Source organism: Pseudarthrobacter sp. NamB4, assembly GCF_005796185.1.
Lineage (GTDB): Bacteria > Actinomycetota > Actinomycetes > Actinomycetales > Micrococcaceae > Arthrobacter.
The window spans coordinates 57672-172215 of the sequence record NZ_VAHM01000008.1 but is presented as its reverse complement, the minus strand read 5'-3'; the positions used below and the strand labels follow the sequence as shown (position 1 = coordinate 172215).

105 protein-coding genes, 1 tRNA gene and 5 pseudogenes (1 of these 111 running past the window's edge) are annotated in these 114544 nt (G+C 65.1%); 50 read left to right on the top strand and 61 right to left on the bottom strand.

Going from position 1 to position 114544, the window contains the following annotated elements:
• On the bottom strand, nt 1–415 hold the 5' portion of the coding sequence (locus FDW81_RS10005) for a prepilin peptidase (RefSeq protein ID WP_138134019.1). It extends 137 nt beyond the left edge of the window; only the first 415 of its 552 coding nucleotides appear in the window; the start codon lies at nt 413–415; its stop codon lies off the left edge, out of view.
• A 59-nt stretch (nt 416–474) separates the two neighbouring features.
• On the opposite strand from FDW81_RS10005, the gene FDW81_RS10000 reads away from it, so the two are divergent.
• Together FDW81_RS10000 and FDW81_RS09995 are read left to right on the top strand one after the other, a co-directional pair.
• The gene (locus FDW81_RS10000; protein ID WP_138134018.1) at nt 475–1269 is read left to right on the top strand and encodes a hypothetical protein; all 795 of its coding nucleotides are present in this window, start codon (nt 475–477) and stop codon (nt 1267–1269) included.
• Nucleotides 1270–1311: 42 nt separating this feature from the next.
• The gene (locus FDW81_RS09995; protein ID WP_138134017.1) at nt 1312–1959 is read left to right on the top strand and encodes a GNAT family N-acetyltransferase; all 648 of its coding nucleotides are present in this window, start codon (nt 1312–1314) and stop codon (nt 1957–1959) included.
• 197 nt (nt 1960–2156) lie between these two features.
• Here the strand turns inward: FDW81_RS09995 and FDW81_RS09990 are convergent, their stop codons facing one another.
• Both FDW81_RS09990 and FDW81_RS09985 read right to left on the bottom strand, forming a co-directional pair.
• Nucleotides 2157–3575 carry a PhoH family protein gene (locus tag FDW81_RS09990; RefSeq protein ID WP_138134016.1) on the bottom strand — a complete coding sequence of 473 codons (1419 nt, stop codon included), beginning with the start codon at nt 3573–3575 and terminating at the stop codon, nt 2157–2159.
• Between the two features lie 238 nt (nt 3576–3813).
• Nucleotides 3814–4575 carry an isoprenyl transferase gene (locus FDW81_RS09985; protein WP_138134043.1) on the bottom strand — a complete coding sequence of 254 codons (762 nt, stop codon included), beginning with the start codon at nt 4573–4575 and terminating at the stop codon, nt 3814–3816.
• A 150-nt stretch (nt 4576–4725) separates the two neighbouring features.
• Here FDW81_RS09985 and FDW81_RS09980 point away from each other — a divergent pair, with 150 nt between their 5' ends.
• Complete coding sequence (locus FDW81_RS09980; protein WP_370278910.1) at nt 4726–5472, top strand: hemolysin III family protein; 747 nt, start codon at nt 4726–4728, stop codon at nt 5470–5472.
• Nucleotides 5473–5478: 6 nt separating this feature from the next.
• Here FDW81_RS09980 and FDW81_RS09975 read toward each other — a convergent pair whose 3' ends face one another.
• Both FDW81_RS09975 and mca read right to left on the bottom strand, forming a co-directional pair.
• Complete coding sequence (locus FDW81_RS09975) at nt 5479–5844, bottom strand: hypothetical protein (protein ID WP_138134015.1); 366 nt, start codon at nt 5842–5844, stop codon at nt 5479–5481.
• Nucleotides 5845–5940: 96 nt separating this feature from the next.
• Nucleotides 5941–6846, bottom strand: a complete 906-nt coding sequence (gene mca / locus FDW81_RS09970; protein WP_138134014.1) for a mycothiol conjugate amidase Mca — start codon at nt 6844–6846, stop codon at nt 5941–5943.
• 123 nt (nt 6847–6969) lie between these two features.
• On the opposite strand from mca, the gene FDW81_RS09965 reads away from it, so the two are divergent.
• Together FDW81_RS09965 and greA are read left to right on the top strand one after the other, a co-directional pair.
• Nucleotides 6970–7422 carry a DUF4307 domain-containing protein gene (locus tag FDW81_RS09965; RefSeq protein ID WP_138134013.1) on the top strand — a complete coding sequence of 151 codons (453 nt, stop codon included), beginning with the start codon at nt 6970–6972 and terminating at the stop codon, nt 7420–7422.
• A 156-nt stretch (nt 7423–7578) separates the two neighbouring features.
• A complete protein-coding gene (gene greA, locus FDW81_RS09960; RefSeq protein WP_138134012.1) occupies nt 7579–8073 on the top strand; it encodes a transcription elongation factor GreA in 495 nt (164 codons plus the stop codon).
• Between the two features lie 72 nt (nt 8074–8145).
• On the opposite strand, the gene FDW81_RS09955 is transcribed toward greA, so the two are convergent.
• Genes FDW81_RS09955 through FDW81_RS09940 form a run of 4 tightly spaced genes read right to left on the bottom strand, consistent with a single transcriptional unit; the run spans nt 8146 to nt 12344 of the window.
• Complete coding sequence (locus tag FDW81_RS09955; RefSeq protein ID WP_240720139.1) at nt 8146–8754, bottom strand: rhomboid family intramembrane serine protease; 609 nt, start codon at nt 8752–8754, stop codon at nt 8146–8148.
• A gap of 20 nt (nt 8755–8774) precedes the next feature.
• On the bottom strand, nt 8775–10013 hold the full coding sequence (gene ilvA, locus FDW81_RS09950; protein ID WP_138134010.1) for a threonine ammonia-lyase: 1239 nt from the start codon (nt 10011–10013) through the stop codon (nt 8775–8777).
• Nucleotides 10014–10016: 3 nt separating this feature from the next.
• Entirely contained in the window at nt 10017–11345 is a 1329-nt protein-coding gene (locus FDW81_RS09945) for an AI-2E family transporter (protein ID WP_171027161.1), read from the bottom strand.
• Nucleotides 11346–11384: 39 nt separating this feature from the next.
• Nucleotides 11385–12344: an aldose 1-epimerase family protein gene (locus tag FDW81_RS09940; RefSeq protein WP_138134009.1), complete on the bottom strand. Its 960-nt coding sequence runs from the start codon at nt 12342–12344 to the stop codon at nt 11385–11387.
• Between the two features lie 108 nt (nt 12345–12452).
• Between FDW81_RS09940 and galT the strand changes: the two genes are divergently transcribed.
• Both galT and galK read left to right on the top strand, forming a co-directional pair.
• Nucleotides 12453–13610 (top strand): galactose-1-phosphate uridylyltransferase, encoded by a 1158-nt coding sequence (galT, locus tag FDW81_RS09935; protein WP_138134008.1) that lies wholly within the window; start codon nt 12453–12455, stop codon nt 13608–13610.
• Nucleotides 13607–14794, top strand: coding sequence for a galactokinase (gene galK / locus FDW81_RS09930; RefSeq protein ID WP_370278908.1), 1188 nt, complete (start codon nt 13607–13609; stop codon nt 14792–14794). Before galT ends, galK begins: the two co-directional genes overlap by 4 nt.
• A gap of 94 nt (nt 14795–14888) precedes the next feature.
• Here galK and FDW81_RS09925 read toward each other — a convergent pair whose 3' ends face one another.
• Nucleotides 14889–15785 (bottom strand): Bax inhibitor-1/YccA family protein, encoded by an 897-nt coding sequence (locus FDW81_RS09925; RefSeq protein WP_138134007.1) that lies wholly within the window; start codon nt 15783–15785, stop codon nt 14889–14891.
• Nucleotides 15786–16133: 348 nt separating this feature from the next.
• On the opposite strand from FDW81_RS09925, the gene FDW81_RS09920 reads away from it, so the two are divergent.
• From FDW81_RS09920 to FDW81_RS09905, 4 genes are read left to right on the top strand one after another with little or no spacing between them, the layout of a single operon-like run.
• On the top strand, nt 16134–17429 hold the full coding sequence (locus FDW81_RS09920) for a branched-chain amino acid ABC transporter permease (protein WP_240720137.1): 1296 nt from the start codon (nt 16134–16136) through the stop codon (nt 17427–17429).
• Nucleotides 17430–17438: 9 nt separating this feature from the next.
• Nucleotides 17439–18407: a branched-chain amino acid ABC transporter permease gene (locus tag FDW81_RS09915; RefSeq protein WP_138134006.1), complete on the top strand. Its 969-nt coding sequence runs from the start codon at nt 17439–17441 to the stop codon at nt 18405–18407.
• A complete protein-coding gene (locus FDW81_RS09910) occupies nt 18404–19495 on the top strand; it encodes an ABC transporter ATP-binding protein (RefSeq protein ID WP_138134005.1) in 1092 nt (363 codons plus the stop codon). The genes FDW81_RS09915 and FDW81_RS09910 overlap by 4 nt, the downstream gene beginning before the upstream one ends.
• A complete protein-coding gene (locus FDW81_RS09905; RefSeq protein WP_138134004.1) occupies nt 19492–20265 on the top strand; it encodes an ABC transporter ATP-binding protein in 774 nt (257 codons plus the stop codon). Before FDW81_RS09910 ends, FDW81_RS09905 begins: the two co-directional genes overlap by 4 nt.
• Before the next feature lie 68 nt (nt 20266–20333).
• Here the strand turns inward: FDW81_RS09905 and FDW81_RS09900 are convergent, their stop codons facing one another.
• From FDW81_RS09900 to FDW81_RS09790, 23 genes and pseudogenes are all read right to left on the bottom strand, one after another.
• On the bottom strand, nt 20334–21689 hold the full coding sequence (locus FDW81_RS09900; RefSeq protein ID WP_138134003.1) for an ABC transporter substrate-binding protein: 1356 nt from the start codon (nt 21687–21689) through the stop codon (nt 20334–20336).
• A 218-nt stretch (nt 21690–21907) separates the two neighbouring features.
• Nucleotides 21908–21981: transfer RNA gene (locus FDW81_RS09895), tRNA-Leu, on the bottom strand.
• On the bottom strand, nt 21972–22946 hold the full coding sequence (locus FDW81_RS09890) for an N-acetyltransferase (RefSeq protein WP_138134002.1): 975 nt from the start codon (nt 22944–22946) through the stop codon (nt 21972–21974). The genes FDW81_RS09895 and FDW81_RS09890 overlap by 10 nt, the downstream gene beginning before the upstream one ends.
• A gap of 135 nt (nt 22947–23081) precedes the next feature.
• A complete protein-coding gene (locus FDW81_RS09885; protein ID WP_138134001.1) occupies nt 23082–24566 on the bottom strand; it encodes an NAD(P)/FAD-dependent oxidoreductase in 1485 nt (494 codons plus the stop codon).
• A 58-nt stretch (nt 24567–24624) separates the two neighbouring features.
• Nucleotides 24625–26010, bottom strand: coding sequence for a S8 family serine peptidase (locus tag FDW81_RS09880; protein WP_138134000.1), 1386 nt, complete (start codon nt 26008–26010; stop codon nt 24625–24627).
• A gap of 4 nt (nt 26011–26014) precedes the next feature.
• On the bottom strand, nt 26015–26962 hold the full coding sequence (locus tag FDW81_RS09875) for a Ppx/GppA phosphatase family protein (RefSeq protein ID WP_138133999.1): 948 nt from the start codon (nt 26960–26962) through the stop codon (nt 26015–26017).
• A complete protein-coding gene (locus FDW81_RS09870; RefSeq protein ID WP_171027160.1) occupies nt 26959–27630 on the bottom strand; it encodes a DUF501 domain-containing protein in 672 nt (223 codons plus the stop codon). Before FDW81_RS09870 ends, FDW81_RS09875 begins: the two co-directional genes overlap by 4 nt.
• Nucleotides 27631–27658: 28 nt before the next feature.
• Nucleotides 27659–28333, bottom strand: a complete 675-nt coding sequence (locus tag FDW81_RS09865) for a septum formation initiator family protein (RefSeq protein ID WP_138133997.1) — start codon at nt 28331–28333, stop codon at nt 27659–27661.
• A gap of 124 nt (nt 28334–28457) precedes the next feature.
• The gene (eno, locus tag FDW81_RS09860) at nt 28458–29738 is read right to left on the bottom strand and encodes a phosphopyruvate hydratase (protein WP_138133996.1); all 1281 of its coding nucleotides are present in this window, start codon (nt 29736–29738) and stop codon (nt 28458–28460) included.
• Nucleotides 29739–29871: 133 nt separating this feature from the next.
• Nucleotides 29872–30555, bottom strand: a complete 684-nt coding sequence (locus FDW81_RS09855) for a MazG nucleotide pyrophosphohydrolase domain-containing protein (protein WP_370278905.1) — start codon at nt 30553–30555, stop codon at nt 29872–29874.
• A complete protein-coding gene (locus FDW81_RS09850; protein WP_138133995.1) occupies nt 30548–31687 on the bottom strand; it encodes an adenosine deaminase in 1140 nt (379 codons plus the stop codon). The genes FDW81_RS09855 and FDW81_RS09850 overlap by 8 nt, the downstream gene beginning before the upstream one ends.
• A gap of 39 nt (nt 31688–31726) precedes the next feature.
• Entirely contained in the window at nt 31727–32455 is a 729-nt protein-coding gene (locus FDW81_RS09845; protein ID WP_138133994.1) for a DedA family protein, read from the bottom strand.
• Nucleotides 32456–32581: 126 nt separating this feature from the next.
• On the bottom strand, nt 32582–33211 hold the full coding sequence (locus tag FDW81_RS09840) for a DedA family protein (RefSeq protein WP_138133993.1): 630 nt from the start codon (nt 33209–33211) through the stop codon (nt 32582–32584).
• 6 nt (nt 33212–33217) lie between these two features.
• A complete protein-coding gene (locus FDW81_RS09835) occupies nt 33218–34549 on the bottom strand; it encodes a thymidine phosphorylase (protein ID WP_370278904.1) in 1332 nt (443 codons plus the stop codon).
• Entirely contained in the window at nt 34542–34976 is a 435-nt protein-coding gene (locus FDW81_RS09830; RefSeq protein ID WP_255467100.1) for a cytidine deaminase, read from the bottom strand. The genes FDW81_RS09835 and FDW81_RS09830 overlap by 8 nt, the downstream gene beginning before the upstream one ends.
• A 4-nt stretch (nt 34977–34980) precedes the next feature.
• Complete coding sequence (locus FDW81_RS09825; protein WP_138133991.1) at nt 34981–36306, bottom strand: ABC transporter permease; 1326 nt, start codon at nt 36304–36306, stop codon at nt 34981–34983.
• Nucleotides 36303–37676 carry an ABC transporter permease gene (locus FDW81_RS09820; RefSeq protein ID WP_138133990.1) on the bottom strand — a complete coding sequence of 458 codons (1374 nt, stop codon included), beginning with the start codon at nt 37674–37676 and terminating at the stop codon, nt 36303–36305. The genes FDW81_RS09825 and FDW81_RS09820 overlap by 4 nt, the downstream gene beginning before the upstream one ends.
• Nucleotides 37669–39255 (bottom strand): ABC transporter ATP-binding protein, encoded by a 1587-nt coding sequence (locus FDW81_RS09815; RefSeq protein WP_138133989.1) that lies wholly within the window; start codon nt 39253–39255, stop codon nt 37669–37671. Before FDW81_RS09815 ends, FDW81_RS09820 begins: the two co-directional genes overlap by 8 nt.
• Before the next feature lie 181 nt (nt 39256–39436).
• On the bottom strand, nt 39437–40546 hold the full coding sequence (locus FDW81_RS09810) for a BMP family protein (RefSeq protein ID WP_240720135.1): 1110 nt from the start codon (nt 40544–40546) through the stop codon (nt 39437–39439).
• 331 nt (nt 40547–40877) lie between these two features.
• A pseudogene (locus FDW81_RS18655) lies at nt 40878–40994 on the bottom strand (organic hydroperoxide resistance protein); the annotation flags it as partial.
• A 57-nt stretch (nt 40995–41051) separates the two neighbouring features.
• Nucleotides 41052–41359: pseudogene (locus FDW81_RS09800) on the bottom strand (MarR family winged helix-turn-helix transcriptional regulator); the annotation flags it as partial.
• Nucleotides 41360–41387: 28 nt separating this feature from the next.
• Nucleotides 41388–42587 carry an amidohydrolase gene (locus FDW81_RS09795; RefSeq protein ID WP_138133988.1) on the bottom strand — a complete coding sequence of 400 codons (1200 nt, stop codon included), beginning with the start codon at nt 42585–42587 and terminating at the stop codon, nt 41388–41390.
• A gap of 48 nt (nt 42588–42635) precedes the next feature.
• On the bottom strand, nt 42636–43769 hold the full coding sequence (locus tag FDW81_RS09790) for a mannose-1-phosphate guanylyltransferase (protein ID WP_138133987.1): 1134 nt from the start codon (nt 43767–43769) through the stop codon (nt 42636–42638).
• Between the two features lie 283 nt (nt 43770–44052).
• On the opposite strand from FDW81_RS09790, the gene sdhC reads away from it, so the two are divergent.
• From sdhC to FDW81_RS18445, 6 genes and pseudogenes are all read left to right on the top strand, one after another.
• Nucleotides 44053–44433: a succinate dehydrogenase, cytochrome b556 subunit gene (gene sdhC / locus FDW81_RS09785; protein WP_138133986.1), complete on the top strand. Its 381-nt coding sequence runs from the start codon at nt 44053–44055 to the stop codon at nt 44431–44433.
• A gap of 3 nt (nt 44434–44436) precedes the next feature.
• Complete coding sequence (locus FDW81_RS09780) at nt 44437–44898, top strand: succinate dehydrogenase hydrophobic membrane anchor subunit (RefSeq protein ID WP_138133985.1); 462 nt, start codon at nt 44437–44439, stop codon at nt 44896–44898.
• Nucleotides 44899–45005: 107 nt separating this feature from the next.
• Nucleotides 45006–46805, top strand: coding sequence for a succinate dehydrogenase flavoprotein subunit (gene sdhA, locus FDW81_RS09775; RefSeq protein WP_138133984.1), 1800 nt, complete (start codon nt 45006–45008; stop codon nt 46803–46805).
• Between the two features lie 2 nt (nt 46806–46807).
• A complete protein-coding gene (locus FDW81_RS09770; protein WP_138133983.1) occupies nt 46808–47590 on the top strand; it encodes a succinate dehydrogenase iron-sulfur subunit in 783 nt (260 codons plus the stop codon).
• Between the two features lie 104 nt (nt 47591–47694).
• Nucleotides 47695–48465 carry a S9 family peptidase gene (locus tag FDW81_RS09765; protein ID WP_138133982.1) on the top strand — a complete coding sequence of 257 codons (771 nt, stop codon included), beginning with the start codon at nt 47695–47697 and terminating at the stop codon, nt 48463–48465.
• A 10-nt stretch (nt 48466–48475) separates the two neighbouring features.
• A pseudogene (locus tag FDW81_RS18445) lies at nt 48476–48787 on the top strand (hypothetical protein); the annotation flags it as partial.
• Between the two features lie 9 nt (nt 48788–48796).
• Here FDW81_RS18445 and FDW81_RS09755 read toward each other — a convergent pair.
• From FDW81_RS09755 to glyA, 10 genes are all read right to left on the bottom strand, one after another.
• A complete protein-coding gene (locus FDW81_RS09755) occupies nt 48797–49771 on the bottom strand; it encodes a YihY/virulence factor BrkB family protein (protein WP_138133981.1) in 975 nt (324 codons plus the stop codon).
• A 37-nt stretch (nt 49772–49808) separates the two neighbouring features.
• Nucleotides 49809–50471, bottom strand: coding sequence for a 2'-5' RNA ligase family protein (locus tag FDW81_RS09750; protein ID WP_240720143.1), 663 nt, complete (start codon nt 50469–50471; stop codon nt 49809–49811).
• Nucleotides 50472–50535: 64 nt separating this feature from the next.
• The gene (gene trpS, locus FDW81_RS09745) at nt 50536–51579 is read right to left on the bottom strand and encodes a tryptophan--tRNA ligase (RefSeq protein ID WP_138133980.1); all 1044 of its coding nucleotides are present in this window, start codon (nt 51577–51579) and stop codon (nt 50536–50538) included.
• Nucleotides 51580–51601: 22 nt separating this feature from the next.
• Complete coding sequence (locus FDW81_RS09740) at nt 51602–52435, bottom strand: exodeoxyribonuclease III (protein WP_138133979.1); 834 nt, start codon at nt 52433–52435, stop codon at nt 51602–51604.
• Nucleotides 52436–52445: 10 nt separating this feature from the next.
• Nucleotides 52446–52997 (bottom strand): hypothetical protein, encoded by a 552-nt coding sequence (locus FDW81_RS09735; RefSeq protein WP_138133978.1) that lies wholly within the window; start codon nt 52995–52997, stop codon nt 52446–52448.
• A gap of 78 nt (nt 52998–53075) precedes the next feature.
• Nucleotides 53076–53906 carry an ABC transporter permease gene (locus FDW81_RS09730; RefSeq protein ID WP_138133977.1) on the bottom strand — a complete coding sequence of 277 codons (831 nt, stop codon included), beginning with the start codon at nt 53904–53906 and terminating at the stop codon, nt 53076–53078.
• Nucleotides 53903–54748, bottom strand: coding sequence for an ABC transporter permease (locus tag FDW81_RS09725; RefSeq protein WP_138133976.1), 846 nt, complete (start codon nt 54746–54748; stop codon nt 53903–53905). The genes FDW81_RS09730 and FDW81_RS09725 overlap by 4 nt, the downstream gene beginning before the upstream one ends.
• Entirely contained in the window at nt 54741–55718 is a 978-nt protein-coding gene (locus FDW81_RS09720) for an ABC transporter ATP-binding protein (protein WP_138133975.1), read from the bottom strand. The genes FDW81_RS09725 and FDW81_RS09720 overlap by 8 nt, the downstream gene beginning before the upstream one ends.
• Nucleotides 55719–55839: 121 nt before the next feature.
• Nucleotides 55840–56739 (bottom strand): bifunctional methylenetetrahydrofolate dehydrogenase/methenyltetrahydrofolate cyclohydrolase, encoded by a 900-nt coding sequence (locus tag FDW81_RS09715; RefSeq protein ID WP_138133974.1) that lies wholly within the window; start codon nt 56737–56739, stop codon nt 55840–55842.
• Between the two features lie 4 nt (nt 56740–56743).
• Entirely contained in the window at nt 56744–58042 is a 1299-nt protein-coding gene (glyA, locus tag FDW81_RS09710; protein WP_138133973.1) for a serine hydroxymethyltransferase, read from the bottom strand.
• Between the two features lie 274 nt (nt 58043–58316).
• On the opposite strand from glyA, the gene purU reads away from it, so the two are divergent.
• Entirely contained in the window at nt 58317–59177 is an 861-nt protein-coding gene (gene purU, locus FDW81_RS09705) for a formyltetrahydrofolate deformylase (RefSeq protein WP_138133972.1), read from the top strand.
• A 103-nt stretch (nt 59178–59280) separates the two neighbouring features.
• On the top strand, nt 59281–59802 hold the full coding sequence (locus FDW81_RS09700; RefSeq protein WP_138133971.1) for a gamma carbonic anhydrase family protein: 522 nt from the start codon (nt 59281–59283) through the stop codon (nt 59800–59802).
• A 6-nt stretch (nt 59803–59808) separates the two neighbouring features.
• Here FDW81_RS09700 and FDW81_RS09695 read toward each other — a convergent pair whose 3' ends face one another.
• Nucleotides 59809–61542, bottom strand: a complete 1734-nt coding sequence (locus FDW81_RS09695) for an NAD(P)/FAD-dependent oxidoreductase (protein ID WP_171027159.1) — start codon at nt 61540–61542, stop codon at nt 59809–59811.
• Complete coding sequence (locus FDW81_RS09690; RefSeq protein WP_138133970.1) at nt 61539–63086, bottom strand: APC family permease; 1548 nt, start codon at nt 63084–63086, stop codon at nt 61539–61541. The genes FDW81_RS09695 and FDW81_RS09690 overlap by 4 nt, the downstream gene beginning before the upstream one ends.
• Before the next feature lie 108 nt (nt 63087–63194).
• Between FDW81_RS09690 and FDW81_RS09685 the strand changes: the two genes are divergently transcribed.
• Nucleotides 63195–64817, top strand: coding sequence for a PucR family transcriptional regulator (locus FDW81_RS09685; RefSeq protein ID WP_138133969.1), 1623 nt, complete (start codon nt 63195–63197; stop codon nt 64815–64817).
• Here FDW81_RS09685 and FDW81_RS09680 read toward each other — a convergent pair.
• The gene (locus FDW81_RS09680) at nt 64796–65596 is read right to left on the bottom strand and encodes a carbon-nitrogen hydrolase family protein (protein WP_138133968.1); all 801 of its coding nucleotides are present in this window, start codon (nt 65594–65596) and stop codon (nt 64796–64798) included. The two genes, FDW81_RS09685 and FDW81_RS09680, sit on opposite strands and share 22 nt — an antisense overlap.
• Before the next feature lie 200 nt (nt 65597–65796).
• On the opposite strand from FDW81_RS09680, the gene FDW81_RS09675 reads away from it, so the two are divergent.
• The 9 genes from FDW81_RS09675 (at nt 65797) to FDW81_RS09635 (ending at nt 77298) form a co-directional block, all read left to right on the top strand.
• Nucleotides 65797–66987, top strand: a complete 1191-nt coding sequence (locus FDW81_RS09675) for an ROK family transcriptional regulator (RefSeq protein WP_138133967.1) — start codon at nt 65797–65799, stop codon at nt 66985–66987.
• 134 nt (nt 66988–67121) lie between these two features.
• Nucleotides 67122–68678: a multiple monosaccharide ABC transporter ATP-binding protein gene (mmsA, locus tag FDW81_RS09670; protein WP_138133966.1), complete on the top strand. Its 1557-nt coding sequence runs from the start codon at nt 67122–67124 to the stop codon at nt 68676–68678.
• 45 nt (nt 68679–68723) lie between these two features.
• A complete protein-coding gene (gene mmsB, locus FDW81_RS09665) occupies nt 68724–70010 on the top strand; it encodes a multiple monosaccharide ABC transporter permease (protein ID WP_138133965.1) in 1287 nt (428 codons plus the stop codon).
• Between the two features lie 50 nt (nt 70011–70060).
• A complete protein-coding gene (locus FDW81_RS09660; protein WP_138133964.1) occupies nt 70061–71158 on the top strand; it encodes a sugar-binding protein in 1098 nt (365 codons plus the stop codon).
• A 171-nt stretch (nt 71159–71329) separates the two neighbouring features.
• Complete coding sequence (locus tag FDW81_RS09655) at nt 71330–72400, top strand: Gfo/Idh/MocA family protein (RefSeq protein WP_138133963.1); 1071 nt, start codon at nt 71330–71332, stop codon at nt 72398–72400.
• Between the two features lie 178 nt (nt 72401–72578).
• Nucleotides 72579–73547 (top strand): hypothetical protein, encoded by a 969-nt coding sequence (locus FDW81_RS09650; protein ID WP_138133962.1) that lies wholly within the window; start codon nt 72579–72581, stop codon nt 73545–73547.
• Nucleotides 73548–73632: 85 nt separating this feature from the next.
• Nucleotides 73633–75270, top strand: coding sequence for a hypothetical protein (locus FDW81_RS09645; protein WP_138133961.1), 1638 nt, complete (start codon nt 73633–73635; stop codon nt 75268–75270).
• Between the two features lie 274 nt (nt 75271–75544).
• Nucleotides 75545–76771: a serine/threonine-protein kinase gene (locus tag FDW81_RS09640; protein WP_138133960.1), complete on the top strand. Its 1227-nt coding sequence runs from the start codon at nt 75545–75547 to the stop codon at nt 76769–76771.
• On the top strand, nt 76768–77298 hold the full coding sequence (locus FDW81_RS09635) for a hypothetical protein (protein ID WP_240720133.1): 531 nt from the start codon (nt 76768–76770) through the stop codon (nt 77296–77298). Before FDW81_RS09640 ends, FDW81_RS09635 begins: the two co-directional genes overlap by 4 nt.
• Nucleotides 77299–77301: 3 nt before the next feature.
• Here FDW81_RS09635 and FDW81_RS09630 read toward each other — a convergent pair whose 3' ends face one another.
• Nucleotides 77302–78225: a LysR family transcriptional regulator gene (locus FDW81_RS09630; protein WP_205754608.1), complete on the bottom strand. Its 924-nt coding sequence runs from the start codon at nt 78223–78225 to the stop codon at nt 77302–77304.
• A 75-nt stretch (nt 78226–78300) separates the two neighbouring features.
• Here FDW81_RS09630 and FDW81_RS09625 point away from each other — a divergent pair, with 75 nt between their 5' ends.
• The gene (locus tag FDW81_RS09625) at nt 78301–79224 is read left to right on the top strand and encodes a DMT family transporter (RefSeq protein ID WP_240720131.1); all 924 of its coding nucleotides are present in this window, start codon (nt 78301–78303) and stop codon (nt 79222–79224) included.
• Nucleotides 79225–79301: 77 nt separating this feature from the next.
• Here FDW81_RS09625 and FDW81_RS09620 read toward each other — a convergent pair whose 3' ends face one another.
• A complete protein-coding gene (locus FDW81_RS09620; protein ID WP_138133959.1) occupies nt 79302–81521 on the bottom strand; it encodes an NADP-dependent isocitrate dehydrogenase in 2220 nt (739 codons plus the stop codon).
• Between the two features lie 344 nt (nt 81522–81865).
• Here FDW81_RS09620 and FDW81_RS09615 point away from each other — a divergent pair, with 344 nt between their 5' ends.
• Nucleotides 81866–82837: a serine protease gene (locus tag FDW81_RS09615; protein WP_138133958.1), complete on the top strand. Its 972-nt coding sequence runs from the start codon at nt 81866–81868 to the stop codon at nt 82835–82837.
• Nucleotides 82821–83036 carry a hypothetical protein gene (locus FDW81_RS09610; RefSeq protein WP_138133957.1) on the top strand — a complete coding sequence of 72 codons (216 nt, stop codon included), beginning with the start codon at nt 82821–82823 and terminating at the stop codon, nt 83034–83036. Before FDW81_RS09615 ends, FDW81_RS09610 begins: the two co-directional genes overlap by 17 nt.
• Nucleotides 83037–83126: 90 nt before the next feature.
• Here the strand turns inward: FDW81_RS09610 and purH are convergent, their stop codons facing one another.
• Entirely contained in the window at nt 83127–84812 is a 1686-nt protein-coding gene (purH, locus tag FDW81_RS09605) for a bifunctional phosphoribosylaminoimidazolecarboxamide formyltransferase/IMP cyclohydrolase (protein WP_138133956.1), read from the bottom strand.
• A gap of 141 nt (nt 84813–84953) precedes the next feature.
• Here purH and FDW81_RS09600 point away from each other — a divergent pair, with 141 nt between their 5' ends.
• Entirely contained in the window at nt 84954–86306 is a 1353-nt protein-coding gene (locus FDW81_RS09600; protein WP_138133955.1) for an MFS transporter, read from the top strand.
• 119 nt (nt 86307–86425) lie between these two features.
• Here the strand turns inward: FDW81_RS09600 and purN are convergent, their stop codons facing one another.
• Nucleotides 86426–86989, bottom strand: coding sequence for a phosphoribosylglycinamide formyltransferase (gene purN / locus FDW81_RS09595; RefSeq protein WP_138133954.1), 564 nt, complete (start codon nt 86987–86989; stop codon nt 86426–86428).
• Between the two features lie 39 nt (nt 86990–87028).
• Between purN and FDW81_RS09590 the strand changes: the two genes are divergently transcribed.
• Nucleotides 87029–87460 carry a hypothetical protein gene (locus FDW81_RS09590; RefSeq protein WP_138133953.1) on the top strand — a complete coding sequence of 144 codons (432 nt, stop codon included), beginning with the start codon at nt 87029–87031 and terminating at the stop codon, nt 87458–87460.
• A 29-nt stretch (nt 87461–87489) separates the two neighbouring features.
• Here the strand turns inward: FDW81_RS09590 and FDW81_RS09585 are convergent, their stop codons facing one another.
• On the bottom strand, nt 87490–88803 hold the full coding sequence (locus tag FDW81_RS09585; protein WP_138133952.1) for a DUF6350 family protein: 1314 nt from the start codon (nt 88801–88803) through the stop codon (nt 87490–87492).
• A 154-nt stretch (nt 88804–88957) separates the two neighbouring features.
• Here FDW81_RS09585 and FDW81_RS09580 point away from each other — a divergent pair, with 154 nt between their 5' ends.
• Complete coding sequence (locus FDW81_RS09580) at nt 88958–89419, top strand: DUF4383 domain-containing protein (RefSeq protein WP_138133951.1); 462 nt, start codon at nt 88958–88960, stop codon at nt 89417–89419.
• 246 nt (nt 89420–89665) lie between these two features.
• On the opposite strand, the pseudogene FDW81_RS09575 reads toward FDW81_RS09580, so the two are convergent.
• A pseudogene (locus FDW81_RS09575) lies at nt 89666–90268 on the bottom strand (PRC and DUF2382 domain-containing protein); the annotation flags it as partial.
• Between the two features lie 261 nt (nt 90269–90529).
• On the opposite strand from FDW81_RS09575, the gene FDW81_RS09570 reads away from it, so the two are divergent.
• Nucleotides 90530–91687: a glycosyltransferase family 1 protein gene (locus tag FDW81_RS09570; protein WP_205754607.1), complete on the top strand. Its 1158-nt coding sequence runs from the start codon at nt 90530–90532 to the stop codon at nt 91685–91687.
• Nucleotides 91684–93111 (top strand): UDP-glucose/GDP-mannose dehydrogenase family protein, encoded by a 1428-nt coding sequence (locus FDW81_RS09565; protein WP_138133950.1) that lies wholly within the window; start codon nt 91684–91686, stop codon nt 93109–93111. The genes FDW81_RS09570 and FDW81_RS09565 overlap by 4 nt, the downstream gene beginning before the upstream one ends.
• A 23-nt stretch (nt 93112–93134) precedes the next feature.
• Here FDW81_RS09565 and FDW81_RS09560 read toward each other — a convergent pair whose 3' ends face one another.
• The gene (locus FDW81_RS09560; protein WP_138133949.1) at nt 93135–94001 is read right to left on the bottom strand and encodes an HAD family hydrolase; all 867 of its coding nucleotides are present in this window, start codon (nt 93999–94001) and stop codon (nt 93135–93137) included.
• A 224-nt stretch (nt 94002–94225) separates the two neighbouring features.
• Here FDW81_RS09560 and FDW81_RS09555 point away from each other — a divergent pair, with 224 nt between their 5' ends.
• The gene (locus FDW81_RS09555) at nt 94226–94495 is read left to right on the top strand and encodes a GlsB/YeaQ/YmgE family stress response membrane protein (RefSeq protein WP_013600240.1); all 270 of its coding nucleotides are present in this window, start codon (nt 94226–94228) and stop codon (nt 94493–94495) included.
• A gap of 175 nt (nt 94496–94670) precedes the next feature.
• Nucleotides 94671–96845 carry a bifunctional diguanylate cyclase/phosphodiesterase gene (locus FDW81_RS09550; protein WP_138133948.1) on the top strand — a complete coding sequence of 725 codons (2175 nt, stop codon included), beginning with the start codon at nt 94671–94673 and terminating at the stop codon, nt 96843–96845.
• Between the two features lie 22 nt (nt 96846–96867).
• Here the strand turns inward: FDW81_RS09550 and FDW81_RS09545 are convergent, their stop codons facing one another.
• A complete protein-coding gene (locus FDW81_RS09545) occupies nt 96868–97332 on the bottom strand; it encodes a hypothetical protein (protein WP_138133947.1) in 465 nt (154 codons plus the stop codon).
• A 234-nt stretch (nt 97333–97566) separates the two neighbouring features.
• On the opposite strand from FDW81_RS09545, the gene FDW81_RS09540 reads away from it, so the two are divergent.
• Nucleotides 97567–98118 carry a dihydrofolate reductase family protein gene (locus FDW81_RS09540; protein ID WP_138133946.1) on the top strand — a complete coding sequence of 184 codons (552 nt, stop codon included), beginning with the start codon at nt 97567–97569 and terminating at the stop codon, nt 98116–98118.
• Nucleotides 98119–98149: 31 nt separating this feature from the next.
• Here the strand turns inward: FDW81_RS09540 and FDW81_RS09535 are convergent, their stop codons facing one another.
• Entirely contained in the window at nt 98150–98644 is a 495-nt protein-coding gene (locus FDW81_RS09535) for a hypothetical protein (protein WP_138133945.1), read from the bottom strand.
• A 112-nt stretch (nt 98645–98756) separates the two neighbouring features.
• On the opposite strand from FDW81_RS09535, the gene FDW81_RS09530 reads away from it, so the two are divergent.
• Entirely contained in the window at nt 98757–98969 is a 213-nt protein-coding gene (locus FDW81_RS09530; RefSeq protein WP_138133944.1) for a hypothetical protein, read from the top strand.
• 51 nt (nt 98970–99020) lie between these two features.
• On the opposite strand, the pseudogene mmuM reads toward FDW81_RS09530, so the two are convergent.
• Nucleotides 99021–99876, bottom strand: a pseudogene (mmuM, locus tag FDW81_RS09525) (homocysteine S-methyltransferase).
• Nucleotides 99877–99944: 68 nt separating this feature from the next.
• Here mmuM and rlmC point away from each other — a divergent pair.
• The 3 genes from rlmC to FDW81_RS09510 all read left to right on the top strand — a co-directional run bounded on the left by rlmC (nt 99945) and on the right by FDW81_RS09510 (nt 103855).
• Nucleotides 99945–101072: a 23S rRNA (uracil(747)-C(5))-methyltransferase RlmC gene (gene rlmC / locus FDW81_RS09520; RefSeq protein ID WP_138133943.1), complete on the top strand. Its 1128-nt coding sequence runs from the start codon at nt 99945–99947 to the stop codon at nt 101070–101072.
• 269 nt (nt 101073–101341) lie between these two features.
• Nucleotides 101342–102787: a hypothetical protein gene (locus tag FDW81_RS09515; protein ID WP_240720126.1), complete on the top strand. Its 1446-nt coding sequence runs from the start codon at nt 101342–101344 to the stop codon at nt 102785–102787.
• A 93-nt stretch (nt 102788–102880) separates the two neighbouring features.
• Entirely contained in the window at nt 102881–103855 is a 975-nt protein-coding gene (locus FDW81_RS09510; protein WP_138133941.1) for an IS481 family transposase, read from the top strand.
• Nucleotides 103856–103932: 77 nt separating this feature from the next.
• Here the strand turns inward: FDW81_RS09510 and FDW81_RS09505 are convergent, their stop codons facing one another.
• Entirely contained in the window at nt 103933–105345 is a 1413-nt protein-coding gene (locus tag FDW81_RS09505) for a PLP-dependent aminotransferase family protein (RefSeq protein WP_138133940.1), read from the bottom strand.
• Here FDW81_RS09505 and FDW81_RS09500 point away from each other — a divergent pair.
• Nucleotides 105344–106318 carry a DMT family transporter gene (locus FDW81_RS09500; protein WP_138133939.1) on the top strand — a complete coding sequence of 325 codons (975 nt, stop codon included), beginning with the start codon at nt 105344–105346 and terminating at the stop codon, nt 106316–106318. The two genes, FDW81_RS09505 and FDW81_RS09500, sit on opposite strands and share 2 nt — an antisense overlap.
• 4 nt (nt 106319–106322) lie before the next feature.
• Nucleotides 106323–106940: an FMN-binding negative transcriptional regulator gene (locus tag FDW81_RS09495; protein ID WP_138133938.1), complete on the top strand. Its 618-nt coding sequence runs from the start codon at nt 106323–106325 to the stop codon at nt 106938–106940.
• 106 nt (nt 106941–107046) lie between these two features.
• Here the strand turns inward: FDW81_RS09495 and FDW81_RS09490 are convergent, their stop codons facing one another.
• The gene (locus FDW81_RS09490; protein ID WP_138133937.1) at nt 107047–107871 is read right to left on the bottom strand and encodes an SDR family NAD(P)-dependent oxidoreductase; all 825 of its coding nucleotides are present in this window, start codon (nt 107869–107871) and stop codon (nt 107047–107049) included.
• Between the two features lie 149 nt (nt 107872–108020).
• Between FDW81_RS09490 and FDW81_RS09485 the strand changes: the two genes are divergently transcribed.
• Nucleotides 108021–108407, top strand: a complete 387-nt coding sequence (locus FDW81_RS09485) for a TfoX/Sxy family protein (RefSeq protein WP_138133936.1) — start codon at nt 108021–108023, stop codon at nt 108405–108407.
• 88 nt (nt 108408–108495) lie between these two features.
• Nucleotides 108496–110079 carry an alkaline phosphatase gene (locus tag FDW81_RS09480; RefSeq protein WP_138133935.1) on the top strand — a complete coding sequence of 528 codons (1584 nt, stop codon included), beginning with the start codon at nt 108496–108498 and terminating at the stop codon, nt 110077–110079.
• 125 nt (nt 110080–110204) lie between these two features.
• Here the strand turns inward: FDW81_RS09480 and FDW81_RS09475 are convergent, their stop codons facing one another.
• Together FDW81_RS09475 and FDW81_RS09470 are read right to left on the bottom strand one after the other, a co-directional pair.
• Nucleotides 110205–111608, bottom strand: a complete 1404-nt coding sequence (locus FDW81_RS09475; protein ID WP_138133934.1) for a GntP family permease — start codon at nt 111606–111608, stop codon at nt 110205–110207.
• Nucleotides 111609–111649: 41 nt separating this feature from the next.
• Nucleotides 111650–112195 (bottom strand): gluconokinase, encoded by a 546-nt coding sequence (locus FDW81_RS09470; RefSeq protein ID WP_138133933.1) that lies wholly within the window; start codon nt 112193–112195, stop codon nt 111650–111652.
• Nucleotides 112196–112385: 190 nt separating this feature from the next.
• Between FDW81_RS09470 and FDW81_RS09465 the strand changes: the two genes are divergently transcribed.
• Complete coding sequence (locus FDW81_RS09465) at nt 112386–113120, top strand: FadR/GntR family transcriptional regulator (RefSeq protein WP_138133932.1); 735 nt, start codon at nt 112386–112388, stop codon at nt 113118–113120.
• 487 nt (nt 113121–113607) lie between these two features.
• On the opposite strand, the gene FDW81_RS09460 is transcribed toward FDW81_RS09465, so the two are convergent.
• Nucleotides 113608–113811: a cold-shock protein gene (locus FDW81_RS09460; protein ID WP_009372930.1), complete on the bottom strand. Its 204-nt coding sequence runs from the start codon at nt 113809–113811 to the stop codon at nt 113608–113610.
• 362 nt (nt 113812–114173) lie between these two features.
• Between FDW81_RS09460 and FDW81_RS09455 the strand changes: the two genes are divergently transcribed.
• Complete coding sequence (locus FDW81_RS09455; RefSeq protein ID WP_138133931.1) at nt 114174–114440, top strand: Rho termination factor N-terminal domain-containing protein; 267 nt, start codon at nt 114174–114176, stop codon at nt 114438–114440.
• Nucleotides 114441–114544: the final 104 nt, after the last annotated feature.

Below are 114544 nucleotides of genomic sequence, written 5' to 3'. Positions count from 1 at the left end.
TGCCCGCGAACAGATGCCCCCAGCCAAGGTAGCCGAGGTACATCCCCAGGACTCCTGCCAGCTTCACATCCCCGAAGCCCATGCCCGGCGGATAGACCATCCGCAGGATGAAGTAAAAGACCCAGAGGATGGCGGAACCCGCCACAACACGAAGCACCGGCAGGGCCACCAGGCCGCCAAGGGGCGCTGCGGCTGCCTGCTCAGTGCTACCGCCAGTTGCGGCAAAAGCCGCCGCAAGCAGCAGGACACCGGCCACGGCGTAGGACGGGAAGACGATGTGGTTCGGCAGGAGGTGGTGCCGGACATCGATGACCGTGAGCCGGGTGGCCATCACGGCGAAATAAGCACAGGCGGCCAGCACAAGCCAGAAGGCCAGCGGGGCGTGCTGCCAAAGTTCGCCCAGTCGTTGGATCACCCTCGGATGCTACTGGATTTCCAGTGCCCGGCAGTACTGCCCGCGCGTAAACTGTGGATATGTCGACGTGGGACTCCCGGCACAGGCCGGATCCTGACAGCGGCGCTGCCCGCACGGACCTCGTGGCCATGTTCCGGAATCTGTGCCGGTCCTCCCCCTGGAAGTGGCAGTCGTTGCGCTTTGAGTACTGGGATGAGCCCTTCACGGAAGCTGCCAGCCCTGCAGCTCCCCTGGTCCGCGCATGGCTGCGCCGCCCGGGCGCACTTCGCCTCGAAAGCCCGGACGGACTGGTCCTGCACAGCACCACCGGAATCAACGATTCCAAGGACGGCTTCTACGTCAGCTCCACCCGGAAATCGTGGCTCCTGCCGCCTCACCTGGTGACACCGGTGTACGACGGCTCGGGCCTGGTCCGGCGGCGCCCGGAGGCAGCCTACGGCGAGCCGGGCTTCGGCAACGGCCGCTTCTCAGCGGCGCTTGATCCCGTGGAGCTCGCCGGCAGCGCCCCTGTGCCACTGGAGTTCCCGGGCAGCAACCCTGTGGAGGTCCGGGACGTCATCCGGGCGGACCATGAGGGCCGGCCGGCCCTGGAGGCAGAAGTGGCTCCCACCCCCGCGTACCATCCCGTTGACCCTGCGGCTCCCCTGTGCCTGCCGGGCCGAAACCGGATACGCGTGGATTTGGGAACCGGTGTTTGCGTCTCCAGCCATGCACTCGAACCCGGGACAGGCCGGTACGGCCACTGGCTGCGGATCATCGCGGTGGACGAATACATGCTGGATGACCTGTTCCTGGCCGAATCGATGAACCTCACCGACGTCCGCCGCCACATCAGCTGGGATGTCCCGGCCTGATTGTGACAGTCGCAGGCAGGGCTCATGGGCTAGGCTTCGCGGATGACTTCCCTAAGCGACGTTTGGCCGATCTTCGGCCTCCGGCTGACCACTCCCCGCCTTGAATTACGCCCCATCCGGGACGAGGACATCCCCGCAGCAGTCGAGGCAGCCAAAAGTGGAATCCACGCGGCCGGCCGCAACCCTTTCAGCACGCCCTGGACAGAGCTTCCAGCAGACGAACTTGGGGCGAACATGGCGCGCTGGTACTGGCGCTGCCGCGCCGAATGCACACCGGAGTCATGGACCCTCCTCCTGGGCATCTGGCACGAGGACGAGTTCATCGGCTGCCAGGACGTTGGTGCCAAGGACTTCGCAGCGCTCAAGACCGTCACCACCGGCTCCTGGCTCAAGCAGTCCGTGCAGGGCCGTGGCCTCGGCAAGGAGATGCGTGCCGCCGTCGCCCTTTACGCGTTCGACTGGCTCGGTGCAGAAGTTGCCGAATCCGAGGCAGCAGACTGGAACGACGCGTCCCTGGGCGTGTCCCGCTCCCTCGGCTATGAACTCAACGGCACCACCCGCAAGGCCTGGGGCAGCAAGGCGGAAACCGTCCAGCACGTCCGCCTCGCTCCAGACTCCTTCAAACGCCCCGACTGGGATTTGAAAGTGGAGGGCCACGAACAATCGGCGAGGTTTTTGAAGGTGAGCTGACAACAAGCCGCGTCGCGGTCCTTCTCGTAGGAGCGCATCGCGACGCATCGGCCCCCGGAGGTCGCTCAGCGACCGAAGGGGGCCCTATGCGTTGTGTCTGAGCGACGGAGAAGGACCGTGGCGGGGCGAACCCAATCACGGACACGCAAAGGGCCGTGGCCCCCGGCGAACCGGACCACGGCCCCTCACCCAGGTGGTTAGCCTTCGAGAAGCTCCGTCACCAGGGCGGCGATGGGCGAACGCTCGGACCTGGTCAGGGTGATGTGGCCGAAGAGCGGGTGTCCTTTCAGGGTCTCGACGACGGCGGCGATGCCGTCATGCCGTCCGACGCGGAGGTTGTCGCGCTGGGCGATGTCGTGGGTCAGGACGATCTTCGAGTTCTGGCCGATGCGGCTCATGACGGTGAGCAGGACGTTCTTTTCCAGCGATTGGGCTTCGTCAACGATCACGAAGGCGTCGTGGAGTGAGCGCCCGCGGATGTGGGTGAGGGGCATGACCTCGAGCATGCCGCGGTCCATGACCTCCTCCACCACTTCCTGGCTGACCAGGGCGCCCAGGGTGTCGAAGACTGCCTGCGCCCAAGGGTTCATCTTTTCGGACTCAGAGCCTGGCAGGTAGCCCAGTTCCTGGCCGCCCACCGCGTAGAGGGGACGGAAGACGATCACCTTGCGGTGCTCGCGGCGTTCCAAAACCGCTTCCAGTCCCGCACACAGCGCCAGGGCGGACTTGCCGGTACCGGCCCGGCCACCGATGGACACGATTCCGACGGCGGGATCCATCAGCAGGTCGATGGCAAGCCGCTGCTCGGCGGACCTCCCGTGGAGCCCGAAGACGTCACGGTCGCCCTTCACCAGGCGGACCTGCTTGTCCGGCCCAACCCGGCCCAACGCGGACCCCCTATTGGAGAGCAGGACAAGGCCCGTGTTGACGGGCATTTCCGCGGCGGCAGGGATGAAAACGGGTTCGTGGCCGTAGAGGGTGGAGACCTCCTGCTCGCTGGCTTCCACCTCGGCGACACCGGTCCAGCCTGAATCCTTGACCAGTTCGTTGCGGTACTCGTCGGCGGTAAGCCCCATGGCTGACGCCTTGACCCGCATGGGCAGGTCCTTGGACACGACAGTGACGTTTCGGCCTTCATTGGCAAGGTTCTTGGCGACGGCGAGGATGCGGCTGTCGTTGTCCCCGCTTCGGAAGCCCAGCGGCAGTACCTCCGAGGAGATGTGGTTCAGCTCCACCATGAGGGAGCCGCCGTCGTCCCCGATGGGGATGGGCTGGTTGAGTCCGCCGTGCTTGATGCGGAGGTCGTCCAGGAGCCGCAGGGCCTTGCGGGCAAAGTAGCCCAGCTCAGGATCGTGCCGCTTGGCTTCCAGTTCCGTGATGACCACCACCGGTACGATCACCTCGTGTTCGGCGAAGCGCAGCAGTGCGCGGGGGTCGGAGAGCAGGACGGAGGTGTCGATGACGAAGGTGTTAATTGTGGCTTCCCTTCCAGAGACAGCAAAACCGGCCGCAGCATTCGCTGCTGCGCCGGTCTGTAAGGTGGCTCGCGTGGCGCGAGAGGTAGCTTTCCCTCCCTGGTCGAACAGGACCTCGGGCAGTTGTTCAGAAGTAGCCACATCGACTCCAGCCCCGGGCGCCAGCCCGGAATTGTTATTGGTGAGGCGGCTCGGCCAGGAGGCCGGGTCCGGCCTCCCATACAACCGGTGCGATGTTTCGCTCCATGTACTGGCCTCCCCGATCAGCCGGCGGTTTTGCCTGCTGATGGATATAACGTAAATCCACCCCAGGTGATTTCCGCAACCATTACGCGGCGATTCCTGTTGCATTGCGTGAACTCATGATGAACCGGGAGCATCAGGAACCGAAGCGGCGCTGCCTTCCGGCGTAGTCGCGGAGGGCGCGCAGGAAATCCACCTTGCGGAAAGCGGGCCAGAGGGCCTCGCAGAAATAGAACTCGCTGTAGGCGCTCTGCCACATCAGGAATCCGGAGAGACGCTGTTCCCCCGAGGTGCGGATAACAAGATCCGGGTCCGGCTGGCCCCTGGTGTAGAGGAAGCGGGAGATGTCGTCCACGCAGAGATCGTCCGCCAGCTTGGAGATGTCCGCTCCCCTGGCTATCGCATCATGCAGGAGTTCGCGCACTGCATCAACGATCTCCCGGCGTCCGCCGTAGCCGACGGCCACGTTCACGTGGATCTTTTCGTGCACTGGGGTCCTGGCGGTCAGCTTATTGAGCCTCTCGGCCAGGTAATCGGGCAGCAGCTCCGGCGCGCCCATGGCGTGAACGGAGATGTTGGCGTCCTCGTCCAGCCGGTCGAGGGTGTTGGCGATGATGCCCATAAGGAGGTCCAGCTCCTCGCTGGACCTGTTCATGTTGTCCGTGGACAGCATGTACAGGGTGACCACCTTGACGCCCAGTTCCTGGCACCAGCCAAGGAACTCGTGAATCTTGTACGCACCGGCCTGGTGGCCGTGGCTGGTGGGGGCATTGAACTGCCTCGCCCAGCGGCGATTCCCGTCCACCATGACGCCGATGTGCCGGGGAATCCGGTCACGGGCCAGGTCCTTGAGGAGCCTGCGCTCATAGAAGCCATAGAGGAACCCGGGCAACTCCACGCGTTCACTCACCTGACTTCCTTGGTCCGTACTTTGCACATCCTAGGCTACCGCCCGCAGCGGCACCTGCCCGCCCGCCCACACCAGCTACAACCCCGCACAGCTGGTTACCCGCCGGTAACTTACCGAGGCGTAAGTTATTGTGGGACCATGAACAGCGACACCCCGGATACCTCGCGGACGCCGCAGCCAGAGGAGCACAGCAGCACGGCAACCGGTCCCGCAACGAACGCCATGGATGAGGCAGCTGTCCGGCTGGCCGAGCTCCTGATGATCAAGCCAAAATGGCGCGGCTGGATCCACACGGTGACTGCACCGCTGGCACTCGTGGCAGGAATCATCCTGGTAGCCATGGCCCCCACCGCGGACCGGAAGGCCACCTCGGCCATCTACGCAGCCACCGGGGTCATGCTGTTCGGAGTCAGCGCCGTGTACCACAGGGGAAACTGGTCCCCGCGGGTCAAGATCATCCTCAAGCGGTTGGACCACACCAACATCATGCTGGTCATCGCCGGAACGTACACGCCCCTGGCCTGGACGCTCCTTGAGCGGCCCCAGGCGGTGCTGCTGCTCTGGGTCATCTGGTCCGGGGCGATCCTGGGCGTACTGTTCCGGCTGTTGTGGACGGACGCGCCCCGCTGGCTGTACGTGCCCATCTACATAGCACTGGGGTGCGGGGCCCTTTTCTACCTGCCGCAGTTCTTCCAGGCCAGCATTCCCGCGGCCATGCTTATCTGCGTGGGCGGCATTCTGTACATCACGGGAGCAGTCTTCTACGCCCTGAAGAGGCCAAACTTCAGCTATCACCACTTCGGGTTCCATGAACTCTTCCACGCACTGACCGTGGTCGCCTTTGCGGCACATTATGCAGCCATAGCCACGGCCGTCCTGGACTGAGGCGGCTCAGCGCCGCTGCTCACCCTGCCCTAGGTCTGTGCCGCCGTCGGCCGTTTCCTGGGTGGAACCTGCTTCCTGCACTCGGCCGGGCCCTGCGTTCCCGCTGCCGCCGCCGTCAGCGGCGTCGGCAGCCTCAACGTCAGCCGCGGCAGCGGCAGCCAGGCGTTCTTCCTCAACCTGGGCGCGGTAGCGGACGCGGCGAATGCGCCGCACCATGTCCACGATCAGCAGTGCCGTGGCAACCACGAAGAACGCCGTCATGATGAAGCCCAACAGGCCGGGCGTGACCTGGTCCTCGGAAATACCTTCGCGCAGGCTGGGCGTGGGCAGCGGCGTCGGGGTGGTGGCCAGGCTGAGGAGCAGATGATGCACGGTGATTTACCTTCTGTGGAGCGGATGGCAGCGGCCGCGGATGTGAAGGCGGGGCCATACCCTATCTTCTACGCGGCATAGAAATGCCGGCTGTTTCTATCTTAGCCCGGCGAACAGGTCCCGCTCCGGGAGCTCCGAAGGAACCCTTGACTTGATCAGGGAGTAGTCTTCCCATGGCCAGGCCCGGCGCTGCATCTCCGGCGATACGGCAAAAAAGAACCCCAGCGGATCCACCTGGGTCCGGTGCGCGCGGAGGGCGTCATCCCGCACCTCGAAGAAGTCCCCGCAGTCCACCTGCGTGGTGGTGGGGTGCGTCGCAGGAGGCGGAGTGTGCCCTTCCGCGTCCGACTCCAGCCAGGCCGCGAGCCGCTCCGCGTACGGGGACTGCAGGCCGGCTTCCTCCAAGGCAAAATGCAGCGCACGGAAGCGTTCCGGGCTGAATGCCCTGTCGTAGTAGAGCTTGCTGGGCTCCCAGGGCTCTCCGGCTTCCGGATAACGTGACGGGTCCCCTGCCGATTCGAAGGCCTCCACTGCCACCCGGTGCGCCATAATGTGGTCCGGATGGGGGTAACCTCCGTTTTCGTCATAGCTGAGGATGACATGCGGCTTGAACGACCGGACCAGCCGCACCAGGGGCGCGGCAGCCTGGTGGAGCGGCAGCGTGGCGAAAGATCCCGCGGGAAGCGGGGGAAGCGGGTCGCCTTCCGGGAGGCCGGAGTCCACGAAGCCCAGCCACCGCTGCCTGATGCCCAGGATTGCCGCTGCCCGTTCCATCTCCAGGCGCCGGGCACCGGCCATGTCGCGCTTGGGATGCGGCTCGTCCTCGACGGCAGGGTTCTGGATGTCCCCCCGGGAGCCATCAGTGCACGTGGCTACCAGCACGTCAACACCGGAAGCTGCGTACTTGGCCATTGTCGCAGCGCCTTTGCTGGACTCGTCATCCGGGTGGGCGTGGACTGCAAGCAGCCTTAGCGACGCCGGGGAGTTGCTGGACGCTGTCATGGAAGGACGGCTCCTTATTCTTTTTGCTGCCAGTGGATGCTGGACGGATCGCTTGAGTGCGGCGGTTGCCTGCCGGGGCTGCTGCATAACCAGCCTCTGCCGGAAGGGCACTAAACTGGTCTGGTGACTCTCCCGGACCAGCCGGCCCAACCCACGCCTGCAGACACTAGCCTAGCCAATCGGTATGGCACCCAAAAGCGCAGCATCAAGCCCGGGACCAAACGCATTCTGGGCGGTGCGGCACTGGCCGTGGGAATCGGGTTTCTAGCCTGGGTTTCCACCTCCCAGTCCTTGTCCGACGTTTCGTTCAAGGACGTCGGCTACAGCACCACCGATGCCACGCTGGCGGAAGTGGACTTCCAGGTGACTCGTGAACCTGGTACACCGGTCAAGTGCGCGGTCAAGGCACTGGATTCCAAATTCGCCATTGTGGGCTGGAAGGTTGTGGACATTCCTCCCGGAGAGGGCAATGGAACGGCCGACGGCGGGCGGACAGTTGCCCAGCGGGTGGCCGTGCGCACCGAGTCACTCGCCGTGTCCGGAGTGGTGGACAGCTGCTGGGCTTCCAACGCTTAGCGGCCAGAGTGTGATGCGCACCGCTTCCTAGTTGGGTTATGTCCAAGTGATTGACTACAATGGAGCAATACCTTTACCCCGCTGAGCTGGTTACTGTTCCACAAGTGGCCACCGTGGCGGGGTCTTTTGCATGTAGGACCACTAGAGGAGAAGTCCGTGTCTACCACCAACAGCGCAGCTGCAGCCTGGCTCACCCAGGAAGCTTTTGACCGCCTGAAGGCAGAGCTGGACCACCTTTCCGGCCCTGGCCGGGCAGAGATCGTCCAGAAGATTGACCAGGCCCGTCAGGAGGGGGACCTGAAGGAGAACGGCGGCTACCACGCGGCCAAGGAAGAGCAGGGCAAAATTGAGGCCCGCATCCGCCAGCTGACCGCGCTGCTCCGCGACGCCCACGTGGGCGAGGCCCCGGCAGACGACGGAATTGTGGAGCCCGGCATGATTGTCGTGGCCAGGATCGCCGGCGACGAAGAGACCTTTTTGCTCGGTTCCCGTGAAATTGCCGGTGATTCGGACCTGGACGTCTTCAGCGAGAAGTCCCCGCTTGGTGCCGCCATCCTGGGGCACAAGGAAGGTGACACTCTGAGCTACGTGGCGCCCAACGGCAAGGACATCAAGGTGGAAATCCTCTCCGCCAAGCCGTACGCAGCTTAGCCCCGCAAAGGCAAACACAAGGCTGGCGGTCCCGAAGGGACGGCCAGCCTTGTGTTTAAGCGGCGGGAGACCCTACAGCGCAGTTCCGCGGGCCCGGCTGCGGCGCCGGAGCAGCAAGGCGGCCACCACTCCCCCGGCGGCCCCGCCCAAATGGGCCTGCCAGGAGACGTATCCCGCCGCAATGGGCAGAACGCCGAGCAGGATGCTCCCGTAGCCCATGAACAGGACAACTGCCAGGAGTATCTGGCGCCAGCTGCGGTTGATGAAGCCGCGCACCAGGAGGAACGCAAACAGCCCGAAGACCAGCCCTGAGGCACCCACGGTGACACCGCCGTCGCCTATCAGCCAGACGGCGATCCCGGAACCAAGCCAGCTGAAGGCAAGGGCCGTCAGGAATACCCTGAGTCCCGAGAGGAACACCAGGAAACCGAAGATGATCAGCGGCAGGCTGTTGGACATCAGGTGGTTCAGGTTTGCGTGCAGCAGCGGGAAGGTGAAGATGTCCAGCAGCCCGTCCGCGCTTCTGGGCCGCAGGCCGAAGGTCCAGTTCAGCGAGCGCAGCATCAGCGCGTTCACCATCTCGATGACAAAAAGGAGAACCACAAAGCCGCCCAGCACCAGCAGGCCGCCCTTAGCGCGGGCGGCAACGGTGCCCCGCTGCCCGGGACTTCCGTTTCCCATGAGCCCTGCCACCGGCAGTCCTAATGCACCACGATGGGCTGGAAGCCTTCGGCACGAAGGGCGCTGAGTACCTGCTCGCCATGCTGGTGGCCCTTGGTTTCCAGGTTAACGGTGATGGAAACGTCCCCCATGCTGATGGAGCCACCTACCCGCGTGTGGTCCAGGCCCGTGACGTTGGCGTCGTTCTCGGCGATGATCCTGGCAATGGTGGCCAGCGAACCGGGACGGTCATCGAGCATCATGCGGACCGTCATGTAGCGCCCTGCGGCCGAGAGGCCCCGCTGGATGACCTTGAGCATGAGCATGGGGTCGATGTTGCCGCCGGACAGGACCGCCACCGTGGTTCCGGGATTTTCGATTTTGCCATTCATCAGCGCTGCAACCCCCACCGCGCCGGCGGGTTCCACTACCATCTTGGCCCGCTCCAGCAGGAAGATCAGCGCACGGGCCAGTGAATCTTCGCTGACCGTCACCACATCGTCCACCAGTTCACGGATGATGCTGAAGGGAAGCTGGCCGGGCCGGCCGACCGCAATGCCGTCCGCCATGGTGGACACCTTTTTCAGGGGTACCAGCGCGTCGGCCGCGAGGGACGGCGGGTAAGCCGCAGCGTTCTCCGCCTGGACACCGATGATGCGGATCTCCCGTCCCAGCTCCCTTGCCCGGGCTTTGACGGCGACGGCGACCCCCGCCAGGAGTCCGCCGCCTCCCACCCCCATGAGGATGGTGTCCACGTTCGGGACCTGTTCCAGGATTTCCAGGCCCAGTGTTCCCTGCCCCGCCACGACGTCCACGTTGTCAAAGGGATGGACGAAGACCATTCCTGTTTCGTTGCTGTAGCGCTGGGCTTCGGCGAGCGCTTCGTCAACATTGTGCCCGTGCAGGATGACCTCCGCACCGTGGCTGCGGGTGGCCGACAGCTTGGGCAGGGCAACGCCCAGCGGCATGTAGATGCGCGCCTTGATGCCGAGGCTCTTGGCCGCAACGGCCACGCCCTGCGCGTGATTGCCTGCGGAGGCGGCCACCACCCCGCGCTTTTTCTCCTCGGGGGAAAGCCGGGCCATCCGCACGTATGCCCCCCGGACCTTGAACGAACCCGCCCGCTGGAGGTTTTCGCACTTGAAATAGACGTCCCCGCCCACCATCGTGCCCAGCGCCCGCGATGATTCCACAGGCGTGCGCGTGATAATCCCGTCGAGCAGCTTCTGCGCCTCCAGGACATCGTCCAGCGTGACGGGAAGGGTTTCAAGGACGTTCACGGACTATTCTCCTCTGGATTCGGCCCCGGGCCCCGGCTCCGCAGAGGGAGGGGTATCGGGATGTTGTGCTTTCGTGCCGGCGGCGGCGCCTTTGCCGCGGCCGAGCGCTGCCGGCGGCTGGACGTCGCGGATGGTGTTGTCCGCCCCTGCCGTCAGTGGCTCTCCGGTGAATACCGGCACCTGTTCATGTTCCCACGTTCTGGCAGCGATATAGCGAACGGCTGAGTTTGCGACGGCGAGGATGGGCACCGAGAACAGGGCGCCCGGGATGCCGGCAAGGTAGGAGCCGGCCGCCACTGCAAGGATGACTGCCACCGGGTGCAGGGCAACTGCTTTGCCCATGACCAGCGGCTGCAGGATGTGGCTTTCCAGCTGCTGCACGAGCAGCACGATGCCAAGCATTATCAAGGCGTTGATGGGGCCGTTCGCCACCAGGGCCAGCAGGACCGCGATGGCGCCGGTGACGAGGGCGCCGACGATTGGAATGAAGGAACCAATGAAGACGAGCACGCTGAGGGGAAGAGCGAGGGGAACACCGATAATGGCGGCACCAACCCCGATGCCCACTGCGTCCACAAAGGCCACGAACATCTGGATGCGTGCGTAACTGACCATCGACGCCCATCCCCTGCGCCCTGCGCCGAATGTTGCCGCCCTGGCTTTCCTGGGAAGCAGCCGGACCAGGAAGGCCCAGATGCGGTCCCCTTCCAGCAGGAAGAAGATCAGGATGAAGAGGGCCAGGATCAGGCCGGCGGCAAAGTGCCCGGCAGTGCTGCCGAAGGACAAGGCTCCGCTGACGATGCTGCTGGTATTTTTCTGCAAGGCGGTGGTTGCATCCTGCAGGTACTGGTCCATCTGGTCCGCAGTGAGATGGAGCGGACCATCCGACAGCCAACCCTGGATCTGCTTGACCCCTGCCAGCGCCTCGGACCAGAGTTCGCCGAACCCGGAGATCAGCTGCCTGCCCACCAGCGCCAGCGATCCCGCTATCAGGCCGATGAAGCCCAGCACGGTGACGGCAACCGCCACCCCGGACGGGAGCCTGTGGCGCTTGAGCCACCCCACCACCGGGCTCAGGAGCCCGGCGAGGAGGGCAGCTACCATGACCGGAATAATGAGGAAGCTGATCTTGCTCAGCAGCCAGACCAGCGCGCCACCCACCAGGAGGATCAGGCCAAGTCGCCACGCCCAGGAGGCTGCGATGCGGATGCCGTAGGGAATGTCCCTGTCCAGTTCACGGTCGGCGAGGACCCGCAGTGGCTCGCCCGCGGCAGGCAACTGCGGTCCTGGAGTAGGGCTGGGGGAGGTAACGGCATCCTCTGCTGGCGTCATAGCCTAATACTTCCGCAGCCGCGGCTTATTGGGAAACCGCTACCCTTCCACGCTGGGGCTGTAGTCGATGCCCCATTCGATGCTGAAGGATCCGCCCGGCGGCAGCCAGCGGAGTCCGTCTCCGGAGTTGAAGGCGTTGGCAGGCCCCGTCATGGGTTCGACGGCCACCGCCCGGGTGCGGCCGGGGTACCTGTCGCTCACAAAGACGTGGACGTACCGGCAGGATTCGTCCTGCCACAGGCTCACCTGGCTGCCGTCACGGGCTGCCAGCGTGTGCCGGGCTTTTCCTGCTTCAAAGTGCAGGTCTGTCAGGGCGACATCCACCGTCAGTGCAGCGATCTCCAGGCCGGCCCTGAAGTCCGTGTCCCCCTGGACCGGGGCAGCACTGCGCGGAATGAAGCGTTTGTCCGCAACCAGACGTGTGTCGGCAGCTACCGTCAGCACCAGGTCCTCCACGGGCGCATCACCCAGCCGGAGGTAGGGATGGGCTCCCAGGACGAAGGGGGCGGGCTCGGCGGCATCGCTGGCAAGGGTCTGGCGCACGAGAAGCCCGAGGTCCTCCCCGAGCTGATACTGCACGCGGTGACGCAGCAGGAAGGGATACCCGTGCTGCGGAAAAATGGTGGCTTCCAGCGTGACCGAGTGCTGCGATTCGTCCACCAGAGCGTAGGAGGAGTTCCGGAGCAGGCCGTGGCTGGCGTTATTCCGGGCCACCTCTGTGATATCCAGCTGCTGCTTCTTGCCGTCGAGCTGCCAGGCTCCGTCCTCCACCCGGTTGGCCCAAGGGGCCAGCGTGATCCCTGCGCCGCCTGGCGGAATCTGATCGTCGGCGTAGGTCTCGGTCAGGAGGGTCCCGCCTCGGCTGAAGGAACGCAGTCCTGCCGCCAACTCGGTGACTACGGCCAGGGCGTCGCCGCGGCGGATCTCGTACTGCCGGCCCGTGGCATAAGCCCGTCGGGTTGGAGCGGCACTGTTTTCCTGGGATGAACTGGAACTCATGGCATTACGGTACCGGTGTCTGGACGATAAGGGGCATAGCCGCCATCGTAATTTGTGAGGATTTGTTGTTAACTATTCTTTTTTGATCGCACATGTCAAACTTTTTCCATGACAGGTATCGCAAGCACCACGCTCTCCGACGGCAGGGAGCTGATTTACTTTGACGACGCCGGGTTCCCGAAGTCGCGGACCAAGGAACTTACCACAGACCACCGGGGCCTGCGCCCGAGGGGCGAACCGGGTGAGGTCCGCTATGACGCACTGACTGATGAGTGGGTTGCCGTCGCTGCACACCGTCAGACGCGGACCCACCTTCCCCCCGCGGACCAGTGTCCCATCTGCCCCACAACGGCGAGCAACCCTTCTGAAATCCCTGCCTCGGACTACGACGTGGTGGTGTTTGAAAACCGCTTCCCTTCACTCGGACCCGCGTTGGGCCCGGTACCGCCCAACCCCGCCTGGGGAACCAAGGGGCCGGCGTTCGGCCGCTGTGAGGTAGTTGCTTTCACGCCCTCACACACCGGATCCTTCAGCGGACTGGGTGAAGCCCGGTCCCGGACCGTCATTGAGGCGTGGGCGCAGCGCACGGAAGCACTGAGCGCCCTCCCCGGGATCAAGCAGGTTTTCCCGTTCGAGAACCGCGGCGCAGACATCGGTGTGACGCTTCACCACCCCCACGGCCAGATCTACGCCTACCCCTATGTCACCCCGCGTGCAGGGGTCCTCGGTGCCGCCGCCCGCAGGTTCTACGATGCCCGGGGCGGGCGGGAGACCCTTACCGGTTCCCTGCTCCGATCCGAACGCGAGGACGGCAGCAGGATGGTCCTGGAAGGAGAAAACTTCAGCGCGTATGTTCCCTTCGCAGCCCGATGGCCGCTGGAAATTCACCTGGTCCCCCACCGCCAGGTCCCGGACCTGGCAGCCCTGAGCGGCGAGGAGAAGGATGAACTCGCGTCCGTCTACCTCGATCTGCTCAAGCGCGTGGACGGGCTATACCCGACGCCCACCCCCTACATCTCGGCCTGGCACCAGGCACCACTGGACGGCGTCCTGCGGCCTGCCGGTTACCTGCACCTTCAGCTGACCTCCCCGCGGCGGGCGGCCGATAAGCTGAAGTACCTCGCGGGATCGGAGGCAGCCATGGGCGCTTTCATCAACGACACCACCCCGGAGAGTGTGGCTGAGCGGTTGCGCGCCGTCGCTGTTCCGGCTTCCGCCACTCCCCCTGCCGTCGTGGCGGCATCGCCCGAAGGAGCCCGCGCTTGAACTCGCCAGCCGACCCCCTGAACACTCACGCGCCGGCAGGAGCCGAAGTCCTGGCCACACGGTTCAGGCAGGAGTTTGAGAGTGCTCCTGATGGAATCTGGCAGGCGCCTGGCCGGGTGAATCTCATCGGTGAGCACACCGACTACAACGAGGGCTTCGTCCTGCCCTTCGCCATCGACCGGACCGCCCGCATCGCCGTCCGGGTCCGGCCCGATGCGTCCGTGCGACTGCTGTCCACCTATGGGGACCAGGGCGTTGTCAGCAGCAGCCTGGATAACCTGGAACCCGGGTCGGCCAGAGGATGGACAAAGTATCCGCTCGGTGTGATGTGGGCATTGCAACAGCGCGGGGTCGACGTCCCGGGCGTGGACCTCCTGCTGGACTCAAACGTCCCCCTGGGGGCCGGACTTTCCTCATCCCATGCCATTGAGTGCGCCGTGATCTCGGCGCTCAACGACCTGACCGGGGCCGGGCTCCAGCCGCAGGAGATGGTGCTGGCCACACAGCGCGCTGAAAACGACTTCGTGGGCGCCCCCACGGGCATTATGGACCAGTCCGCTTCGCTCCGGGGGTCTGAAGGCCATGCTGTGTTCCTGGACTGCCGGGACCAAGACGTGCGTTTGGTTCCGTTCGAGACAAAACCGGCGGGCCTGGTGATGCTGGTCATCGATACCAAGGTCTCGCACTCACATGCCGATGGCGGCTACGCCTCGCGGCGGGCTTCGTGCGAGCTCGGCGCCGAGGTGCTGGGAGTGAAAGCACTTCGTGACGTGCAGGTGGCTGATTTGGCCGAAGCCAGGGGACTGCTGGATGAAGTCACGTTCCGCCGTGTCCGCCACGTGGTCACCGAAAACGAGCGCGTGCTCCAGACCGTGGAACTGCTGGCAAGCGCAGGTCCCGCCGCCATCGGCTCCTTGCTGGACGCAAGCCACGCCTCGATGCGCGACGACTTCGAGATTTCCTGCCCGGAACTCGACCTGGCTGTTGACACCGCCCGTGCCAGCGGCGCGATTGGCGCAAGGATGACCGGCGGCGGCTTTGGAGGCGCAGCGATTGCACTGACTCCAGTCAGCGCGGAACAATCGGTGCGCGACGCCGTCGCCACTGCATTCGCTGACTCCCGCTGCAAGGTGCCGGACATCTTTACGGTGTCTCCGGCGGCAGGAGCCAGGCGGATCGCCTGACGGCCTGCAAGACAGGCTTAACAGCTGAGGGCCCCACCGTTTGGTGGGGCCCTCAGCTGTTAAGGGAGCGTGACGGCGAACGCCCGCCTGGGCGCTATTCGTCCCCGCGCAGGATGGCCAGCAGGCGGATGATCTCCACGTACAGCCATACCAGCGTGACGGTCAGGCCGAAAGCGGCCGTCCACGAGAAGCGCTGGGGAGCGCCGCTGCGGACACCGGCTTCAACGCTGGTGAAGTCCATGACCAGTGAGAAGGCAGCAAGACCGATGGCCAGAATGCCAATGACGACGCCGATGATGCCGCTGCGCAGCCCGAAGGGTTCAGTGGTCAGGCCCGTCATCATCATGACGAGGTTCACCACGGAGAACAGCGCGTAGCCGACGATGGCGATCATGAAGAACTTCATGGCCTTGGGCGTGGCGCGTACCTTGCCACTCTTAAAGAGGAGGAGCGTCACGGTGAAGACGGACAGCGTGCCGAGGACGGCCTGAAGCCCCACTCCCGGGTACATGGTGTCCAGGACCCGGGTGAGGCCGCCGAGGAAAAGGCCCTCAAGTCCTGCATAGGCGAGGATAAGAGCCGGGGACGGCTGCTTCTTGAAGGTGTTGACCAAGGCAAGCACGAAACCGCCCAGCGCGCCGACGATCATCAGGAGTGAGGCGAGGCTCATGCTGACGAACAGTGTCACCGCGGCACCAACGAGCAGCACCCCGAGGCAGGCGGCTGTCTTGACGATCACGTCGTCGAAGGTCATCCGGCCGGTGTCGGCCGGACCTGCTGCAGGCTGGTTGTACATCTGCTGCAGCTGCTCGTTGGTCATGTTTCCGGGCTGGCCGTAGGGGCCCTGGCCGTATGCCTGCTGGCCGTAGGGGGCCTGGCCGTAAGCCTGGCCATACGGTCCGTTTCCGTAGGGAGCCTGCGGGACAGGCGGTGCCTGGGTGGCTCCACGGAAGCTCTTTCCGTTGAAGATCGGGTTGCCGCCAAGTGCCATTGCGGGATTCCTCCATAGGGGATGTGTTGTGAACCTTAAGGTTTACGGTACCAATTCTTACGTAATTGCACCCCTGAAAGTTCCCGGGCGCCAAAACGGCCGCTGAGTTGTTATCCGATCGCTACCATCAGCGCCTGAACCACGGCATTTCCGGCAACATCCGCGCTGTAGCATAAGCCAAGCAGGGTGACGGAACTCACACACGAATGGGTGCCGGGCGCCTGGGCACCACCTTATCCCTGCATCCGTTCGCAACGGCTGTAATGGCGCAGCCGAGACCGCCCCCAAGTGGAGGTTTCCAATTTGAGAAGTACACCCCAAGGCCGGCCGGCCGGAAGGCGCCGCGGGTTGCTCAGGGTCCTGGGCGCCATCAGCGCTTCCATCCTGGCAGTCCTGCTCGTGGCAGCACCGGCTTCCCAGGCCGCTTCCCCCTCACCGACACCATCCCCGTCGAACCAGACCTTCCAAAACAACATCAGTGGATTTCTCCGTGATGACACCCGCGCACCCTTGGCGGACGTGACCATCACGGCCAGGAAGGGCGACTTCACCGGAACAACCAAGTCGTCAGCGAATGGATCCTGGAGCATCGGTGTGCCCGAGCAGGGCACCTACACCGTGGAACTGGACGAATCCACCCTGCCCGAGGGCATCACGCTGGCCGAGGGCCAGGAGAACCCACGCGAGGTCACCTTCAGCCAGACTTCCAACCTGTCGGTGATTTTCGCCTTTGGCAAGGGCATCGTCGTGCAGCAGCAGGACTTCGGGCAAAACCTGCTCAACCGGCTTGTGGCGGGATTGAGCTTCGGCCTGCTCCTTGCCCTTGCCTCAGTGGGTCTCTCCCTGATCTTCGGCACCACCGGCCTGACCAACTTTGCCCACGGCGAGATGGTGACGCTTGGGGCAGTGCTGGTGTTTGCCTTCAATGCCATGGGCCTTCCCTTCTGGCTGGCCATCATCCTGTCCCTTCTGGGCGGAGGCCTGTTCGGGTACGCCCAGGACAGAGGGCTTTGGCGGCCGCTGCGGCGGCGAGGCACCGGCCTGGTGCCCATGATGATCGTCAGCATCGGCCTCGCGCTTGCCGTCCGCTACGTCATCCAGTTCTACTTCGGGGGCGCCACCCAGCAGCTGCCATACGCCCAAAGCCCCGAAATCCAGCTGGGCCCGGTCTCCATTTCGCCCAACAACCTCTGGTCGCTGGGCATCAGCGCGGTGGTGATCGCGCTGATCGGCATCGTGCTGCTGAAGACCCGGTTGGGCAAGGCGACCCGGGCTGTGGCGGACAACCCGGCCCTCGCTGCCGCCTCGGGCATCGACGTCGACGGCGTCATCCGGCTGGTGTGGATCACCGGCGGCATGCTTGCCGCACTCGGCGGCATCCTGTGGGCCTACTACCGTCCCGGCGTCACCTTTGACATGGGCTCCGCCATCCTCCTCCTGATCTTCGCCGGCGTCACCCTGGGCGGCCTTGGCACCGTCTTCGGTGCGCTGATCGGTTCCGTAATCGTGGGCATCTTTGTGGAGCTGACCACGGTGTTCGGCCTGGCCGCGGACCTGAAGTACGTGGGTGCCCTGTTCATCATGATCGTTGTCCTTTTGTTCCGGCCGCAGGGAATTCTGGGCCGGCGCGAGCGCGTGGGTTAGGAGACAGCCATGGACTTTGGATTCATTCTTGCCAGCGCTGCCAGTGAAATTTTCAGCCCGACGACGGCCGCGTACGCCTTGGCAGCGCTCGGACTCGCCGTCCACTTCGGCTACTCCGGCCTGCTGAACTTCGGGCAGGCAGGCTTCATGGCGGTGGGTGCCTACGGCTTCGCCATCTCCACCCTCACCTTCGGCGTCCCCTTCTTCGTGGGGCTGCTGATCGCCGTCGTTGCCTCCGCAATCTTCGCCCTGCTGCTCGGTATCCCCACCCTGCGGCTCCGGGCGGATTACCTGGCCATCGTGACCATCGCGGCCGCGGAAATCGTCCGATACATCGTGACCACCAACCAGCTGACCTCGGTGACGGGGTCCGCGAACGGGCTGGCGGCCTTCGAAGGCGGGTTCTACGCCATGAACCCGTTCCCCGAGGGCTCCTACTTCGGCATGAACAACCGCGACTTCTTCATCCGGGTGGTGGGCTGGGCACTGGTGGCCCTCTGCTGCACCCTGGTGTGGCTGCTGATGCGTAGCCCCTGGGGACGTGTCCTCAAGGGCATCCGCGAGGATGAGAACGCCGTGCGCTCCCTGGGCAAGAACGTCTATGCCTACAAGATGCAGGCCCTCATCATCGGCGGCGTCCTTGGCGCCCTCGCTGGCATGGTCTTCACCCTCCCCCGCGGCGCGGTGCAGCCTGCTAACTACGGGACCGAACTGACGTTCTTCCTCTACACCTGCCTCCTGCTCGGCGGCCTCGGCACAGTGCTGGGCCCCGTCATCGGCGCCATGATCTTCTGGGTGGTCCTGTCGCTGACCCAGGGGGTTCTGTATGGCCTGATCGAGTCCGGTGCCATCACCTGGCTGAACACGGTCCAGGCCGGTCAGCTGCGTTACATCCTGGTTGGCGTCGCCCTGATGCTGCTGATGATCTTCCGGCCCCAGGGCGTCTTTGGAAACAAGAAGGAGCTGGCGTTCGCATGAGCATGCACAGCGAAGATCCGGCAGCGGCCCGCACGGCCGAGGTGGATTACATGACGGACAGCCGTCCCATCGCCGCCGGTGAGGCAGGGCCCGGCTGCAAGAAGCGCGATCCCATCGTGGTGGCGGAGAACGTCACCCGCAGCTTCGGCGGCATCAACGCGGTGGACGTCGACTACCTCGAAATCCCCCGGCATAAGATCACGGCGTTGATCGGCCCCAACGGCGCAGGCAAGACCACCCTCTTCAACCTGCTCACCGGTTTTGACACCCCGAACACGGGCAAATGGCAGTTCGAAGGCAAGAGCCTGGCCGGCGTGTCCCCCTATAAGGTGGCGCGGATGGGCATGGTCCGCACCTTCCAGCTCACCAAGGTCATGGGCAAGCTCACCGTCATGGAAAACATGAGGCTGGGGGCATCCAACCAGCCGGGCGAACGCCTTGCCAAGGCCCTGTTCAAGGGCATGTGGGGCGGCCGGGAGAAGGAGATCACGGCACAGGCCAACGTCCTACTGGAGAAGTTCAAGCTTGACGCCAAGAAGGACGACTACGCGGCATCCCTGTCCGGTGGGCAGCGGAAGCTCCTAGAAATGGCGCGGTCCCTCATGGTGCAGCCCAAGCTGGTCATGCTTGACGAACCCATGGCAGGTGTCAACCCTGCCCTGACGCAGTCACTGCTGGACCACATCAAGAACCTGAAAGCGGAAGGCATGACGGTCCTGTTCGTCGAACACGACATGCACATGGTCCGCCACATCGCCGACTGGGTGGTGGTCATGGCCGAAGGAAAGGTGGTGGCCGAAGGTCCGCCAGGTGAAGTGATGAAGAACCCCGCGGTCATCGACGCCTACCTGGGTGCGCACCACGACGTGGACCTCGGCGACTCCGAGGGCCTCAAGGAGCTTGCCGCCGAACTCGAAGCTGACGAGGAATCGATTGTCGGAACCGAAAATGCCGGCATCATCTCACTGGACGTTGTGTCCAATGAGGCCGAGGAGGCCCGCCGGAGTGCGGACCGGCTCCGCAGCGATGAGCCTAAGGGACGCCACGGGAGCACGGATACAGGCAGCACCGGGAAGGACAGCCAATGAGCAGCACCAGCGCAGCACCAGCCGCACAACCAGTAGGAGACAGTGGGTCCGTCGTCAAGGTGACAGACCTTGTGGCCGGCTACCTGCCGGGGGTGAACATCCTTAATGGCTGCAGCATCGAAGCCAGGAAGGGCGAGCTGATCGGCATCATCGGCCCCAACGGCGCCGGCAAGTCCACCCTCTTGAAAGCAATGTTCGGTCTGGTAAAGGTCCACTCCGGAACTGTGGTGGTCCGCGGCCAGGACCTGACCGGCCTGAAGGCGAACAAGCTCGTGAGCCGCGGTGTGGGCTTCGTCCCGCAGACCAACAACGTCTTCGCCACGCTGACCATCGAGGAAAACCTGCAGATGGGGATGTTCCAGCGCCCCAAGGACTTCGACCAGCGGTTCGACTTCGTCACCAGCCTGTTCCCGGAACTCGGCAAGCGCCGCGCCCAGCGGGCCGGCTCACTTTCCGGCGGCGAACGCCAAATGGTGGCCATGGGCCGTGCACTGATGATGGATCCTGCCGTGCTGCTGCTTGACGAGCCGTCAGCCGGCCTCTCCCCCGTTAAGCAGGATGAAACCTTCCTGCGCGTCCATGAGATCAACCGCGCAGGCGTCTCGGTCATCATGGTGGAACAGAACGCCCGGCGCTGCCTGCAGATCTGCGACCGCGCCTACGTCCTGGACCAGGGCCGGGACGCCTACACCGGCACCGGCCGCGAGCTGATGAAGGACCCCAAGGTCATCCAGCTGTACCTCGGCACCCTTGCCGACACCGTCGAATAGGGCCAACCGCAGAGCAAAGGAGCCCCCGTCCTGTTGGACGGGGGCTCCTTCGTGTTCAGGAAGGTTTCCTAGAGCTTGCCGAACTCTTCCTTGACTGCGGTGTACTTGTTGTCATCCTGGTACTCGTAGATGCCGATGTAGGCCTCCGTGGGGTCGCCTGCATCCGAGAACGTCACCGGACCGGACTGGCCGTCATAGTCAGCATCCTTGCCCTCGCGGATCAGCGTCACGCAGGCTGCGAACGACGTGCACTTTTCGCCGCCCTCGGAAACTTCCTTGAGCTTGGCTGCGATGTCCGTGCCCTTGGTGCTCTTTGCAGATTCTGCGGCCAACGCGATCAGGTTGACGGCGTCGTAGGACTCACCGGCGTAGCTGTAGTCCTTGAGAGCCGGATCGATTTCCAGCAGCTTCTTCTTGAACTCCTCCTGGGCGAAGGTGCCCGGGATGGTGCCGCGCGCTCCCTTAAGCGTGCCCGGCTGGAAGTCCTTGCTGTAGTCGGAGGTGTTGCCGTCCACCAGGAACATCTGCGTGGGCTTGACACCCTTGCCGGTCATTAGCGGGACAATGCTCTTTGCCTGGTCAAAGGTGATCAGGGCAATTGCATCAGGCTTGGCGGCAAGGATCTTGTCCACCTGGCTGCTGAACTGGGTATCGCCCTCGTTGAAGAGCTCCTCTGCAACAACTTGTCCGCCTGCTGCTTCGAAGGCTGACTTGATGTTGGTTGCGAGGCCGGTGCCATAGGCATCGTTCAGGACGATCATGCCCACGGTCTGCGCACCGCAGGTGGCCATGTAGTTGCCCAGCACCTTGCCCTGGAGGACATCCGAGGGTGCAGTGCGCCAGTACAGGCCCTTGTCATCCCAGGTGGTGAAGTCCGGCGAGGTGTTGGCCGGTGAGAATTGGATGACGCCGGCGCCGGTGATCTGGTTGATAACCGTCTTGGAAACGCCGGAGGACGCCGCACCAATGATGGCACTGACTCCCTGACCCAGCAGCGCAGACGTGGACTGGGTGGCGATGTCCGTCTTGGTGTCACCGGAATCGCGGTGGATCACTTCCATCGGTTTGCCCAGGACTCCGCCTGCATCATTGACTTCCTTCACCCCGAGGTTGACACCGGCGATTTCCGGCGGGCCAAGGAAGGCAAGGGAACCGGTGGTGGGAAGGAGTGAACCGATACGCAGGGGGGTATCAGTAGTGGTGGTTGCCGGCGGCACAGAAGGGGTCTCCGCAGGTTGGCTTGCGGCTGCGCCCCCGCCACCTTCAGGCGCCGGGCAGGCAATTCCTGCCGCTTCTCCGGTGGCTGCAGACTCGGTTGCCGTGGGTGTGGACGAACCGCCGCAAGCCGTCACCATGAAGGCGACACCGATGCCAAGCGCTGTCAGCTTGGCAGCACGGGTTCCCGCTTGGGGGAATAAAGTCATTTACGAGCTCCTCGATCTAAAGGTGCGAACGGCCTTTGGCACGAAAAATCAGGTGTTCCTGATTTAGCTTCAAGCTAATGCAAATGCCGGGCGAACATAAGTGAGTGAGGTCACATCCTTATAACACTCGTTGCATATGTGGAATTAAGCGGCGGAAGCCGCCCGCTGTGCGGACGGCTTCCTTTTCCGGGCCCTTAGTTCGGGGGCGCAGGAACTCGTACCCCAGGTGGGACTCGAACCCACAACACGCGGATTTTAAGTCCGCTGCCTCTGCCAATTGGGCTACTGGGGCGCCCGGTCAATGGTATCCCGTGAAATGAGTGCGAAAGGTTCGGCATACCGGAAGGTCCCGTGCACGCCACCGGGCCAGAGTGCCAGCGGCAGCAGCTGGAAGTAGTCGCCCCATGATTCCTCGGGCGGGAGCACCCCCAAGGAAGCGGCCGGAACGAAGCCGAAGCGCGCATAGTAGTCGGTGCTCCCCAGCAGGGCGATGCCGGCCTCGCCCGCAGCATTCGCCCGGGCGATGGTCTCCTTCATCAGGGCGGAACCGATGCCCTGCCGCTGCAGCTTTGGCGCCACCGCCAGGGGACCGAGCCCCAGCAGCAGATGGTCGCCCACCCAGCCCCGAGTACTGATGACATGGCCCACCACCTCCCCATCCAGCACGGCCACCACGCTGAATTCCGGCAGGTACTCCTTGCAGTCGAAGAGCCGGCGGAGCAATGCCGCCTCCGCCGGCTGACCCTGCACGGGCAGGCCGGTTACCGGCGAGACGGCGAAGGCGTCAGCGGTGAGGGCGAGGATGGCATCACGGTCCTCCCTGGTCTCACCGCGTAGCACGAGCGGCTGCTGCGGCCCCTTTCTGCTGCGCGCTGAGAGGCCAGTGAGGACCTCCAGCGCCCGCGACGCGTCGCCGACTGGGACCAGCAGGTGGTCATGGTGGAAGCCGGCGAGCACATTGCAGCTGATTCCGGCTTCGGTGAGAGCCTTGCTGATCGCGGCGGTCAGGCCCACCGCTTCCAGGGCGGAGCGGACCTGCAAGGTGATCCAGGCACCCACAAAGCCATAGGCCAGGCCTTCCTGGTCCGCCACGGCCCGGGGCAGGACTACGGTGAGGCCTTCCACTTCCCGGACTGCCGCCTCGATACCCGGCAGGAGCGGCCTTCCCTCAGGCCACAGGACATAGACATACTCGCCGTCGCGCTGGGCTGGATGCATGGCGGCCAGCAGGGACTCCAGGTTCTTTTCGCCGGTCATGGTGCCAGTCTAGGAGGCGCGGGAGGTGGCGCGGCAGGCCTCCGGGAGCAGCAGTGTGCCTGGCAACGCAAACGGCGACTGCCCCCAAAGGGGACAGCCGCCGCTCGAACGCTGCAGCCTGATTCAGCAGGAGACTTACTTGGCCTTGGCAGCTACAGCTTCCTTGGCGTCGGCAGGTGCCGGTGCCGTAGCGCTGGAACCGGAGCCGCCGGCCGTGCCGGCTGCCGGAGCAGGAACAGCTGCCGGCTTGGGGGCCGGGGTGGCTGCCGCCACGAACGCGCCACGGGGGTTGTCCAGATCCATCAGCTGGGTGGTGTCGCGGCCGGCGAAGAAGCTCAGGATCCAGTTGAAGATCACGCGGAACTTGCGCTCGAACGTGGGCATGGCCAGGCCGTGGTACCCGCGGTGTGCAAGCCAGGCGAGACCGCCCTTGAGCCCGATGCTGCCGACAAGGTTGATGTTGGCAACGCCCTTCCACTGGCCGAAGCCGGCAACAGCACCCAGGTTCTTGTGCTTGTAGTCCTTCAGCGGCTTGTCCCAGCGCGAGGCCCACAGGTTCTTGGCGAGGCGCTTGGCCTGGCGAAGCGCGTGCTGGGCATTGGGGACACAGGTGCCGTCCGGCAGGCCCTTGCCGGTGAGGTCCGGAACGGCGGCGATATCGCCGGCGGCCCAGGCGTTCTCGATGATGCCTTCGTCGCCGGCAACACGGAGGTCCGGGAGGACCCGGACGCGACCGCGGGGCTCAAGCGGGAAATCGGTGGAACGGACCATGGGGTTGGCCTGCACGCCGGCTGTCCAGACGAGGGTGTCGGCTTCAAATTCCTGGGCAGGGGTCTTGTCCGGGAGGTTGATGAGCTTGAGGGTGCCCTCGGCGCTGTCCAGCGAGGTGTTCAGCAGGACCTCGATGCCGCGGCTGCGGAGGTGCTCCACCACCCACTCGGCCTGCTTGGCCGTGACCTCGGGCATGATGCGTCCCATGGCTTCGACCAGGACGAAACGGACTTCCTCCTGCTTGATGCGCGGGTTGTTGCGGACGGCCGCACGGGCCAGGTCCTCCATCTCGGTGATGCACTCGATGCCGGCAAAGCCGCCGCCCACCACCACGAAGGTGAGGGCGCGGGCGCGGGGAGCCGGATCAGTCATGGTGGAGGCAACTTCGATCCGCTCCAGGACCTTGTTGCGCAGCGCAACGGCTTCCTCAATGGTCTTCAGGCCGATGCCCTTGTCCGCGAGGCCCTTGATGGGGAAGGTGCGGGTGATGGCGCCGGCGGCCAGGACGACGTCGAAGTAGGGAACCTCAAAGTACTCACCGCCATCGGCGGGAGCCACCACGGCGGTACGGTTCGCGTGGTCGATCGAGGTGACGCGCCCCTGGATCAGCTCAGTCTGCTGGAGGTGCTTGCGGTGGGAGACCACTGCGTGGCGGGCTTCGATGTTGCCGCCGGCTACCTCGGGGAGGAAGGGCTGGTAGGTCATGTAGGGCAGTGGATCCACGAGGGTGACGATGCCACCGGCATTCGCGATCTTCTTCTGCAGTTTGAGTGCTACGTACAGGCCGACGTACCCGCCGCCGACGACGAGTACCCTGGGACGGTCCTGGAGCTGTGGGGTGGTTGCCATGCCTTAAAGATACAGCAGTTTGTGAAAATCTTCACTAACTGCTGTGCGGACCCGTAACCTACGTTTTACGCCCCGAGTCCACACTGTCAATCGCACCCGTTTCGGGTTCCTCCGGGACCAAAGCCGGGTTCCCCGCGGCCCGCCGCAACTGGATGGCAGCTGCCGCGATAATCGCGATGAACAGGACGCCAAAACCGATGACGACGGCGGCGCCCACAGCAGTGTCCCGCTGCGACGGCGCCTCTGCTGCGGGCACGGTTGCTTCCGGCAGAGTGGGTGTCGCACTGGGCACGTCCGTGGTGGGCAGGGGGGCAGGAGTAGCGAGGTTGCCCCGCCGGTGGACGCGGATCCATTCGGCGATGGAGCCCAGCGGGTTGGCGGTGACTTCCGGCACGTTGTCCTTCAGCGCCGCCTCGGCATTGAGCACACCGAAACCGTAGAGCGGGTCCTTGCCGGGCGCCCCGGCATCCTTGGCAGTGGTGACGATCCGGTTGACCACCTGTTCGGCGCTCATGGCGGGCCACTTGGACCGGATCAGCGCTGCAACGCCGGCCACGATGGGCGCGCTGCCTGATGTTCCGGCCCACTCAGCGTAGCCGCCGCCCGGGAGGCCGCCCAGCAGGTTTTCGGCCGGGGCGGCAACGCCAATGCTGATGCCCTGGGAGGACGCGTCAACGCTGGCCACGCCCTTGCGGTCCAGTCCGGCCACCGTGAGGACACCTGGAATGGTGGCCGGAGCCCCCACCTGCATGTTGCCGCCCACCCTGTTGCCCGCGGCGGCGACGATCACCACATCTTTTTGCTCGGCATAGAGGAAAGCCGCATCCCAGCTCTGGGGCCACTCCGGTGTGGTGCTCCCCAACGAGATATTGATGACTTTGGCCCCGTTGTCCACCGCCCACCGGACAGCCTCCGGGATCTGGTCCTGATCGCTCTTGCCCGAGGGATTGGTGGAGCCGAGCCACGTGGACACTGGGAGGATCTGTGCCTCCGGCGCCACCCCGATGATGCCGTCCGGTGCTGGCCCTGGCGGGCCGGGAGTCGGGGTAGGGCTCGCGCTGGCGGGCTGGTGGCCGCGTCCCGCGAGCATGGTGGCCACCAGGGTGCCGTGCTCCGGCTTGACGCCCACGCTCTTCTGCCCGTCGGGCTGTCCGGATCCCGAAGCGTCATAGCCCCGGGCCACTGCCCCCTTCAAGTCCGGGTGGCTGGCATCCACGCCACTGTCGATGACGGCCACCTTGACGCCAGCGCCCTTGGAGACCTCCCACGCCTCAGTAATCCCGGATTCGGCAAGCCAGTACTGCTTGTCCCGCCATTCGTCCGCCTGCGCAGCGGGAGCGGTGAAAAGACCGGAGGAAAGGCAGCAGGCAGCAAGGACCAGGGACAGCAGGGCTGAGCCCGCCCTCCGCAGCGGAGGTGCTGTGGCGGTGGTGAGGATCTGCATACGGTCAGCCGATACTCAGGGCGATGCCGTCGAGGATGTCGTGCTCGCTGGCGGTTGCAGTGGTGATGCGCCCGCCGGAGACCGCTTCCATCTGTTCCAGGATCCGCCGCCACACCAGCCCGCCGGCACCAATCACGTCAACCCGCCCGGGGTGCATGTAGGGCAGGGCTGCACGCTCCGGCCGGCTCATTTCCAGAAGTCCAGTTGCGGCTGCACGGATGGTTTCAACGGGCAGCCCGGTGCCGTGGATTGCGTCCGGCGAGTACTCGGTCAGTCCCAGCGCGTGTGCGGTGATGGTCGTGATGGAACCGGCAACACCAACCACGGCGGTGGCGCGTTCCAGCGGTACGTCCTGCCGGACACGGGCGATGGCTGCGTCAACGTCCGCTTCGGCGGCTGCCACCTGTTCGGCTGTGGGCGGATCATCTTGGAGGTGCCGTTCGGTGAGGCGCACGCAACCGATGTCCACGGACTTTGCTGCCGTGACGCCGTCGGCCGTACCCAGGACGAACTCGGTGCTGCCGCCGCCCAGGTCCACCACCAGCACTTCGTGACCGTCCAGGATCGGCAGGACGCTGCTGGCGCCGGCGAAGGACAGCGCGGCTTCCTCGTCGCCGGAAATGACCTCGGGTTCCACGCCGAGCAGGTCGCGGATCCCGTCCACGAAGAGGTCCCGGTTCCGGGCGTCCCGGCTGGCTGAGGTCGCCACGAAGCGGACTGCCGTTGCGCCGTGCTCCCGAATCAGTCGGGCGTAATCGGCTGTCGCCGCGAAGGTCCGCTCCAGCGCCTCCGGCGCGAGCTCGCCGGTGGCGTCCACCCCCTGCCCCAGCCGGACCACGCGCATTTCCCGCACCACGTCGCGAAGGGCGGTGCGGCCGTTGCTGCGGTCAATGTCGGCAACCAGGAGCCGGATGGAGTTGGTGCCGCAGTCGATGGCGGCCACGCGCGTCATTCGCCGGCCCCCGCCGGGTTGGCTGTTTTCCGGGCGGGAGCCGGGCGGCCCATGATCTCCGGCAGGCCCTGCGGACCGTGGCGGCTCAGATCTTTGGAGGGTGGCTCGCCGGTGGTGTCCCAGGCGCGGTCGCAGTAGCAGGCGTCCGCAGTCCACCACTCCCGGATGCGGTCCAGGGCCTCGTCGCCCAGCGGGTTGACCCCGGGGCCGGCAGCGAGTGAGTGTCCCACCAGGACGTGCAGGCATTTGACGCGCGTGGGCATGCCGCCGGCGGAGACTCCGTCGATTTCGGGGACGGACCCGATGCCGGACCGTGCCCCGATGTCGTTGCGGGCAGCGAGGTAGGCCTCATGGGCTGACCGGTAGGCGGCGGACAGTTCCTGGTCCCCGGCCAGCTGTTCGTTCATCTCGTTCATGACGCCTGCGGCCTCGAGCCGGGAGACCGCTGACGTGACGACCGGATGCGTCAGGTAGAAGGTGGTGGGGAACGGGGTCCCATTGCTGAGGCGGGGAGCGGTTGCTGCCACCAACGGGTTGCCGCAGATGCAGCGGGCAGGAATTTCCACCACGTCACGGACCGGCCGTCCCAGCTGGCGGCTCAGTACTTCCAGGTCATGCGCTGTTGGCTTGCGGGATTCGTCCCGGGCGGCTGCCGTATTGGATTCCACTGTGGCGGGCCGTCCTTCCTGTTGCGGTTCAGTCTGTAGCCGCGCGCGTGATGGACTCCCACAGGGCATCCACCCACGGCAGATCGGCGGGGTCTTGTGCTGCTGCGCCGGTCTGGCTACTGCCGTCTCCGGCCGGCAGATCGCTCCCGAAGACCCAGTAGCCGGTCTCACCCGGCATAACCATGTTAATGCGGTCGCGGGCCTGCTGTTTCACGTAGTTGGGGTCCTGCCACCGCGAGACCTGCTGCCGCAGGGCATCCCCTTCGGCCTCGCGGGCAGCGATGTCAGCATTCAGGGCGTCGATCTCGGCCTTCTTGTCAAAGAAGATCTTGACGGTGGGGGCCAGCATGATGGTGATCGCAATCATCACCACTGCCAGTGCGAGCATCCGTCCGGAAAACGCCTTGGCAGGTACGGGCTGCTGTTCCTCGTCATCCTCCAGGTCCCCGCCTTTTGCTGTGCTTCCGGCAGCGCTGCTCCCCTTGCGGGCCCGTGCGGAATTAGGGGTTTTGCGGGCGGAGTTCTCTCTGGCCGGTCCTGTCGCGGTTTGCTGCGCCCTGGGCGGCTGTGCGCCGGGGGCTCCTCCCGCCGGTGGCTCCTCGCCGGAGCCGAAGTCGGCGCGGATGACGTGGGCCCCGTCCGAGGCTTCCTTTGCCGGGCGGGATGGGGCGACCTTGGGGACTTTGGGACGGCGGGTAGCCATGACACTCCTGAAACGCGCAGCCTGCCTGGGCCGCCACTGTCTGGGCTGGAACAAGTGCTGCTGAAACAACAACGGTGGCTATGGTCCTTCAACCATAGCCACCGCTGTTTGTTTTATGCGGCTACTAGCCCTTGAAACGCGGGAAGGCGCTGCGGCCGGCGTAGCGAGCGGCGTCGTCGAGTTCCTCTTCGATGCGCAGCAGCTGGTTGTACTTGGCAACGCGCTCGGAACGGGCCGGTGCGCCGGTCTTGATCTGGCCGGCGTTGGTGGCCACCGAGATGTCGGCGATGGTGGTGTCCTCGGTCTCGCCGGAGCGGTGCGAGGTGATGGTGGTGTAGCCGGCGCGCTGGGCCAGGCTCACGGCATCCAAAGTCTCGGTCAGCGAACCGATCTGGTTGACCTTCACCAGCAGCGAGTTGGCGGTCCTGGTGTCGATGCCGCGCTGCAGGATGGCGGGGTTGGTGACGAACAGGTCGTCGCCAACCAGCTGGACTTTGTCGCCAATGGCGTCAGTGAGGGTCTTCCAGCCGTCCCAGTCGTTCTCGTCCAGCGGGTCCTCAATGGACACCAGCGGGTAGTCGGAGACGAGTTCGGTGTAGTAGGCGCTCATGTCCGCGGAGCTCAGCGACTTGCCCTCGAACTGGTAGGCGCCGTCCTTATAGAACTCGGAGGAGGCGACGTCCAGTGCCAGGGCGATGTCCTTGCCCGGGGTGTAACCGGCGTTCTTGATGGCTTCCTGGATGAGGTCCAGTGCAGCCCGGTTGGAGGGCAGGTTCGGGGCGAAGCCGCCCTCATCGCCGAGGCCGGTGGACAGGCCCTTCTCCTTCAGAACGGACTTGAGGTTGTGGTAGACCTCCACGCCCCAGCGCAGGCCCTCGGAAAAGGTCTCGGCGCCGATCGGGGCGATCATGAATTCCTGGATGTCGACGTCGGAGTCTGCGTGGGAGCCGCCGTTGAGGATGTTCATCAGCGGCACGGGCAGCACGTGGGCGTTCGGGCCGCCGAGGTACTTGTACAGGGGCAGGTCAGCGGAAGCGGCAGCTGCGTTGGCGACGGCCAGCGAAACGCCCAGGATGGCGTTGGCTCCCAGCTTGCCCTTGTTCGGGGTGCCGTCCAGGTCCAGCATGGCCTGGTCGATGCTCCGCTGGTCGGTGGCGTCGAAACCGGTCAGGGCCGGTGCGATCTGGTCGATGATCGCGTCAACGGCCTTCTGGACGCCCTTGCCGAGGTAACGGCCCTTATCGCCGTCGCGCAGTTCAACGGCCTCGTGCTCGCCGGTGGAAGCGCCGGAGGGAACTGCGGCACGGCCGATCTGGCCGTCGGAGAGCAGAACCTCAACTTCTACGGTCGGGTTGCCACGGGAATCGAGGATCTCGCGGGCGTGGATGGCATCGATAAGCGCCATGAATTTGCTCCTTATGGGCGATTAACGGGGGGATCTTGCAGAAAGATTTGACGTACTCGTCGAAGACCAGCGTAGTCCAGAGTGGCGCGGGTTACGGAAACCTATCCAGCCCCCGGACGTCATGATCGCAGGGTTATTCCTGCTGCCGCTGCCCGGTGACGTGCTCCTGGTAGCGGCGGACGGCACCGCGGAGGGCACGTTCAGCGTCGTATCCGCTGGCATGGGCGGAACACACGACGGCGAGCAGCAGCTCCCCGAGCTCATCTTCAGAAGCGACGGGGCCCGCTTTCACCGGTGGCTGGGCCGGCGGAACGCCCGCCCGCGCCGCCCGGTCCATGGATTTCTGGGCACGCGCCAACGCTGGCAGCGCCAACGGAATTCCCACGAACGGGTCCTGCCGTTCCGGCCGTTCGGCCCGCTTGACGGCGTCCCACTTCTGCACGATCTCGTCGAGCGTTGCCGGGAAGCTATCCTGCAGGGAGCCATCGGGCCGGAAAACATGGGGATTCCGGCGGATCATCTTGGCACTCAGGCCGCGTGCAACATCGTCGAACGTAAAGGAACCGCGTTCCTCGGCGATCCGCGCATGCAGCACCACCTGGAGCAGGACGTCGCCCAGCTCGCCCCGAAGTTCGCCGTCGGGGTGCCCGGCCTCGATGGTCTCGGCAACCTCGAAGGCCTCCTCCAGGAGGTACTCCACCAGCGAGGCATGGGTAAGCGCACCCATCCACGGACAGTGCTCGCGGAGGGAAGCAATCACGTACAGCAACTCCCCTACCGGGGTGCCGGCGGTGTCGCTGTCCGGTAGGTCAGCCAAGGTTCGCGTAGGCGTCGTTGATGTATTCCACCAGCGCTTCCTTCTCCTCGAGCGGGAGGAAGGATGCTTCGGCGGCGTTCAGCGTCAGCTCCAGCAGGTCATCCAGGTCATAGTCGAAAGTCTCCACCAGGAGCTCGAACTCGTCGGTAAGGGTGACCCCGCTCATCAGCCGGTTGTCGGTGTTGATGGTGACGTTGAAGCCCAGCTGGTAAAGCATGTCCAGGGGGTGGTTTTCGATGCCGTCACCAAACCCCGCGATCGCACCGGTCTGCAGGTTTGACGACGGGCAGACCTCCAGTGCGATGCCCCGGTCCCGGATCCAGCTGGAGAGGTCCCCCAGGGTGACCAGGCCGATGGTTCCCTCTTCATTTTCGGGATCGTCGTCGAACTCCACCGTGATGTCCTCGGCGATCCGGACACCATGGCCCAGCCGCAGGGCGCGTCCGTCCACCAAAGCCGACTGGATGCTTTCCAGTCCTGCCGCCTCGCCGGCGTGGACGGTGGCGGGAAAGTTGTGCTGCGCAAGGTAAGTGAAGGCATCCCGGAAGCGGGCCGGCAGGAAGCCGTCCTCGGCACCAGCAATGTCGAAGCCGACCGCGCCCTTGTTGCGGTGGCGGACGGCCAGCTCGGCAATCTCCTGGCCGCGGTCCGCATGCCGCATGGCCGTAATGAGCTGGCCCACCTGGATCTCGCGGCCGCTTTCCCCCACGGCTTCAACCCCGGCTTCAAGGCCTTCCTGGACCGCTTCCACTGCCTCGTCCAGGGTGAGGCCCTTCTGGAGGTGCTGCTCAGGCGCCCAGCGGACTTCCCCGTACACCACGCCGTCGTCAGCAAGGTCCTCAACGAACTCCTTGGCCACCCTGTACAGCCCTTCATGGGTCTGCATCACGGCAACGGTGTGGTCGAACGTTTCCAGGTAGCGGACCAGCGAGCCTGAATCTGCGGATTCGCGGAACCACTGGCCCAGGGCCACGGGATCGGTGGACGGGAGCGTATGGCCAACGGCCTCTGCCAGCTCGATGATGGTGGCCGGACGGAGTCCGCCATCCAGGTGGTCGTGGAGTGAGACCTTGGGCAGGTTCTTCAGGTCGAAATCGATGGCAGGGGCAGCGTCAACAATGGGCTCAGTCACGTTCCCACCTTAGGGTGGGCCGGAGCTCAAAGCCAGCCGCTAATTTCCAGCCTGTTCGCCGTCACCGGCCGCGGAAGCAAGGATGGAGCTGCTGCCGCTTTTTGTGTCGCGTGCCCCGGAAGGACCGCCGTCGAGCCACTCGTCAACGTCGTCGGCGTCGTTGCGGGCCAGGTGCTTATGCCACCACCGGAGCATATGGTCGATGAGGATTCCCAGGATGATCGCGAAGACCACTGCGATCCCCGCGCTGAGCAGCGGGTTGTGGTGGAGCCACGGGAAGGAACTCGCCAGCAGCCCGATGCCGATGGAATAGCCCACCCAAGTGATGCAGGCAAAAGCGTCCAGCAGGAAGAAACGCCGGTGGCTGAAGCCGGTACTTCCCGCCACGTAGTTGACGGCCACCCGCCCCCAAGGGATGTAGCGGGCCGTGAAGATCAGCACAGCGCCGCGCTTGTCCAACTCGTAACGGGCCCAGCCGAAAGCTTTCTGTACCTTGGGGCGGCGCATCCACCGCCACCGGTTCAGGCCAATCCGGCGGCCCAGCATGAATGCCATGTTGTCCCCGGCGATGGCTCCGATGAGTGCTGTGAGACCGAGGATCCACAGGTTGGGATCTCCGCTGTGCCGGGAGAAGGCCGCCAATGCCACAATCAGGGTCTCACTGGGAACAACCATGGCGAAGCCGTCAACGAAGAAGAACACCAGCAGGAGCGGGTAGATCCACCACTGGCCCGCTGCATGGAGCACGGCCTCATTAATAAACTCCACGCGGGTCTTGCTCCTATGCAAAATGGCATAGCCGGAAGTGACGCAGCCAAAGCGGAAATCGTTACTAAGTCTCCCACGGCCAAGGTGCCATTTGCTACGCCCTAACCTGCTGGAACAACGGCCGGACTACGCTTCCGGTTCCTTCATCCGCTCCACCATCGGGGGTTGCCGCCGGACGCGGTTAATCACCAGGTCCATGATGATCCCCAGGGTGACGGCGCAGATGATGGCGATAACGGCACCCAGGAGATGGTTGTCCTCGAACCACTGGCCGAAGAACAGCCCGATTCCCACTGAGTATCCGGCCCACAACGTTGCCGACAGGACGGTCAGGCCCACGAAGCGGAGGTGCGGATAGCGGGTCACGCCGGCAGTGAGGTTGACCGCCACCCGGCCGATCGGAACGAACCGTGCCACCAGGATGAGTGAGGCCGGCCGCTTCCGCAGTTCCCGGCCTGCCCACCGGAAGGCACTCTGCATCCGCGGCCCGCGCATCCACGACCATCGCCTGGTGCCCACCCTCCGGCCGATCAGGTAGGCGATGTTGTCCCCCGAAAAGGCGCCGAGGGCAGCCACCAGCATCAGGAGCCAAGGGTTGGGGACCTCCGCGGTGGCGGCCACGGCGGACAGCCCCACCACCACTGATTCGCTGGGGATAGGCGGAAAGAAGCCATCAATGGTGCAGCAGGCCAACACCACGAACAGCACCCAGGGCTGTCCGGCGGCGGCGAGGATGAAGTCATTGACGGCCTGCATGACTCCCTATGCTATGCGGTCGATGATCAGCTGCTGCGCCGGCCGCGAGCCCTCGGGTGCAATAACGGCTGCATGTTCCAGGGCCTCTTTGGCCCGGGCAAACCGTTCGGGGGTGTCCGTCAGCAGGGTCATCAGTGGTTCCCCTGCCCGGACCACGGCACCCGGTTTGACGTGCATACGGACCCCGGCCCCCGCCTGGACCGCATCCTCCTTCCGGGCGCGCCCGGCTCCCAGGCGCCAGGCTGCAACACCGACAGCGAGCGCATCCAGTTCCACCAGGACTCCGTCTGCCGGGGCATAGAGCACCTCGGACTCGCGTGCCACCGGCAGCTTGGCGTGGGGGTCTCCGCCCTGGGCTGCGATCATCCGGTTCCAGACATCCATGGCGCGGCCGTCCTTGAGCGCGGCGGCGGGATCAGCGTCGTGCACTCCTGCGCAGGCCAGCATCTCCTCGGCCAGCCGGACGGTCAGCTCCACCACGTCGGCGGGGCCGCCGCCCGCCAGCACCTCCACCGATTCCTCCACTTCGATGGCATTGCCCGCGGTCAAGCCGAGCGGAGTATTCATGTTGGTGAGCAGCGCGACGGTGTTCACGCCCGCGTCCTTGCCCAGCGCCACCATCGTTTCGGCCAGCTCGCGGGCCTTGGCCTCGTCCTTCATGAACGCGCCGGTTCCAACCTTGACGTCCAGGACCAGGGAACCGGTCCCTTCGGCGATCTTCTTGCTCATGATCGAAGAGGCAATCAGGGGAATCGCCTCAACAGTGCCCGTGACGTCGCGCAGCGCGTAAAGCTTCTTGTCCGCCGGGGCCAGGCCTGCTCCGGCGGCGCAGATCACCGCGCCGACGTCCTGGAGCTGGCCCAGGATCTCCTCGTTGCTGAGCGAGGCACGCCACCTCGGGATGGACTCCAGCTTGTCCAATGTGCCGCCCGTGTGCCCCAGTCCCCTGCCGGACAGCTGCGGAACGGCCACTCCGAAGACCGCCACCAGAGGCGCGAGCGGCAGCGTGATCTTATCCCCCACCCCTCCGGTGGAATGCTTGTCCGAGGTGTACTTCAGGCCGCCGTCGGGCCGCCGCAGGCTGGAAAAGTCCATCTGCTCGCCGGAGGCAATCATCGCGGCTGTCCAGCGGGCAATCTCGGTGCGGTTCATGCCGTTGAGCAGGATCGCCATGTTCAAGGCCGCCATCTGCTCGTCGGCAATGGCACCCCGGGTGTAGGCGTCGATGGTCCAGTCGATCTGTTCGGGGCTCAGGACGCCCTTGTCCCGCTTCACGCGGATGATGTCCACGGCGTCGAACGGTTCCGCCGGGGCGTTTTCTGTCAACTTTTCAGTCACGTGCTTCCTCCAGGTGTTCGGGACCGAAGGCGTCAGGCAACACCTGGTCGATGGACTTGATGCCTTGGGTGGTCATGAGTTCCATTTCCGGGGCCCGGAATTCGTACAGCAACTGCCGGCAGCGGCCGCAGGGCATGAGAACGCTGCCCGCCCCGTCCACGCAGTAGAAGGCGCGGAGCAGGCCGCCGCCGGTCATGTGCAGATTCCCCACCAGCGCGCATTCGGCACAAAGGGTCAGGCCGTAGCTGGCGTTCTCCACGTTGCAGCCGCTCACGATCCGGCCGTCCCCGGTAAGGGCCGCTGCCCCTACCGCGAACTTCGAATAGGGCACGTAGGCATGATGCATCGCCGCTGTGGCCGCCGCCTTGAGCGCGTCCCAGTCCACCGACTGCGCTGCATCATTGGCCGGGCCCTTTACCGGCTCCACGCCGTCACCCCTTGACATACGGAATACCGCTGGCTGCCGGCCCCCGGGACTTGCCCACCAGCCCGGCCACCGCGAGGACCGTCACCAGGTACGGCAGCATGGCCATGAACTGGCTGGGAACGGGAGTGCCGATAATCGTGACAATGCTCTGCAGGTTGTCGGCAAAGCCGAACAGGAGCGCGGCGAAGAAGGCCCCGATGGGGTTCCACCGGCCGAAGATCAGGGCTGCCAGGGCAATGAAGCCGCGGCCGCCGGAGATCTCCTTCGTGAAGCTGTCGATGGCCACCAGGGTGAAGAAGGACCCGCCGATGCCGGCCACGGCCCCGCCCAGGGTGACGTTCCAGAAGCGGGTGGCGTTTACGTTGATGCCCAAGGTGTCCGCGGCCTGCGGGTGTTCGCCTACGGCGCGTACGCGCAGGCCCCACCTGGTCTTGAACAGGCCCACCCAGACCACCAGCACCGCAATGTACATCAGGTAACCCACCAGGGACTGCCGGAACAGGATGGGGCCGATGATCGGGATGCCGGACAGGACGGGAATCTCGATGGCGTCCAGCCCGGGTGGCGAGTTGAACCTGTCGCTGTCTTCCTGCATGACCGTGCTGAACAGGAACCCGGTCACCCCCGAGACCAGCACGTTCAGGACGACACCGACGATGATCTGGTTCACCAGGTACTTGATGCTGAAGAGCGCCAGCACCATGGACACAACCGCTCCCGCGACGGCGGCCGCCAGAAGCCCGATCAGGGGATTCTGGGTCACGCTTGCCACGATGGCTGCGGTGAAGGCGCCGCCGAGCAGCTGGCCCTCGATGGCGATGTTCACCACGCCGACACGTTCACAGAGGACACCGGACAGGGATCCGAAGACCAGCGGAACGGCAAGGGTGACGGACCCGGCGATGAGCCCTGCCAGGGAGATGCTGGGAGTCCGGGCACCGCCCACCACCCAGATCAGGAATGCGGCGGTGAACAGCACGATGAACGCCACGGTAAGCCAGCCCGGCACGTGCCTGTCCTTGGTCTTGAGGTACACGGCGTAGCCTGACAGGCCCAGAAGGAGGATGGAGAGCACCAGGCCCCCGGCGAAGGCGTTCACCTCAACCGCGGGTAGCTGGAAGAAGTCGCTGCCGGTGGAAATCCCGAAACTGGCGGTCTGGGTGGGCGCCAGCAGTCCGAAGAACACCAGGGCCACCAGTCCGAAGGCGGTGAGGAGCACCGGCGTTTTCCAGGTGACAGGCTTGGCTGAAACGGCGGCGGCACGCGTGTCCGGGCCCTTACCGCCAGGCTGCGGTTTGCCGGGTTTGGAGGACGATACTGTCGTGCTCATGCCGCACCTCCGGTGGTTGCTGCCTCGCGGGACCTGGCTGCGCGGGCCGGCTTCCTGCGCCGGGGATTCAGGCCGAAGATGGCCCGTACCAGCGGTGGAGCGGCGATGAACAGGACAATCAGGGACTGGACCACCAGGACGATGTCGATGGGCGTTCCGGTCTGGATCTGCATCTGGACTGCCCCGGCGCGGAAGGCGCCGAACAGCAGGCCGGCAGCGAAGGTGCCCCACGGCGTCGAGCGCCCCAGCAGCGCCACGGTGATGGCGTCAAAACCGTAGGTGGCGGCAACCCCGTCGGTCAGGACCTTCTCTGTGCCGGCCACCTGGGCGACGCCCGACATGCCCGCCAGTCCACCTGCGAGGGCCATCACCAGGATCGTGGAGCGGGACACATTGATGCCCGCCGTCTGCGCAGCCTTGGGATTTGCGCCCACGGCACGGAATTCGAAGCCCACCGTGGAGCGGTTCAGGAGCCACCAGACCACGACGGTTGCGGCGATGGCCAGGAGGAACCCGAGGTGGAGCCGGTACTGGGTGCCGAAGATCTGGGGGTAGACGGCGGTGGGATCCAGGATGGGCGAGATGGGGTTTGCCTCCCCTGGCCGCTGGAAGGCCGGTGTGTTCAAAAGGTAGCGGAGGAAATACAGCGCGATGTAGTTGAACATGATGGTCAGGATGACTTCATGCGCGCCGGTGCGGGCCTTGAGCAGGCCCACGAGTCCGCCCCAGAAGGCGCCGCCGATGATGCCGGCAACAAGGACCAGCAGCAGGTGCAGGCCCAGCGGCAGGTGCAGCGCGAAACCCACCCACGCGGCCAGGATGCCGGCCACGATGATCTGGCCCTGCGCACCGATGTTGAACAGGCCCGCACGGAACGCCAGGGCCACGCCCAGGCCGGCTGTGATGAGCGGGGTAGCGATGGTGAGGGTCTCCATGAAGGGCGCGAATTGGGCCGCAACGCTGTTGCCGCGCGGGTTGAAGACCGAGCCTTGGAACAGTGCGAGGTAGGAGCGGGTGGCCGCATCCCAGACCGCAGTGAGGAAATCGGTGGGCCTGGCCAGGAAGTACCCGGCCGCGGTGGCCACCCGCTCGTCCGTGCTGGCGATCAGCAGGCCGCCGATGATCAGGGCCAGCAGCACCGCCAGGACCGAGACCATACCGCTGCCGGTGAAAATCCTGCGGAGCAGCGTGTCCGGGCCGCCCGGAAGCTGCCCGCTTTGGGCAGTGGCGGGAACGGCGGATGGTTCCATCGCTCCGCCGGCAGTGTCAACGGATACGACGGCGGCAGTTGACTCGTCAGCGGAGGTTGCCTCCTGCGCGTTGCCTGCGGGCTCGTTTGCAGCATGTTTGGGTGGGTGCTTCTCAGGCATGGTCGCCTCCTTCGGCGTCGGAGGTGTTGATCGTGGTTCTGCCCGCGGCCTGTCCGGCCTGCGGGCTGTGGCTGTGCTCTTCAGGCGGGATGCCCGCCATCATGAGGCCCAGGACATCGCGGCTGGTTCCGGCCGGGACTACGCCCACCAGCTTGCCCTTGTACAGCACGGCAATGCGGTCAGCCAGTTCCATCACCTCGTCCAGTTCCGTGGAGACGATCATGACGGGCGTGCCTTGGTCACGTTCGGCCACGATCCTGCGGTGCAGGAATTCGATGGAACCCACGTCCACACCGCGGGTGGGCTGCGAGGCGATGAAGAGCCGCAGGGGGCGGGACAGTTCGCGCGCCATCACCAGTTTCTGCTGGTTGCCGCCGGACAGGGTCCCTGCTGCTGCCGCTGCAGACGGGGTCCGGACATCGAACTCGCCAATGCGCGCTTTGGCGTTCTCCATGATCTTCGCCGGGCTCATGCTGATGCCCTTGGCGAAGGGAGGCTTGTCATAAAGGTCGAGGACCAGGTTCTCGGCAACGGAGAAGGTGCCTACCAAGCCGTCCACTTTGCGGTCCTCCGGGACGAATCCGACGCCGGCGTCCAGAACCTCTTTGACGGACCGGCCCACGAGCTCCTTGCCGTCCAGCCTGACGGACCCGCTGACCCGTTCCTGAAGGCCCAGGATGGCTTCCGTCAATTCCGTCTGGCCGTTGCCCTGGACGCCCGCAACGGCCAGGATCTCGCCGCGGGAAATGTCCAAGCTCAGCCCGTCCACCACGTGCTGGCCATTGGGTGCAATGACGGTAAGGTCGCGGACTTCGAAGGTTTTTTCCTGCGGGCGGGCCGGCGCTTTGTCGAGGACCAGGCTTACGGCACGGCCTACCATCATGGAGGCCAAATCAGTGGTGGACGCAGCGGGATCAGCCGTGCCAACCACCTTTCCCCGCCTGATCACCGTGATGGTGTCCGACACTTCCTTCACTTCCCGCAACTTGTGGGAAATGAAGACGATTGAGGTCCCGCTTGCCTTGAGCTGGCGCATGATGTCCAGAAGTTCATCAGTTTCCTGGGGGGTCAGCACGGCTGTGGGTTCGTCGAGGATCAGCACGTTCGCGTTCCGGACCAGTGCCTTGATGATCTCCACGCGCTGCTGGACGCCCACCGGCAGGTCTTCCACCAGGGCGTCGGGGTCGACGTCGAACCCGTACTGGTCCGAAATCTCCTTGATCCGGCTGCGCGTGGCATCCAGGTCGAGGAAGCGTGCGGCCTTGGTGGGTTCGGCGCCAAGCGCCACGTTCTCGGCGACGGTGAACACGGGAACCAGCATGAAGTGCTGATGGACCATTCCGATGCCGGCCGCCATGGCGTCGCCCGGCCCGCGGAAGGACACGGGCTTGTCATCGATGAGGATTTCGCCTTCAGAGGGCTCGTACAGCCCGTACAGCACATTCATGAGGGTGGACTTGCCGGCCCCGTTTTCGCCCAACAGACAGTGGATTTGTCCGGGCTCGACCACCAGGTTGATGTGGTCGTTGGCGAGCAGGCTGCCAAAGCGTTTAGTGATCCCTCTGAGTTCAAGTTTCAAAACTCTGACCAATCTCGAAGCGTCCAGTGATCCACCGGACGGGATATGTGGCTGCAGCACCAGCCTAATGGGTGCAGCCCTGGGACAGGCGGGCTGCGGTCCGGTGAGGTGCAGCCAGCAAAAAAGCGCCACCGCCCGGCCAGTCGGTGACCAGCCGGGGGGTGGCGCTTCACGCCGGGGATCAGGCCTTCGGGCTTGCCTTGGACTCGACCTTCAGCTTGCCGTCCACGATGTCTTTTTTGATCTGCTCCAGTTCGGACTTCAGCTCTGCCGGAACCTGGGAATCGAGGTCGTGGAAGGGAGCCAACTGGACGCCGTCATTGGCCAGCGTGCCCACGTACGGCGTGTTGTCGAAGTTGCCTTCCTTGTCATCCTTGACCACCGTTTCCACGGCGTCGCCCATCTGCTTCATGACCGAGGACAGCATGATGTCCTTGTAGTCGGGAGCGGTGAGGTATCCGTCGGAGTCCACCCAGATGAGCTTGACGTCCTTGCCGGCGGCCTTGGCATCCTTCAGCGCTGCACCGGAGCCCTTGCCCACGGGGCCGGCAACGGGCATCACGATGTCGGCGCCCTGGTCCAGGAAGTTCTGGGTGACCTGCTTGCCCACGTCCTGCTTTTCGAAGTCTCCGGTAAACGTGCCGTCCTGGGCGTCCTTGTTCCAGCCAAGGAGCTTGACGTCCTTGCCCTTCTGCTCGTTGTAGTACTTGACTCCGTCGGCGTAGCCGTCCATGAAGATGGTCACGGTGGGAATGTTCATACCGCCGAACGTTGCCACCGTGCCGGTCTTGCTGGTGCCTGCCGCAAGGTAGCCGGCAAGGAACGCTGCCTGCGCGGTGTCGTAGATGATCGGCTTGACGTTGGCGATGGGCGGATCGTAGGCGAAGTCCACAATGGCGAAGTGGCTGTCCGGGTTCGCTTCCGCCTGCTTCTTGGTTGCATCGCCCAGCAGGAAGCCCACCGTGACAGTGAGGTCGCAGCCGGCGGTGACCATGGCGCGGAGGTTTGGCTCGAAATCGTTGTTGGTCTTGGATTCAACCTGGTTGACCTTGATGCCCAGGTCGGCCTCTGCCTTCTTCAGGCCCTCGTAGGAGGACTGGTTGAAGGACTGGTCGTCGAATCCGCCGGAGTCGGACACGATGCAGCCGGTGTAGTCGCTCGCCCCTGCCGTCGAGCCGCTTCCGGCCTCCGGGGGCGCACCGCAACCGGCCAGCACGAGCGCTGTGGCGCCCATCGTGGCCAGTCCCGCAACTGAACCGCGCTTGAAACCTGCACGCAGTGAGTTCTTCAATTTTCCTCCAGGATGAAGAGAGTGGCGCTACGGCTCGAATTCAATGAGTGTCCGTTTCTGCACTGAAATTCTGTTGTCACTGAGGGCACGCAGCACTGCGCCGGAGCGCACTGATGGCACCACTTTAGTGGCCTGCGCCACGTCCCAATAGCACGCCGGCAAGGTATCCGGAAGATTGTTTACAAGTCGTTACCAAGGAGTAGGTGCGCCGCTGGCCGGCACACCTACTACTGGACTGGCGACGGCAGGCACGGCCTGAAGCCGGACCAGCATGGCGATGGCTCCGCACCTTGCCCGCAAAGAGCTGCTCCGGGTTGTTGCCTTGGCCTTAACCGCCAAGTTCGACAGGGCTGGCGAGGCTGACTTCCAGCTTGCCGTCGTTGCTGCGGGCCGTTCCGTCGCGTCCTTAGCCCAAGGCAGGCGCGTGGGCAGTGTAGAGCGTCTTCATAATGAATTCCGTCCCGTTTGTTGGATCAAAGTTTGGAATGGTGACCGGCGACGATGGTCAGAGGGCGTTGTGGAGGGCTGCAGTCAGCTGGTCCAGCGTGCCGCGCAGTTGCCCAAGTTCATCTGCGGAAAGGCCGGCAGCATCCGCCAGCCGCTGCGGTATTGCGGCCGCTCTGCCGCTGAGGCCTCGCCCTGCCGCGGTGAGGTGGATGGCAACGCGGCCTTCGTCCTCGCCCGAGCGACGCCGCTCCACCAGGCCCAGGGCTTCGAGCCGCTTGAGCAGGGTGAAAGAGTGCCGGAGTCCAAACCGAGCTCCTCGCCAATCTCCTTCACGCCGCGCGGTTCGGTCTCCCAGAGCACCAGCAGAGCCCGCGGCGGCGCGCCGGAACGGCGCCTAAAGGTCGCGGATAGTGCGCAGGGCCGCTGCAGTTAATACCCGGATCCCCAGGCCAAGAGCCCGTTCATCAACGATGTAGTCCCCGCGGTGCAGGTCGTATTCTTCGCCTCCGGGGGTCTTGGTGCCGAGGCGCATCATGGCTCCCGGGAGCTCCGCGAGGAACCAGGCAAAATCCTCGCCACCCATGGACTGCGGCGTGAGGACCACGGCGTTTTCGCCGATTTCAGCGCGGGCGGAGGCCTCGATGATCGCTGTTTCGTGCTCGGAGTTCACTACCGGCGGGACTCCCCTGGTGTGCTCGAGCTTTACGTCCACGCCGTAAGGGGCCGCCACCTGGTGGACTACTTCGTCCAGGAGTTCCCCGGCCTCGTGCCAGGCATCGCGGTCGAGGCAGCGCATGGTGCCCGCCATGTAGCCGGTACCGGGAATCGCGTTCGGCGCCGATCCGGCGGAGATCTGCCCCCACACCACGGATACCCCGCTGCGCACATCCACGCGGCGCGAGAGGACTGCGGGCACGTTAACTGCGATTTGCGCCAGGGCGAAAACCAGTTCTTCGGTCAGGTGCGGGCGGGAGGTGTGTCCGCCGCGGCCCGAAAGCTCGATCCGGATGGTGTCCGAGGCAGAGGTGATGGCACCGATGCGCGTCCCGATCTTGCCCACTTCGATGCGGGGATCACAGTGGAGTGCAAGGATCCGCGGCACGCCCTCAAGGACGCCCTGCTCGATGCAGGAGTGTGCGCCGCCGGGCATGGTTTCTTCTGCAGGCTGGAAAATGATGCGGATGGTGGCGCCGAGCGGTTCCTCCAGGTGCATCCTGTGCAGCACCAGGGCGATGCCCAGCATGGTGGTGGTGTGGACGTCATGGCCGCAGGCGTGAGTGACGCCGTGGTTTTTCGAGGCAAAGGGCAGGCCCGTCTCCTCGATGATGGGGAGGGCATCGATGTCGCCGCGCAGGGCAGTGGCAACGGGTCCCTCCCCCACGTCCACCGTGAGCCCGGTGCCCTCCAGCCGACGGGGGCTGAGGCCTGCGGCTTCGAGCCGCTCGGCCAGCTTGTCGGTGGTGCGGAACTCCTTGAAGGAAAGCTCCGGATGCGCGTGCAGGTCCCGGCGGAAATCGATCAGTTCCGGCAGGAGGGGCTCGAGCCATGGAGCCACCAGAGCGGTGGGCTCGGCTTCGGTAGTGTAATTGCGCACTGCTTCACTCTAAGCGAGGGTGACGGAATTAGCGGCGATCGCGTTACTTCAGAGGACGTCGGTATCCCCGCTCGCCTTGAGCGCATCCACGGCTGCCTTGACCCGCTGCGAGTTGGCCATGGTGGTCACCAGGAGCGCATCCGGGGTGTCCACGATGACAACGTCCTCGATGCCGATGAGGGCAATAACGCGCTTGGTGTCGCTGACCACCACGCCGCTGGAGTTCTCAGTGAACACACGCGCGCCTTCGCCCAGTACCGTGACATCATCCACTTCCTTCGCACTGTTGAGGCGGCCCACGGAGGCAAAATCCCCAACGTCGTCCCACCGAAAGGAACCAGGCACGACGGCGACGTCCCCGGCTTCGGCGGCAGGCTCGGCCACCGCGTAGTCGATGGCAATCTTCGGCAGTCCGGGCCAGACGCGGGCGGTGACTTCGTCACGGTCCGGAGTGTCCCAGGCGCGCGCGATCTCCTGCAGGCCCAGGAACAGTTCGGGCTGGTTGGCTTCCAGGTGCTTGAGCAGCAGGGAGACAGGGGCGACGAACATGCCGGCGTTCCACACATAGTTGCCGCTGTCCACGTACTGCTGGGCCACTTCCTCGTCCGGCTTTTCCACGAACTCCACCACGTCCTGCGCGCTGGGGGCGCCCTCGATGTGGAGGTCCTGTCCGGAGCGGATGTAGCCGAAGCCGGTGGAGGGATGGGTCGGCTTGATGCCGATGGTCACGATCTTTCCGGCGGCTGCAGTGTGGATTGCCTCGCCGACTGCCTGCTGGAAGAGGCTGTCCGGGCTGATGACCTGGTCTGCGGCAAAGGAACCCATGATGGTGTCGGGATCGCGCTCGTGCAGGATTGCCGCGGCAAGGCCGATAGCGGCGGCGGAATCCTTCGGTTCCGATTCCAGGACCAGGTCTGCGTCGTGGATCTCCGGCAACTGCCGGCACACTGCTTCCCGGTGGGCCTTCCCGGTAACCACCAGCATCCTGCTGCCGGCCAGCGGGTGCAGCCGGTCGTAAGTGGCGCGCAGCAGTGTGCTGCCCGATCCGGTGAGGTCGTGGAGGAACTTGGGAGCTGCGGCGCGTGACAGGGGCCAGAGGCGGGTCCCCACGCCGCCAGCCGGGATCACCGCAATGAAGCGCTCAAGGGGTGATGCGGGGCTTGTCACTTTGTCTGTACTCATCACCGCCTACTTTAGCGGAACAGGCACGGCGCCTTCCGGCGGTCGCTGCCGGGCCGGCTTCGGGCCCGCCAGGGCGTCCTCGTCACACGCATCGGCCGGCAGTGTGTCGTTTGTCTCATATTTGCGGGAAATCCGCGCCACTGCTGGGCACCAAGGAGCTCCTAAATTGAATAAGCTGTTAGCTGAGCCTAGATTTAGGCCTGAGCTACGAGTGCTCTCGCAGCAGGCGTTCCCCCCGCGTGGATCTCATGCCAGCGCCGCTGTGTTGCAGGGAGGTTTATCAGTGCCGACAAAACCAGCTGGCACCTTGTACCGCGGCCGTGAAGGCATGTGGTCCTGGGTAGGACACCGTATTACCGGTGTAGTGATCTTTTTCTTCTTGTTGGTCCATGTCCTGGACACCTCCTTGGTGCGTGTGTCACCCGAGGCCTACACCGCAGTGATCGGCGCCTACAAGAATCCCCTGATGGCCCTGGGCGAGACCGGCCTTGTTGCCGCAATTGTCTTCCACGCCTTCAACGGCCTGCGGATCATCGCGGTCGACTTCTGGAAGAAGGGCGCCAAGTACCAGCGGCAGATGCTGTGGGCCGTCATGGGTCTCTGGCTTGTCACCATGGTCGCCTTTTCCATCCGCCACCTGTCCCTTGCCCTCGGAGGCCACTAAGCCATGACTGCAACGATTGAGAGCCCCCGCAGCGGGCGGATCGCCCCCCAGTACCGCCGGCACGGCGGCAGCAGGGGCAACTTCGAGATGATCGCCTGGCTGTTCATGCGGCTGTCCGGCGTGGTCCTGGTGGTCCTCATCTTCGGGCACCTCTTTGTGAACCTCATGGTGGGTGAAGGCATCCATGCCATTGATTTCGGATTCGTGGCCGGCAAGTGGGCCGATCCGTTCTGGCAGGTCTGGGATCTCACGATGCTGTGGCTGGCCATGCTGCACGGCACCAACGGCGTGCGGACCATCATCAACGATTACGCCGAAAAGGACTCGACCCGACGCTGGCTGAAGACGGTCCTCTACTCGGCCACCGTCGTCATCATCGTCCTGGGCACCCTGGTGATCTTCACCTTCGACCCCTGCCCCGTGGTTAACGGCGTTCCCCTGCCGGGCGGGTTCTGCCCTGCCTAGCCTCAGCACCATCCCGGGCCCGCGGGTATCTCCGCGGGCCCTGTTTTGCGGAGCAGGCAACGCCCGCCCCTTGTTTTTAGCGAATTTTGAGAGAAAGAGCATCTGGTATGCAGGTCCATAAGTACGACGTCGTCATCGTCGGTGCCGGTGGCGCTGGCATGCGCGCCGCGATCGAATCCGGTCAGCGCGCGCGCACAGCAGTACTGACCAAGCTCTACCCCACCCGCTCGCACACAGGTGCTGCACAGGGTGGCATGTGTGCAGCACTTGCCAACGTCGAGGAAGACAACTGGGAGTGGCACACTTTCGACACCGTCAAGGGCGGCGACTACCTGGTGGACCAGGACGCGGCTGAAGTAATGGCGAAGGAAGCCATTGACGCCGTGCTGGACCTCGAAAAGATGGGCCTGCCGTTCAACCGCACGCCGGAAGGCCGCATCGACCAGCGCCGTTTCGGCGGGCACACCCGCGACCACGGCAAGGCTCCGGTCCGCCGTGCCTGCTATGCAGCCGACCGCACCGGCCACATGATCCTGCAGACGCTCTACCAAAACTGCGTCAAGCACAACGTTGAGTTCTACAACGAGTACTACGTCCTTGACCTGCTGACTGTTGAAGAGGAAGCGCTCCGCGAGGACGGCACCCCGTACATGCAGAAGCGCGTGGCCGGCGTCGTCTCCTACGACCTCGCCTCGGGTGAACTGCACGTCTTCCAGGCCAAGTCCGTGGTGTTCGCCTCGGGCGGTGCCGGCAAGGTCTTCAAGACCACTTCCAACGCACACACCCTGACCGGCGACGGCATGGGCATCGCCTTCCGCCGCGGCATCCCCTTGGAGGACATGGAATTCTTCCAGTTCCACCCGACCGGCCTTGCCGGCCTGGGCATCCTCCTCTCCGAGGCCGCCCGCGGTGAGGGCGCCATCCTCCGCAACTCAGAGGGTGAGCGCTTCATGGAGCGCTACGCCCCCACCATCAAGGACCTGGCTCCGCGAGACATCGTGGCCCGCTCCATGGCCAACGAGGTCCGCGAAGGCCGCGGCTGCGGCCCGAACAAGGACTACGTCCTCCTGGACCTGACGCACCTTGAACCGGCCCACATCGACGCCAAGCTGCCGGACATCACCGAGTTCGCCCGCACCTACCTGGGTGTAGAGCCCTACACGGAACCCGTTCCCGTGTTCCCGACGGCGCACTACGCCATGGGGGGCATTCCCACCAACATCAACACGGAGGTCCTGCAGGACAACGACACCGTGGTCCCCGGGCTGTACGCAGCCGGCGAGGTCGCGTGTGTGTCTGTGCACGGCTCCAACCGCCTGGGCACCAACTCGCTGCTGGACATCAACGTGTTCGGCAAGCGTGCCGGTATCGCTGCTGCGGAATATGCCAAGACTGCCCAGTTCGTGGAGCTGCCGGAAAACCCGGTGGCCTACACCACGGAGCTGCTGGACATCGCCCGCAACGGCACCGGCGACGAAAAGGTGGCTGTCATCCGCAAGGAGCTGCAGGACACCATGGACGCCAACATGCAGGTGTTCCGCACGGCCGAAACACTGAACCAGGTCCTGAGTGATATCGCCTCCTTTGAGGAGCGGTACAAGCGGATCAATGTTCAGGACAAGGGCAAGCGCTTCAACCTGGACCTGCTCGAGGCCGTTGAACTCGGCTTCCTGCTGGAGCTGGCCAAGGTGATGACCGTGGCAGCCCTGTACCGCGAGGAATCCCGCGGCGGACACTTCCGCGAGGACTTCCCCGAGCGCAACGATGAGAAATTCATGAAGCACTCCATGGCGTACAAGGACAACGAGGCCCCTGCGGGCGCATCGGCAGAATCCATTGCCGGCATCCGCCTGGACACCAAGCCGGTTGTCTTTACCCGCTACGAGCCGATGGTGAGGAAGTACTAAGGATGAGCACTGAATTCGCTGAGCCAGCCTCCAAGGTTGAGCTGCCTGCCGGCGTCGGGGGTGGTGGCGAAATCCCCACCTTCGATGTTCACATGCGAGTCCGCCGGTACAACCCGGAGGTCTCCGAGGAAGCCACCTGGGATGACTTCCACCTGACCATGTACGGCACGGATCGCGTGCTGGATGCCCTGCACAAGGTCAAGTGGGAGATCGACGGCAGCCTTTCCTTCCGCCGCTCCTGCGCCCACGGCGTGTGCGGCTCGGATGCCATGCGCATCAACGGCCGAAACCGCTTGGCCTGCAAGACACTGCTGAAGGACTTGGACACGTCCAAGCCCATCACCGTCGAGCCCATCAAGGGCCTGCCGGTGGAGAAGGACCTCATCGTGGACATGGAACCGTTCTTCCAGTCGTACCGCGAGGTCATGCCGTTCCTCATTAACAAGGGGCACGAGCCCACGCGGGAACGCCTGCAGTCCGCCGAGGACCGCGAGCGTTTCGACGACACCACCAAGTGCATCCTCTGCGCAGCCTGCACCTCCTCCTGCCCGGTTTTCTGGACCGACGGCCAGTACTTCGGCCCGGCAGCGATCGTCAACGCGCACCGCTTTATCTTCGACTCCCGGGATGATGCTGGCGACATGCGGCTGGAGATCCTCAACGACAAGGAAGGCGTGTGGCGCTGCCGCACTACCTTCAACTGCTCGGAAGCATGCCCCCGCGGCATCCAGGTGACCCAGGCCATCCAGGAAGTCAAGCAGGCAATCCTTTCCCGCAAGATCTGACAAAGGACCAAGCGGACGACGGCGCCGGCCCCCACACGAGGGGGACGGCGCCGTCGTTGTTTCAGCAGTCAGTCATGCATCGGCAACGAACGAAAGGGGACGAAGTGTCCCACTCCGAAAAGGTCAGTTTCGAAGGCTCCACCGGCGAGTTGCTCTCCGGCATCATCGATGTTCCCGAAGGTCCGGCCAAGGGCTGGGGAGTCTTTTCCCATGGCTTCACCCTGGGCAAGGACAGCCCGTCGGCTTCCCGCATGTGCAAGGCATTCGCCGACAGCGGCGTGGGGATGCTCCGCTTCGACAACCTGGGCCTGGGCGGCTCCGCGGGCGAATCGTCGGCGGGGTCGTTCAGCCACAAGGTGGCGGACACCGTCAAGGCCGCGGAGTTCATGCGCAGCGAGGGGAAGCAGATTTCCTTGCTGGTGGGCCATTCGTTCGGCGGCGCGGCGGTCCTCGCTGCTGCCCGGGAGATCCCCGAACTCGACGCCGTCGCTACCGTTGGCGCTCCCTTCTCGCCGAAGCACGTGGCCCATGTCTTCGACGCCGCACTGGACAAGATCCTCAGCGAGGGCAGCGCCGAAGTGGACCTTGGCGGAAAACGCGTGGAGATCCGCAGGCACTTCGTGGAAGACCTGGAGAACGCCGACCTGACCGACTGCATCAGGCAGCTCCATAAGCCGCTCATGGTGCTCCACTCCCCCACAGACAACACGGTGGGGATCGAGAACGCCAGCACCATCTTCCAGACGGCCCGGCATCCGCGAAACTTCGTGTCCCTCGAGGGAAGCGACCACCTGCTGACAGGCAAGGGCCAGGCCGCACGGGCCGCGCGGATCATCGCGGCTTGGGCAGACCAGTACCTCGACGCCGGCCAGTAAGCCGGGCGGGCTGCCTGACCGGGACTGGGCCAGTACCTGGGGCCGGGGCTATCCCGTCATGGCCATGACGGCCGCCAGGCTGGAGGATCCCCGGAGACAGCCGTCCACGCACTCCTGCTGAAGGCAGGAAAAAACACTATGCTGCCTAACGGCCACAACCGCCAAACAGATTCCCTGCCGCTGTACCTTCCCGGCAACGGGGGCCTGCTCGCCGCCGTCGCACTGATGGCCGCAGGATGCGGACAACGGAACGGCCCGGCATGCCCCCGGATTCCCGAACAACTGGAATGTCGCCTGGGAAGGGCTGGTGGCCGCGCCGTAGCGAAACGCGTCAGGTCTGCGGCGTGGCCCTGCGCGCGCCGAGGATTGTCCTGCGCTGGCTCCCGCCGCCTTTGAGGTCCGCTTCCCGGACAGCTGCCCAACCCGCTGACACGAGGTACACCTGGCTGACCAGGTTGAACCAGATGAGCAAACCGATAATGATGGCGAACGACGCCAGGATGGGGTTGCGTGCGGCACCGGCGAGAAGCTCGGTGCTGAACACCTGAAGCACTGTGTTTCCCACCGCCGCGAGGACGGTCCCTTCCAGCAGGGCCGGGCGGGAGAGTTTGAGGCCGGCCGCGAGCCGGAACATGATCAGCGCCGTGATCCAGCTGAGTACCAGCGGAACGGCGATTTTGATCGATGTGGTCAGCGGGCCGGCTATGGCATCGTCCAGCATCAGGAAGTCGGTTACCCAGCCCGCCGCAGTGCCGAAGAGCAGCGAGGCGCCGGCGCTGACCACCAGCGCGACTCCCAGCAGCAGCAGGATTCCGGCGTCGCGCAGCTTGAGCAGGATGGGATTGATCAACAGCGGCGGCAGCTCCATCACGCCGCGCAACCCGTCACGCAGGCCGGCGATCCATCCCAGGGACGTTATGACCGTGACCACGGCGCCAATCAGCGCGGTCCAGCCGAGCCCGTCAGGATTCAGCAGTTCCTGGGGATCAACAAGCCCTTCGCCGCCGTTCACCTTCAGCAGGCCCGGGGCACTCTGGGCAACGCTGCTGATGATCGTCTCCAGCAGCGCAGGCTGACCGCGCAGCACCAAGCCGGCGATGGAGAAGCCTGTGGTGAGGAGGCCGGTGATGGAGAAGAACATGTTGAACCCGATGCCGGCGCTCATCAGCGGGCCGTGCTGCAGCGTGTAGTGCCGGAAAGCGCGCATCGGGCGGAAGGCATTGAGGCGCGCCACAAGCCACTGGACCATGGCCATCAGGCCGGCAAAGAGTCCCTTGCCATCCCGGCGCACCTTGTTCCACTCCATCCGTTTCTGGATGACCGCGAGCTTCAGGTGGGCATGGTCAGTGGGAAGGGGCTGCTGTTCCGCCTGTTGAGGGTGCGTCCGTGGCGGGGTCCGCGGGGCCGGTGCCGCCGTCGTTGTCAGTTTGGGTCCCAAAGTCCAGCTCTTCCCTTAGCTGCCAGATACCGTTGGCATCGTGCTCGTAAAGTCCCATGCTAACCACGGGGAAGGTGGCCCTGTAGTTCTTCAGCACCGTTTCGGCTTCGTCCAGGCTTTCCGGAGCCACGTCATGGGCAACAGTGACGTGCGGGTGGTAGGCAAACGGCAGCTCGCGGTGGAGCGGGCCCTGCTGGAGCTTTTCGTGCAGGTCAACGCAGTCCTCGAAGCCGTCCTCCACGTTGATGAACACCACGGGGGAAACGGGACGGAACGTTCCTGTGCCCGCGATGGTGACTTTGAAGGGTTTTTGCCGGCGGGCCACCTCGCGGACGTGCTCCAGGGTGGCTTCCCAGTCACGGGTGGGGGTGGTGGTCACCAGGGTGATGTGCGCCGGCACTACCTCCGCCAGGGGGTCACCAAAGGACGCCCGCCAACGCTGCAGCTCCGCCGCGATCTCGGTCGGGAAGCCAAGGATGACGCCCACGCTGATGTCCTCGGACCGGGACACGGGGTTGGTTGCCGCAGCACGGCGGTCCGCAGGGGACCTGTGGGAGTTGCCTGTCATCCCCGCCACCTGGTGGGTGGAACGGGAACCTTCCCTCGCCGCGACATTGCTGTGGGACATGGCGCTAGCGGACTCCGGCAAGGCTGAGGGACGGGAGGAAGCCCATTCGGTCATACACCTGGGCCAGCGTGCCCGAGGCGATTTCACGGGCGCGCTCGGCTCCGTGCGCCAGCAGCCTGTCCAGCTCGGCGGGATCTGCCATCAGCTCATTGGTCCTGTCCCGCAACGGCGTCACGAAGTCCACCACCAGCTCCGCAAGGTCCACCTTGAGGTGGCCGTACATTTTGCCCTGGTACTCGGTTTCCAGCTCGGTCACTGACTTGCCGGTCAGGGAAGAGTAGATGGTGAGGAGGTTGGAGACGCCGGGCTTTTCCTCGGGATCGAACCTGATCTCCGTGCCGGCATCCGTCACCGCGGATTTGATGCGCTTGGCCGCGATCTTGGGATCCTCCAGCAGCTGGATGGCCCCGTTGGGCGACTCCCCCGTCTTGGACATCTTGGCGCTCGGGTTCTGGAGGTCGTAGATCTTGGCGCGTTCCTTGACGATGGTCGCCTCCGGAACGGTGAACGTGGCACCGAACCTGGTGTTGAAGCGCTGGGCAAGGTTCCGGGTCAGTTCCAGATGCTGGCGCTGGTCCTCGCCCACCGGCACCAGGTCCGTCTGGTACAGCAGGATGTCCGCGGCCATCAGCGTCGGGTAGGCGAACAGACCCAGGGTGGCGGCGTCGGCGCCGGATTTCTGGGTCTTGTCCTTGAACTGGGTCATCCGCGAAGCCTCGCCGAAGCCGGTAATGCAGTTCAAGGCCCAGGCCAGCTGCGCATGCTCGGGCACGTGGGACTGGACAAAGAAAATGCTCTTGTCCGGGTCGATGCCCGCTGCGATGTACTGCGCGGCCACAATCCGGGTGCGCTTGGCCAGCTCGGTTGGGTCAAAGTCCACGGTGATGGCGTGCAGGTCCGGGATGAAGAAGACGGCGTCATACTCAGCCTGCATATCCACCCAGTTACGGACGGCTCCGATGTAGTTCCCCAGGTGCAGGGAATCAGCGGTTGGCTTGGCGCCGGAGAGGATGCGCTTCTTGGCGGCGGGCGTCGTGGAGCTAGTCATGTGCGGAGGAACCTTCGGGGGCTTAGAGCTGGTAGTCCACTACCAGCGGGGCATGGTCGGAAAAGCGGGTGTCCCATGAGGCTGCACGGTCAACCACTGCGGAGATGGCGGAGGCGGCGAGCCCGGGGGTGGCCAGGTGGTAGTCGATGCGCCAGCCGGTGTCATTGTCGAAGGCTTTGCCGCGCTGGGACCACCACGTGTAGGGGCCGTCCGTCTCGCCGGACAGGTTCCGGTGGACGTCATGCCAGCCGATGTCTTCCCCGAAGAACCGGTCGAAGTACGAGCGTTCCTCCGGCAGGAAGCCTGCCTTCTTCACGTTGCCTTTCCAGTTCCTGATATCCAGGGGTGTGTGGGCCACGTTGAGGTCGCCCACCACCAGCGCGTGGTCGCTGTGCTTGGTCAGCTCCGGCAGCCGGATGCTCATGGCATCGAGGAACCGGAACTTGTCGTCCTGTTTGGGCGTGCCCACCTCACCGGAGTGGACGTAAGCGCTTGCCACTGTCAGCTGAACACGCTTTCCGGCGGCGTCAGTCAAGCGGAAATCAGCTTCCACCCAGCGTCCCGCCGTCGCGAAGTAGTCATCACCGATGCCGCTGCGGGTTGCCATGGGTTCTTGGCGGGAGGCGATTGCGACGCCGGCGCGCCCCTTGGCCTCTGCCTCGGCGTGCAGGATGTGCCAGCCTTCGCCCAGCAGCTGCCGCACGGTGGCATCGGGGGCGCGGACTTCCTGCAGGCAGAGGATGTCCACTTCGCGGGGTTCAAGCCATGCCGCCATGCCGTTTTTGAAGGCAGCCCGGAGGCCGTTGACGTTGACTGATGCGATGCGAAGGTGGTCCTTCTTCAATGCCGAGCTCACCCGCTCCACTCTAGTCGATGATGGTTCCGGTGACCGGCTCTCCGCTGCCTCCGGAGGACTTGATCATGTCCCGGGCATTGGTGGCTGTAATCTCGATGGTTTCGAGTGCCCGGTTGATGGTGTCCTGGTTGGCGGCCGCACCCTTGGCGCGCTCCTCCTCCACCACGCGGACCTGCACCTGGACGATCTTGAAGGAGTGGTCCAGCTTGAGGTCGCGGACCTCGTCGGCCTGGGTGCGCTCGGCAACAACCCGGGTTCCGCCGGGCTCCTCCCTTGCATAGGGCCCGCGGCCGGTGAAAGCGTTCTGGGCTTCGGTCAGCTTGGCGCCGGCCTTCTTGGCGGCCTTCTGGATGCTGAACACCACAAAGCATGCGAGGGCGAGCCAGAACGCGGCGATGATGGCAACCACCCAGCCCACAACGTCGTTCTGATTGGCCGCGAAGATCACGGCTACAACGAAGGCGGTGACCAGGACCATGAGTCCCGGTCCGCTGATGCGGAACATGGAGAACCCGCCCCTGGCGGGATTGGAGGATGACGAGGAGCTGCCGAGGGTTCGCATGAGGCTATTCTCTCAAACCCCGGAGTATGCTTCCGCCGCCTTCCACCCCGGGCGAACAAGTGCCAGTCAGTTGGGAGGCTACTTCAGGAAGAGCTGCCGCAGCCGCACAGTTGTGAAAAGCATGCCGACGGCGGTCATCACCAGGTAGTAACCGATGTGGAGGGGGGTGGCGGCAGTAAACATGCCCACGCTGATCTGGCGGAGCAGTTCCACCCCGTGCCACAGCGGCATGGCCTGGATGAGCCACTGGATGGGCTGCGGATACACGGTCAAGGGGTAGAACGTGGCGCTGAACAGGAACATCGGAAGCATGATGAAGGTGATCCAGTCCATCTGCTGGAACGTCTTCATGAAGCTGGTGATCGCCATGCCCAGGCTGGCGAAGCCGAAGGCTATCAGCACCGAGGCGGGGATCATCAGCAGCGCCCACGGGGTGGTGATGAGTCCCATCATTGCCATGACCGCAGTGAAACCCGTGGCGTACAGCATGCCGCGCAGGAGGGCCAGGAAGATCTCCCCGAGGGCTATGTCCAGCGGGCCAAGGGATGTGTACAGCATGCCCTGGTACAGCTTGGCGAAGTTCATTTTGAAGAAGACGTTCCAGGTTGAGTCGTACACCGCGCCGTTCATTGCCGAGACAGCAAGCAGGGCAGGGGCGATGTAAGCGGCGTAGCTGACCGGGGTGCCGTCCGGTCCCTCCACCGCACCAACGATCGCCCCCATGCCCACCCCCATCGACACCAGGAACAGAACGGGCTCGAAGAATCCGGACAGCATGACCAGCCAGTGGCCGCCCATCGTGGCTTTCATCCCGCGGGAGATTACTGCCCTTGCGTTGCGTGAGTAGAGTGGCCCGAAGGTCCTGTTCCGTGCCTGGTCCGCAGCGCCCTGCCGGGCGGTCAGGCTCACTGCCCCATCCTTGCAGCGAACCGGCGACGGGTCAGATTCCAGCCCAGGACCGCCAGCCCGGCAAGGACGGCAACGTGGACAAGGGTGAGGACAAGGGGCTCCTGGTAGCCGTAGCTGACCACCCTGCCCAGTTCCGTTCCGTGCCAGATTGGCGAGATCCAGCCGATCCACCGGACGGCCAGCGGGAGCGTGTCGAGCGGGAAGAAGGTTCCGGAGAAGAGGAACAGCGGCATCACGACGAGACGCATCACCAGCGCGAACTGGCCCTTGTCCTCGGTGAGCGAAGCGGAGTATGCCATCAGCGGCAGTCCGAAGGACAGCCCGGCCAGGGCGGCCACCAGTATCCCGGCCCACCCCGAGCCAGGCGGTGAGGCCCCAAACAGTGCCACGGCAGCGAAGTAGATTGCCGATTGCACCACCAGCCGGAGCGTGACGGCCATGATGTGTCCGGCGGCGATCTGCTCCGGTGTCAGCGGCGAGGCATGCGGACCGTAATACGTCCTGCGCCACTTGAACCCGGCCATCACCGGAAAGGTGAACTCATTGGCTGCGGTCATCACGGCGGCGGACACCAGGAGCGCCGGCGCTATGAAGGTCAGGTAGCTGACCCCGCCGAAAACCGCCGTCCCCTGGTTGTCCACCAGGGAAGCCAGGCCAACGCCCATGGCAAACAGGTACGCCACCGGCTGCCCCACGCTGTACATCAGGATTGACCAGCCGTAACTCTTCATGACCCGGAGCACCTGCTCGGCGTAGTAGAACGCTCCCCACCGCCGCGCCTTCGCAGCCGCCGCCTCGGGGCTGTGGGCCCGCACCGTCCCCGCGGCAGACCGCTCAGTCAACGAGGCTCCTGCCCGTCAGCCGCAGGAACACGTCCTCCAGCGAGGACCTCCGGACCAGCGACGTCAGCGGCCGCAGGCCGCGGGAGGCCACCTGCTCAAGGGCGGACTCGCCGTCGTCCGCGTAGATCAGCACCCGGTCCGGCAGCACCTCAAGACGTTCACCGATCCCGTCAAGTTCAGCCGCGATGGTGGTGTTCCGCTCGGATCCGAAGCGCAGCTCCAGCACCTCCCGGGTGGAGTGCTCACGGATCAGCCGGGCCGGCGACCCCTCGGCCATGATCCGGCCCTTGTCCACCACGATCAGCCGGTCGCAAAGCTGTTCGGCCTCGTCCATATAGTGCGTCGTCAGGACCAGCGTGACGCCCTGCTCCTTCAGCCGGAAGAGCCGGTCCCACAGGATGTGCCGGGCCTGCGGGTCCAGCCCGGTGGTGGGCTCGTCCAGCAGCAGGATCCGCGGTTCGTTGATCAGCGAGCGGGCAATCGTCAGGCGCCGCTTCATGCCGCCGGACAGGGCGTCGACCTTGGACTTCGCCTTGTCGGTGAGCTGCGCAAACTCCAGCAGCTCGTCCGCCTTCGGCTTCAGGTAGCTCAGCGGCAGGCCGAAGTAGCGGCCGTAGACCAGGAGGTTGTCGCGGACCCGCAGTTCCTCGTCCAGGTTGTCCTGTTGCGGCACGACGCCCAGATGGGCGCGGACCTCCGGCCCGTGGCTGTCCGGATCGAGGCCCATGATCCGGAGGTTTCCCGCCGTGCGGCGGGTGACGCCGCCGATCATCTTCATGGTGGTGGACTTGCCGGCGCCGTTGGGCCCCAGCAGGCCAAAGGACTCGCCGGCCCGAACGCTGAAGGAGATCCCGTCCACCGCGGCAACATCGCCGTAGGTCTTGGTCAGGTTCTCTGCCGTGATGACCGTGCCCGGGGCCTGCCCGCCGGCCTTGTTGGCAGTGGAGGGCAGGATGGCTTCGTTGTGCACCCTCCGCAGACTAGCCCGACTCCACCCCAACCGGAAGTGCGGCAAGGATTAAAGTACGACGGCGGCGGGCACCTTCGCTGGAAGGTGCGCGCCGCCGTCGGGGGGCCCGCTGTGTGCGTGCCTACGCTTTTGCCGCCTGGCGTTCCGCAGCTTCGACCACGTTGGTCATCAGCAGGGCGACGGTCATGGGGCCGACGCCGCCGGGGTTCGGCGAAATCCAGCCGGCCACCTCGGCGGCGGCGGGATCGATGTCCCCGTGGACACGGCTCTTGCCGGTCTCGGGATCCGTCTCACGGGTGACGCCGACGTCCAGCACGGCAGCGCCGGGCTTCACGTCTTCAGCCTTGACGATGTGCTTGGCTCCCGCCGCGCCCACGATGACGTCCGCCTGGCGCAGCAGTTCGGACATGTTGGTGGTACCGGTGTGGGTCAGCGTCACCGTGGCGTTGATTTCACGCCGGGTGAGCAGCAGGCCGATGGAACGGCCGATCGTCACGCCACGGCCCACCACCACTACGTGCTTTCCCGCCAGGCTGTAACCGTTGCGCTCCAGCAGCTCGATGACCCCGCGGGGCGTGCACGGCAGGGGCGTGGTGATCTCGTTGTTGACGTTTAGGACCAGCCGGCCGAGGTTGGTCGGGTGCAGGCCGTCAGCATCCTTGGCGGGATCGATGCGTTCCAGGATGGCGTCGGTGTCCAGGTGCTTGGGCAGCGGCAGCTGCACGATGTAGCCGTGGCAGGCAGGGTCCGCGTTGAGTTCGTCGATGAGGGCCTCCACGTCGGCCTGGGTGGCCTCTGCCGGAAGCTCACGCTGGATCGAGTTCATCCCGATCTGCTCGGACTGTTTGTGCTTCATGGAAACATACAGCTGTGAGGCGGGATCCGCGCCCACAAGGACGGTGGCGATACCGGGCGTAACGCCCTTTGCCTTGAGGGCGGCTACGCGTTCGGTCAGTTCAGCCTTGATGGCAGCGGCAGTCGCCTTGCCGTCAAGGATCTGTGCGGTCTTGGTGTCAGTCATCGGATCACCACTGCTCGTGCTGCGGGTACAGCGGGAAGTCGGCGGCGAGCTTGTCCACGCGTGCCTGCAGGGATTCGACGTCGGCGCTGTTGCCGGCCTTCAGCGCGGTGGCGATGATCTCGGCGACCTCGGTGAACTCGGCGGCGCCGAAGCCGCGGGTGGCCAGGGCCGGGGTGCCAATGCGCAGGCCGGAGGTGACCATCGGCGGGCGGGGATCGAACGGCACTGCGTTGCGGTTGACGGTAATGCCCACCGAGTGCAGGAGGTCCTCGGCCTGCTGGCCGTCCAGCTGCGAGTTGCGCAGGTCAACGAGAACCAGGTGGACGTCGGTGCCGCCGGTCAGGACGGAGACGCCTGCTGCGGCAACATCTGCCTGGTTGAGGCGGTCTGCGATGATCCTGGCGCCTTCCAGGACGCGCTCCTGGCGCTCCTTGAATTCCTCGGTGCCGGCAATCTTGAAGGCCACGGCCTTGGCCGCGATGACGTGCATCAGCGGCCCGCCCTGCTGGCCCGGGAAAACGCTGGAGTTCAGCTTCTTGGCCCACTGTTCCTTCGCCAGGATCACGCCCGAGCGGGGACCTGCCAGGGTCTTGTGCACCGTGGAGGTCACGACGTCGGAGTGCGGCACCGGGCTCGGGTGCAGTCCGGCAGCCACCAGACCGGCGAAGTGCGCCATGTCAGTCCAGAGCAGCGCGCCAACCTCGTCGGCGATGGAGCGGAAGGCCGCAAAGTCCAGGTGGCGCGGGTAGGCGGACCAGCCGGCGATGATGACCTGGGGCTTTTCGGCGATGGCCTGCTCGCGGAGCTTGTCCATGTCGATGCGGAAGTTGCCTTCCTCCACCTGGTAGGCAGCCACGTTGTAGAGCTTGCCGGAGAAGTTCAGCTTCATGCCGTGCGTCAGGTGGCCGCCGTGGGCCAGGGACAGGCCGAGGATCTTGTCGCCAGGGGTGATCATGGCGGACAGCGCGGCAGCGTTGGCCTGGGCACCGGAGTGCGGCTGGACGTTGGCGTACTCGGCGCGGAAAAGGGCCTTGACCCTGTCGATGGCCAGCTGCTCTGCGACGTCAACGTATTCGCAGCCGCCGTAGTAGCGGCGGCCCGGGTAGCCCTCTGCGTACTTGTTTGTGAGGACGGAGCCCTGGGCCTCCATCACGGCGCGGGGGGCGAAGTTTTCCGAAGCGATCATTTCCAGCGTGCCCCGCTGGCGGCCGAGCTCCTGGTCCAGGACTGCGGCGATTTCGGGGTCAAGCTCAGCCAGCGGCTGATTGCTGACGGCGGTGGTTGAGGTGGCTGTAGTAGTCACGAAGAACTCCTGGCTAGGGATACGGGCACTGCTTAGGTCAGGCTACCGGCTTGCGCAACTTCACACCGTCTTGTGACGGGACGTGAAAGAGCGGGCAGGCGCTGCTCTGCTGGCGCAGGTGCAGCCCCAAATCCGGCAAGACATGACCCTCGGCCCAGGCGTACGATCCGTGGTCTTCGTGATTGCCGCTCCCTGGTGGTTAGCCACCCAACGCCAGTTGCGACCTTACCAGCCTACCAAATCCGGGGGCGCCTGCGCGGGTAGGCTTGTACGTGTGAGTAATGAGCAGCTGAACCAAGCGTACGTAGTAACCCTGTCCTGCCCGGACCGCCCGGGAATCGTCCACGCGGTGGCCGGCGCCCTGCTGGTGGCAGGGTGCAACATTACTGATTCACAGCAGTACGGCAGCCCGGCCACAGGCAACTTCTTCATGCGGGTGGAGGTAACTACCGCAGCTTCCCGGCAGGAGTTGCGCGCCGCTTTGGAACCGGTGGCCGAGGCCTTCGGCATGCAGTGGAGCCTCAACGCCGTAGGCCAGAAGGTGCGCACCCTGGTGATGGCCAGCACCTCCGCCCACTGCCTCAACGACCTCCTGTTCCAGCAGCGCAGCGGCACCCTGCCCATTGAAATCCCCGCCATCGTCTCCAACCACCAGGACCTGGCCGGACTTGCCGAGTTCTACGGCATCCCGTTCCACTACATCCCGGTCGCCAAGGAGACCAAGACCCAGGCGGAGGACAAGCTGCGGGCACTAATGGCGGAGCACGACATCGAACTGACTGTCCTGGCCCGTTACATGCAGATCCTCTCCGACGAACTCTGCAGCGAGCTCACCGGCAAGGCGATCAACATCCACCATTCCTTCCTGCCGTCCTTCAAGGGGGCCAGGCCGTACCACCAGGCCCACGCGCGCGGGGTGAAGCTGATCGGCGCCACTGCCCATTACGTAACGGCTGCCCTGGACGAGGGCCCCATCATCGAGCAGGAAGTCATCCGCGTGGACCATGCCCGGACGCCTGAGCAGTTCGTCCAGATGGGCCGCGACGTGGAAGGCCGCACCCTGGTCCAGGCGGTGCAGTGGCACGCGGAGCACCGGGTGCTGCTGGACGGCAACCGGACTGTCGTCTTTAACTAGGCCCGGCTCCCCCATATCTTCCTGGCACCTAACGTTCCGGTATCGCGTTTTCGCGACGCTACTTGCGAGCCAATTGGCTGGGTGGATGTCCTAGGCTTGGCCCATGGCTCCTCTCCACCCTTTTGCCGGCAGCTCCCCGGCCGTCCACGACTCCGTTTTTGTTGCCCCAACGGCGTCGATCATCGGCAACGCCACCCTCGCCCGGGATTCCAGCGCCTTTTACGGCGTCTCGGTCCGGGCCGACACTGCTCCCATCACCGTGGGGGAAGGCAGCAACCTGCAGGACAACGTGGTGCTGCACGCGGACCCGGGCTTCCCTTGCGTGGTGGGCGAACGCGTCAGCGTGGGGCACGCCGCCGTCGTGCATGGCTGCATGGTGGAGGACGACTGCCTGATCGGTATGGGCGCGACCATCCTCAATGGGGCAGTGGTCGGCGCCGGCTCGCTCGTGGCGGCCGGCGCCGTGGTGCTGGAGGGCACGGTGATCCCGCCGCGTTCACTGGTGGCGGGAGTGCCGGGCAAGGTCCGCCGCGAACTCACCGAGGAAGAGTACGACGGCGTCCGGGCCAACGCGGCGCGCTACCGGGAGCTGGCCGCCGCGCACCGGGAGATGCACGCGCGATAGAACAGGTCAGTCGAGGCTGATCGGCCCGAGCTCGTCCAGCAGATCTCCCGGCCCGGGGTTACCGCGCGCCGAGGAGCCGCCCAGGTGGTTCAGCACTCCCCACACCGCGTTCAGGCCAGTCGTCACGGCTCCTTCAGCCCAGCCGGCCGTGAAGGAGACGTCGTCGCCGGCCAGGAAGACGCCGCGCTGGGAATCCGGCAGCTTGTCCTGCTTGAAGTGGGTGAACAGCCGCTGCTGGTACCGGTAGTGCCCGGGCAGGTTGGCCTTGAACGCGCCCATGAAGTTGGGGTCGGCCTCCCAGGAAACGGTGATGGGCTGGCCCACGATGTGCCCCGAGATGTCCACGCCCGGGTAGATCTGTTCGAGCGAATGCAGCATCAATTCCACGCGTTCGTCCGCGTCCAGCGCCAGCCACTTCAGCGCGTCATCATTCCAGGTGTAGGAGAGCAGGATGACGGCGGGCTGGTCCGGGCCGTTGTCCAGCAGGTAGGTGGCGCGGTTGAGCCGGTCCGTGAGCGTCATGGACAGGACCTCGTTGCCGGTGTCCGGATCGATGTCCTTCCAGAAGGGCCGGTCCACCATCACGAACGTCTTGGAGGACTGCATGTAGTGCGAGCGTTCCATGGCGGTCCACAGCTCGGCGGGGAACAGCGCTTCCTCTGTGTGGATGCGGGTGGACAGCAGCCAGGACTGGCAGGTTGCCACCACGGCCGGGTAGCTGGCTTCGCGGCCCCAGCGCTCGCGGATCCGCAGGTTTCCGTCCGGGTCGCGGCTGATCTTCCCTACGGCGCCGCGCGGCGAACCGGCGTGCAGCGAGGCCAGTGACGTCCCCTGCGGCCAGTGCACCAGGTCCGACGGCGCGTGCTGCCAGAGTGCCTCGGGCAGCCTTTGCGCTCCCCCGCGGATGAGGTGGTGCTGGTCGTCCGCATCGGTGTAGACCACCCGGAGGATTTCCAGGATGGAGTTGGGGAAGTCCGTGTCCCAGCCCCCGGTGCCAAAGCCCACCTGGCCGAAGGCCTCCCGGTGCGCGAAGCCTGCCTTCTTAAAGGAGTCGCTGGCGGCGATGAACCCATAGAAGGTTTGCTCGTCCATCAGCGGAAGCAGTTCGTTCCAGAGCTCCTTGATCCGGGAGGTGTCACGGGCGCGGATGGCTTCCTGCATCTCAACAAACTTTGCGCCGTCATTAACCGCTGCCTTCCAGGCGTCCGCGACCTCCCGGAAAAACGGAGGCAGGTCGGCGGGCTGCTCGGCGTAGTGCTTCTTGCCGGCCAGTTCGATCACCGTGCTGGAGGTTGCCGGCGACAACGGGTTGGGGAACTCCCGGGTGTCCAGTCCCAGGAGGTCGACGTAGTGGTGGAACGCTTTTCCGGACTCCGGGAACCGCATCCCGCCGAGGTCAGCTACCACTCCGGGCGCCGCCGGGAACGCCGCCGTCCGCAGCCGCCCGCCGATCTGGTCTGCCTCGTACACCACCGGCCGCAGCCCCAGCTTCATGAGCTCATAGGCGGTGACCAGGCCGGAAAGTCCTGCCCCGATAACAGCGACCTCCGTTCCCAGCAGTTCAACCGGGACGGATCCCAGCCCGTCCGGGTGGGCCAGGTAGTGGTCGTAGCTGAACGGGAAGTCCGGGTTCAACATGGTGATCGGGCCGGGGGCTGAGCCGTCCGCGGCAGGGGCGGCAGCCCTGGTTGCCGTGGTGCTGGACGGGTCAAAGGCCGGCAGTTCAGTGGCGATGGTCATGGAAGTTCTGCCTTCGTCGTTTCAGGGGTTTGCTGGGATGAAAGTTGCGGTCCGGCAAGCTCACGGTATTCCTCGCTGCTGAGCGCCGCCATCCGGGAGTTCCGCTGGCCGTAGCCGAAGTAGGCGGCCACGCCGGCCAGCATCCACACAGCGAAGGTGACCCAGGTGTCGGCGCCGAGGTTGGCCATCAGGTAGGCGCACATTGCGGCACCAAGTATGGGAGTAAGCGGGAAAAGGGGCACGCGGAAGGTGCGCTCCAGCTCCGGCCGGGTCCGGCGCAGGTAGATGACGGCGACATTGACCAGGGCGAAGGCGAACAGGGTGCCGATGCTGGTGGCGTCCGCCAGTGCCCCGAGGGGCACCAGGCCGGCAGTGAGCGCGACGGCGATGCCCGCCAAGAGCGTGCCTGCCACCGGTGTGCCGGTGCGGCGGGAGACGCGGCCGAAGACCTTGGGAATGAGCCCGTCGCGGGACATGGACAGCAGGATGCGGGTCTGCCCGTACAGCACGGTGAGGACGATGCTGGCGATGGCCAGCACGGCACCCACCGCAAACACCAGGGCAATCCACGGCTGGCCGGTGGTTTCCTCGAGGATTTTCACCAGCGCGGCTTCGGTACCGTCGAACCAGCCCCAGGGGCGGGCGCCGACGGCTGCCACTGCCACCAGGACGTAGATGGTGGTGACAATCAGCATGGAGAGCATGATGGCCCGTGGCAGGTCGCGCTTGGGGTTGCGGGCTTCCTCACCTGCGGTGGAAGCGGCATCGAAGCCGATGTAGGAGAAGAAGACGCGGGAGGCTGCGGCGGAGACGCCGGCTGCACCCATGGGCAGCAGCGGCTCGAAGTTCCCGGCATTGAAGGCGGTGAAGGCCACGGCGCAGAAGAAGACCAGGATGCCCACCTTCACCACCACGATGGAAGTGTTGATCCAGGCACTCTCCTTGGCGCCGCGCACAAGGAGGATGGTGGCCAGGACCACGATGACCATGGCCGGGACGTTGACCATTCCCCCGTCGCCGGGCGGCTGGGACACCGAGTCCGGGAGTACAGCACCGAACACGGCCAGGGTTTCGTTCACGTATTGGCCGGCCCCTACGGCCACGGCGGCAACTGATACGGCATACTCCAGCACCAGGCACCAACCACAGACCCAGGCCATTCCTTCGCCCATGGTGGCGTAGGTGTAGGAGTAGCTGGAGCCGGCCACGGGTACCAGCCCTGCCATTTCTGCGTACGAGACGGCGGACAGCAGCGCGGCCAGGCCGGCGATCGCAAAGGAGATCCAGATGGCCGGGCCGGCCAGGGGGACGGATTCACCCAGGATCACCAGGATGCCGGTGCCCAGGGTTGCCCCTACCGAGATCATGGTCAGCTGCAGGACACCGAAGCTCCGGACCAGGCGCGGACCGCCGTTGTTGTCTTCCGCTTCGCTGACCATTTGGGCGATGGGCTTGCGGCGCAGCAGCTGGGCCCCCAAGGTGGGACGGGCCGCAGTCCCGGTGGCACCGCCCGGGGCCGGGCCGGAGAGTGTAGGCACAGTCATCGTTGACGTCCGTTCATGTCGGTGAGTGGTTGTCTGGTTTCCCCTCCCCCAGCCTAGGGTTGTGAGCCGGATCTCAAGGGTGTGCAAAGTGACCTATAGTCTTCATTGATGAGACGCAATGCACCAGCCGCCAATGACGGCCACGACCAGCTTGACGCCGTGACGCTGGGGCAGTTCCTGGCCGCACTGCCCGCCGGCGTGTCAGTGGTCAACGACGCCGGCAACGGCCCTGTACCCCTGCGGTGGGTGGAGCCCAGCGAACTGGAGGATCCTACTCCCTACCTGTTGGACGGAGAATTCATCCTCACCGCGGGGCTGCCGTTCCGCGGCGGGGACGGTAGCAGCGGAGCCGGGTTTGAGGAGTACGTCCGCAGGCTTGTGGCAGCGGGGGTTGCTGCGCTGGGCTTCGGCCTGGAGCCCTACTTCGACGCCGTTCCGGACCTCCTGGTGGCAGCGTGCCGGGAGCAGGGGCTCACATTGGTGGAGGTGCCGGCCAGCATCCCGTTTGCCGCCCTTGGCCTGGAGTTTTACAGGCTCCTTGAGTCCGGCAACGCCCAGGTGTTCCGGCAACTGGCGGACACTAACCGGCATCTCATGCGGGCCGTCCTCTCCGCCCGGCCGGAGCACGAACTGCTGGCGGCGCTCGTCCAGCGCGTTCCCGCGTGGGCTGTCCTTTTCGGTGCTGACGGACGCGTCCGCGCCAGGGCAGGTGCCGCCGTCGGGATTCCCCAGCTGCAGCCCCTGCTGAAGCGGCTCCTGGCCGGGAGCGGCCCGCGGGTGGAGACGGAAACGTTTGACAGTGCCGGGTCGGCACTGGTGTTCGGCCACCCGCTGCGGAGTACCCGGGACGCGACGCTCGGAGGGTTGGTGCTGGGAACCAACAAGTCTCTCACCCCGGCGCAGAACAATGTGGTCTCCTCGGTGGTGGGCCTGCTGGAGCTGCTTGTCCGGCAGCGGACCAGCGGCTCACTTGCTCCGAGCCAGCTGGCCACCGCCCTGCTGCTGCACCCCGAAAGCCTGTCCGGAAACAGCAGCCGGGAGCTGGAGAACCTGCACGGCCTACTGGCACAAAGCGTCTCCGGAACCAGGCCCGGGCCGCTGCGGGTGGTCCAGGGAGTACGGGCAGAAACCACTGTTGCGGCTGCCGCTGACGGACCCGTGCGGGAACTGCTGCAATGGCGGCGGCTGTTCGACACCAAAATGGTGGAGCTCACTGACTATGGTTTCGCGGCAGTGACGCGCCTCAAGGTGGACGACTCCCTGCTGGCCGAGGTGGAGCAACTGGGCTGGCGGCTCGTGGTAGGCGAACCCGCAGTCCTCCAGAACCTGGCCGAGGCTTACCGGCGGGTCACTGCCCTGCGCCCGCGGGTGGCTGCTTCGGGCAAGAGCGTCCGGGAGGAGGAACTGACCTGGTCGGTAACGGGACTGCTGGGCAACGATGCGGGTGCCCTGCTGGCCGCACGCCTCCTGGCACCCATTTTGGAATTGGATCCGGAACGGCGGGCTTCCCAGCTTCGGGTGCTCCGGTCCTGGCTGGCTGCACACGGCAGCTGGGATGCCACCGCCAAGGACCTGGGGCTGCACCGGAACAGCGTGCGGCGGCAGATCAACGGCGTGGCGGAACTGCTGGATCTGGACCTGGGCCAGGTCCAGGCCCGGGCGGAGCTGTGGATCGCCCTGCAGTACGTCGATCTGCCGGCCGGCAGCGGTCAGAAGCCCCAGGAACGGTAGAGGTCAGGCCGGCGTTCGGCCAGGTACGGGACGGTCCGGCGCTCACGGCCCGCGGCGGCAGGGTCCACTTCGGCGAAAAGAAGCCCTGGCTCCCCGTCCGCTTCCGCCAGCACCCCGCCGTCAGGCCCTGCAATGACACTGCCGCCCAGGAACCTGCAGCCCTCCTCATGCCCGCAATGGTTGGCGTAGGCGACGGTCAGCTGGCTCTCCAGCGCCCGCGCACGCAGCAGGACCTGGGGGACGTCGTCAAACCCATCCGCCAGCGCGGTGGGGACCAGCAGCAGCTCAGCACCCCTGACGGCGGCTGCCCGTACCGGCTCCGGGAACTCCACGTCATAGCAGATCACAATGGAGGTGGGTATGCCGTTGAAGTCCACGACGGCGGGCGGATCGGTGGCCGGGGTGAAAGCGTCCCGTTCTTCGGATCCGAACAGGTGCACCTTGCCGTATGTGAGCAGGGTGTTGCCGCCGGCATCCAGGAGGGTGGCGCTGATCTGCCATTCACCCTGTTCCGTGAGCCGGGGCAGGCTATAAACCAGTCCGATGCCGTTGCTGCTTGCGATGCCGGCCAGCCGGTCCTGAAGGGCGGGCAGGCGCGTGGGGTCGAATTCGGAGCGCACCCTGCGCGGAGCGTAACCCACCGGAAAAAGCTCAGGCGTCAGCAGCACGGCAGCACCACGGGATGCGGCGGAGCGGGCGGCGGCCTCGATCGCCTGGCAGTTCGCGTCAACATCGAGGACCGTAGAGTTCGCCTGCAGAAGCGCCAGCAGCACTGCCATCACCTTCCGTCATTGGAGGGGCCCGCGGCGTGGGGCCGTGATTCCAGCCTAACCAGCCTGGCGCAGGTCGGCCGGGCGTATCTGCACCTGCGGCAGGCCCTTCAGGGTCAGATCGTCCTACCTGAGAATACGGCTGCTCAACCGGCAGCTATGCGTTAACTTCTTGACTACAAGAGTGGCAATAGGGCAATCTTCTTAGCATGTCCCCAACCCCGCGCTCAACGAGGAGCAAGCCAAAAAATCCCGGGTCCCAGTCAGCCCTGCGGCAACTGAACCAGCAAAGGATTATCGAGACCCTGATGGGCGGGCCTGCCACCCAGGCTGAGCTTGCCAGGCAGACCGGCCTCTCCACCGCGACCGTCTCGAACATCGTCAAGATCATGCTCGATTCCGGCCTTGCATCCGCCGAGCCGATCACGAGCTCCGGCAGGCGGGCCCTCAACGTAAGGCTGAACAGCAACGGCGCGGTGGCGGTGGGAATCGACTTTGGCCGGCGGCACCTCCGGGTGGTCCTCGCCTCCCTCAGTTATCACGTCATCGCCGAGGAATCCGTGATGCTGCCGCTCGGCCACCAGGCGGATGAAGGCATCCAGGCCGCCTTGGCCCTGCTCGGGAAACTGCTGCGGGAAAGCGGAGTTGAACGCAGCGCCGTGGTGGGGGCTGGCGTCGGAATTCCAGGCCCTATCGACCGTCGCACAGGCACTGTGGCGCAAGGTGCCATCCTTCCGGAATGGGTAGGAATCAACATCCTGCAGCACCTGGAGGAGACCCTGAAAATCCCCGTCTACGTTGACAACGACGCCAACCTGGGGGCCTGGTCAGAGGTCACATGGGGGCAGCATTCCGGAGTCAGCAACCTGATGTTCCTCAAGATCGGGTCGGGCATCGGCGCAGGCCTGATCCTCAACGGCGCGCCCTACTACGGGAACGTCGGAATCACCGGCGAAATCGGGCACGCCACCATTCATGAACAAGGGCTCGTGTGCCGCTGCGGGAACCGGGGCTGTCTGGAGACCATCGCCTCCACCACCACCATGATCGAACTCCTTAGCCGGGGTGAAGGCCGGCCGCTGACCCCGGCGGACATCGTCAGGAAGGCGCTGAACCGGGATCCCGCCACGCTCCGGGTGGTTGACGACGCTGGACTTTCCGTGGGGCGGGCGCTGGGCAACGTGGCCAACCTGATAAATCCTGAAGTCATCGTGGTGGGCGGGCCGCTGGCGGGGCTCGGAAACATCCTGCTCGATCCCATCAGGCGCGGGCTCGTAAGGCACGCGGTCCCCGTCATTGGTGAGACCACCACCTTGGCCATGTCCTCCCTGGGTGATCGGGCAGAAGCGCTCGGAGCAGCCGCCCTCGTCTTCCAACATGCGGGTATCAGGAAGACGTAGACCGTTTCGTTATACCCCTTCTTGCGTTCAAGACTTGACGACAAAGGGAGTGATCCAGTTTACTTTTGCATCAGACGGCCCTGCGCTTTGCCGGCCGGACAAAGAAGTCACTTTGCATTGGAGGGTTAGGGCTCATGACGTCCCAGACCACGCAAACGGAACCGATCATCCTTGAGATGCGGTCCATCACCAAGGAGTTCCCCGGCGTCAAAGCGTTGGACAACGTGAGCCTGCGGGTGAAGGCCGGCGAAATCCACGCCATTTGCGGCGAGAACGGCGCCGGCAAGTCCACCCTGATGAAGGTCCTCTCGGGCGTCTACCCGTACGGCAGCTACGATGGCGACATCGTCTACCAGGGCCAGGTCCAACAGTTCCGTGATATCCGCGCCAGCGAACATGCGGGCATCGTGATCATCCACCAGGAGCTGGCGCTCATCCCTGAGCTGTCCATTATGGAAAACATCTTCCTTGGCAACGAACCCACCAAGCGGGGGGTCATCGACTGGGCCGAAGCGCGGCTGCGCTCCCTGGACCTGCTGGCCAGGGTTGGCCTGCGGGAGGACCCGGACACGCCCATCAAGGAGATCGGCGTCGGTAAGCAGCAGCTGGTGGAGATCGCCAAGGCGCTGAACAAGTCTGTGAAGATCCTCATCCTGGACGAACCGACGGCCGCCCTGAACGAATCAGATTCCCAGCACCTGCTGGACCTGATGCTCGGCCTGAAGGCAAAGGGCATCACCTGCATCATCATTTCGCACAAGCTCAACGAGATCGAGCAGATCGCTGATTCCATCACCATCATCCGTGACGGCAAGTCCATTGAGACCCTAAACGTGAAGGCCGACGGCGTGGACGAGGACCGGATCATCAAGGGCATGGTGGGCCGTACCCTCGAATCCCGCTTCCCGGACCACACCCCGAAAATCGGAGAGGTGTTCTTCGAGGTCAAGAACTGGACGGTGGCCCACCCGAACGTGTCGGACCGGCTGGTCTGCAAGAACTCCAGCTTCTACGTGCGCCGCGGCGAGATCGTGGGCTTCGCCGGGCTCATGGGCGCAGGCCGCACGGAGCTGGCACGGTCCATTTTCGGCCGGTCCTACGGACGATACATCAGCGGCCAGATCTTCAAGGACGGCAAGGAGATCACCCTCAAGAACGTCCGCCAGGCCATCGATGCCGGGCTGGGCTACGTCACCGAGGACCGCAAGTCGCTGGGACTGAACCTGCTGGATGACATCAAGACCACCACGGTGGCGGCCAACCTGCGGAAGATCAGCCGCAACTCCGTGGTGGACCCCAACCAGGAATTCACCGTGGCGGAGCAGTACCGCAAGTCGCTGCGCACCAAGACCCCGTCCGTGGAGGAAGGGGTGGCCAAGCTCTCCGGCGGGAACCAGCAGAAGGTGGTCCTCTCGAAGTGGATGTTCACCGACCCCGACCTGCTGATTCTGGACGAACCGACCCGCGGCATCGACGTTGGCGCCAAGTACGAGATTTACGGCATCATCCAGCAGCTCGCGAACCAGGGCAAGGGGGTCATTGTCATCTCCTCGGAGCTCCCCGAACTCCTGGGCCTGTCAGACCGCATCTACACCATTTTTGAAGGCGCCATCACCGGTGTCCTGAACAAAGACGAGGCCAGCCAGGAAAGCCTGATGAAACTGATGACCTCCGCCCGTAAAGCCGCCTGATCCCCTGGATCACTCCCGAACCTTCCGGACACAAGGACAGACACCATGAACGCCCTTAAAAAGCTGTTTGGCGGCAACACCCGCCAATTCGGCATGATCTTCGCCCTGGTGGCACTGATCATCTTCTTCCAGATTGCGACCGACGGCCGGACCCTCACCCCCGGCAACGTCATCAACCTCTTCAACGGCAACTCCTACATCCTGATCCTGGCGATCGGCATGGTCCTGGTGATCATCGCAGGCCACATCGACCTCTCCGTGGGCTCAGTCGCGGCGTTCGTGGGGGTCACCGTAGCACTTGCCATCCGCGACTGGGGCATCCCCTGGTATGCCGGCGTGCTGCTGGGCCTGGCACTCGGCGCGGTGATCGGCGCCTGGCAAGGCTGGTGGACCGCCTACGTCGGAATACCCGCGTTCATCGTCACCCTGGCAGGCATGCTCCTGTTCCGCGGCTTCAACCAGTTTGTCGGCAAGTCCAACACCATTCCCGTCCCTTCCGACTTCCAGTACCTGGGCGCCGGCTACCTCCCTGAGGTGGGTCCAAACACCGGGTTCAACAACCTGACCCTGCTGCTGGGCATCGCAGCTGCAGCGTTCGTCGTGTGGGGGGAGCTCCGCTCCCGCAACCGCGCCAAGGCCCTGGGTGCCGAAGTACCGGAAATGTGGGTCACCGCCCTGAAGCTGGTCCTCATCAGCGGCGCCATCCTGTACGCCACGTACCTGTTCGCCACCGGCCGCCCCGGAACCTCGTTCCCGATCCCCGGCCTCATCCTGGCGGTCCTGGTCCTGCTGTACGGCTTCATCTCCTCCCGCACCATTCTGGGCCGCCACGTCTACGCAGTGGGCGGCAACCGGCACGCTGCCGAACTGTCCGGGGTGCAGTCCAAAAAGGTCAACTTCCTGGTCATGATGAACATGTCCATCCTGGCCGGCCTCGCCGGCATGATCTTCGTTGGCCGTTCCACCGCATCTGGCCCCTTCGACGGCGTTGGCTGGGAACTTGACGCAATCGCGGCCGTGTTCATCGGCGGCGCCGCCGTGACGGGCGGCGTGGGCACCGTCGTCGGATCCATCATCGGCGGCCTGGTCATGGCCGTCCTGAACAACGGCCTCCAACTGCTGGGCGTGGGCGCCGACCTCACCCAGATCATCAAGGGCCTGGTCCTCCTGATCGCCGTCGCGTTCGACGTCTACAACAAGTCCCAGGGCAAGAAGTCGATCATCGGCCTCATGACCAGGAACTTCAACCGGCCTTCCGGCGGCGGACCCAGCAACCCCCTCCAGCCCGACGAAACCACCTCCACAAAGGAAGCGATCGCCAGGGAAGCCTGACCTCCGCAGCCTGGACAGAGTTACACCACCACAAAGAAAGAGAACCAACAATGCGAATGATGGGTAAAGCAGGAAAGGCAGCAGCGGTTGCTGCCATCGCAGCACTGGCGCTGACGGGCTGCGGACGGTCAGAGACCACCACGGGCGGCGGCACCGAGGGTGCCGGCGGCTTCGAGCAGGACTCCGCCATCGGCGTCGCTCTTCCGCAGAAAACCAGTGAAAACTGGGTTCTTGCAGAGAAGCTGTTCAACGACGGCCTCAACGAAGCCGGGTTCAAACCTGACGTTCAGTTCGCCAACGGCGGCGTGTCCGAGCAGCAGAACCAGATCAGCGCCATGGTCACCAAGGGCGCCAAAGTCATCATCGTGGGCGCCATCGACGGCTCGCAGCTGGGCACCCAGCTCAAGCAGGCCAAGGACGCCGGCGCCACCGTTATCGCCTATGACCGCCTGCTGCTGAACACCGAGAACGTGGACTATTACGTGGCCTACGACAACTTCAAGGTGGGCGAGCTGCAGGGCCAGGCCCTGCTCGAAGGCCTCCAGGCCAAGAAGCCCTCCGGTCCCTACAACATCGAACTGTTCGCCGGTTCCCCCGACGATGCCAACGCCAAGGTCTTCTTTGACGGCGCCATGAGCGTCCTGCAGCCGAAGATCGACGACGGCACGCTCAAGGTACTCTCGGGCCAGACCAGCTTCGAGCAGGCAGTGACACAGGGCTGGAAGGCCGAAAACGCCCAGCGCCGCGCTGACACGCTGCTCACCGGCAGCTACACCAGCGAGTCCCTGGACGGTGTCCTGTCCCCGAACGACACCCTGGCACGCGCAGTCCTGACGTCCGTCAAGGCCGCAGGCAAGCCGCTGCCGGTCGTCACCGGACAGGACTCCGAAGTTGAGTCCGTGAAGTCCATCATGGCGGGCGAACAGTACTCCACCATCAACAAGGACACCCGCAAGCTCGTTGAGCACGCCATCACCATGGTGAAGGACCTCCAGGCCGGCAAGGAACTGGAGATCAACGACAAGGACTCCTACAACAACGGCGTCAAGACCGTTCCGGCCTACCTGCTGGAGCCGGTCATCGTTACCGCTGAGAACGTCAAGGAAGCCTACGCCGGCGACCCGGTCCTCGAACCGATCACCAAGTAGGCAATCTGAACCAGGAAGTGCCCGGTCCCCTCTTGGGGGCCGGGCACTTCCGCGTCTGCTCTCAGCAGTTCCACCGGCGCTCTGACACCTTCGTTGTAATTCCCCAACGCCCCATCAGCTTCGGCAGGTCATTCCGGAACCCTCGCCCGCTGCGGTGAGAGGATGGTCACCATGAGTGCGCCCATTGCCAAGCCATGGCTGTCCAGCCAGTCCGACCAGGACCCCCGTTCCGCCACCGGTTCTCCCCTGCGCTGGGGGGTTATCGCAACGGGCGGCATCGCCCGTTCAGTATCGCAGGACCTGGCTCTGCTGGCCGACGCCGAGCTTTACGCCGTGAGCTCCAGGGCGCAGGACACGGCCGACGCCTTCGCGGCTGCGTATGACTTTGCCCAGGCCTACGGTGACGACGGCGGGGTGCCCGGCTACCAGCGGCTGCTTGCCGACGAGCAGGTGGACGTTGTCTACGTGGCGACTCCCCACGCACAACACCATGAGATCGTCCTTGCGGCGCTCAACGCCGGCAAACACGTCCTCTGCGAAAAGGCGTTCACCATAAACGCCCGTGAGGCAGCCGAGCTTATCGAGGTAGCCCGAAGCCGCAACCTGTTCCTGATGGAAGCGGTGTGGAGCAGGTTTTTGCCGGGCATGCAGCGCGCCTTCGAAATCGCGGCGTCCGGCGAGCTGGGGAACGTCCATTGGGTGACGGCAGACCTCGGCTTTCCGGCGCCTTATTCCCCTACCGCCAGGCTTTGGGCGCGGCAGGACGGCGGCGGAGCTTTGCTCGATATTTCGGTCTATCCGCTGCTGTGGGCGTTGGGAACCCTTGGTTTTCCCCAGACGGTGAGCGCCACCGGCTTCATCAACGACGACGGCGTGGACGCGCAGAACGCCCTCACGCTGGGCTACAACCATGGGGCGCAAGTGCAGTTGACATCCTCCCTGCTGGCCCACGGGCCCCGAGTTGCCACGGTCGCCGGAGACCTGGGCTTCCTCCAAAGCGTGGGCTCCATCAACAACCCGCGTGAACTGGTAGTGGCCTCAGGCCTGAACGACCGCCGCACTGAAACCTTTGAACCTGTGGGCCGTGGCTACGCGTATGAGCTTCGCGAGGTTACGCGCTGTATCCAGCAGGGCCTGACGGAAAGCCCGGTTATGCCGCTGGAGGATTCACTGAGCACCATGCGGCTGTTCGATGGAGTGCGTGCCCAGCTCGGCGTCACCTACCCGAATGACCACCACTGAGGGCTTATGTTCCGCTTACTAATCCGTTAATACTTGACCGGTGTCCAACAACTGTCATACAGCCGCGACTTAAAGTTTCCTTTCTTGTCGAGTTGTTTTAGCAGACCCTAGACTTCCTGCAACAATCGGTTTTAGGCTGTAGACATCGTCGAATGCAACAGTACTGGGGGTGGTACGCATGGCTAGAGAACGCTCGCCATGGCGTGCGCTCAGGCCGGTGCTGCTTGCTGGAGCAGCCACGTTCACTTGGCTCACCTTCTCAGCAACGGCAGCTTCCGCCGATGCACTTCCGGATGCAGCATCCCTGTTGGGGGGCGTCACCGCTTCTATATCCTCGGTGGCGGACAAGCTGCCCGTTCCGGACGCCACGGCTCCTGCCGCCGTTGACTCAGCAGCGCAGGCATCATCAGCTGGTCTGCTGAAGCCAATAGGCGGCGAAGTCTCGGTGCTTGCCGACGACGTTGCAGCCTCCGTCCCTGTAGTCAGCCAGGTGGTTCCCGCGGGAACAGTGTCAGCGGTTTCACGACCGGTCGTCCAGGCTGCGGACACAACAGCGGCGGAAGCCGTGAAAGTAGTAGCTGCGCCCGTATTCGAGGTGGTACCCGTACTGGAAGCGGTACTGCAACCTGTTTCCGATGCGGTCACCGGCACCGCTCCGCTTCCCGTTCCGCTTCCTGACCTTGATGGTGTGGTGGCGCACAAGGATGTTGAGCAGCAGGCGGACAGTTTCGCTATGGTAGCTGGCGCCGCAGAAACCAGTAAAACAGCGCCGGCCAACACCACTGAGACCGTGGCTCCGGGCGCAGTCGCTTCGACTGCGACCATTGCAGCCGCGGCAACTTCCGTTATTGCCGGCTCCAGTGACTTAGTCTCGGCGGGCTCGTCCGGGCTGGAGTGGGTCCTCGCTGAGGCGCAGGTCGGGGAACAACCCGACACCAACGATCCTTCATCCTTTCCTTTCCCGGCACCTGCCGTGCCCGCTTCAGGTACGGGAAGCGGAGCGTCTTCGGGAGCGTCGTCCGGCGCCGCAGCCTGGCTGAGTCCCTTCGATCTTGACCTGCCTGTCACCGGCCCCGTAGATGCCGGTGAACTCCTCAAGCACATCCCTGCGCCGGTGTCCCACGACCCCGGCTCCTCTCCTGACTAGTTGAGTCCCCGCTGCCCTTCCGGCAGAACGCGGATCCTACAGGCGCTGCTCAGCGCCATAACTCAACTTTTCAGGAGAAATCATCATGAGTTCCAACCTTCGCAGGGGGATGCTTGGCACCCTCTTCGCCGGCGGGCTTTTAGCCCTCGGCTGCACCACGGCAAATGCCGCGGACACTACCAGCGGATCGGACCTTTCCGCCTCCGCCCTCATCTCGGCGGCGGCGTCCGCTGATTCGACGTCGTTGGGTCTGCTGGGTGATTCAACGCCGTCCGGCTCAACTGGCGTCGCCGCCGCAGCGGATGTAGCACTCGCCGGCGATTCAGTGTCCGGCATTGACGGCGCCACGGCTGCCCTGGCAGCCGCCGCTACCGTTGATCTTGGACTTGGCAACGCTGGCCTGACTGACGCGTCCACAACTGACGTGGCAGTAGCTGCAGACGCAGCCATCGGCCTGGGAACCGCCACAGGCATCACAGAAACCACCGGGGCAGACGTAGCGGCAGTTGCGGACGTCAACCTGTCCCTGGCCGCTGCCGACACCGCAGCCACGGACGTGGCAGTAGCTGCAGACGCAGCCATCGGCCTGGGAACCGCCACAGGCATCACAGAAACCACCGGGGCAGACGTAGCAGCAGTTGCGGACGTCAACCTGGCCCTGGCCGCTGCCGACACCGCAGCCACGGACGTGGCAGTAGCTGCAGACGCAGCCATCGGCCTGGGAACCGCCACAGGCATCACAGAACCCACCGGGGCAGACCTAGCGGCAGTTGCCGACGTCAACCTCGGCGGAACCGACGGCAACAATGGCGGCACCCTCGCCGACGCACTTGCCGACGTCAACCTCGGCGGAACCGACGGCAACAATGGCGGCGCCCTCGCCGACGCACTCGTCGACATCACCCTCGGCGGCACCGACGGCACCACCGGCGGCAACGGCACCCTCGCCGACGCACTCGTCGACATCACCCTCGGCGGAACCGACGGCAACAATGGCGGCACCCCCGCCGACGCACTCGTCGACATCACCCTCGGCGGCACCGACGGCACCACCGGCGGCAACGGCACCCTCGCCGACGCACTCGTCGACATCACCCTCGGCGGGACCGACAGCAACAATGGCGGCACCCCCGCCGGCGCACTCGTCGGAGTCACCCTGGGCGGCACCGACGGCACCACCGGCGGCGTGGACGCGGGTGCAGGCCTTGGGGTCGACCTGGGCACCGGCAGCAACGGTTCGGTCGATGCAGGACTGGGTGTAGGCCTTGACCTCGGCCTCGGTCTGGGCAGCAGCGGTAACGGGACGGAGAATCCCGGCACTGAGACGCCCGATACTGAAAACCCGGGAACGGACAATCCCGGTGACGGCACTACCGGGGGTGTTGGCACCGTGGATCCCGGAACGAACACCCCCGGAACCGGCACTGATGTCGGAGCGGTTTCCGGCAACGGAAACACCGGCCAGAACGACGGCAGCGGCCTTGGCGCCGGTGACGCCGGCACCGGCAGCAGCGGCAACTTCACCGTAGCCCCCGCAGGTTCCACTGCAGTGGGCGGTGCCATCGCCGTCGACGCCTCCGCAGCCAGCGCCAGCCCCCGCAGCACCCCGTCCCGGGGCAGCACCGGCCTGGCCAAGACCGGCGTGGACGCCTCGCTGGCGCCTCTCGCCCTGCTACTGCTGGTGGCAGGACTCCTGATGCTCCGTAAGCGGAAAGTGTCCTAACTCGAAACAGATCCTGAAGCGCCTGCCCACGCGCCTGAAGCGGCAGCACCCGGCAGGCTTAGGGAAAGGAGGTATCCCAGACCAACACGAAAAACGATGCAGAACATGTCCTCAGCACACATGTCCTTGTAACCAGTGGTCCGGCGGCGAAAGCCATGTATGTCGCCGCCGGACCACCGGCATGCTCCCGGCCCCCTGGCCAATCGCCCGATTACCCTACTCGCCCGTATAATTTGGGGTACGACAGTGCCGCAGCGCACCGGGAGGAACGGTCATGGTGGCGGAATCGCCTAGCTCCATCAAGAATGAAGTGGTCGGCGGACGTTATCGGTTGGGTGAAGTCATTGGCCGCGGCGGTATGTCGTCCGTGTACTGTGCCCGGGATGAGAAACTGGGCCGCGACGTAGCACTTAAGCTCTTTGCGCCTCAAGCCCCGGACGCGGACGAACTGAAGCGCCAGGAAGCGGAAATTCAGCTCCTTGCCACGCTGAACCACCCCGGATTGGTGACGCTCTTCGACGCCGGCATCGATACGCGGATACCTGACGAGCCGAGACCGTTCCTCACCATGGAACTCGTTGAAGGCCAGGACCTTAGGAGCCGGATCCGGCACAGCACCGTTCCCTTGGAGGAGTTGGCCGTCATTGGCGCCGGAATTGCTGACGCGCTTGCCTACGTCCACGGCCTGGGTGTCATCCACCGCGACATCAAACCTGGCAACATCCTGCTGGTCCAGATCCGCCCCGGTGAACCCCTGCGCCCGAAGCTCACCGACTTCGGCATTGCCAGAATCGTGGACTCGACCCGACTGACAGCCACGGGAACCATGGTGGGCACCGCCGCCTACCTCAGCCCGGAGCAGGCTTTGGGTCAGCCCCTCTCCCCTGCGACGGACATCTACTCCTTTGGACTGGTCTTACTGGAATGCATCAAAGGGACTGTGGAGTACCCTGGCAGTGCAGTGGAATCTGCCGTGGCGAGGCTGCACCGCGCACCCGAAGTTCCTGATGACGTCCCCTCCGAGTGGGCTGACCTGATCCGCTCCATGACAGCGATCGAACCGCTCGAGCGGCCGGCAGCGGCGGACATCGAAACAGTTTTGCGCCAGGCACTGGTCTCGCCAGCGTCCACTCCGGGCGAGCTTGCGCCGGAAACCACCAGGGTCCTGCCGGCCATGCCGTTCCACCCTCCGTCCATCACTGCGGAGGAGTCGGTGGATGAGATGCGGGAAGCTGCAGGACCTGACGCTCCCTTAGCTGGCGCGCTGGCCACGGCAAGCCCGGCGGCTGTAGTGGCGCAGGTACGGGCGAAAGACTCGAAGCGCCGGACCAAGCGCTTCTGGCTCACCGCCCTTATGGGACTCGTGGTGGTTGCGGCGGCTGTCGCGGCACTGATGATGACTCTGTCCACCCAGGCAACTCCCGACGTCGTACCCTATCCAACGGTGACCGGCGTCCTCGGCGAACACCTTGAGGAACTCCAAAAGAGCGTGGAACCGTGAGGTTGACGCCTGCCGGCACCGGACGGCCGGCGCTGGGATGGTCGGCCGCCCTGCTGGCGGCTGCTTTGCTGGGCGGCTGCGGCACAGCGGAAACCGGCCTGCAACGCGACGCCGCACGGCAGCTGCAGGCCCGTGTGCTGGAGGTGGCCCAGGCGTCGTCGCAAGACGATCCCGCCGCAGCACTGAGGGCACTTGAAGGTCTCGAGGCCGAGCTGGAGTCCGCCCAGTCGGAGGGCCGGATTTCTGAGGAACGGCGCAGGAGTATCACCACGATCGCAACCGCTGTGCGGGCAGACCTTAACGAGGCTGTTGCGGCGGCCGAGAAAGCTGCGGCTGACAAGGCAGCCGAGGAGGAGAGGATTGCCGCGGAAAAGGCCGCTGCCGAAGCTCCGCCGCCGGCAGTTGAAGTTCCTGCACCTGCACCTGCACCTGCACCTGTTCCCGTGGCTCCCCCAGCTCCCGCTCCGGAGGCAGACAAGGACGACGACAAAAAGGGTAACGAGGGCAAAGGCAAAGGGAACGACTGAGGCTTAAGGACCAGCAGCGCCAGGCAATCCGGCGGCCCTGCGCGTGATGTGCTCCAGGACCGCCGCGAGTGCCGGCCAGGTGCTGTTGCCATGCCGGGTCCTTGCGTAGGCGCGCACCCGGACATCCGGATCCTTCAGCGGAACCAACGTGACGCCGGCGCGCGGCTCCCTGTCCGAGGGCAGTAGTCCGACCCCCATTCCGGCCAGGATGAGGTCTTCCACCAGCTCAAGGCTGTCAGCCTGGTGCCTCACCCGCGGCTCGAAGTCTGCCATTGAGGCAAGCAGCCGGAGGACGTCTTCGTCCGCCCTGTTCCGCGAGTTGCCGATCCAGTCGATGTCCCGGTACGCCCACAGAACTTCCGGCGCGCTGCCCGCGGCCCCAGCGGCAGCATTTGCAGGAACGCCAAGGCTCCATGGAGTGTTCCAGAGGTGGAGGGAAGCGAAGGAGGCTCCACTGCTGTCCGGAGCGAGGTTGTAGTCATAGGTCAAGGCGAGGTCCACTGTGTCTTCTGCCAGGAGGGCAAGGGCCTCTGCCGGTTCATGTTCCCTTACTTCGAGTTTCACCTCGGGATGGGTAACGGCCAGGTCCGCAACGATGGGCATGAGGATCTTGCGGACTGCGGTCACGAAGCCAGCCACCCGCACCGTTCCCGCCGGCTCGGCGCCTGGGTCCAGTTCCGCAGTGGCCGCGTCCACAGCTGCAAGGATGGTGACGGCGTGATCGGCAAGGCGGCGGCCCGCAGGAGTGAGCCGCACGCCCCTGCCGGCGGGTTCGAGCAGTGCGGTTCCGGTTTCACGTGCCAGCGCCGCTATCTGCTGCGACACGGTCGATGTGGTGGTGCCCAGCGTGTCGGCAACGTTCCGCATCGAGCCTTGCCGGGCGAGTTCGAGCAGGACTTCGAGCCGCCGTGTTTCCATGCTAGCCATTGTCCATAAATCTTGGACGATGTGTGAAGAAATGTCACGTGGACGCACACATTTTCTTCACGGTGTACTGAATCCATGCCATTTTCTACACACCAATTCAGCGGAGCGCGCTCCGGTACAGCCATGGCCGGGGCGGCGATGTGCTGCGTGCAAATGGGCCTTGCCGCCTCCGTCGGACTGGCCGACCATCTCGGTTCCGACGGCGTGGCCTGGCTGCGGCTGGCCTGGGCAGCGCTGATCCTGGTTGCGTTCACCCGCCCCTGGCATTCCCGGTTCAGCAGGCGTGGACTGGTGACGTCCATCCTGCTCGGATTGGTCACTGCGGGGATGACACTGATGTTCATGGCTGCTGCCGTCCGGATACCGCTGGGCACAGCCAGTGCCCTTGAGTTTCTGGGCCCCCTGTCGGTCGCGGTCATCCGCGGACGGAAGGCGGGCCGCTGGTGGGCACTGGTCGCCGCCGCTGGCGTTGCGGCTCTGACGGAACCGTGGCACGGCGGCACTGACGTGACCGGCGTCCTTCTTGCCCTGGGGGCTGCCGCCTGCTGGGCCGGGTACATTCTCCTGACGCAGCGCGCCGGCGACGAAGTGAGCGGCCTCCAGGCACTCGCAGTTTCGATGCCTGTGGCCGCAGTGGCAACCACTGTGTTCGTGGGACCGGCGGTAGTGGCACACCTTGCCGACTGGCGGCTGCTGCTGGTAGGTGCGGGCCTGGCGCTGTTAATGCCAGTGGTCCCCTTCAGCCTTGAGCTTCTGGCCCTGCGCCGGCTGAAAGCCTCTGCCTTCGGAACGCTGATGAGTTTGGAGCCGGCCATCGCCGTCGTGATTGGATTCCTGGTCCTGGGGCAGCTGCCGGGCCTGGCTGCCGTCCTGGGCATCGTGCTGGTGGCAGCCGCAGGCATTGGGGTGACCCTGCAGGCTGAAAGGGAAAAGCCTGCGGACAGCAACGCAGTGAACGACGGCGGTCCGGAGGCAGTGGAGAGGGCAGCAGTACGTTAGAGGGTGGGCACGAAAGAGGCGGCGCCCTGGAGATCAGACTCCGGGGCGCCGCCTCTTCGCGTTGCCTGGTGAAGGCCCTAGCCCAGTGTGGCGAGGACCTTGTTCAGCGTGGCCGACGGACGCATCACGGCGGAAGCCTTGGCGTCGTCCGGGTGGTAGTAGCCTCCGATGTCCACCGGGGAGCCCTGCACCTCGGCCAGCTCGCCGACGATCGTCTCCTCCTTGGAGGAAAGCTCGCTGGCGACGGAGCTGAACGCGGCGGCAAGGTCGGCGTCGTCCGTCTGCTTGGCCAGTTCCTCAGCCCAGTAGCGGGCCAGGAAGTAGTGGCTGCCACGGTTGTCCAGTTCGCCGGCACGGCGGCTCGGGGACTTGTTTTCCAGCAGGAAGGTGCCGGTGGCCCGGTCCAGGGTGTCGGCCAGGACCTGTGCCCGGGCGTTGCCCTTGGTGGTGGCCAGGTGCTCGAAGCTCACGGCCAGGGCGAGGAACTCACCCAGGCTGTCCCAGCGCAGGTGGTTTTCCTTGAGCAGCTGCTGGACGTGCTTCGGGGCGGATCCGCCGGCACCGGTTTCGAAGAGCCCGCCGCCGTTCATCAGCGGAACAATCGAAAGCATCTTGGCGCTGGTGCCCAGCTCCAGGATCGGGAACAGGTCCGTGAGGTAGTCGCGTAGAACGTTGCCGGAAACGGAGATGGTGTCCTCGCCCTTGCGGATGCGCTCGAGGGTGAACGCGATGGCCTTGACCGGGGACATGATGCGGATGTCCAGGCCCTCGGTGTCGTGGTCCTTGAGGTACCCGTTGACCTTGGCGATGAGGTTGGCGTCGTGGGCGCGCTCCTCGTCAAGCCAGAACACGGCCGGCGTCTGGGAGGCGCGGGCGCGGGTGACGGCCAGCTTGACCCAGTCGCGGATGGGCAGGTCCTTGGTCTGGCAGGCGCGCCAGATGTCTCCCACGGTGACCTGGTGTTCGATCAGGACGTTGCCGGACCCGTCGACGATCTGTACCTTGCCCGGCTCCTGGATTTCGAAGGTCTTGTCGTGGCTGCCATATTCCTCAGCGGCCTGCGCCATGAGACCGACGTTCGGCACAGTGCCCATGGTGGTGGGATCGTACGCGCCATTGGCGCGGCAGTCATCGATGACCACCTGGTAAATGCCGGCGTAGGAGCTGTCCGGCAGGACTGCCAAGGTGTCGGCTTCCTTGCCGTCCGGGCCCCACATGTGGCCGGAGCTGCGGATCATGGCGGGCATGGAGGCGTCCACGATGACGTCGCTGGGGACGTTCAGGGTGGTGATGCCCTTGTCCGAGTCCACCATCGCCAGTGCGGGACCCTCCTCAAGGCCCTTCTTGATGAGGTTCTGGACGCCTTCGCGGACATCCTCCGGGAGGTCCTCGAGGCTGCTGAGGATGGCGGCAAGGCCGTTGTTGGGGCTGATGCCGGCGGCGGCGAGCTGCTTGCCGTAGGTGTCGAAGAGCTCGGAGAAGTAGGCCTTGACCACGTGGCCGAAGATGATGGGGTCCGAGACCTTCATCATGGTGGCCTTGAGGTGGGCGGAAAACAGCACGCCCTCTTCCTTGGCGCGGGCAACCTGGGCCTTCAGGAACTCGTCCAGGGCGGCGGCACGCATCACGGTGCCGTCGATGACCTCGCCATCCTGGACCGGGAAGGCCTTCTTCAGGACCTTCACGGATCCGTCTTCGCGGACAAGCTGGATGGTGATGGTGCCCTCGGACTCCATCACCACGGACTTTTCGTTGGAGCGGAAGTCGTCCTTGCCCATGGTGGCCACGTTGGTCTTGGAATCCGCGGTCCAGGCGCCCATGGAGTGCGGGTTCTGGCGTGCGTAGTTCTTAACGGACAGCGGTGCGCGGCGGTCGGAGTTGCCTTCGCGCAGGACCGGGTTCACGGCGGAGCCCTTGATCTTGTCGTAGCGCGAGCGGATGGCGGTTTCCTCGTCCGAGGAGGGGTTGTCCGGGTAGTCCGGCAACGCGTAGCCCTGGCCCTGCAGTTCCGCAATCGCGGCCTTCAGCTGCGGGATGGAAGCGCTGATGTTGGGGAGCTTGATGATGTTGGCTTCCGGCGTCTTTGCCAGCTCACCGAGTTCAGCAAGGGCGTCACCGATCTGCTGCTCGGGGGTGAGGTAGTCACCGAACTGGGCAATGATGCGGCCGGCGAGCGAGATGTCGCGGGTCTCCACCTCCACACCTGCTGTCGAGGCGAACGCCTCGATGATCGGCAGGAACGAATAGGTAGCCAGCATCGGCGCTTCGTCGGTGTGGGTGTAGATAATCTTGGACATGCGCGGGCGTCTCCCTGAAGGTCGGCTTGGTTGTGAAAATTCTGTCTATTCCACCATGTACAACTTACCCGAGGACGCGCCGTTGCATCGTACTGGAGTCCGAGCGTTACCCCGCCGTGAGCAGGATTACAGCGATGGAGAACCGACGACGCCGGCCCGCACCTTGGCGGGTACGCCGCCGTCGCGCTTTCCCTGCGGAGCCGGCCGCACTGCCAGCCCGGCGGACGGCCGGGAGGCCCTACATGATGGGTCACTGCTATTTACAGCCGGTGTCATATGGCGGTAAATTCGCAGGGTCACCCCGGCCCTCCCCGGGGCCAATCCCCGTTCAAGACAGGACAACAATGACACGCACCAGGTCTCTGGCTTCCGGCTTCCTCAGCCTTTCAGCCGCCGCCGTTCTGGCACTCACCACTGCCGGCGGAGCGACTGCTGCACCGGCTGTGGCCGAGGACAGGAAAAAGGATCCTTCGGTCGTCAGCATCACGGTGGACAGCACCGGAGTGGCTGAATACTGGACGGCCGAGAAGATGAGGAACGCCATCCCTGGCGATGTCTTGGCCGGCAAGGCGCTGGAACGTGGAAACCGCTCGAAGGACTCCACGGTGGAGAAGGGCAAGAGCAGCCAGGTCCAGGCCACCAAGGGCAAGCCCACCATCGCCCAGAGCGAAGCCCCGGTCAGCCACGTCGGCAAGGTGTTCTTCACCCTGGGTGGTTCCAACTATGTCTGCTCCGGCAATGCTGTTTCCTCAATCAACGGGAGCACGGTTTCCACGGCCGGGCACTGCCTGAACGAGGGCCCGGGCGCCTACGCCACCAACTTCATTTTTGTGCCGGCATATGAGAACGGTGCCGCTCCTTACGGCAAATGGACGGCACGCGCTTACCTGGCCCCCACGCAGTGGGTTGCAAGCGGGGACATGGCCTACGACACCGGTTTCGCCGTCATGAACCGCGACTCCAGCAAACGCACGCTGACTGACGTCGTAGGCGGCTCCGGGGTGGCCTTCAATGAGGCACGAGGCTTGACCTACAAGTCCTTCGGGTACCCCGCCGCCTCCCCCTTCAATGGAGAGACGCTCAAGAGCTGCACCGGGACGGCAACGAACGATCCCCATAACCCGCAGTTCGGCACCCAGGGCATCGCCTGCGACATGACCGGCGGTTCCTCCGGCGGCCCCTGGTTCATCGGCAGCGGCTCCGCCGGTCTCCAGAACTCCGTCAACAGCTATGGCTACAACCGCTCGGCGGTGATGTACGGCCCGTACTGGGGATCCGTCATCCAGAAGACCTACGCCATTGCATCAGCATCCTAAGAACATCCAACCCGGTGAAGAGTCCGTCAGCCGCGCCGAGCTGAACCAGTCTCCCGAGGAAGTCCTCGAGTACTGGACAGAGCAGCGGATGGCGGAAGCCAGGCCCCGGGAGCTGCGGCTTCCGGAGGAGGGTCCGCGTCTCAAGCAGAGGGGCGCGGACACCGGCGAACCGGGGTCCGACCCTCCTGCCCACGACTAAGCCAGCAAACGACGACGGCGCCCGTCCCCGACAAAGGGGGCGGGCGCCGTCGTTCCTGGGCGGGTAGGAGTCATTCCTGGGCGCGTAGGATCAGTGGAAGAAGTGGCGGGCGCCGGTGAAGTACATCGTGACGCCGGCCGCGTTGGCTGCCGCAATGACTTCCTCATCCCGGACGGACCCGCCGGGCTGGACCACGGCACGGATGCCGGCGTCAATCAGGATCTGCAGGCCGTCAGCGAACGGGAAGAAGGCGTCCGAGGCTGCCACTGCACCGCGGGCCCGCTGGGGTGCGCCGTCCGTGCTGGTATTCGAGGCACCACCGGCACCTTCGACGTCGGACTCCACCTTCACGCCCAGGGTGTTGGCCCGCTCCACGGCCAGTCGGCAGGAGTCCAGGCGGTTGACCTGGCCCATGCCGATGCCCACAGCGGCGCCGTCAGCGGCAAGGAGGATGGCGTTGGACTTGGCGGCGCGGCAGGCCCGCCAGGCGAAGGCGAGGTCTGCGAGCGTCTTCTCGTCAGCGGCTCCACCGGCGGCGAGGGTCCAGTTCGCGGGGTCGTCGCCGTTGGCATCGACCTTGTCGGCGACCTGAACCAGCATGCCGCCGGAGACCTGGCGGAACTCCGTGGGGTAGCGGCCGTAGCCCTCGGGCAGGGCGAGCAGGCGGATGTTCTTCTTCTTGGACAGGATCTCCACGGCCTCCGGCTCGAAGCCGGGCGCGATGACAACCTCGGTGAAGATGTCCTTAACGGTGTTGGCCATGCCGGCGGTCACAGTGCGGTTTGCGGCGATGACACCGCCGAAGGCCGAGACGGGGTCGCAGGCGTGGGCCTTGGCGTGGGCATCGGCGATGGGGTCTGCCGCGTCCTCGGAGCCAACGGCCACGCCGCAGGGGTTGGCGTGCTTGATGATCGCTACGGCCGGTTCCTTGAAGTCGTAGGCTGCGCGCAGGGCGGCGTCGGCATCCACGAAGTTGTTGTAGCTCATGGCCTTGCCGTGCAGCTGGTCTGCCTGGGCGATGCCCACCGGCGCTGCCTTGTCCACGTACAGGGCAGCCTGCTGGTGCGGGTTTTCGCCGTAGCGCAGGACCTCGGAGCGCTCCAGCGAGAGGCCGGCGTAGGCGGGCCAGTCGATGACGCCGTCCCCGTCCTCATCCAGGAACTGGCTGGCGGTCCAGGTTGCCACGGCGTTGTCGTAGGAAGCGGTGTGGGCGAACGCCTTGGCGGCCAGCCGGCGGCGGGTCTTCAGGTCGAACCCGCCTTCAGCCGCTGCGGTGACCACTTCGCCATAGAAGGAGGGGTCAACAACAATGGCGACGGCGGCGTGGTTCTTCGCTGCCGACCGCACCATGGCGGGACCTCCGATGTCGATCTGTTCAACGACGTCGTCCTGGGCAGCGCCGGACTTGACGGTTTCGACGAACGGGTAGAGGTTCACCACCACCAGGTCGAACGGCTCGATCTCCATTGCGGTGAGCGTTTCCATGTGCGCCGACACGCGCCGGTCGGCCAGGATGCCGCCGTGGACGCGCGGGTGGAGCGTCTTGACGCGGCCGTCCAGCATTTCCGGGGAGCCGGTGACTTCCTCGACTTCCTGGACCGGGATGCCAGCGGCGGCGATCTTCTTGGCCGTGGAGCCGGTGGACACGAGCTTCACTCCCGCTGCATGCAGGCCCTGCGCGAGCTCCTCCAGACCGGTCTTGTCGTAAACCGAGATCAGCGCCCGGCGGATGGGAACACGGTCAATGGATACGCGCTCATGCTGCGTGAAGCTCACAAATGTCTCCGTCTTATCTCGCGGAACAGCGCCGCGGTTGGTGGGGATACGGCCAGTTTAGCGCGAAGGGGCATTGCCCGGCGTGTCAGCGTAAGTGTGAACGCCAGTGGGCCCGGCTAGAGTTTTCCCCAGGAGGCTGCGATGAATACTTACACCACTGTGCCGAGCGGCGAACAGGTGGTCCAGGAACTGCCATGGCGATGGAAGGTCCAGGGCAGGATCTTTCTGATCGGCGGCCTCGGCTTCATGTTCGATGCCTGGGATGTGACGCTCAACGGCATCCTCATTCCGCTGCTTTCCGCGCACTGGGCCCTGACTCCGGGTGAAGTCGCGTGGGTGGGCACGTCCAACCTGATCGGCATGGCGCTGGGTGCTTTCATTTGGGGCACCATCGCGGACACCATCGGACGCAAGAAGGCGTTCACGGCCACGCTGCTGATCTTCTCCCTCTTCACCGTGCTTGGTGCCTTCTCCCCCGACTTCATCTGGTTCTGCGTGTTCCGTTTCATGGCCGGCTTCGGCCTGGGCGGCTGCATCCCGGTGGACTATGCCCTGGTGGGCGAGTTCACCCCGCGCAAGCAGCGCGGCAAGGTCCTTACTGCCATGGACGGCTGGTGGCCCATCGGTGCAGCGCTGGCAGGCTTCGTCTCCGCGGCTCTGGTGGCTTTGTACGGAGACTGGCGGCTGACCATGCTGGTGATGGTCCTGCCCGCCCTGCTGGTCTTCTGGGTCCGGCGGAGCGTGCCGGAGTCCCCGCTGTTTCTGATCCGCAAGGGCCGGCGCGAGGAAGCGGCCAAGGTGATTGACGGCCTGGTGGCAGCTACCGGAGCGGAAGCCCGGGCCTACAGCCTCCCTGATGCGAAGGACGTGTCGCGGCTTTCCGCCGGCAGCGCCTGGACCCAGCTGCGCTCGGTGTGGCAGTTCAACTGGAAGATCACGGCGGCGGCCTGGGCACTGTTCTTCAGCATCCTGCTTGTCTACTACCTGTCCCTGACGTGGATGCCCCGGATCCTCATCGGCGCCGGCTTCGCCGAGTACAAGGCCTTCCTTACCACCGCCTCCATGGCCGCCGTCGGACTCCTGGGCGTGATCGTGGCAGCCCTTTTGGTGGAACGCGTCGGCCGTAAATGGATCCTGGCCATCACCGGGCCGCTGTCCGCGCTGACCCTGGTGATCGTTGCCTTGGTGGTGGACATTCCTACCGCGGCGGTGTTCTGGCTGCTGGTGTTCGGGTTCGTGGTTCAGGTGGCCATCCCGGTGCTCTACGCCTACGTGTCCGAGCTCTACCCCACCGAGCTGCGCGGCACCGGCTTTGGGTGGGCGTCCACGTTCTCACGGATTGGGGCCGGCTTCGGGCCGCTCATTTTCGCGAACTACTTCTGGCCGGAGCTGGGCCTGGCCACGTCCTTCGCGCTGGCCGGCGGACTGGTGCTGGTGGCCGTGCTGTGGATGGCCTTCTTCTCCCCGGAAACCAGGCAGCGCCGCCTCGAGTAGCCCCATTCTCGACGCGCCCGTTCAATTCCGACGCGCATATCCCCTGGCGCTCCCCCTATTTAGGGGGCGCCAGGGAACCTGCGCGTCGAGAAGCAGTATGGGTGTCGGAAAGGAAAGGATCAGCCGGCGGCGAGGGATGCCAGGGTGGACACCAGGAGCCGGCGTTCCACCACCTTGATGCGTTCGTGCAGGGTTTCCTCGGTGTCCGAGTCCTCAATGGTTACGGCTTCCTGCGCAATAATGGGACCGGTGTCCACCCCGGCGTCCGCCCAGTGGACAGTGCAGCCCGTGACCTTCACGCCGTATGCCATCGCATCCCGGACACCATGCGCCCCCGGGAATGCGGGCAGCAAAGCCGGGTGCGTGTTGAGGTACTTGCCGTTGAAAGCGTCAATAAACTCCGGGCTCACAATCCGCATGAAACCTGAGGAAACCACCACGTCCGGCTCGAACGCGGCAACGGCCTTCGTCAGCGCCGCGTTCCATTCGGCCCGGTCCGGATATGCCTTGAAGTCCACCACGAAGGTTGGAATGCCTGCCGCAGCGGACCGTTCCACCCCATAGGTCCCCGGACGGTCGGCACCAACAGCAGCGATCTCCACGTCCAGTTCCCCTGCCTTAACCGCGTCAATGACAGCCTGAAGGTTGGACCCGGTACCGGAAACGAGGACTACGATGCGCATGGTCCAAGCTTATGGGCAGGCTCGCGTAGGCTGGAAAACATGAACAGCACTCCGGAACCGGCTGGGCAGCAGCGGACCAAACCGCCGCTCAGCGAGGTAGCCAAGGCCTCGCTTGCCAGGACCCACACCCTGTTCCGGATGTTCGTCGTCTCGGTGCTCGGCGCCTTCTTCGTCTACCAGCTGGACGTCAACTACCTGTGGCTGACGGGAATCCTGACGGCGGCCAGCGTGGCTCTGGGCGTTGTCCTGCTGGTCCGGGCCGCCAGGTTGAAGGAGTCCAGGCTGGTGCTGATCGGTACCATTTCCGGACTGGTGGTGGCAGCAATCATGGTACTGCTGATCCTGGTCACGTCCGTGTTCTTCGACGAAGTGCGCGAATACCAGGCGTGTGTGGGCCGTGCACTGACCGACAAGGCGCAGTCAGCCTGCCGGGTCCAGCTGGAAAATTCCCTGCCCCGCCAACTCCCTTAGCCGGCAGCAAGGCGCCAACGGCCTCCGGGCTAGGACAGCAGTTCCGCGTCCGCTTCCTGCGCGGCGTGCTCGCGTTCCAGCCACGGCCCGGCCGCGTAACCGATCACGACGCCGGCCCCCACCTCAGCAGCCAGCCAGGCTGACGTCCACAACGGGTCCGGGCCGATTTCGGTGAGCCTCCCGATGCCGGCTGAGCCGCGGGCCATCCACGCGAGACCAAAAGCCAGCAGCCCCGCGGCCAGCCCAACGAGCACCCCGAGGACCAGGGTGGAAACCGTGGCCGTGAACCAGCGGGCACGGACTTTGATGGAAAGCCATTCGTCAAAGTGGTTTTCACCTTCGCGCAGAAACCACCAGCCGGCCAGCACACCGGCCAGCACCGGGACGATCAGCACAACAAAGGCATAGTCGAGCGGCCCAGAGGGAATGGCTGCCAACACCGGAATGGACGGCAGTGGGCCGACCGCCGTTCCCAGCGGGCCCACCTGGGAACCCGCACCCATGGCGAAACCCGCTCCCGATGTCCAGGCCAGCGCAAAGACCACGAGGTTAGGCAGGAAGCCAAGCTGCGCAATCGTGAGGGCTGCGCCTCCGATGGCGCCGGCGTCGAGCGCTTCGTACACCGCGACTACCAGGTTCCAGTGAATAAAGAGGTCAACGGCCAGCAGCACGGCCGCCAAAGAGAGCGCCGCAGCTGCCGCCACGAAACCTGCCTTGGCAGCCGACGCAAGATAGGAGCCGGCCCAGCGCGAATGCTGGCTGGTGCGGGAAATCCAGGCCACGGCGTCGACGCCGATCAGCCGGCTCCAAGAACCGGCCTCGAGCCGTGCCCCAATCACCATGCCCAGCGCGTAGGGAATGAGGGGGATGAACATGGCGTGCAGGGCGTTGATGCCGACGTCCGCTGTGCGGCAGACGAAGCCGGTGGCGGCGCCGAAGGCGGCATACACAACCCATGACCCCAGCAGTGCCTGCCACAGCTGGTCCGTGTAGGACGCCCGGGCAAGGCGGCGGCCGGCCCGCCAGGCCAGGAGGAACGGCAGCAGGGTCAGGCCCAGCGGGATGAGCGAGAGCGCGCCGGATTCCCCGTTCGCCGCCGTGTTGGAACCGGCGGTCGTCAGTTCCATCGGTACACCGTGGACCAGCAGCCAGGACTGTCCGGCGAGCCGTGCAAGTGCATCGAACGCGCTGTTGTTGAAGCCGGCGGTGGCCCACACCGCGATGATCGGGGCGATCACAACCAGCGCGGAGATAACAGCTGCCTGCGCCGTTTCGAGGGCCCCCTGCAGCCACAAAGGCATGGGAAGGCCGCGGTCTCCGGTCTGATCAGCACGCAGTTTCATCGTGCTCCATAGTGTCACGGCCATCCCCGCCGGCAGGGAACCGACAGGCTGAAACCGGCAATCCCGGCGAACCTCAAAGAGGCCCACAGCGGCGCTTTTCGCAGGTCTCCGCCGTAAAATTTAACTGTCCACAAGAGTGGATAGGAGGCAAAGAATGACTACCGCATCCCCACATGCACACGGCGTTCACTTTGGCCGGGCAGACGTCCAAAACGTGGGCATGGGAGTGGGAATTCTTTTGATGCTGGTGGGTGTCCTGGGCTTCATCCCGGGCATCACCACCCAATACAGCGAACTGATGTTCCTTGGACCGGCTTCGCAAGCCATGCTCTTTGGTGTGTTCCAGGTGTCCATGCTGCTCAACATCGTGCAGCTGGCCGTCGGCGCCACCGGCTGGGCCATGTCCCGCACCGAGCATGGAGCGCGGAACTTCCTCCTGGGGGCAGGCGCACTGTACATCGTCCTGGCCATCTACGGGCTGATTGTCGGAGTGGACTCAGCAGCCAACTTCCTGGCGCTGAACATGGCTGACAACTGGACCCACCTGGCACTGGGCGCTGCAATGGTTGTTGCTGGCTGGCTGTTCTCCAGGAACATGGCGGAGGACAGGAGATAGCCCGGAATCCGTAAGCCGGGAAACAGGAGCCGCGAATGAAAGAAGAACCTAAGTTCTGAAGGTATTCGTCTTACTGGCTGGTGCAGTCACCGCATGGCGGGGGCTGCACCAGCGTTCAAGAAAGAACCTCACGCACGGCGACGCCGGGAGCCCCCAAGTTGGCTCCCGGCGTCGTCGTTCGCTGTGCTGGTGACTTAGCGGGGGGCGTCGCGGTCCACGCCTTCTGCGTCAATGTGCTCCAGGCGGGTCCTCACGCTGCACGGGGACAGTCTTGGTGACGTTTTCCGTGGTGACGTACTTGCGGAGCCGGGCGCGGCTCGTGGCCTCACGCTCGGTGCCGACGCGGAGCTGCTCCTCGGAGCGGGTCATGGCGTCGTCAGTGCTGGGTCCGGAGGTGTCGTGGCCTACGGTGCCCAGGTCGGCGTCGCGGTCCGAGGCGAGACCAGCGGTGGGGGTGCCAGCGTTGAGGTCGGCGTCACCCTGCAGGTCCACGTCGTTGCGGGTATCCGACTGGGCGTCCGAGTACGTCCGCGCGCCGCGGTCGTAGTAGGTGTAGAGGCGGTCCTCTTCCTCGGGGGTGAGGTGGCCGTCCACGTCCACGCGGGGTGCGTCCTTGACGTGTTCCTTGGTGTACGGAACCACCAGGTCATCGCCCTGGCTGTGTGCGCCTTCAACGGGAATGAAAGACTGGGAGGTGCCGAAGAGCCCCGTCTTGACGGTGACCCATGTGGGCTCACCCGTGTCGTCGTCCGCGTAAAGCTGCCCGATCGAACCGATCTTCTCGCCGTCGGAACCGATGACGTTGCCACCCTTGTTAAGCAGGCTTTCAATGTTTTCCCTGTTGAGCATGACGTCTCCTTGGATGTGTCGTTGCGCTCGGCTTAGCTAACAAATGGATGTCCCGCCACCGGATTCCCGGCAGTCGGCCTCCGCCCCGGCTGCTTGAGGCTTCACGTTAGCTGCCCCCCTACCGTAAGCATGCTTAGCATCAAATGCCAAGCCTACTTAGTAAATTTTTCCCGGGCCCCAAAAGCTGCTGTTCACCCAGCCTTCTCCTCCGGGTAACGCTTTCTCCCCCGCCATTTCAAGGCAAGCGCCCACCGTGGAGGGGTGAGGATCGCAATTATTGCTGAGTCATTCCTGCCGCTGATGAACGGCGTGACGCACTCCATCCTGAGGGTTCTGGACCATCTGCAGGACCGGGGCGACGACGTCCTGGTCATTGCGCCCTCAACCCAGGACGGGGAGGCGCCGGAGCAGGTCAAGGGCGCGGACGTCCACCGGCTTCCGGCCGTTCCGCTCGCGGGCTACACAAACGTCCGGGTAGCGATGGGCGGTGTGTACCGGGTCAAGCGAATCCTTGCCGACTATGCACCGGACGTCGTCCACCTGGCCTCGCCGTTCGTCCTGGGCTGGAGGGCGGTCCAGGCTGCCCACCAGCTGGGCATCCCCACCGTTGCGATCTACCAGACCGAAGTTCCCAGCTACGCCGCCCGGTACGGGGTGCCGTTCCTGGAGAACTGGGCGTGGAGCCGGGTGGAAAACATCCATCTGCTGGCCACCAGCACCCTGGTGCCCTCAACGTTCGCGCTGAACCAGCTGCGCGGCAGGGGCATTCCCAGGGTGCAGATGTGGCGCAGAGGGGTGGACACCGCCCGGTTCTCACCCGCCAAGCGCGACGATGAGTGGAGGGCAACGGTTGCGCCGGACGGCGAGCGCCTCATCGGCTACGTGGGCCGGCTTGCGGTGGAAAAGCAGGTGGAGGACCTGGCGGCCCTGGCCGGGGTGCCGAATGCCAGGCTGGTGATCGTGGGCGACGGGCCACAGCGGGCGGCCCTGGCGGAAGCACTGCCTGATGCCGTTTTCACCGGTTTCCTGGGTGGGGAAGAACTGGCACGCGCCATGGCGTCCTTTGATCTGTTCGTCCACCCCGGCGAGTTCGAAACGTTCTGCCAGACCATCCAGGAGGCCATGGCATCGGGCGTGCCGGTGGTGGCCACCGGCAGGGGCGGCCCGCTGGACCTGGTGGAAAACTCGAGGACAGGCTGGCTCTACGAGCCCGGCGACCTGTGCGCCCTGCGCGGCCACGTGCTGGACCTGATGGGCGACGACGCCAAGCGCCGCGCTTTCGCCGCCGCCGCCCATGCCTCCGTGCAGGACAGGACCTGGCCGGCGCTGTGCGCAGAACTCGTGCGCCATTACACCGAAGCCATCACCGACGGCCCGCTTCCGACAGGACCAGCCAATACCAAGGGGGCAAGACTGTGAACATTTCCGTCATCGGCTGCGGCTACCTGGGCGCCGTCCACGCCGCCACTCTGGCGTCCATGGGCCACACCGTTGTTGGCATTGACGTCGATCCGGGCAAGGTGGAGCAACTGGGCCGCGGCGCGGCCCCCTTCCACGAACCCGGGCTGGACGAACTCCTCCAGGACGGACGGGCCAACGGCAGGCTCCGCTTTTCAACTGATCCCGCGGACGCCAAAGCCGCGCAGGTCCATTTCCTGTGCGTGGGCACTCCACAGGACAAGACGTCCGACGCCGCCGACCTCACCTTCCTGTTCTCCGCCGCGGACGCGCTGCTGCCGCACCTGGCGGCGGGCGCCGTCGTCGTGGGCAAGTCAACCGTTCCCGTAGGCACCGTGGACATGCTCCGCGGCGTACTGGCCCCGCGGCCGGACGTGCTGCTGGGCTGGAACCCGGAGTTCCTGAGGCAGGGCACGGCGGTGAAGGATTCGCTGGTGCCGGACCGGCTGGTGTACGGCGTGGAGGGCGGGCGCGCCGCTGCGTTCAACGCCTCGTCCGGTGCTCCTCTCGGGGTAACCGCAGCGCTTGATGCTGTCTACGAACCGCTGCTCAGGGCCGGGATCCCGCGGCAGGTCTGCAATTTCGCCACCGCGGAACTCATCAAGTCGGCGGCGAACGCCTACCTGGCCACCAAGGTCAGCTTCATCAACGCCGTGGCCGAACTCTGTGACGCCTCCGGCGCCGACGTGGCCGAACTCAGCGAGGCGATGGGGCTTGATCCGAGGATCGGCGGACGGTACCTGCACGCCGGGCTGGGCTTCGGCGGCGGCTGCCTGCCCAAGGACATCCGCAGCTTCCGCACCCAGGCCGCCCAGCACGGCGTCACCGCTGTGGAGGACTGGATGGGGCTGGTGGACAGGGTCAACCTGGGGCAGAGGTCGCGGACCGTGTCGCTGGCGGCGGAGCTGGCCGGAGGCACCCTGTGCGGCCGGTCGGTCACGGTGCTGGGCGCCTCCTTCAAACCGGATACCGACGACATCCGTGACTCCCCGGCCTTGGATGTGGCGGACCGGCTGGCAGCCGTCGGCGCGCATGTGACAGTGACGGACCCCAAAGCCGTCAACCACGCCTGGCAGCGCTACCCCAGGCTCCGGTTCGAAGCATCCACTGAACGCTCCCTTGAAGGCGCTGACCTGGTCCTCCTCCTCACGGAGTGGGACGAGTACCGGCGGCTTTCCCCCTCCGTTGCGGGCGCGCTGGTCCGACGCCGGGTGGTGCTGGATGCACGCAACGTGCTGGACGCGGTCGCATGGCAGTCAGCTGGCTGGCTGGTGCGCGGCCTCGGCACCCGGGCGGCAGCGCCACTCACGCCGGTCGCACCGCTTGTCCCGGTGGCCCCACCCGCCGCTGCTCCTTTGCCCATCAGCCGGGGCGCACGCGGCTGAACCCTGACGGCGGGACGGCCCGTTCAGCCCAGAAGGCCCAGCTCGGCAAACGCAAGCGCCACGCCGTTGCCGGCGGGACCCGGGGTAACCCTGTCGGCCACCGCCAGCACGGCCGGATGCCCGCCCTCCACGGCGATCCCGATCCCTGCATACTCGAGCATCTCAATGTCATTGGCACTGTCACCTATGGCCACAATGTCCTCGCGCTTCAGGCCCAGGTGCTGCTCCAGCACCTGGATGCCCACCGCCTTGTGCGTCCCTGCCATGAAAATCTCCCCAGCACGGTCACCCAGCGCTGAGAGTGAACTGGGGATGAGCCCCACCTCCGGGCCGAAGGTATCCATGAGCTGCGTCAGCGGCACGGGTGAGTCAAAACAGGAGACTTTGGCAAAGGAGCTCCCTCGCAGGTCGTCGCTGTACTGCATTGGCCCCAAGATGTCCTCGAGGGGGTCCACGTCCGTGCTGAGCACGCCATCATGCTGTGGGCGGCCGGCAAAAACAGGCCCGAGCACCTGCCGGAGGCGCTGGTCCACGCCGGTGCGGCCGTGCAGGGCCTCGGGGGCTTCCAGGATGTAGGCCGCGTGGTGCTTGTCCAGGGTGTCGACGATCAGGGCAGCCAGGTCCGGGCGGAAGCGGGTGTCCTTGAGCACCTGCCCGTCCAGCTCCACGCGGGCTCCGGCGCCAGTGATAACGCCATCGAAGCCGGCGTCGAGGATGTGCCCGGGCACCATGGACAGCGGCCGCCCGGTGCACACGAAGACGAGGTGGCCGAGGCCACGCGCCGTGCGGACGGCCTCCACGTGCGCCTCCGGGGCCAGGCCGTGGTCGGCGTAGGTGCCGTCGATGTCGAGGAATACGGCACGCGGCCGGGCGGTCTGCGGGCTGGACATGCCGGAGCTCCTTGCTGGGTTGCGGGACACCCAATCCTATCGAAACTGCTGTCTCCCCCTGCCAAAACGGCAGGGCGGGCGGACAGCTGAAAATGGCACATTAGTACCGGAAACTGACAGTCATCCCGTGATATCCAAACTCTTGCAGAGCAGTAAGCACGCTGATTGAATTATGGAACCGGAAATGGGGGCCCGGCACAACTTACTGATTAAGGAGTGACAACATGGGCATTCTCGGATTTCTCATTTTGGGCCTGATCGCCGGCGCCATCGCCAAGGCAATCCTGCCGGGCCGCCAAGGCGGAGGTTGGGTGGTAACCCTGGTCCTCGGCGTTGTCGGCGCTATCTTGGGCGGCTGGATCGGATCGCTGGTATTCGGCGGCGGGCTGGCCGAATTCTTCGATATCCGCACTTGGCTGCTGGCAATTCTCGGTTCAGTCATCGTGCTGCTGGTTTATGGCGCAATCACCAACCGCAGCCATCGCCGGGTATAGCAGCACCGCTTATATACGCAAACGCACAAAGCGCCGCCCCAGGGGCGGCGCTTTCTGCGTTCCCCCGCGGCGTCGAACCAGCCGGAGCCGGGGCCTACAGCCCTCAAGAAAACCAGCCCGGTTCAGCCGCCCAATTTCCGCGTCGGCGCTTTATGATGTGCAGGGGGGTGGGGAAATGACCGATTCATGGGGCCGCGGCAAAATTCCGGCACCGCAAACTTTTGGCACAATTCTGGACGCCAGCCCCGATGCACTCCTGGGTATTGCAGCGGACGGCAGGATCACTGTGGCCAATGCCGCCGCCGCAAGGCTGTTCGGGTACTCCATCGACGATCTGGTGGGGCGGGACCACCGGATGATCCTGGCGGAAGGATTCCGCGGCGAGGTGGACCAGCTTGCCGCGCAGCTGCTCTCCGAGCCGGACGGGCATGTCCCCCCGAGGGAAATCTACGGGATGACCAGGGATGGGACGGAGTTTCCGGCAGAAGCAGCGGGCTCCTTGATTCCGCCGGGAGCAATGCCCGGGGCCGGCTGTGCACAGGATTCCGACGACGGCGCTCGCGCCCAACCCCGGCTCCTGCTGTCAGTCCGGGGTACTTCCCACCGTCAGGCGGCCGACGCGGACCTGCGCGAGGCCATGTCCCTGCTGACAGCAACGCTGGAATCCACTGCCGACGGCATCCTGGTCATGAGCGCCGAGGGACGGGTGGCCGGATTCAATGACCAGTTCCTCACGATGTGGAACATTTCCCCGGAGCTGCTCAAAGAGGACAGCGAAGAACCGGTCATGCGGGTCATTGTTGCCCAGGTAGCAGATCCCGTCGCCTTTACCGCCAAGGTCAATGAACTTGAAGAGGACCTTTCCGCCGAAAGCCACGACGTGGTGGACTTCAAGGACGGGCGGACGTTTGAGCAGTATTCGCGGCCGCAGCGGGTGGGCGAGAAAATCGTTGGGAGGGTATGGAGTTTCCGGGACGTGACGCCCCGCCGAAAAGCCCAGGAGCAGGCGCACCAGGCCATGCTCGACCTTGCTGCCCAGGCGGAAAAGCTGCGGGCCATGGCCTTCCAGGACCCGCTGACCGGCCTGGCCAACAGGGCAGTCTTCAACGACACCCTTTCCGAAGCCCTGAAGGAGCCGCGGCTGAAGACTGTGGATGTCCTGCTGTTGGATTTGGACGACTTCAAGGAAGTCAACGACATCCTCGGCCACCAGGCCGGCGACGACATGCTGATCGAGGTGGCCCGCCGGCTCCGTGGCTGCGCCCCCAGCGCGGATGTTGTGGCCCGGTTGGGCGGCGACGAATTCGTGGTGCTCCTGACCGCCTGCCCGGACGCGGATGCCATCGCCGAATGCATTGTCCGGTGCCTGCACGTTCCTGTCACCATCAAGGGCACCGTGCTGCAGCCCAGCCTGAGCCTGGGGCTCGCTTCCCTGGGCAGGGACAGCGTGGGGGCATCCGAGCTCCTGCGCCAGGCGGACATCGCCATGTACGCTGCCAAGGCTGCCGGAAAGAACCGGTTCCTGCGCTTCCACCCGGACATGATGACGGCACTAATGCAGCGGACTCACATGGAGGGCGGGCTGCAGCTGGCAGTGTCCCGGGGCGAGATTACGGTCGACTTCCAGCCCATTGTTTCCCACCGGATGGGGCAGGTGTTCAAGTTCGAAGCGCTGGCCCGGTGGGACAGGGACGGCGGGCGCGTCCCGCCGTCGGTCTTCATCCCGTTGGCGGAACGCATCGGACTCATCCGTGAGATCGGTACGGAAGTGATGGCGCTCGGCATGGCACAGCTGGCGCCATGGCTGAGCGAGGACCCGTCCCGTTCCCTTGCGGTGAACGTTTCCGGTGTCCAGCTGCAGGACCCTGACTTCGCGGAGGCCGTGCTCCGGCTTGCGGAGAAGAGCGGCGTGCCGGCCTACCAGTTGGTGCTGGAGGTCACGGAGAGCGTGTTTTTCGACGCCGACTGCAGCCTGATCCGGCAGCTCAGCACCCTGCGGGACGCGGGCGCGCGGGTTGCTCTCGACGACTTTGGCACGGGCTATTCCTCCCTCGGCAGGCTGCAGGACCTGCCGGTGGACACGGTGAAGATCGACAAGACGTTCGTGTCCATGGTGCGCACCGGCAATGAGCGGCTGCCCATCCTCAGCTCCATGATCAACATGGCCCACAGCCTCGGCCTCACAGTCACAGCCGAAGGCGTGGAAACAGTGGAACAGGCGGACTACCTCACGGCCCTGGACTGCGACTCGCTGCAGGGCTATCTGTTCTCGCTGCCCCAGCCAGGCAGGCGGCTGGATCAGGCGCTGCAGCACGCGGAGGAAGCGCTCAGCCGGCTGAAAGGGCGGTAAGAACGTTCGACGGCGGTGCCGGCTAGGCCGCCTGCTTGCGTCCTGCCTGCTTGGGGTGCTTCTTCGGCTGTGATGCCTCCGGGGCAGGCGACGGCTGGCCTGTGTGGACGTCCTCCGTCGGCTGTGCCGGGACTGCCGGTTCAGCTGCGGCTGCCGGCGGGGCCTGCAGTGTTTCTTCGACCTGCCGAGGTTCTTCCACCTGGTGCGGTTCCTCTTGGCCTGCGTCCGCGGCGTGCATCGCTCCCTCAGTCCGGGTGCGGCGCCAGCGTTTAACCAGGTCCGCGGCGGCGACGGCACCTGCCAGCGGGGTCAGCACGGCAGCGGTGTAGACGAACAGCATCCAGGTAAGGGTGGTGAGCGGGGGCTGGTTGTTGTTCAGCAGGGACAGCCCGCCCAGGAGCCCCACGGCCCAGAACAGGACCACGACGGTGAGCACGGCACCGGCCGGGAAATACTGACTGCTCACGACTTTTTTCAGGTTTTCCATGCACTTCCTCCTGCCTGGCCGGGGGACGGCAACAGCCGTTCATGACAAGTATGGGGCTCAGCTTCAGCGAAACGCTGCAGGACGCCACGGCGAGTGATGAACGTAACGCGGCGTCCGGCGGTGGGCGTTTTTTTGCCCCTCTTCACGCAGGTGGTTTTAGGGCCCGGAACCTTCCCCCCGGCGAACCCACCGCATACCTTGGTGCTTGTCTGCTCGATTCCCAGGAGGCTCTTAATGCGTAAAGTGACCGCAGGACTGTTTCATTCCGTTGATGGCGTGGTGTCAGATCCCTACAAATTCCAGTTCGACAGCTTCGACGATGAACTCGGCGAGGGGCTCACCCGGATGATGGACACCGTGGACACGGTGGTGCTGGGCCGGGTGAGCTATCAGGAGTGGTCGGCATACTGGCCCAATGCCTCTGTGGATGAGGACTTCGCGGCCTTCATCAATCCCGTGGAGAAGCATGTGGCGTCCCGGACGCTCACCGAACCACTGGAATGGCAGAATTCGCGGCTGATGGACGCGCCACTGGAGGAATTTGTGGCCAAGCTGAAGGAGCGTGACGGCGGCGAGATCGCCGTGTGCGGCAGCATTTCGGTGATCCGGCAGCTGCTGTTCGCAGGACTGCTGGATTCGCTGACGCTGATGACGCATCCGGTGGTGGCGGGAACGGGGCGGCGGCTGTTCCAGGACGGCGACCCAACCACCCGCCTGGTGCTGCAGGACCAGTCGCGGACCAGCAAGGGGAATGTGGTCAGCACGTACGGGCGGCTCACCCAGTAGCTACAGGAGGTCCTTGGGTGCGGGGCAAGCGCTAGTGGCTGACGGTCCCGCGCCTGGATTCCAGGACAGGCCGGATCCAGCGCTCCGCCACCAGACCCGTGGCCACCGAATACAGCGCCTTGTGTGCCACGTCCACCAGTTGTTCCTTCCTGGGCCAGCTGGTGGGCGGGGCTCCGGCGCCCGTGGCATTCTCGAGGGTCTGGTCGAACGCGAGACGGACCACCGTGTGTTTGGCATCGGCCAAGGGACCGCGGATGCCGGTTACCGCCCAGACTCCCCGCAAGGAGCCAAGGAGGGCGCCGGTACCCCAGTGCATCACGTGGTTCCACACCAGGGGCTTTTGCGAGTCGCCCGGCTGTTGGCCGAGGAGCGTCAGCAGTGTCCGCGCCGGTATGTAGGAGTTGGGCCGCTTGGTCAGGGCTTGCTCAACCTTCTCCCCGGCAGTCATCACAGCCACTCCGGCCAGGCCACAGAGTGCTCCCCTGGCTGCGGCCGCCAGCAGTGTTCGTCCTCGGGATTGGGGCACGGTTTCCTCCAGTTGCTGCGGGGGCGGTGACAGACCATCCGTACCCCTCCGCGCATCCGCCAAACAGCGGACGGCGCTTCTCTCCTTGGCCGGCCTGTGAAACGATCCGTTTATGAATGACAACATTCACGAGCACGGAGACGACGAGGCTGCCCCCAGCACCGGCGTCAACGACCACGCGTGGGAACGGGAGCACCGGCACCCTACGCCCGAGCAGGCACGCGCCATCGGCTACCGCCGGCGGGACGCGGAGGCAAAGCTGGAACAGCACCAGCAGGAAGCCAGGGAGAAGGCAGGAGAACACCACGGGGAACACGGGGATTAACTGCCGCCCAAGGCAGCGCCCGGTTGTGCCGCTGCTTCCTTTCGTTCCGGGCTAGCGGCCTCCGGAAATAGCGCGTCCGACGGCGGCAATGTCACCGGGGGTGGTCCGGCAGCAGCCGCCGACGATGCGGGCGCCGAGTTCCCGCCATGCTGTGGATCCCTCCGCGAGGTCTTGCGGGTGTTCCTGCCCTGCGTGTGCTGTGAACGGTCTTGCCGCGCCCCAGGTTTTGCTCACGGGATCACAGGTTTCTCCGGAGTTGGGGTAGGCCACCAGGGGCTTGTTCGTTGCTTTGCTCAGTGCTTCCAGTGCCGGGGCGACAAACTGCAGCGGCACGCAGTTCACGCCGATGGCTGCCACATGGGGCTGCGTCCCGAGAAGTGCGCCTACTGTACGAGGGCAGTGTTTCGCAGGCAAGGAAGTCCACCCCCGCTGCCGCGAGCGCCTCGGTGCGGGGGCGGTGGAAGTCCGTGAACTCTGCGGCACTCAGCTCGTAGTCGCCCCGGTACTCCGAGCCGTCCGCGAGGTAGGCGCCGTAGGGGCCAACGGATCCGGCAATGAGCAGGGGACCGGTGCCAGGATTCCCGGCCAGGTGTTCGCGCCGGGCCTCATCCGCCAGCCGGACGGACAGCGCCACGAGTTCCAGCGCCTCCTTTTCCGCCAGCCCCCGCCGGGCAAAGCCCTGGGGCGTGGCCTGGTAGCTGGAGGTGGTGGCCACCCCTGCCCCCGCCGCAAAGTAATCACGGTGGACGTCCCGGATCAGCTGCGGCTGTTCGAGCAGCACTTTGGCTGACCACAGCGGGTCATCCAGGTTGCAGCCGCGGGCTTCGAGCTCGGTGGCCAGGGCGCCGTCGGAGATCACGACATCGTCGGTGCCGAGCAGACGGGACAGGGAAGCAGTGCGCGGCATGTAGTCACTATAGGTCGCGCGTACGCGCCGCCGTCGTGGTTCCTGGACACGGGTAGAATTGACCGGTCATGCGCTGTTCCTACTTCGATGCCGGCCGCTGCCGTTCCTGCACCCACATGGGCGGGCCCTACGACGAACAGCTGGCCGGTAAGCATCTGCACTGCCAGACCCTTCTCTCCGGCCACACCTCGATGGAATGGCTGCCGCCCGCTGCCAGCCGGGAGTCCGGCTTCCGCAACAAGGCCAAGATGGTGATCGGCGGAACGGCCAAGAACCCGACGATCGGGATCCTGGATGCCGAAGGCCGCGGCGTGGACCTGCGCAAGTGCGGCGTTTGCTCCCCCGGACTGCTGGCCTGCTTTCCGGTGCTGGCCCGCTTCATCCGCCAGCACCGCCTGACGCCGTACGATGTTCCGCGGCGCAGCGGCGAGCTCAAGCATGTCATCATCACCGAGTCCCCGGACGGTGAGGTCATGCTGCGCCTGGTCCTGCGGTCGGAACAGCTGGTGCCGCGCATCCGGAAAAACCTCCCCGCGCTCCTGGCCGACCTGCCGCAGGTGAAGGTGGCATCAGTCAACCTGCTCCCGGAACACAAGGCAGTGCTGGAAGGTAACCGGGAGATCCTGCTGACCGAGCAGTCCACCCTGCGGATGCGGATCAACAACCTCGACCTGCACCTGCGGCCGCAGGGCTTTTTCCAGACGAACACCGAGATGGCTGCTGCCCTGTACCGGCAGGGACGCGAGTGGGTCAACGAACTGGCGCCGGCCTCGGTCTGGGACCTGTACTGCGGCGTGGGCGGGTTCGCCCTGCACGTTGCTGATCCCTCCCGTGCGGTTACCGGCATCGAAACCAGCAGTGAGGCCATCGTCTCGGCCAAACTCAGCAGCAGGGAAGCCGGCCTGCAGCGGACGGATTTTCGGGCCTGCGACGCCACGGCCTTCGCGCTCACCGCAGAGCAGTCCCCCGAACTTGTGATCGTCAATCCGCCCCGGCGCGGCATCGGCAAGGAGCTGTGCGGCTGGCTGGAATCGTCCGACGTGCAGCACGTGGTCTACTCCAGCTGCAACGCACAGTCACTGGCCCGCGACCTGGCGGCACTCCCCTCGTTCAACGCGAGGCGGGCCCGGGTTTTGGACATGTTCCCGCAGACCACCCACTACGAGGTGATGGTTCTGCTGGAGCGGGCTGCCTGACCTTGAACCGGTGAATCGAGGATAGATTTTGCTGCTCACCTAGCTGGCGGCGAAGGTGGCCAAGTGGGATAATTTGGTCATCCTTCGAATAGGGGGCCATCATGGCCGGCCTTGGTGCCTTTCGACCTGGCCGCTGCTCCCGGGCATCCGCGCCCCGGCTCCTGGCGGTTTTACTTGTGCTCGCACTCGGCGTGCTGTTCGCTGCACCCGCCCGAGCGGTCGACTATGGACATGACATTTCCTGGCCACAGTGCCCGGACGGCCTTCCGATGCCACCGGACGACACGGAGTTCGTGGTGGTGGGGCTGACGAGGGGACTCGCGTTCACCGAAAACCCTTGCCTTCAGTGGCAGTACCAGTGGGTGCTCGACCGCCGCGTCCGGGCCCAGGCCTACGCCATGGCCACATTCCCCACCACCGCGCAATACGACACCTACGGCGACGACGGCCCTTGGCCCGCAAGCACCAGGCCCGACCGGCTGCGCAATGTCGGTTACGCCGAGGGCCGCGCGGCACTCGCGTCCCTCGATAGGGTGGGATGGCGTCCGGAGAGAATCTGGGTCGACGTCGAGCCCCGCCCGCAACAGCCCTGGCCCAGCTCAACACCGGCCCAGCGGCAGGAGAACCGGTACATCATCTCCGGGCTCCTGGCCGCACTGGCGGACGCCGGGTACCCGCACGGGATCTACTCTTATTCAAGCGCTTGGGAGGCCATCACCGGATCCTGGCAGCTCCCCGACGTGCCCGTCTGGTCACCGGCAGGACGTCTCGACTTTCCCAGCGAAGCATCCGACCTCTGTGTGAATCGCAGCTTCTCCGGTGGCACCGTCCACATCGCGCAATGGACCGACGGCACCTACGACTACGACATGACGTGCATAGGGGTCTACCAGGCACACGTCGCGACGATCGGCTGGCAGTCGAGCGTCTCGGACGGCGCCACCGCAGGAACCACCGGGCGGTCACTGCCGATGGAGGCGTTGCGCCTGTCGGTGGCAGGAGACCTCCTGTCGGGCGACATTCTGTGGAGGGGGCATGTGCAGAACATCGGCTGGCAGCCCTGGACGACGTCGGCGTCCCCGATCGGAACGACCGGGCTCGGCCTGCGTCTGGAGGCGTTGGAGCTGCGGTTGACGGGGGATCTGGCCTCGCAGTACAGCATCAGGTATCGCGCCCACGTGCAGAACGTCGGCTGGCAGCCGCACAGGATCGATGGAGCCACGGCCGGTACCGTCGGGCAAGGCCAGCGGATGGAGGCCGTGACAATCGAGTTGGTTCCGAAGGTCGCACCAGCGTTCACTGCCGTGTATGCCGCCCACGTTCAAAACCTCGGCTGGATGGCGAACGTTTCCGACGGAACCGTCGCCGGGACCACGGGTCGGGCCCTTCGGGTCGAGGCGTTGCGCCTCAAGGTGTCCAGCACGGCTTATACCGGGGACATCCAGTGGCGGGGGCATGTGCAGTCGATCGGCTGGCAGCCGTGGACATCCTCGGCCAATCCCATCGGAACGACCGGGCAAGGGCTACGTTTGGAAGCCTTTGAAGTCAGGCTGACCGGTGAGATGGCGAACCATTACAGGATCCACTACCGCGCCCACGTGCAGGATCTGGGCTGGCAGTCATGGGTGGCCGATGGCGGAACGGCGGGCACGTCGGGCATGGGCAAACGGATGGAAGCCGTGCAGATCCTCCTCGCACCCAGAACCGGCGGCTAGTTGTACTGAGTCAGGACGTTGGTTACATCGTGAATAGGTGAAGACCTCTTAGGTTGGTGGTTACCACACACAGCCAATGACTAAGAGGTCTTCATGTTCCACCGTAATGCCCGCCTGACCCCGACCGGTAGACGAATCATCATCGAGCGCGTTCTGGCCGGCCGTCCGATTGCCCATGTGGCCAAGGAGATGGGCATCTCGCGGACCTGCGCTCACCGCTGGGTCAGCCGGTACCGCGCCCACGGCTGGGACGGGCTCCAGGACCGCAGCTCCAGACCAAAGTCGTGTCCGCATGCCACCCCAGAGGAGGTCGTTGCCGATGTCCTGACCCAGCGGATGGAGCACCGTGAAGGGCCCACGGATCTGGCCTTGCGCTGCGGTACCAGCGCCCGGACGGTCTCCCGGATCCTGACCCGCGCCGGCATGCCCAGGCTGTACGATCTGGATCCGATGACCGGGGCTCGGATCCGCGCTTCCCGAGCCACGGACCGCCGCTATGAACGCGATGCCCCGGGAGACATGATTCACATCGACGTCAAGAAACTCGGCAGAATACCTGACGGCGGCGGTTGGCGTGCAGATCCGAAGCAATCCGCCCGCAACCATTCAACAGGCCACGAGCGGGTCGGTTTTGACTATGTCCACGTCGCGGTCGATGACTACACCCGTTTGGCCTACGCCGAGGTACTTCCCGATGAGAAAGGCCCTACCTGCGCCGGGTTCCTCACCAGAGCCGCAGCCGCCATGGCCGCCCAGGGCGCACCCGTGAAAAGGGTTATGACTGAAAACGCTTTCGCCTACCGGCTCTCCCGGGATTTCCAGGACGCCCTGGCCGCGTTGGGCGCCAAACACATCCTGATCAAACCCCGCCACCCTTGGCAGAACGGCAAAGCAGAACGCTTCAACCGCACCCTGCAGGAAGGCTGGGCCTACCGGCAACCCTTCACATCCAACCAGGCACGCACAGATGCGCTGCAGCCATGGTTAAACTTCTACAACAACCACCGGCCCCACGGCAGCCTCGGAGGCAATCCACCAATCAGCAGGTGCAACCAACCTACTGGCTGAGTACAGCTAGTCCAGCAGCAACGCCACCACACCGGGGATGAGCATATGTCGAAGTACCATGAGCTGGGCGCTCGCTGCTAGCCCAGGTTCCGCTCCAGCATCTGTCCAATGATCCGGGCGCCTTCCGGGAACGCTCCGGGATTCGTGCCCGAATAATTGAGCCGAATATATGGACCGGTGGGCTCAGCCGGGAACCACTCGTCTCCTGGGGCGATGATCACGCCGGCGGTTTCGCAGTCCCGGGTCAGCCGCTGCAGGTCGGTTCCGTCAGGCAGGCGCAGCCACACGTTCAGCCCGCCTTTCGGCACCTGCTCAAGGTGTGCCTGCGGAATATGCTTCCGCACGCTGGTGACCAGCAGGTCCCGGCGGGATTCCAGCTGGTGACGGACACTGCGCAGGTGCGTTTGCCAGCCCGGCTGCGTGACGACGTCGAGTGCTGCCGCCTGCAGCAGTCCGCTGACGTACATCGATTCGGCTGCCCGGCTGGACAGAATGCGCTCCCGCGCCGGACCGCGGGCAATGAGGGCTGCCACCCGGATGGACGTGGACACGCTCTTGGTCAGCGAGCGCAGGTAGACCACGTGCCCGGAGTCGTCGCGGGAAGCGACCGGCACGGGATTGGAGCTGATGCCGAAGTCGTGCGCCCAGTCGTCCTCCACCAGGAAAGCGCTCTGCGACCTGACCACCTCCAGCACCTGCTCACGCTTCCCGGCGGACCACTGCGCGCCCGTCGGGTTCGCGTAGTTGGGCTGGGCGTAGAAAACCCGGGCGCCTGATTCGTCGAAGGCGCGGGACAGTTCGCCCGCGTCCGGACCGTCCGCGCCGCTGGGCACCGGAATGACCAGGACCCCTGCCTGTGCCGCGGCAAGAATTGCGCCCCAGTAGGAGGGCGACTCCATCAGCAGCGGCTGCCCCCGGCCCACCAATGCGCTGAAAATGGAACTCAGCCCGCTTTGGCTGCCAGGGAGTACGACGACGTCACTTGGGTTGGGTGGGGTGGTCCCGGCGGGCGTTGACGTGCCAAGTTCATGTGCGAACCACGATTGCAGTTCCGGCAGGCCGGCGGCAGGCGGCCTGGACAGGGCGGCATCTCCCCGGGCGGCACGCGTAAGTGCTGCCCGGACCAGCCGCTCGGGCAGCAGTTCCCGGGCCGGATAGCCGGAATGGAAGGAGATGGCGTCCAACGGCACGTCCCGCATGGTGGAAGAGGCCGAGGGCAGCGCCGCCAGTGGCGATCGCAGGGCCGTCGTCTGCCAGCCGTAGTCGGACGGGCGCGCCGTCCGGACTGCCCGCACGAAGGTCCCGACGCCGGGCCGGCTCTCGATGAGGCCTTGGGCGGCGAGGGCCTGCAGGGCCTTCTGCACGGTAACGGGACTGGCCTGGTACTCGGCTACAAGGGAACGGGTGGATGGCAGCTTTGCTCCGGGCGCGGCAGTGGCGATCCAGGACTTCAGGTGCACCACAATGCGCGAACTGCTATCGTTGTTCATGAGAGACAATAGTAGCGCTACTCACTCCCGGCCTGTAGTGGTATCCGGGGTCCACGCCTCGGGACTATGGCTGGGCCTTTTAGGGGTGGCTGCCTTTTCCTTGACGGTGCCCTTTACCAAGGTGGCCCTGGCTGGCCTGTCCCCGCTGTTTATCGGGTCGGGCCGCGCAGTGGTAGCCGCTGTCCTGGCGGGCTGCGCCCTCGCACTGACCCGGCAACCGCTGCCCCGGGGCATGCAGTGGCTGCGTATCACTGTGGTGGCGGCCGGCGTCGTCCTCGGTTTTCCGCTACTCACGTCCTACGCACTGACCAGCACTCCGGCAAGCCACGGTGCCGTGGTGATCGCCCTGCTCCCTGCTGCAACCGCAACAGCAGCGGTGCTCCGTGGGCGGGAACGGCCGCCGCGGGCCTTTTGGCTCATTACCGGAGCCGGTGCTGCCGCAGCGATCATCTTTGCGTCAATCCACGCCGGAGGGTTCGGGCAGTTGCATTGGGCAGACCTGCTGCTCCTGGGTGCGGTGGCGGCCGGCGCGGCGGGGTACGCGGAGGGCGGTCTGCTGGCCCGTGAACTCGGCGCCTGGCAGACGGTGTCCTGGGCGCTGGTCCTCGCGTCCCCGCTGATGCTCGCCCTCACAGCCGTTGACATGGCTCAGCGGCCACCGTCAGCCGAACCGGCGGAGTGGGCAGCCTTCGCGTACCTCGGCGTGGTGAGCATGTTCCTGGGTTTCTTCGCCTGGTACCGGGGCCTCGCCATCGGTCCCATCGCACAGGTCAGCCAGATCCAGCTCATCCAGCCCGTCCTGACCATCTGCTGGGCCGCGCTCCTTTTGGGGGAAGCGCTGACGTGGTCCACCGTCCTGGGCGGCGTGGCCGTCATCCTGAGCGCGGGGGCCGCTGTCAGGGTCCGGCTCAGGCCTGAACCTGCTCCATCAACCACCACCACTTCCAGGTCGCTCCAGACAGTAAAGGACTAGCACCGTGTATATTCCAGCTCACTTCGCCGCCGACTCCGATACCATCCAGGGCCTGCTGGGGAAACCCGGTGCAGCGAATCTTGTCACCATGACCTCCCATGGCCTTGCGGCCACGCTCCTGCCGTTTGTCTACGACCCCGACGCCGGTGACCACGGATCGCTGCAGGGGCACTTGGCGCGGAACAACACGCAGTGGACCGAAACCGCCGTGGGGGAAGCGCTGGCCATCATCCAGGGACCGGACGCATACATCTCGCCCTCCTGGTATGCGTCCAAGGCAGAGCAGGGACGTGTAGTGCCCACCTGGAACTACACCACAGTGCACGCGTATGGACGGCTGGTGATCCACCAAGATGCCGCATGGCTGGATCAGCAGGTAAGGCGGCTGACCGAGGTGCACGAGACCGGCTTGCACCACCCCTGGAGCGTGGATGACGCCCCGGAGCGGTTCATTTCGGGTCAGCTGCGGGCCATCGTGGGCGTTGAATTGATCATTAGCCGGATCGAAGCGAAGGCCAAACTCAGCCAGAACAGGCCCGACGCCGATGTGGATGGCGTTATTGCCGGGCTGTCCGCCACCGGCCACACCGCCATGGCGGCCGACGTGAAGCGGGGCCGCTGACTGGAATGCGCAGCTTTTGGAGGCCAAACGGGTTCCCCGGCCCGGAATGGCGCGGACCGGCGGCACGGGGAGGTTCGAAAGATACGCATTCCGGCCCGGGACGGGCTCAGGCAGAAGCCCTGACCAGCTCTTCGCTCTTCTCCCAGAGGCCGCGGGCCAGCTCGGCGTCATAGGCCTGGGCGTTGGCCTTGGCCAGGGCGCGTTTGTAGTAGTAGGCGCCGGAGATCCAGTCCTTGCCCGCCGTGCCGTTGACCAGCCACAGCAGGGTGTCGGCGCCCTGGTCCGGGGTGAGCATCAGGCGGTTCAGCAGGGTCTTGTAGGCGTGCCGGAAGGGGCTCGTGGACTCCGCGGCGAAGTTGGTGCGGACCACGCCCGGGTGGAACGCCGCCGTCGTGATTCCCTTTCCGCCGAAGCGGCGGTGCAGCTCAGAGGTGAAGAGGATATTGGCCAGCTTGCCGGTGCCGTACGCGCGGTTGGTGGAATAGCCGTGTTCGGAGTTGAGGTTCCACAGGTCCAGTTTGCCGAAGCTGTTGGCGCCGCTGGAGGTGTTGATGACCTTCGCACTGCTGGAGACCAGGGTATCCATCAGCAGCGTTGTGAGCAGGAACGGCGCCAGGTGGTTGATCTGGATCGTTGACTCGTTGCCGTCGGCGGTAACGGTGTGCCTGCCCATGATGCCTCCCGCGTTGTTTGCGAGAACATCGATGCGCGGGTAGTCGGACTTCAATTGAGCGGCGAGGGCGTGGACCTGCGCCAGCTCGGAGAAGTCGCTGACAAAATAGTCGGCGTCCAGCTCCTTGGCGATAACCCGGGTCTTTTCCTCGGACCGGCCGACCACGACCACCTGCTCCCCCGCCCTGGCCAGGGTCCGGGCCGCTGCTGCTCCGATGCCGTCGCTGGCTCCGGTGATCACGATCGTGCGAGGAGTCAAGGGGTGCCCTTCGGTTGGGGAGAATTCGGTGCCCGGCTGGGTGGCACTGCCTAACGGCACAACGACGGCGGGCTGGACGGTGTTCCCCAGCGCACCTGGCAGGGCATATCCTTCACACACCTGCCCCCGCCGGAAGTGAGGAACAACCGATGGACATGCCCAAAGCGTCAGACGAGGACAAGGAGCGTTTCCGGTCCCTGGTACCTGCCGGGCCTGATCTCGTGGTCAAGCCGATGTTCGGGAACCTCGGGGCTTTCGTGAACGGCAACATGTTCGCCGGGCTGTTCGGGTCCGTCATAGGCGTCAAGCTGTCACCCGGGGACAAGCATCAGCTCGAGGAAAGCGAGCGGACGGTGCCCTTCGGCCCGTCCGACCGGCCGATGCGAGATTACACCGGCTTGCCGGACATCTGGAATGAGGAAGGCGACGGCGACGACGCCCGGGCGAAGGCGTGGATCCGCAAGGCCTTCGATTACGTGGCGGGCCTGCCGCCCAAGGAGCCGAAGGACTCCCCGGCCCGTAAGGCCAAGCAGTAGCCCGTCAAGGCAGGTCTTGTCACGCAGTTAACCACGTATTCATGTCGCCCTCAGCACCTGTCCAACCGGCCTCCCTACCGTCGGGGGCATGGACAACATCTCACGCAGATCCCTCATTTCCGCAGGCCTCGGCGCCGGCCTGGTTGCCGCCCTCCCCAGTGCCGCCGTGGCTGTTTCAACAGCTGACGACGCCGGCCTCCGCACCGACCCCTTCATGCTCGGCATCGCCTCGGGCGAGCCGTGGCCGGACGGCTTCGTCATTTGGACGCGGCTGGCGCTGGATCCACGGGCCGGGGACGGCCTGGGCGGCATGCCCTCCCGCAACATCGCCGTCGCGTGGGAAGTGGCCGAGGACGCCGGCATGCGCTCGGTAGTAGCCCGCGGCGTCGAGCACGCCCGGATCGACACCGCCCACTCCGTGCACGTCGAGCTCAAAGGCTTAAAGCCGGGACGCGAGTACTTCTACCGGTTCCGCGCCGGCAAGCACCTCAGCGCGGTGGGCCGGACGCTTACCGCCCCGGCGCCGCACGAGACCCCGGCTGCGCTGGCCATGGCGTTCGCCAGCTGCTCGCAGTACGAGCACGGCTACTTCACCGCCTACACCCGCCTGGCCGAGGACCACCCGGACCTGGTGCTGCACCTGGGCGACTACCTGTACGAGTACAAAAAGGACAGCTATGTCATTGGCGGCGGCAACCCGCGCGACCACCAGGGCCCCGAGACCGTCACGCTTGGCGGGTACCGGCAGCGTCACGCCCAGTACAAGTCCGACGGCGACCTGCAGGCAGCGCACGCGGCGGCACCGTGGCTGGTGGTTTGGGACGACCACGAGGTGGACAACAACTGGGCCGACGAGATCCCGGAAAACCGGGACGCAAACCAGCTCAACGACACCACTGAGCGGTTCCAGCAGCGCCGCGCTGCCGCCTTCCAGGCCTACTACGAGAACATGCCGCTGCGCAGGTCGTCCGTACCGGCCGGGTTCGATATGAAGATCTACCGCACCATCCAGTGGGGCCAGCTGGCGAACTTCCACATGATGGACACCCGGCAGTACCGCGACGACCAGCTCGCCGGTGACGGCTGGAAGAAGAACGTGGCCGAGCGCCTGGCGGAGGACCGGACCATCACCGGCGCCGAACAGGAAAAGTGGCTGCTGGACGGCTTCCGGAACTCCACCCAGCGCTGGGACATCCTGGGCCAGCAGGTGTTCTTCGCCGAACGGGACCGCAACGTCGCGCCGGACATCGACGACGTTTCCATGGACGGCTGGGACGGGTACGCTGCCTCCCGCCGCCGCATCACACAGGGCTGGATCGACGCGAACGTGCGCAACGCCGTCGTCCTCACCGGCGACGTACACCGCAACTGGGCCAACGACCTGAAGGTGGACTACAAGGACCCGGCGTCACCAGTAGTGGGTTCGGAGCTGGTGTGCACGTCCATCACCTCCACCGGCAACGGCACCGGCTCCACCACCGAACCGACGATGGCGTGGAACCCGCACCTGAAGTTCTACAACGACAACCGCGGCTACGTGAACACCAAAATCACCAGGGACGCGATGACGGCGGACTTCCGGACGCTGGACTACGTCACGACGCCAGGATCTCCGGTGAGCACGAAGGCGTCCTTCCGGATCCAGGATGGTGTGCCCGGCCTCCAGGCCTGAGCCTGCCGGAATCAGAAAGTAGCACAAGAGAGCGGCCCAGCATCTGCTGGGCCGCCCTCTCGTCATTAAAGTAGCCCGCATACAGCGCCGCGAAAACCGTCATTCCACGACGTCAGCTGGGGAGACTAACCTGCCAGTCCGGCCAGCAGGAAGATCACCGCGGCGATGGCGAAGCCCATGACGCCTATGAGGGTTTCCATCACGGTCCAGGTTTTCAGGGTGGTCTTCACGTCCATGCCGAAGAACCGGCCCACCAGCCAGAAGCCGGAGTCATTGACGTGGGAGACCACCACTGAGCCTGCGGCCACGGCCAGGACCATGGCCGCCACCTGCATGCCGTTCAGTCCGGCGGCGGCCACGGCCGGCGCAATGAGTCCGGCGGTGGTGGTCAGTGCCACCGTGGCGGAGCCCTGGGCGATGCGCAGGATGGAGGAGATCAGGAAGCCGGCCAGGATCAGCGGGATGCCCAGATTGCCCAGGACGTCGGCCAGGGCCTGGCCGATGCCGGAGGTGCGGAGTACGCCGCCGAACATGCCGCCGGCGCCGGTAATCAGGATGACCGAGCAGACTGGGCCGAGGGAGGATTCGAGCAGCTTCTCCAGCGCCCCGGCATCCTTGCCGCGCTTGGCGCCCAGCACGAACATTGCCACGAGCACGGCAATCAGCAGGGCAACCGGGGTCTCACCGATGGTGCGCAGGACCTGGTACCACTGCTCGTCCTTAACGCCTTCCGGCAGGACGCCGGACGTGGCCAGGGTGTTCAGGCCGGTGTTCATGAAGATCAGGACCAGCGGCAGGAGCAGCAGCCCCACGATGGTGCGGAAGCGCGGCGGGTGGGACTCGGCTTCGGCGGTGGCGTGACCCAGAAGCTCCGGCACGGGCAGGACCAGCTTCTTGCCGGTGTAGAGGCCGTAGAGGTATGCGGTCACGTACCAGGTGGGGATGGCCACGAGGAGGCCGGCGATGGTGACGAGCCCAACGTTGGCGTCGAAGAACGCGGACGCGGAGACCGGGCCCGGGTGCGGCGGCAGGAAGATGTGCATCACGGAGAACGCGCCGGCTGCGGGCAGGCCGTAGCGGAGAACTCCCCCACCCAAGCGGTGGGCGACGGCGAAGACGACGGGGAGCATGACCACCAGGCCGGCGTCGAAGAAGATGGGGAAGCCGAAGATCAGCGAGGCCAGGCCCAGCGCGAACGGTGCACGCTTTTCGCCGAAGACGCCGATGAGGTAGTCGGCCAGCACCTTGGCGCCGCCGCTGGTTTCCACAATACGGCCGAGCATCGCGCCGAGACCCACCAGGAGGGCAACAGTTCCGAGGGTGGTGCCGAAGCCGTTGATCAGCACCGGGACCACCTGGTTGGCGGGAATGCCTGCGGCGAAGGCCGTGGCGAGGCTGACAATGATCAGGGCCAGCAGGGCGTGCACTTTCAGCCGGATGATCAGGAACAGCAGGACGACGATCGCTGCCGCGGCAATGAGCAGCAGCGGTCCTGCGCCCATCGTTTGGGTCCATCCTTCGATGGTCATGGTTCTCCTTTGAAACAGAACTGTTTGTTGGGGTTTGGGAATTAGGAGGCGCAGGGCGCCTGGCCGGTGGGGAGTCTGAGGGCCTGCACGACGGCGGCGACCAGTTGCTCAGGCGACTTCGAGATGTCGAGACGGAGGCTGCCGGCATCGAGCTCTTCCTGGCTGAGGGGCTCAAGGGTGGCCAGCTGGCTGGGCAGCAAAGTGGGTGGCATGAAGTGGCCTTCGCGGCCCTGCATGCGCTGGCTAATCAGGTCCGCGCCGCCGTCGAGGTGGAGGAAGATGACCCGGCCTTCAGCTTCGGACAGCAGCCGGCGGTAGCTCTTCTTCAAGGCCGAGCAGGTCAGGACCGTGCTGCAGCCGGCTTTGGCCTGGGCAGTCATCCAGTCGCGGATTTCACGGAGCCACGGCCAGCGGTCCTCGTCCTGCAGCGGGCTGCCCTGGCTCATCTTGGCGATGTTCGCTGCCGGGTGGAACTCGTCGGCTTCGGCGCAGGCCCAGCCAGTCCTCTCCGCCAGGGCGGCGGCCAAGGTGGATTTGCCGGATCCGGCAACGCCCATCACCACAAGATGCGTGGGTGGATACTGCATGTTCATACCTCCGGAGAAGACGTCTTTGGCTTTCGAAGAAGCGCACTGCGTGGCCCATCATGAAGTGGGCTACGCGATAAGGTATCACCTTTTGTTGGATTTGATACTACCTATTCGTGTCATAAGTCATACCTTTGGCCGTTTCCCCGGTATTCTGGATGGGCGCTGGGGCGCAGGAGAGGCGGGCAGGATGTCGACGGCGACAGCAGAGGGTGCGGATGACACGCACGACGGCGGGGCCTCCCCCGCCATGCATGAGCGCGTTCTCGAGGCGGTGGGCGTGGCCATTGCTTCCGGGAGCCTTGCCCCGGGCAGCCGGCTAACCCTCGAGGGGCTGCAGCAGGAGTACGGGATTTCACGGACGGTAGCGCGGGACACTATGAAGGTTTTGGAGTCCATGAACCTGGTCTATTCACGGCGCCGGGTTGGTATCGTGGTGCAGCAACCGTCCCTTTGGAATGTCTACGACCCCAAGCTTGTCCGCTGGAGGCTTGCCTCTGAGCGCCGCGCCGAGCAGTACAGCAGCCTGACCGAGCTGCGCATCGCCGTCGAACCCATTGCCGCAGCCGGCGCCGCCCGGCGCGCAAGTGCCTCCGAACGCTCGCAGCTGGTTGCCCTTGGGGCGGAGTTGCGCCGCTTGGGCGAGGCCGGGGATCTCCAGGCGTTTCTTGCAGCCGACATCGAGTTCCATCAGCTGCTGCTTCGGAGCTGCGGCAATGAGATGTTCCGCGCCTTGGAGGACATGGTTGCCGAGGTCCTGACCAGCCGGACCAAACAGGGGCTGATGCCGTTCAAGCCCAGAAACGAGGCGCTTCAGGCGCACGAGGACGTGGCAGCTGCGGTGGCGCGCGGCGATACCGTGGTGGCCGAACGGGCAATGCACCACATTTTGGATGAGGTTCGGAATGCGATGGGGCTCTACTAACCGAAGATTCCTCCCGGCTGATCCGGTCAACCTTCCCGGACACCTGGACTGGCCGCATGAAAGCGGGTTGGGGGATCCTAGGTTTGTTTGTTGCGTTCGCCGGCGGGGCAGTGCCGGTCCCGGGCTGCGTTACGGAGATGCCTGTCCCGCCATCGGCTACGCCAGCACCCTTACGGTGAACCTCGAAGGGAACGTTGCGGCCGTGAGCGAGGTCAGGCTTTGCGGCAACAACGGATGTTCGCAGCCGGCATCAAATCCGGGGCCCCCGGGCCCAAAAGGACAATAGAGCCGACGCTCTCCCCCGAGATTCCGCCGCTTCAGGCCCCTCCCGCGAGCTTCCCTCATTCCATGACCGGCAGCAGGACGGCAGGATCAGACCACCGTCCGGGGGCAGCACGCGCGGGTTAAGAAAAAGCAGGGCCGGTCAGCTGAACTGACCGGCCCTGCTCAAAATTCGAAACCCATGGGCCCCGGATTCTCTAAGGAATTAGAGAGCCTGGATGTTGGTGGCCTGGGGACCCTTGGGGCCCTGCTCGGTGTCGAAGGAAACCTTCTGGTTCTCTTCGAGGGAGCGGAAGCCGTTGGAGTTGATCGCGGAGTAGTGCGCGAAAACGTCCTGTGAAGAGTCATCGGGGGAAATGAAGCCGAAGCCCTTTTCAGCGTTAAACCATTTGACGGTACCAGTAGCCATTATTTTTGTCCTTCGTGAAGGTGGAGGGAAAGTTCCGACTTTCGGGCCCTCCGGCGTGAGATGTTCAAACCGCTACTTCAGAAGAACGCGGACTTTCGACCGCGCGTACTGCCTGAACTACCAACTGCATAAACACAACAACGGGTTCCACACTACAGGAGATTCGAGGCGACATTTACCACAGGCAAGTCTTGCGGCTGATTCGTGCTGGCGCCGTGGCCCAAACGCCGGAATCTGCCCGGGCACCTCGCCGCTCAGCAGCGGGGCGGGCCGGCGGGAACGCTTGACGGCGTAATTGGCAAGGGGCTAGAAAAGTAAGCAGCCTTATTATTTCCCCTGAACCCGCGAAAGGAGGAATGGCGATGACTGACAAGCCCGGCAACCAGACACCGGATACCCCTGACGTGAGTGAAACGGAGCTGCGCAAGATGAAAGTGGACGAGCTCCGCCAGGAGGCCAGGGAGGAAAAGATCGCCGGGGCTTCGGGCATGCGCAAGGAGGAGTTGGTAAGGGAGGTTGCCAGTGCCCGATCCCACGACGATGGGGGCGGCCAGGACGTTCTTCCGGCTGGAAAACCCGGAACGCGAAGACGCCTGAGGGCATCGCGTGCGTGCAGTGGAGGCTCCTGATAAAAAACTTTTACAAATACACCCATCCGGAATGCAGTAAGGGCCGAATCGCTGTCATAACCCTTTGGGTTGGCAGGTAAAACGCTGATTCATAAAACACATAC

Bases quoted from the DNA above. Each gene is read 5' to 3' on its own strand.
- FDW81_RS09915 (WP_138134006.1), top strand. From the start codon at position 17,439: ATGGACTTTGGATTCATTCTTGCCAGCGCTGCCAGTGAAATTTTCAGC.
- FDW81_RS09995 (WP_138134017.1), top strand. From the start codon at position 1,312: ATGACTTCCCTAAGCGACGTTTGGCCGATCTTCGGCCTCCGGCTGACC.
- FDW81_RS09475 (WP_138133934.1), bottom strand. From the start codon at position 111,608: ATGACCATCGAAGGATGGACCCAAACGATGGGCGCAGGACCGCTGCTG.
- FDW81_RS09685 (WP_138133969.1), top strand. From the start codon at position 63,195: ATGAGACGCAATGCACCAGCCGCCAATGACGGCCACGACCAGCTTGAC.
- FDW81_RS09585 (WP_138133952.1), bottom strand. From the start codon at position 88,803: ATGAAACTGCGTGCTGATCAGACCGGAGACCGCGGCCTTCCCATGCCT.
- FDW81_RS09905 (WP_138134004.1), top strand. From the start codon at position 19,492: ATGAGCAGCACCAGCGCAGCACCAGCCGCACAACCAGTAGGAGACAGT.
- FDW81_RS09690 (WP_138133970.1), bottom strand. From the start codon at position 63,086: ATGACTGTGCCTACACTCTCCGGCCCGGCCCCGGGCGGTGCCACCGGG.
- FDW81_RS09515 (WP_240720126.1), top strand. From the start codon at position 101,342: ATGCCACCGGACGACACGGAGTTCGTGGTGGTGGGGCTGACGAGGGGA.
- FDW81_RS09640 (WP_138133960.1), top strand. From the start codon at position 75,545: ATGGTGGCGGAATCGCCTAGCTCCATCAAGAATGAAGTGGTCGGCGGA.
- galT (WP_138134008.1), top strand. From the start codon at position 12,453: ATGACAGGTATCGCAAGCACCACGCTCTCCGACGGCAGGGAGCTGATT.
- FDW81_RS09820 (WP_138133990.1), bottom strand. From the start codon at position 37,676: ATGCCTGAGAAGCACCCACCCAAACATGCTGCAAACGAGCCCGCAGGC.
- FDW81_RS09900 (WP_138134003.1), bottom strand. From the start codon at position 21,689: ATGACTTTATTCCCCCAAGCGGGAACCCGTGCTGCCAAGCTGACAGCG.
- FDW81_RS09755 (WP_138133981.1), bottom strand. From the start codon at position 49,771: ATGGAGTGGAACAAGGTGCGCCGGGATGGCAAGGGACTCTTTGCCGGC.
- FDW81_RS09885 (WP_138134001.1), bottom strand. From the start codon at position 24,566: ATGGCAACCACCCCACAGCTCCAGGACCGTCCCAGGGTACTCGTCGTC.
- FDW81_RS09455 (WP_138133931.1), top strand. From the start codon at position 114,174: ATGACTGACAAGCCCGGCAACCAGACACCGGATACCCCTGACGTGAGT.
- FDW81_RS09770 (WP_138133983.1), top strand. From the start codon at position 46,808: ATGAGCACTGAATTCGCTGAGCCAGCCTCCAAGGTTGAGCTGCCTGCC.
- FDW81_RS09465 (WP_138133932.1), top strand. From the start codon at position 112,386: ATGTCGACGGCGACAGCAGAGGGTGCGGATGACACGCACGACGGCGGG.
- mca (WP_138134014.1), bottom strand. From the start codon at position 6,846: ATGACAGCGTCCAGCAACTCCCCGGCGTCGCTAAGGCTGCTTGCAGTC.
- FDW81_RS09545 (WP_138133947.1), bottom strand. From the start codon at position 97,332: ATGGAAAACCTGAAAAAAGTCGTGAGCAGTCAGTATTTCCCGGCCGGT.
- trpS (WP_138133980.1), bottom strand. From the start codon at position 51,579: ATGACTAGCTCCACGACGCCCGCCGCCAAGAAGCGCATCCTCTCCGGC.
- FDW81_RS09945 (WP_171027161.1), bottom strand. From the start codon at position 11,345: ATGACGCCAGCAGAGGATGCCGTTACCTCCCCCAGCCCTACTCCAGGA.
- FDW81_RS09675 (WP_138133967.1), top strand. From the start codon at position 65,797: ATGTCCCCAACCCCGCGCTCAACGAGGAGCAAGCCAAAAAATCCCGGG.
- mmsB (WP_138133965.1), top strand. From the start codon at position 68,724: ATGAACGCCCTTAAAAAGCTGTTTGGCGGCAACACCCGCCAATTCGGC.
- FDW81_RS09560 (WP_138133949.1), bottom strand. From the start codon at position 94,001: ATGTCCAGCCCGCAGACCGCCCGGCCGCGTGCCGTATTCCTCGACATC.
- FDW81_RS09615 (WP_138133958.1), top strand. From the start codon at position 81,866: ATGACACGCACCAGGTCTCTGGCTTCCGGCTTCCTCAGCCTTTCAGCC.
- FDW81_RS09470 (WP_138133933.1), bottom strand. From the start codon at position 112,195: ATGCAGTATCCACCCACGCATCTTGTGGTGATGGGCGTTGCCGGATCC.
- FDW81_RS09910 (WP_138134005.1), top strand. From the start codon at position 18,404: ATGAGCATGCACAGCGAAGATCCGGCAGCGGCCCGCACGGCCGAGGTG.
- FDW81_RS09840 (WP_138133993.1), bottom strand. From the start codon at position 33,211: ATGCAGGCCGTCAATGACTTCATCCTCGCCGCCGCCGGACAGCCCTGG.
- FDW81_RS09875 (WP_138133999.1), bottom strand. From the start codon at position 26,962: ATGACGCGCGTGGCCGCCATCGACTGCGGCACCAACTCCATCCGGCTC.
- FDW81_RS10000 (WP_138134018.1), top strand. From the start codon at position 475: ATGTCGACGTGGGACTCCCGGCACAGGCCGGATCCTGACAGCGGCGCT.
- FDW81_RS09955 (WP_240720139.1), bottom strand. From the start codon at position 8,754: ATGGGAAACGGAAGTCCCGGGCAGCGGGGCACCGTTGCCGCCCGCGCT.
- FDW81_RS09940 (WP_138134009.1), bottom strand. From the start codon at position 12,344: ATGAGTTCCAGTTCATCCCAGGAAAACAGTGCCGCTCCAACCCGACGG.
- FDW81_RS09980 (WP_370278910.1), top strand. From the start codon at position 4,726: ATGAACAGCGACACCCCGGATACCTCGCGGACGCCGCAGCCAGAGGAG.
- FDW81_RS09580 (WP_138133951.1), top strand. From the start codon at position 88,958: ATGACTACCGCATCCCCACATGCACACGGCGTTCACTTTGGCCGGGCA.
- FDW81_RS09645 (WP_138133961.1), top strand. From the start codon at position 73,633: ATGAGTTCCAACCTTCGCAGGGGGATGCTTGGCACCCTCTTCGCCGGC.
- FDW81_RS09540 (WP_138133946.1), top strand. From the start codon at position 97,567: ATGCGTAAAGTGACCGCAGGACTGTTTCATTCCGTTGATGGCGTGGTG.
- FDW81_RS09865 (WP_138133997.1), bottom strand. From the start codon at position 28,333: ATGGCTACCCGCCGTCCCAAAGTCCCCAAGGTCGCCCCATCCCGCCCG.
- FDW81_RS09500 (WP_138133939.1), top strand. From the start codon at position 105,344: ATGAGAGACAATAGTAGCGCTACTCACTCCCGGCCTGTAGTGGTATCC.
- sdhA (WP_138133984.1), top strand. From the start codon at position 45,006: ATGCAGGTCCATAAGTACGACGTCGTCATCGTCGGTGCCGGTGGCGCT.
- FDW81_RS09660 (WP_138133964.1), top strand. From the start codon at position 70,061: ATGCGAATGATGGGTAAAGCAGGAAAGGCAGCAGCGGTTGCTGCCATC.
- mmsA (WP_138133966.1), top strand. From the start codon at position 67,122: ATGACGTCCCAGACCACGCAAACGGAACCGATCATCCTTGAGATGCGG.
- FDW81_RS09460 (WP_009372930.1), bottom strand. From the start codon at position 113,811: ATGGCTACTGGTACCGTCAAATGGTTTAACGCTGAAAAGGGCTTCGGC.
- FDW81_RS09505 (WP_138133940.1), bottom strand. From the start codon at position 105,345: ATGAACAACGATAGCAGTTCGCGCATTGTGGTGCACCTGAAGTCCTGG.
- FDW81_RS09715 (WP_138133974.1), bottom strand. From the start codon at position 56,739: ATGACTGACACCAAGACCGCACAGATCCTTGACGGCAAGGCGACTGCC.
- FDW81_RS09510 (WP_138133941.1), top strand. From the start codon at position 102,881: ATGTTCCACCGTAATGCCCGCCTGACCCCGACCGGTAGACGAATCATC.
- FDW81_RS09620 (WP_138133959.1), bottom strand. From the start codon at position 81,521: ATGTCCAAGATTATCTACACCCACACCGACGAAGCGCCGATGCTGGCT.
- FDW81_RS09630 (WP_205754608.1), bottom strand. From the start codon at position 78,225: ATGGCTAGCATGGAAACACGGCGGCTCGAAGTCCTGCTCGAACTCGCC.
- FDW81_RS09600 (WP_138133955.1), top strand. From the start codon at position 84,954: ATGAATACTTACACCACTGTGCCGAGCGGCGAACAGGTGGTCCAGGAA.
- FDW81_RS09555 (WP_013600240.1), top strand. From the start codon at position 94,226: ATGGGCATTCTCGGATTTCTCATTTTGGGCCTGATCGCCGGCGCCATC.
- FDW81_RS09480 (WP_138133935.1), top strand. From the start codon at position 108,496: ATGGACAACATCTCACGCAGATCCCTCATTTCCGCAGGCCTCGGCGCC.
- FDW81_RS09485 (WP_138133936.1), top strand. From the start codon at position 108,021: ATGGACATGCCCAAAGCGTCAGACGAGGACAAGGAGCGTTTCCGGTCC.
- rlmC (WP_138133943.1), top strand. From the start codon at position 99,945: ATGCGCTGTTCCTACTTCGATGCCGGCCGCTGCCGTTCCTGCACCCAC.
- FDW81_RS09625 (WP_240720131.1), top strand. From the start codon at position 78,301: ATGCCATTTTCTACACACCAATTCAGCGGAGCGCGCTCCGGTACAGCC.
- FDW81_RS09590 (WP_138133953.1), top strand. From the start codon at position 87,029: ATGAACAGCACTCCGGAACCGGCTGGGCAGCAGCGGACCAAACCGCCG.
- FDW81_RS09530 (WP_138133944.1), top strand. From the start codon at position 98,757: ATGAATGACAACATTCACGAGCACGGAGACGACGAGGCTGCCCCCAGC.
- FDW81_RS09650 (WP_138133962.1), top strand. From the start codon at position 72,579: ATGGCTAGAGAACGCTCGCCATGGCGTGCGCTCAGGCCGGTGCTGCTT.
- FDW81_RS09790 (WP_138133987.1), bottom strand. From the start codon at position 43,769: ATGAGTACAGACAAAGTGACAAGCCCCGCATCACCCCTTGAGCGCTTC.
- purN (WP_138133954.1), bottom strand. From the start codon at position 86,989: ATGCGCATCGTAGTCCTCGTTTCCGGTACCGGGTCCAACCTTCAGGCT.
- FDW81_RS09655 (WP_138133963.1), top strand. From the start codon at position 71,330: ATGAGTGCGCCCATTGCCAAGCCATGGCTGTCCAGCCAGTCCGACCAG.
- FDW81_RS09780 (WP_138133985.1), top strand. From the start codon at position 44,437: ATGACTGCAACGATTGAGAGCCCCCGCAGCGGGCGGATCGCCCCCCAG.
- FDW81_RS09550 (WP_138133948.1), top strand. From the start codon at position 94,671: ATGACCGATTCATGGGGCCGCGGCAAAATTCCGGCACCGCAAACTTTT.
- FDW81_RS09750 (WP_240720143.1), bottom strand. From the start codon at position 50,471: ATGACAGGCAACTCCCACAGGTCCCCTGCGGACCGCCGTGCTGCGGCA.
- FDW81_RS09735 (WP_138133978.1), bottom strand. From the start codon at position 52,997: ATGCGAACCCTCGGCAGCTCCTCGTCATCCTCCAATCCCGCCAGGGGC.
- FDW81_RS09925 (WP_138134007.1), bottom strand. From the start codon at position 15,785: ATGGCACTTGGCGGCAACCCGATCTTCAACGGAAAGAGCTTCCGTGGA.
- FDW81_RS09825 (WP_138133991.1), bottom strand. From the start codon at position 36,306: ATGAGCACGACAGTATCGTCCTCCAAACCCGGCAAACCGCAGCCTGGC.
- FDW81_RS09890 (WP_138134002.1), bottom strand. From the start codon at position 22,946: ATGACCGGCGAAAAGAACCTGGAGTCCCTGCTGGCCGCCATGCATCCA.
- FDW81_RS09695 (WP_171027159.1), bottom strand. From the start codon at position 61,542: ATGACCATCGCCACTGAACTGCCGGCCTTTGACCCGTCCAGCACCACG.
- FDW81_RS09680 (WP_138133968.1), bottom strand. From the start codon at position 65,596: ATGGCAGTGCTGCTGGCGCTTCTGCAGGCGAACTCTACGGTCCTCGAT.
- eno (WP_138133996.1), bottom strand. From the start codon at position 29,738: ATGGCGCTTATCGATGCCATCCACGCCCGCGAGATCCTCGATTCCCGT.
- FDW81_RS09880 (WP_138134000.1), bottom strand. From the start codon at position 26,010: ATGCAGATCCTCACCACCGCCACAGCACCTCCGCTGCGGAGGGCGGGC.
- FDW81_RS09700 (WP_138133971.1), top strand. From the start codon at position 59,281: ATGGCTCCTCTCCACCCTTTTGCCGGCAGCTCCCCGGCCGTCCACGAC.